Annotated in this window: 96 protein-coding genes and 1 tRNA gene (2 of these 97 only partly in view); 56 read left to right on the top strand and 41 right to left on the bottom strand. The window is 72.2% G+C overall.

Features of this window, described 5'->3' with window-relative positions; genetic code table 11:
• The 9 genes from gltB to ACFVHO_RS07445 form a co-directional block, all read left to right on the top strand.
• A protein-coding gene (gene gltB, locus ACFVHO_RS07485) for a glutamate synthase large subunit (RefSeq protein ID WP_385711218.1) crosses the window boundary here: on the top strand, positions 1-2,122 show its end. The gene continues 2,420 nt to the left of window position 1, outside the view; the window shows 2,122 of its 4,542 coding nt (coding positions 2,421-4,542); its start codon lies off the left edge, out of view; it ends in the stop codon at positions 2,120-2,122.
• Positions 2,115-3,575: a glutamate synthase subunit beta gene (locus tag ACFVHO_RS07480; RefSeq protein WP_385711168.1), complete on the top strand. Its 1,461-nt coding sequence runs from the start codon at positions 2,115-2,117 to the stop codon at positions 3,573-3,575. The genes gltB and ACFVHO_RS07480 overlap by 8 nt, the downstream gene beginning before the upstream one ends.
• 275 nt (positions 3,576-3,850) lie before the next feature.
• Positions 3,851-5,161: a sugar ABC transporter substrate-binding protein gene (locus ACFVHO_RS07475; RefSeq protein ID WP_385711167.1), complete on the top strand. Its 1,311-nt coding sequence runs from the start codon at positions 3,851-3,853 to the stop codon at positions 5,159-5,161.
• A gap of 31 nt (positions 5,162-5,192) precedes the next feature.
• Positions 5,193-6,185, top strand: coding sequence for a carbohydrate ABC transporter permease (locus tag ACFVHO_RS07470; protein ID WP_385711216.1), 993 nt, complete (start codon positions 5,193-5,195; stop codon positions 6,183-6,185).
• Complete coding sequence (locus ACFVHO_RS07465; RefSeq protein WP_385711165.1) at positions 6,182-7,018, top strand: carbohydrate ABC transporter permease; 837 nt, start codon at positions 6,182-6,184, stop codon at positions 7,016-7,018. The genes ACFVHO_RS07470 and ACFVHO_RS07465 overlap by 4 nt, the downstream gene beginning before the upstream one ends.
• Positions 7,019-7,206: 188 nt before the next feature.
• Positions 7,207-7,425: a hypothetical protein gene (locus ACFVHO_RS07460; protein WP_385711164.1), complete on the top strand. Its 219-nt coding sequence runs from the start codon at positions 7,207-7,209 to the stop codon at positions 7,423-7,425.
• An 18-nt stretch (positions 7,426-7,443) separates the two neighbouring features.
• On the top strand, positions 7,444-8,544 hold the full coding sequence (locus ACFVHO_RS07455; protein ID WP_385711162.1) for a hypothetical protein: 1,101 nt from the start codon (positions 7,444-7,446) through the stop codon (positions 8,542-8,544).
• A 420-nt stretch (positions 8,545-8,964) separates the two neighbouring features.
• Positions 8,965-9,840 (top strand): alpha/beta fold hydrolase, encoded by an 876-nt coding sequence (locus ACFVHO_RS07450; RefSeq protein WP_385711161.1) that lies wholly within the window; start codon positions 8,965-8,967, stop codon positions 9,838-9,840.
• Positions 9,841-9,912: 72 nt separating this feature from the next.
• Positions 9,913-10,653 carry a VWA domain-containing protein gene (locus ACFVHO_RS07445; protein ID WP_385711159.1) on the top strand — a complete coding sequence of 247 codons (741 nt, stop codon included), beginning with the start codon at positions 9,913-9,915 and terminating at the stop codon, positions 10,651-10,653.
• Positions 10,654-10,671: 18 nt separating this feature from the next.
• Here the strand turns inward: ACFVHO_RS07445 and ACFVHO_RS07440 are convergent, their stop codons facing one another.
• Positions 10,672-11,601 carry a tyrosine-protein phosphatase gene (locus ACFVHO_RS07440; RefSeq protein WP_385711157.1) on the bottom strand — a complete coding sequence of 310 codons (930 nt, stop codon included), beginning with the start codon at positions 11,599-11,601 and terminating at the stop codon, positions 10,672-10,674.
• Positions 11,602-11,737: 136 nt separating this feature from the next.
• Positions 11,738-12,256 carry a MarR family winged helix-turn-helix transcriptional regulator gene (locus ACFVHO_RS07435; RefSeq protein WP_385711155.1) on the bottom strand — a complete coding sequence of 173 codons (519 nt, stop codon included), beginning with the start codon at positions 12,254-12,256 and terminating at the stop codon, positions 11,738-11,740.
• A gap of 119 nt (positions 12,257-12,375) precedes the next feature.
• Here ACFVHO_RS07435 and ACFVHO_RS07430 point away from each other — a divergent pair, with 119 nt between their 5' ends.
• The 3 genes from ACFVHO_RS07430 to ACFVHO_RS07420 all read left to right on the top strand — a co-directional run bounded on the left by ACFVHO_RS07430 (position 12,376) and on the right by ACFVHO_RS07420 (position 16,045).
• Positions 12,376-13,869, top strand: a complete 1,494-nt coding sequence (locus ACFVHO_RS07430; protein ID WP_385711153.1) for an MFS transporter — start codon at positions 12,376-12,378, stop codon at positions 13,867-13,869.
• A gap of 259 nt (positions 13,870-14,128) precedes the next feature.
• Positions 14,129-14,332: a cold-shock protein gene (locus ACFVHO_RS07425; protein WP_030362889.1), complete on the top strand. Its 204-nt coding sequence runs from the start codon at positions 14,129-14,131 to the stop codon at positions 14,330-14,332.
• Positions 14,333-14,440: 108 nt separating this feature from the next.
• Positions 14,441-16,045, top strand: coding sequence for a DEAD/DEAH box helicase (locus ACFVHO_RS07420; protein WP_385711151.1), 1,605 nt, complete (start codon positions 14,441-14,443; stop codon positions 16,043-16,045).
• A gap of 222 nt (positions 16,046-16,267) precedes the next feature.
• Here the strand turns inward: ACFVHO_RS07420 and ACFVHO_RS07415 are convergent, their stop codons facing one another.
• Positions 16,268-17,167 (bottom strand): hypothetical protein, encoded by a 900-nt coding sequence (locus ACFVHO_RS07415; protein WP_385711149.1) that lies wholly within the window; start codon positions 17,165-17,167, stop codon positions 16,268-16,270.
• A gap of 234 nt (positions 17,168-17,401) precedes the next feature.
• Here ACFVHO_RS07415 and ACFVHO_RS07410 point away from each other — a divergent pair, with 234 nt between their 5' ends.
• The 4 genes from ACFVHO_RS07410 (at position 17,402) to ACFVHO_RS07395 (ending at position 23,655) form a co-directional block, all read left to right on the top strand.
• A complete protein-coding gene (locus ACFVHO_RS07410; RefSeq protein WP_380851638.1) occupies positions 17,402-18,199 on the top strand; it encodes a S1 family peptidase in 798 nt (265 codons plus the stop codon).
• 147 nt (positions 18,200-18,346) lie between these two features.
• A complete protein-coding gene (locus ACFVHO_RS07405) occupies positions 18,347-19,027 on the top strand; it encodes a response regulator (RefSeq protein ID WP_385711147.1) in 681 nt (226 codons plus the stop codon).
• Entirely contained in the window at positions 19,024-20,268 is a 1,245-nt protein-coding gene (locus tag ACFVHO_RS07400) for a sensor histidine kinase (protein WP_385711145.1), read from the top strand. Before ACFVHO_RS07405 ends, ACFVHO_RS07400 begins: the two co-directional genes overlap by 4 nt.
• Positions 20,269-20,541: 273 nt before the next feature.
• A complete protein-coding gene (locus ACFVHO_RS07395) occupies positions 20,542-23,655 on the top strand; it encodes an endo-alpha-N-acetylgalactosaminidase family protein (RefSeq protein ID WP_385711143.1) in 3,114 nt (1,037 codons plus the stop codon).
• Positions 23,656-23,779: 124 nt separating this feature from the next.
• On the opposite strand, the gene ACFVHO_RS07390 is transcribed toward ACFVHO_RS07395, so the two are convergent.
• The 4 genes from ACFVHO_RS07390 to ACFVHO_RS07375 all read right to left on the bottom strand — a co-directional run bounded on the left by ACFVHO_RS07390 (position 23,780) and on the right by ACFVHO_RS07375 (position 28,690).
• Entirely contained in the window at positions 23,780-24,634 is an 855-nt protein-coding gene (locus ACFVHO_RS07390; protein WP_385711141.1) for an NAD(P)H-binding protein, read from the bottom strand.
• A gap of 182 nt (positions 24,635-24,816) precedes the next feature.
• Positions 24,817-27,321 (bottom strand): aminopeptidase N, encoded by a 2,505-nt coding sequence (gene pepN, locus ACFVHO_RS07385; RefSeq protein WP_385711139.1) that lies wholly within the window; start codon positions 27,319-27,321, stop codon positions 24,817-24,819.
• A gap of 80 nt (positions 27,322-27,401) precedes the next feature.
• Positions 27,402-27,758, bottom strand: coding sequence for a chorismate mutase (locus ACFVHO_RS07380; RefSeq protein ID WP_385711137.1), 357 nt, complete (start codon positions 27,756-27,758; stop codon positions 27,402-27,404).
• Between the two features lie 11 nt (positions 27,759-27,769).
• Entirely contained in the window at positions 27,770-28,690 is a 921-nt protein-coding gene (locus ACFVHO_RS07375; protein WP_385711135.1) for a helix-turn-helix domain-containing protein, read from the bottom strand.
• 150 nt (positions 28,691-28,840) lie between these two features.
• Here ACFVHO_RS07375 and ACFVHO_RS07370 point away from each other — a divergent pair, with 150 nt between their 5' ends.
• The 3 genes from ACFVHO_RS07370 (at position 28,841) to ACFVHO_RS07360 (ending at position 33,969) form a co-directional block, all read left to right on the top strand.
• Positions 28,841-30,637 (top strand): beta-galactosidase family protein, encoded by a 1,797-nt coding sequence (locus ACFVHO_RS07370; RefSeq protein WP_385711133.1) that lies wholly within the window; start codon positions 28,841-28,843, stop codon positions 30,635-30,637.
• A 492-nt stretch (positions 30,638-31,129) separates the two neighbouring features.
• A complete protein-coding gene (locus ACFVHO_RS07365; protein ID WP_385711131.1) occupies positions 31,130-32,521 on the top strand; it encodes a pyridoxal phosphate-dependent decarboxylase family protein in 1,392 nt (463 codons plus the stop codon).
• Positions 32,518-33,969, top strand: a complete 1,452-nt coding sequence (locus ACFVHO_RS07360; RefSeq protein WP_385711130.1) for a lysine N(6)-hydroxylase/L-ornithine N(5)-oxygenase family protein — start codon at positions 32,518-32,520, stop codon at positions 33,967-33,969. The genes ACFVHO_RS07365 and ACFVHO_RS07360 overlap by 4 nt, the downstream gene beginning before the upstream one ends.
• Here ACFVHO_RS07360 and ACFVHO_RS07355 read toward each other — a convergent pair.
• Together ACFVHO_RS07355 and ACFVHO_RS07350 are read right to left on the bottom strand one after the other, a co-directional pair.
• Positions 33,959-34,378: a hypothetical protein gene (locus ACFVHO_RS07355; protein ID WP_385711128.1), complete on the bottom strand. Its 420-nt coding sequence runs from the start codon at positions 34,376-34,378 to the stop codon at positions 33,959-33,961. The two genes, ACFVHO_RS07360 and ACFVHO_RS07355, sit on opposite strands and share 11 nt — an antisense overlap.
• Before the next feature lie 17 nt (positions 34,379-34,395).
• Complete coding sequence (locus ACFVHO_RS07350) at positions 34,396-36,210, bottom strand: bifunctional metallophosphatase/5'-nucleotidase (RefSeq protein ID WP_385711126.1); 1,815 nt, start codon at positions 36,208-36,210, stop codon at positions 34,396-34,398.
• A 145-nt stretch (positions 36,211-36,355) separates the two neighbouring features.
• On the opposite strand from ACFVHO_RS07350, the gene ACFVHO_RS07345 reads away from it, so the two are divergent.
• The gene (locus ACFVHO_RS07345; RefSeq protein WP_385711124.1) at positions 36,356-37,069 is read left to right on the top strand and encodes an SIMPL domain-containing protein; all 714 of its coding nucleotides are present in this window, start codon (positions 36,356-36,358) and stop codon (positions 37,067-37,069) included.
• 198 nt (positions 37,070-37,267) lie between these two features.
• Positions 37,268-38,704, top strand: coding sequence for a pyruvate kinase (gene pyk, locus ACFVHO_RS07340; protein ID WP_385711122.1), 1,437 nt, complete (start codon positions 37,268-37,270; stop codon positions 38,702-38,704).
• Between the two features lie 86 nt (positions 38,705-38,790).
• Here the strand turns inward: pyk and ACFVHO_RS07335 are convergent.
• Positions 38,791-38,873: transfer RNA gene (locus ACFVHO_RS07335), tRNA-Leu, on the bottom strand.
• A gap of 92 nt (positions 38,874-38,965) precedes the next feature.
• Here ACFVHO_RS07335 and ACFVHO_RS07330 point away from each other — a divergent pair.
• The gene (locus ACFVHO_RS07330) at positions 38,966-39,619 is read left to right on the top strand and encodes an ANTAR domain-containing response regulator (RefSeq protein ID WP_385711120.1); all 654 of its coding nucleotides are present in this window, start codon (positions 38,966-38,968) and stop codon (positions 39,617-39,619) included.
• A 147-nt stretch (positions 39,620-39,766) separates the two neighbouring features.
• Here ACFVHO_RS07330 and ACFVHO_RS07325 read toward each other — a convergent pair whose 3' ends face one another.
• The 8 genes from ACFVHO_RS07325 to ACFVHO_RS07290 all read right to left on the bottom strand — a co-directional run bounded on the left by ACFVHO_RS07325 (position 39,767) and on the right by ACFVHO_RS07290 (position 49,385).
• Positions 39,767-40,483: an ABC transporter ATP-binding protein gene (locus tag ACFVHO_RS07325; RefSeq protein ID WP_380851588.1), complete on the bottom strand. Its 717-nt coding sequence runs from the start codon at positions 40,481-40,483 to the stop codon at positions 39,767-39,769.
• Entirely contained in the window at positions 40,480-41,427 is a 948-nt protein-coding gene (locus tag ACFVHO_RS07320) for an ABC transporter ATP-binding protein (RefSeq protein ID WP_385711118.1), read from the bottom strand. The genes ACFVHO_RS07325 and ACFVHO_RS07320 overlap by 4 nt, the downstream gene beginning before the upstream one ends.
• 5 nt (positions 41,428-41,432) lie before the next feature.
• The gene (locus tag ACFVHO_RS07315; RefSeq protein ID WP_385711117.1) at positions 41,433-43,277 is read right to left on the bottom strand and encodes a branched-chain amino acid ABC transporter permease; all 1,845 of its coding nucleotides are present in this window, start codon (positions 43,275-43,277) and stop codon (positions 41,433-41,435) included.
• 5 nt (positions 43,278-43,282) lie between these two features.
• Positions 43,283-44,212, bottom strand: coding sequence for a branched-chain amino acid ABC transporter permease (locus tag ACFVHO_RS07310; protein ID WP_385711115.1), 930 nt, complete (start codon positions 44,210-44,212; stop codon positions 43,283-43,285).
• Positions 44,213-44,303: 91 nt separating this feature from the next.
• Positions 44,304-45,536, bottom strand: a complete 1,233-nt coding sequence (locus tag ACFVHO_RS07305; protein ID WP_385711113.1) for a branched-chain amino acid ABC transporter substrate-binding protein — start codon at positions 45,534-45,536, stop codon at positions 44,304-44,306.
• Positions 45,537-46,238: 702 nt separating this feature from the next.
• Entirely contained in the window at positions 46,239-46,403 is a 165-nt protein-coding gene (locus ACFVHO_RS07300) for a hypothetical protein (protein WP_385711111.1), read from the bottom strand.
• Between the two features lie 122 nt (positions 46,404-46,525).
• Positions 46,526-47,023: a PaaI family thioesterase gene (locus ACFVHO_RS07295; RefSeq protein ID WP_385711109.1), complete on the bottom strand. Its 498-nt coding sequence runs from the start codon at positions 47,021-47,023 to the stop codon at positions 46,526-46,528.
• 82 nt (positions 47,024-47,105) lie between these two features.
• Positions 47,106-49,385, bottom strand: a complete 2,280-nt coding sequence (locus ACFVHO_RS07290) for an FdhF/YdeP family oxidoreductase (protein WP_385711107.1) — start codon at positions 49,383-49,385, stop codon at positions 47,106-47,108.
• Between the two features lie 123 nt (positions 49,386-49,508).
• Here ACFVHO_RS07290 and polA point away from each other — a divergent pair, with 123 nt between their 5' ends.
• The 4 genes from polA (at position 49,509) to ACFVHO_RS07270 (ending at position 55,856) form a co-directional block, all read left to right on the top strand.
• Positions 49,509-52,319 carry a DNA polymerase I gene (gene polA / locus ACFVHO_RS07285; RefSeq protein ID WP_385711105.1) on the top strand — a complete coding sequence of 937 codons (2,811 nt, stop codon included), beginning with the start codon at positions 49,509-49,511 and terminating at the stop codon, positions 52,317-52,319.
• 442 nt (positions 52,320-52,761) lie between these two features.
• Positions 52,762-54,525 (top strand): lytic transglycosylase domain-containing protein, encoded by a 1,764-nt coding sequence (locus ACFVHO_RS07280; RefSeq protein ID WP_385711104.1) that lies wholly within the window; start codon positions 52,762-52,764, stop codon positions 54,523-54,525.
• A gap of 186 nt (positions 54,526-54,711) precedes the next feature.
• The gene (locus ACFVHO_RS07275) at positions 54,712-54,846 is read left to right on the top strand and encodes an SPW_0924 family protein (RefSeq protein WP_385711102.1); all 135 of its coding nucleotides are present in this window, start codon (positions 54,712-54,714) and stop codon (positions 54,844-54,846) included.
• An 11-nt stretch (positions 54,847-54,857) separates the two neighbouring features.
• Complete coding sequence (locus ACFVHO_RS07270) at positions 54,858-55,856, top strand: DUF3068 domain-containing protein (RefSeq protein ID WP_385711100.1); 999 nt, start codon at positions 54,858-54,860, stop codon at positions 55,854-55,856.
• An 18-nt stretch (positions 55,857-55,874) separates the two neighbouring features.
• On the opposite strand, the gene ACFVHO_RS07265 is transcribed toward ACFVHO_RS07270, so the two are convergent.
• Positions 55,875-58,727, bottom strand: coding sequence for an ATP-dependent helicase C-terminal domain-containing protein (locus ACFVHO_RS07265; RefSeq protein WP_385711098.1), 2,853 nt, complete (start codon positions 58,725-58,727; stop codon positions 55,875-55,877).
• Between the two features lie 115 nt (positions 58,728-58,842).
• The gene (locus ACFVHO_RS07260) at positions 58,843-59,685 is read right to left on the bottom strand and encodes a class I SAM-dependent methyltransferase (protein WP_385711096.1); all 843 of its coding nucleotides are present in this window, start codon (positions 59,683-59,685) and stop codon (positions 58,843-58,845) included.
• Positions 59,686-60,075: 390 nt separating this feature from the next.
• Here ACFVHO_RS07260 and rpsA point away from each other — a divergent pair, with 390 nt between their 5' ends.
• Positions 60,076-61,581, top strand: a complete 1,506-nt coding sequence (rpsA, locus tag ACFVHO_RS07255; protein WP_030362924.1) for a 30S ribosomal protein S1 — start codon at positions 60,076-60,078, stop codon at positions 61,579-61,581.
• Between the two features lie 185 nt (positions 61,582-61,766).
• Here rpsA and ACFVHO_RS07250 read toward each other — a convergent pair whose 3' ends face one another.
• A complete protein-coding gene (locus tag ACFVHO_RS07250; RefSeq protein WP_385711094.1) occupies positions 61,767-62,741 on the bottom strand; it encodes a sheath polysaccharide-degrading enzyme in 975 nt (324 codons plus the stop codon).
• A 327-nt stretch (positions 62,742-63,068) separates the two neighbouring features.
• On the opposite strand from ACFVHO_RS07250, the gene ACFVHO_RS07245 reads away from it, so the two are divergent.
• From ACFVHO_RS07245 to ACFVHO_RS07230, 4 genes are all read left to right on the top strand, one after another.
• Positions 63,069-64,007 carry a PAC2 family protein gene (locus tag ACFVHO_RS07245; RefSeq protein ID WP_385711092.1) on the top strand — a complete coding sequence of 313 codons (939 nt, stop codon included), beginning with the start codon at positions 63,069-63,071 and terminating at the stop codon, positions 64,005-64,007.
• A gap of 138 nt (positions 64,008-64,145) precedes the next feature.
• Positions 64,146-64,757 (top strand): dephospho-CoA kinase, encoded by a 612-nt coding sequence (gene coaE, locus ACFVHO_RS07240; protein ID WP_385711090.1) that lies wholly within the window; start codon positions 64,146-64,148, stop codon positions 64,755-64,757.
• A 40-nt stretch (positions 64,758-64,797) separates the two neighbouring features.
• Positions 64,798-65,178 (top strand): DUF3592 domain-containing protein, encoded by a 381-nt coding sequence (locus ACFVHO_RS07235; protein WP_385711088.1) that lies wholly within the window; start codon positions 64,798-64,800, stop codon positions 65,176-65,178.
• A gap of 111 nt (positions 65,179-65,289) precedes the next feature.
• Positions 65,290-65,682: a tetratricopeptide repeat protein gene (locus ACFVHO_RS07230; protein WP_385711086.1), complete on the top strand. Its 393-nt coding sequence runs from the start codon at positions 65,290-65,292 to the stop codon at positions 65,680-65,682.
• Here ACFVHO_RS07230 and ACFVHO_RS07225 read toward each other — a convergent pair.
• Positions 65,679-65,936: a DUF6343 family protein gene (locus ACFVHO_RS07225; RefSeq protein WP_385711084.1), complete on the bottom strand. Its 258-nt coding sequence runs from the start codon at positions 65,934-65,936 to the stop codon at positions 65,679-65,681. The two genes, ACFVHO_RS07230 and ACFVHO_RS07225, sit on opposite strands and share 4 nt — an antisense overlap.
• A gap of 77 nt (positions 65,937-66,013) precedes the next feature.
• Here ACFVHO_RS07225 and ACFVHO_RS07220 point away from each other — a divergent pair, with 77 nt between their 5' ends.
• The gene (locus tag ACFVHO_RS07220; protein ID WP_385711082.1) at positions 66,014-67,039 is read left to right on the top strand and encodes an acyltransferase domain-containing protein; all 1,026 of its coding nucleotides are present in this window, start codon (positions 66,014-66,016) and stop codon (positions 67,037-67,039) included.
• A gap of 57 nt (positions 67,040-67,096) precedes the next feature.
• Here ACFVHO_RS07220 and ACFVHO_RS07215 read toward each other — a convergent pair whose 3' ends face one another.
• Positions 67,097-67,570: an RNA-binding S4 domain-containing protein gene (locus ACFVHO_RS07215; RefSeq protein WP_385711080.1), complete on the bottom strand. Its 474-nt coding sequence runs from the start codon at positions 67,568-67,570 to the stop codon at positions 67,097-67,099.
• A gap of 145 nt (positions 67,571-67,715) precedes the next feature.
• Between ACFVHO_RS07215 and ACFVHO_RS07210 the strand changes: the two genes are divergently transcribed.
• From ACFVHO_RS07210 to ACFVHO_RS07195, 4 genes are all read left to right on the top strand, one after another.
• Positions 67,716-69,098 (top strand): M20/M25/M40 family metallo-hydrolase, encoded by a 1,383-nt coding sequence (locus ACFVHO_RS07210; protein ID WP_385711078.1) that lies wholly within the window; start codon positions 67,716-67,718, stop codon positions 69,096-69,098.
• Complete coding sequence (locus tag ACFVHO_RS07205; RefSeq protein WP_385711076.1) at positions 69,095-70,624, top strand: YfcC family protein; 1,530 nt, start codon at positions 69,095-69,097, stop codon at positions 70,622-70,624. Before ACFVHO_RS07210 ends, ACFVHO_RS07205 begins: the two co-directional genes overlap by 4 nt.
• 71 nt (positions 70,625-70,695) lie before the next feature.
• A complete protein-coding gene (gene pip / locus ACFVHO_RS07200) occupies positions 70,696-71,643 on the top strand; it encodes a prolyl aminopeptidase (RefSeq protein ID WP_385711074.1) in 948 nt (315 codons plus the stop codon).
• Positions 71,644-72,246: 603 nt separating this feature from the next.
• Complete coding sequence (locus tag ACFVHO_RS07195; RefSeq protein WP_385711072.1) at positions 72,247-73,233, top strand: glycoside hydrolase family 6 protein; 987 nt, start codon at positions 72,247-72,249, stop codon at positions 73,231-73,233.
• Here the strand turns inward: ACFVHO_RS07195 and ACFVHO_RS07190 are convergent.
• The 5 genes from ACFVHO_RS07190 to ACFVHO_RS07170 all read right to left on the bottom strand — a co-directional run bounded on the left by ACFVHO_RS07190 (position 73,215) and on the right by ACFVHO_RS07170 (position 77,656).
• Positions 73,215-73,721, bottom strand: coding sequence for a GNAT family N-acetyltransferase (locus ACFVHO_RS07190; protein ID WP_385711070.1), 507 nt, complete (start codon positions 73,719-73,721; stop codon positions 73,215-73,217). The genes ACFVHO_RS07195 and ACFVHO_RS07190 overlap by 19 nt on opposite strands.
• The gene (locus ACFVHO_RS07185) at positions 73,718-74,188 is read right to left on the bottom strand and encodes a RidA family protein (RefSeq protein WP_385711068.1); all 471 of its coding nucleotides are present in this window, start codon (positions 74,186-74,188) and stop codon (positions 73,718-73,720) included. Before ACFVHO_RS07185 ends, ACFVHO_RS07190 begins: the two co-directional genes overlap by 4 nt.
• A gap of 82 nt (positions 74,189-74,270) precedes the next feature.
• Entirely contained in the window at positions 74,271-75,278 is a 1,008-nt protein-coding gene (locus ACFVHO_RS07180; RefSeq protein ID WP_385711067.1) for a TolB family protein, read from the bottom strand.
• On the bottom strand, positions 75,275-76,654 hold the full coding sequence (locus ACFVHO_RS07175; protein WP_385711066.1) for an MFS transporter: 1,380 nt from the start codon (positions 76,652-76,654) through the stop codon (positions 75,275-75,277). The genes ACFVHO_RS07180 and ACFVHO_RS07175 overlap by 4 nt, the downstream gene beginning before the upstream one ends.
• 21 nt (positions 76,655-76,675) lie before the next feature.
• Positions 76,676-77,656, bottom strand: a complete 981-nt coding sequence (locus ACFVHO_RS07170; RefSeq protein ID WP_385711064.1) for a metallophosphoesterase family protein — start codon at positions 77,654-77,656, stop codon at positions 76,676-76,678.
• Positions 77,657-78,026: 370 nt separating this feature from the next.
• On the opposite strand from ACFVHO_RS07170, the gene ACFVHO_RS07165 reads away from it, so the two are divergent.
• The 3 genes from ACFVHO_RS07165 to ACFVHO_RS07155 all read left to right on the top strand — a co-directional run bounded on the left by ACFVHO_RS07165 (position 78,027) and on the right by ACFVHO_RS07155 (position 84,121).
• Complete coding sequence (locus tag ACFVHO_RS07165) at positions 78,027-81,260, top strand: DEAD/DEAH box helicase (protein WP_385711062.1); 3,234 nt, start codon at positions 78,027-78,029, stop codon at positions 81,258-81,260.
• The gene (locus ACFVHO_RS07160) at positions 81,257-83,617 is read left to right on the top strand and encodes an SWIM zinc finger family protein (protein ID WP_385711060.1); all 2,361 of its coding nucleotides are present in this window, start codon (positions 81,257-81,259) and stop codon (positions 83,615-83,617) included. The genes ACFVHO_RS07165 and ACFVHO_RS07160 overlap by 4 nt, the downstream gene beginning before the upstream one ends.
• A gap of 69 nt (positions 83,618-83,686) precedes the next feature.
• Positions 83,687-84,121 (top strand): hypothetical protein, encoded by a 435-nt coding sequence (locus ACFVHO_RS07155; RefSeq protein WP_385711059.1) that lies wholly within the window; start codon positions 83,687-83,689, stop codon positions 84,119-84,121.
• 201 nt (positions 84,122-84,322) lie between these two features.
• On the opposite strand, the gene ACFVHO_RS07150 is transcribed toward ACFVHO_RS07155, so the two are convergent.
• Positions 84,323-84,796 carry a DUF3574 domain-containing protein gene (locus ACFVHO_RS07150; RefSeq protein WP_385711057.1) on the bottom strand — a complete coding sequence of 158 codons (474 nt, stop codon included), beginning with the start codon at positions 84,794-84,796 and terminating at the stop codon, positions 84,323-84,325.
• 369 nt (positions 84,797-85,165) lie between these two features.
• Between ACFVHO_RS07150 and ACFVHO_RS07145 the strand changes: the two genes are divergently transcribed.
• The gene (locus tag ACFVHO_RS07145) at positions 85,166-86,167 is read left to right on the top strand and encodes a phosphatidylinositol-specific phospholipase C domain-containing protein (RefSeq protein WP_385711214.1); all 1,002 of its coding nucleotides are present in this window, start codon (positions 85,166-85,168) and stop codon (positions 86,165-86,167) included.
• Between the two features lie 16 nt (positions 86,168-86,183).
• On the opposite strand, the gene ACFVHO_RS07140 is transcribed toward ACFVHO_RS07145, so the two are convergent.
• Complete coding sequence (locus ACFVHO_RS07140) at positions 86,184-87,149, bottom strand: endonuclease/exonuclease/phosphatase family protein (protein WP_385711056.1); 966 nt, start codon at positions 87,147-87,149, stop codon at positions 86,184-86,186.
• Between the two features lie 188 nt (positions 87,150-87,337).
• Between ACFVHO_RS07140 and ACFVHO_RS07135 the strand changes: the two genes are divergently transcribed.
• The 3 genes from ACFVHO_RS07135 (at position 87,338) to ACFVHO_RS07125 (ending at position 89,968) form a co-directional block, all read left to right on the top strand.
• Positions 87,338-88,699, top strand: coding sequence for an amidohydrolase (locus ACFVHO_RS07135; protein ID WP_385711054.1), 1,362 nt, complete (start codon positions 87,338-87,340; stop codon positions 88,697-88,699).
• 178 nt (positions 88,700-88,877) lie between these two features.
• Entirely contained in the window at positions 88,878-89,588 is a 711-nt protein-coding gene (locus ACFVHO_RS07130; RefSeq protein ID WP_385711052.1) for a DUF899 domain-containing protein, read from the top strand.
• 191 nt (positions 89,589-89,779) lie between these two features.
• Positions 89,780-89,968 (top strand): hypothetical protein, encoded by a 189-nt coding sequence (locus tag ACFVHO_RS07125; protein WP_385711050.1) that lies wholly within the window; start codon positions 89,780-89,782, stop codon positions 89,966-89,968.
• Positions 89,969-90,034: 66 nt separating this feature from the next.
• Here ACFVHO_RS07125 and ACFVHO_RS07120 read toward each other — a convergent pair whose 3' ends face one another.
• Both ACFVHO_RS07120 and ACFVHO_RS07115 read right to left on the bottom strand, forming a co-directional pair.
• A complete protein-coding gene (locus ACFVHO_RS07120) occupies positions 90,035-90,490 on the bottom strand; it encodes a hypothetical protein (RefSeq protein ID WP_385711048.1) in 456 nt (151 codons plus the stop codon).
• Between the two features lie 48 nt (positions 90,491-90,538).
• Positions 90,539-91,006, bottom strand: coding sequence for an ATP-binding protein (locus tag ACFVHO_RS07115; protein WP_385711046.1), 468 nt, complete (start codon positions 91,004-91,006; stop codon positions 90,539-90,541).
• 327 nt (positions 91,007-91,333) lie between these two features.
• On the opposite strand from ACFVHO_RS07115, the gene ACFVHO_RS07110 reads away from it, so the two are divergent.
• The 3 genes from ACFVHO_RS07110 to ACFVHO_RS07100 all read left to right on the top strand — a co-directional run bounded on the left by ACFVHO_RS07110 (position 91,334) and on the right by ACFVHO_RS07100 (position 93,476).
• Positions 91,334-92,194 carry a helix-turn-helix domain-containing protein gene (locus ACFVHO_RS07110; protein ID WP_385711044.1) on the top strand — a complete coding sequence of 287 codons (861 nt, stop codon included), beginning with the start codon at positions 91,334-91,336 and terminating at the stop codon, positions 92,192-92,194.
• Between the two features lie 96 nt (positions 92,195-92,290).
• A complete protein-coding gene (locus ACFVHO_RS07105) occupies positions 92,291-92,506 on the top strand; it encodes a DUF397 domain-containing protein (protein ID WP_385711213.1) in 216 nt (71 codons plus the stop codon).
• 142 nt (positions 92,507-92,648) lie between these two features.
• Positions 92,649-93,476 carry an SAM-dependent methyltransferase gene (locus ACFVHO_RS07100; protein ID WP_385711042.1) on the top strand — a complete coding sequence of 276 codons (828 nt, stop codon included), beginning with the start codon at positions 92,649-92,651 and terminating at the stop codon, positions 93,474-93,476.
• A gap of 186 nt (positions 93,477-93,662) precedes the next feature.
• Here the strand turns inward: ACFVHO_RS07100 and ACFVHO_RS07095 are convergent, their stop codons facing one another.
• From ACFVHO_RS07095 to ACFVHO_RS07085, 3 genes are all read right to left on the bottom strand, one after another.
• On the bottom strand, positions 93,663-95,153 hold the full coding sequence (locus ACFVHO_RS07095; protein ID WP_385711040.1) for a glutamate synthase subunit beta: 1,491 nt from the start codon (positions 95,151-95,153) through the stop codon (positions 93,663-93,665).
• Between the two features lie 145 nt (positions 95,154-95,298).
• Positions 95,299-95,778 carry a DUF1772 domain-containing protein gene (locus tag ACFVHO_RS07090; RefSeq protein WP_385711038.1) on the bottom strand — a complete coding sequence of 160 codons (480 nt, stop codon included), beginning with the start codon at positions 95,776-95,778 and terminating at the stop codon, positions 95,299-95,301.
• Between the two features lie 388 nt (positions 95,779-96,166).
• Positions 96,167-96,883, bottom strand: a complete 717-nt coding sequence (locus ACFVHO_RS07085; protein ID WP_385711036.1) for a DUF2293 domain-containing protein — start codon at positions 96,881-96,883, stop codon at positions 96,167-96,169.
• Positions 96,884-96,926: 43 nt separating this feature from the next.
• Here ACFVHO_RS07085 and ACFVHO_RS07080 point away from each other — a divergent pair, with 43 nt between their 5' ends.
• A complete protein-coding gene (locus tag ACFVHO_RS07080; protein WP_385711034.1) occupies positions 96,927-97,559 on the top strand; it encodes a uridine kinase in 633 nt (210 codons plus the stop codon).
• A 182-nt stretch (positions 97,560-97,741) separates the two neighbouring features.
• Positions 97,742-98,161 (top strand): CBS domain-containing protein, encoded by a 420-nt coding sequence (locus tag ACFVHO_RS07075; RefSeq protein ID WP_385711032.1) that lies wholly within the window; start codon positions 97,742-97,744, stop codon positions 98,159-98,161.
• 85 nt (positions 98,162-98,246) lie between these two features.
• Here the strand turns inward: ACFVHO_RS07075 and ACFVHO_RS07070 are convergent, their stop codons facing one another.
• Positions 98,247-99,401: a magnesium and cobalt transport protein CorA gene (locus ACFVHO_RS07070; protein WP_385711030.1), complete on the bottom strand. Its 1,155-nt coding sequence runs from the start codon at positions 99,399-99,401 to the stop codon at positions 98,247-98,249.
• 110 nt (positions 99,402-99,511) lie between these two features.
• Between ACFVHO_RS07070 and ACFVHO_RS07065 the strand changes: the two genes are divergently transcribed.
• On the top strand, positions 99,512-100,306 hold the full coding sequence (locus ACFVHO_RS07065) for a methyltransferase domain-containing protein (RefSeq protein ID WP_385711028.1): 795 nt from the start codon (positions 99,512-99,514) through the stop codon (positions 100,304-100,306).
• A gap of 28 nt (positions 100,307-100,334) precedes the next feature.
• Here the strand turns inward: ACFVHO_RS07065 and ACFVHO_RS07060 are convergent, their stop codons facing one another.
• Both ACFVHO_RS07060 and ACFVHO_RS07055 read right to left on the bottom strand, forming a co-directional pair.
• Positions 100,335-101,273 carry a carbohydrate kinase family protein gene (locus ACFVHO_RS07060; protein WP_385711211.1) on the bottom strand — a complete coding sequence of 313 codons (939 nt, stop codon included), beginning with the start codon at positions 101,271-101,273 and terminating at the stop codon, positions 100,335-100,337.
• 158 nt (positions 101,274-101,431) lie between these two features.
• Positions 101,432-102,337 carry a pseudouridine-5'-phosphate glycosidase gene (locus ACFVHO_RS07055; protein ID WP_385711026.1) on the bottom strand — a complete coding sequence of 302 codons (906 nt, stop codon included), beginning with the start codon at positions 102,335-102,337 and terminating at the stop codon, positions 101,432-101,434.
• A gap of 79 nt (positions 102,338-102,416) precedes the next feature.
• On the opposite strand from ACFVHO_RS07055, the gene ACFVHO_RS07050 reads away from it, so the two are divergent.
• Positions 102,417-102,785: a cupin domain-containing protein gene (locus ACFVHO_RS07050; RefSeq protein ID WP_385711024.1), complete on the top strand. Its 369-nt coding sequence runs from the start codon at positions 102,417-102,419 to the stop codon at positions 102,783-102,785.
• Between the two features lie 109 nt (positions 102,786-102,894).
• On the opposite strand, the gene ACFVHO_RS07045 is transcribed toward ACFVHO_RS07050, so the two are convergent.
• From ACFVHO_RS07045 to ACFVHO_RS07035, 3 genes are all read right to left on the bottom strand, one after another.
• Positions 102,895-104,205, bottom strand: coding sequence for an MFS transporter (locus ACFVHO_RS07045; RefSeq protein WP_385711022.1), 1,311 nt, complete (start codon positions 104,203-104,205; stop codon positions 102,895-102,897).
• A 124-nt stretch (positions 104,206-104,329) separates the two neighbouring features.
• Positions 104,330-104,911 (bottom strand): methylated-DNA--[protein]-cysteine S-methyltransferase, encoded by a 582-nt coding sequence (locus ACFVHO_RS07040; RefSeq protein ID WP_385711209.1) that lies wholly within the window; start codon positions 104,909-104,911, stop codon positions 104,330-104,332.
• Between the two features lie 113 nt (positions 104,912-105,024).
• On the bottom strand, positions 105,025-105,927 hold the full coding sequence (locus ACFVHO_RS07035) for a glycerophosphodiester phosphodiesterase (protein WP_385711020.1): 903 nt from the start codon (positions 105,925-105,927) through the stop codon (positions 105,025-105,027).
• A gap of 273 nt (positions 105,928-106,200) precedes the next feature.
• Here ACFVHO_RS07035 and ACFVHO_RS07030 point away from each other — a divergent pair, with 273 nt between their 5' ends.
• The 6 genes from ACFVHO_RS07030 to ACFVHO_RS07005 form a co-directional block, all read left to right on the top strand.
• On the top strand, positions 106,201-107,091 hold the full coding sequence (locus tag ACFVHO_RS07030) for an MHYT domain-containing protein (protein ID WP_385711018.1): 891 nt from the start codon (positions 106,201-106,203) through the stop codon (positions 107,089-107,091).
• Positions 107,092-107,132: 41 nt separating this feature from the next.
• Entirely contained in the window at positions 107,133-109,298 is a 2,166-nt protein-coding gene (gene uvrB / locus ACFVHO_RS07025) for an excinuclease ABC subunit UvrB (RefSeq protein WP_385711016.1), read from the top strand.
• 126 nt (positions 109,299-109,424) lie between these two features.
• Complete coding sequence (locus ACFVHO_RS07020; protein WP_030358780.1) at positions 109,425-110,003, top strand: TerD family protein; 579 nt, start codon at positions 109,425-109,427, stop codon at positions 110,001-110,003.
• A 98-nt stretch (positions 110,004-110,101) separates the two neighbouring features.
• Positions 110,102-112,102, top strand: a complete 2,001-nt coding sequence (locus ACFVHO_RS07015; RefSeq protein ID WP_385711014.1) for a TerD family protein — start codon at positions 110,102-110,104, stop codon at positions 112,100-112,102.
• A 328-nt stretch (positions 112,103-112,430) separates the two neighbouring features.
• Positions 112,431-113,456 carry a TerC family protein gene (locus ACFVHO_RS07010; RefSeq protein ID WP_385711012.1) on the top strand — a complete coding sequence of 342 codons (1,026 nt, stop codon included), beginning with the start codon at positions 112,431-112,433 and terminating at the stop codon, positions 113,454-113,456.
• A 111-nt stretch (positions 113,457-113,567) separates the two neighbouring features.
• Positions 113,568-114,557, top strand: partial view of a calcium:proton antiporter gene (locus ACFVHO_RS07005; RefSeq protein WP_385711010.1) — the 5' portion only. The gene runs 111 nt beyond the window's last position; the window shows 990 of its 1,101 coding nt (coding positions 1-990); the start codon lies at positions 113,568-113,570; its stop codon lies off the right edge, out of view.

Genomic DNA, 114,557 nt, shown 5'->3' with positions numbered 1-114,557 from the left:
GTTCGACCCCGACACGGTCTTCCGCCTCCAGCACTCCACGCGCAGCCGCCGCTACGACATCTTCAAGCAGTACACGGACCGCGTGAACGAGCAGTCCGAGCGCCTGATGACGCTCCGGGGCCTGTTCGGCTTCAAGAGCGACCGGCCCTCGATCCCCGTGGACGAGGTCGAGCCGGTCTCCGAGATCGTCAAGCGCTTCTCCACCGGCGCCATGTCGTACGGATCGATCTCCCGCGAGGCGCACGAGACCCTCGCCATCGCCATGAACCAGCTCGGCGGCAAGTCCAACACCGGCGAGGGCGGCGAGGACGCCGACCGGCTCTACGACCCGGCGCGCCGCTCGTCCATCAAGCAGGTCGCCTCCGGCCGCTTCGGCGTGACCAGCGAGTACCTGGTCAACGCCGACGACATCCAGATCAAGATGGCCCAGGGCGCGAAGCCCGGCGAGGGCGGCCAGCTCCCAGGACACAAGGTCTACCCGTGGGTGGCCAAGACCCGGCACTCGACGCCGGGCGTGGGGCTCATCTCCCCGCCGCCGCACCACGACATCTACTCCATCGAGGACCTCGCCCAGCTCATCCACGACCTGAAGAACGCGAACCCGCAGGCGCGGATCCACGTGAAGCTGGTCTCCGAGGTCGGCGTCGGCACGGTCGCCGCGGGTGTCTCCAAGGCCCACGCGGACGTGGTGCTCATCTCCGGCCACGACGGCGGCACCGGCGCGTCCCCGCTCACCTCGCTCAAGCACGCGGGCGGCCCCTGGGAGCTCGGCCTCGCCGAGACCCAGCAGACCCTGCTCCTCAACGGCCTGCGCGACCGCATCGTCGTGCAGACCGACGGCCAGCTGAAGACCGGCCGTGACGTGCTCATCGCCGCGCTGCTCGGCGCCGAGGAGTTCGGCTTCGCGACCGCGCCGCTCGTCGTGTCCGGCTGCGTCATGATGCGCGTCTGCCACCTGGACACCTGCCCGGTCGGCATCGCCACGCAGAACCCGACGCTGCGCGAGCGCTTCAGCGGCAAGGCCGAGTACGTCGTCAACTTCTTCGAGTTCATCGCGCAGGAGGTCCGCGAACTCCTCGCCGAGCTCGGCTTCCGCTCCATCGAGGAGGCCGTCGGCCACGCCGAACTCCTCGACACCGAGCGGGCCGTGAACCACTGGAAGGCCCAGGGCCTGGACCTGGAGCCGCTGTTCCACGTCCCGGACCTGCCCGGCGGCGCCGTCCGCCACCAGGTCGTCGCCCAGGACCACGGCCTGGAGAAGGCCCTCGACAACGAGCTGATCAAGCTCGCGGCCGACGCGCTCGCCGCCGACTCGCAGGCGGACGCCCAGCCGGTCCGCGCCCAGGTCGCGATCCGCAACATCAACCGCACGGTCGGCACCATGCTCGGCCACGAGGTGACGAAGAAGTTCGGTGGCGCGGGCCTGCCCGACGACACCATCGACATCACCTTCACGGGCTCGGCGGGCCAGTCCTTCGGCGCCTTCGTGCCGCGCGGCGTCACGCTGCGCCTGGAGGGCGACGCCAACGACTACGTCGGCAAGGGCCTGTCCGGCGGCCGCATCGTGGTCCGCCCCGACCGCGGCGCCGACCACCTCGCCGAGTACTCCACCATCGCGGGCAACACCATCGGCTACGGAGCCACCGGCGGCGAGCTGTTCCTGCGCGGCCGCACCGGTGAGCGGTTCTGCGTGCGCAACTCCGGCGCGCTCGTGGTGTCCGAGGGCGTGGGCGACCACGGCTGCGAGTACATGACCGGCGGCCACGCGGTCGTCCTCGGCGAGACCGGCCGCAACTTCGCGGCCGGCATGTCGGGCGGCATCGCGTACGTCATCGACCTGGACCGCGACAACGTCAACGCCGGGAACCTCGCGGCCGTCGAGCCCCTCGACGACACCGACAAGCAGTGGCTGCACGACGTCGTGCGCCGCCACCAGGAGGAGACGGGCTCCACCGTCGCCGAGAAGCTGCTCGCGGACTGGGACACGTCCGTGACCCGCTTCAGCAGGATCATCCCCAGCACGTACAAGGCAGTGCTCGCCGCCAAGGACGCCGCCGAGCGAGCCGGACTCTCCGAGTCCGAGATCACCGAGAAGATGATGGAGGCGGCGACCAATGGCTGATCCCAAGGGCTTTTTGAACCACGGCCGCGAGGTCGCCGAGACCCGCCCGGTCCCCGAGCGGCTGCGGGACTGGAACGAGGTCTACGTCCCCGGCTCGCTGCTCCCGATCATCTCCAAGCAGGCCTCGCGCTGCATGGACTGCGGCATCCCGTTCTGCCACAACGGCTGTCCGCTCGGGAACCTCATCCCCGAGTGGAACGACTACGCCTACCGCGAGGACTGGTCCGCCGCCTCCGAGCGGCTGCACGCCACCAACAACTTCCCGGAGTTCACCGGGCGGCTGTGCCCCGCGCCCTGCGAGGCGGCCTGCGTCCTCGGCATCAACCAGCCCGCCGTCACCATCAAGAACGTCGAGGTCTCCATCATCGACAAGGCCTGGGAGACCGGTGACGTGGCGCCGCAGGCGCCCGAGCGGCTCTCCGGCAAGACGGTCGCCGTGATCGGCTCGGGCCCGGCGGGCCTCGCCGCCGCCCAGCAGCTCACCCGCGCCGGACACACCGTCGCCGTGTACGAGCGCGCCGACCGCATCGGCGGCCTGCTGCGCTACGGCATCCCCGAGTTCAAGATGGAGAAGCGGCACATCAACCGCCGCATCGAGCAGATGCGCGCGGAGGGCACCAAGTTCCGCACCGGCGTGGAGATCGGCCGCGACATCGACGCCGCGAAGCTGCGCAAGCGCTACGACGCCGTGGTCATCGCCGTCGGTGCCACCACCGCCCGTGACCTGCCCGTCCCCGGACGCGAGCTCAAGGGCGTCTACCAGGCGATGGAGTACCTGCCGCTCGCCAACAAGGTGCAGGAGGGCGACTACGTCACCACGCCCGTCTCCGCCGAGGGCAAGCACGTCGTCGTCATAGGCGGCGGCGACACCGGCGCGGACTGCGTGGGCACCGCCCACCGCCAGGGCGCCGCCTCCGTCACCCAGCTGGAGATCATGCCCCGGCCGGGCGACGAGCGCTCCGCCGGGCAGCCCTGGCCGACCTTCCCCATGCTCTACAAGGTCACCTCGGCCCACGAGGAGGGCGGCGAGCGCGTCTACTCCGTCTCGACCACCCACTTCGAGGGGGATGAGGACGGGAACGTGCAGTTCCTGCACCTGGTCGAGGTCGAGTTCGTGGACGGCAAGCTCACCCAGAAGCCGGGCACCGAGCGGCGCATCCCCGCCCAGCTCGTCACGCTGGCCATGGGCTTCACCGGTACGGACCGTGAGAACGGCATGGTGGAGCAGTTCGGGCTCGACCTCGACGCGCGCGGGAACGTCGCGCGGGACGGCGAGTTCCAGACCAATGTCCCCGGTGTGTTCGTCGCCGGTGACGCCGGGCGCGGCCAGTCGCTCATCGTGTGGGCGATCGCCGAGGGACGCTCGGCCGCACGCGGTGTGGACCGGTTCCTCACCGGTGCGAGTGATCTTCCCTCGCCCATTCGCCCGACCGACCGGGCGCTGACGGTGTAGTCCGTACGGCCCCTTCACACGTCCCGTACAACGGCGTACGGAACTGGCGCGACGCCTGCCCTGTCCCCGACCGGACACTGGGTGGGCGTCGCGTTTTTTGTGCGCTCCGCCCCGGGCGCGTACACCGTGATTGCGTCATGCGCAACGCCGATTGCAAGCCGTAGCGCACCGCGCAACGGTGATTACGGTTCGGCCGCTTCGCCGAAAGGGTCTAGACCGCCCACACTCTGTGTGACCAGAATCGCTCTCACCAAAGGAACCTGAAGGGGGCCGGCATGAAGCGACGTGTCATCGCGGCAGGTTGTATCGCCATGGCGCTCGGTCTGACCGCAACCGCGTGCGGTGGCGATGACGGCGGCGACAGCGGCGACAACGGCGGCAAGGTCGACGGCAAGGGCAAGACGCTCACCGTGTGGATCATGGAGGGCACCAACCCCGATCCCCGGCCCTTCTTCAAGGAGGTCGGCGCGGCCTTCGAAAAGAAGACCGGCGCCAAGATCAAGGTCGAGTACCAGCAGTGGGCGACCGCCCAGAAGAAGTTCACGACCGCGATCGAGGGCGGCGAGGACCAGGTCCCCGACGTCGCCGAGGTCGGCACCACCTGGGTGCCGCAGTTCGCCGAGACCGAGGCGCTCGTCGACGTCACGGACGACGTGAAGAAGTCCGGCCTGGCCAACGACCTGGTCGAGGGCCTGAAGGACGCGGGCACGCTGGACGGCAAGCAGTACGGCATGCCGTGGTACGCGGGCGTGCGCTCCATCGTCTACCGCAAGGACATCTTCGAGAAGCACAAGCTGAAGCCGCCGACGACCTGGAAGGAGCTCCAGGAGACGGCGAAGACGCTGAAGGACAAGGAGCCGGGCCTGATCCCGTTCCCGGTGGCGGGCGGCGCGGAGATGTTCGCGACCCCCTTCATCTGGGGCGCGGGCGGCGACCTCGCCACCCAGGACGGCGACAAGTGGAAGTCCACCATCAACTCGCCCGAGTCCATCAAGGGCATCGAGTTCTACACCGGCCTCGCCACCAAGGACAAGGTCTCCCCGGCCAAGGTGAACACCTGGACCGAGAAGGAGGTCGGCGACGCCTGGAACAAGAGCCAGATCGCCATGGCGATCGGCGGCAACTGGACGCCGAAGGCCATCACGGACGCGAACCCCAAGCTCAAGGGCAAGCTCGGCGCCGTCACGATCCCCGGCCCGACCGGCGGGATGAGCAAGTCCTTCCTCGGCGGCTCCTACCTGTCCGCGTTCAACACGGACAAGAAGGAACTCGCCTGGGAGCTGGTCAAGCTCATGACCACCGGTGAGTTCGCCGCGAAGTGGGCCAAGCAGACCAACTACTTCCCCGGCCAGAACTCCGAGCTGAAGAAGATCGAGGCCCAGAAGGACCCGCTGGTCGAGCCGTTCGCGAAGCAGATGATCGAGGCCGGCGCCACGGTGCCCAAGACCAAGGCGTACGGCGAGATCCAGGCCTCGCAGGTCGTCACCGGCATGGTCCAGTCGATCCTCACCGGCAAGTCCTCCGTGAAGGAGGCCGCGGACAAGGCGGCCAAGGACATGGACGAGATCTTCGCCAAGGACAAGTAGGCACACAGGGACGAGTGACCACGTGAAAGACATGCTCGTCAGCGACGGCTCGAAGGACGGCTCGTCCGGTTCTTCGAGCCTTCGCTCCCACCAGTCCGACGACGGCGAGACCGCGCGCCGCCGCAAGAGACTGACCACCCTCACCCGCCCCTGGCTGCTCCTCGCGCCCGCGCTCGTCGTGCTCATCGGCCTGCTGCTGTGGCCGCTGATCCAGGTCGGCAAGCTGTCGCTGCAGGACTACGTCGTCAAGTTCGGCGGCGGCAAGGGCACCTACACCGGCTTCGACAACTACAAGGACCTGCTGACCGGCGAGCTGCTGTGGAAGACGGTCCTGCCGAACACGGTGTTCTTCGCGTTCGCCTGCGTCGGTCTGACCGTCGCCCTCGGCACGGCCGTGGCGCTGCTGCTCAACCGCCTCGGCCCGACCTGGAAGCTGATCTGCTCGGTGTCGATCCTGGCCGCCTGGGCGATGCCCGCGGTGACCGGGACGTACGTCTGGATCTGGCTGTTCTCCCCGGAGGACGGCATGATCAGCCAAGTCGCCGACTCCATGGGCCTGATCGATGCCGAGACCACCAACTGGTTCACCGAACGGCTGCCGTTCTACGCCATCGCCACGATCAACGTCGTGCACCACGGCTTCCCGTTCGTGGCGATCACCGTCCTCGCCGGGCTCCTGACGATTCCCAAGGAGCTGTACGAGGCCGGGGAGATCGACGGAGCCAACGCCTGGCAGCGGTTCTGGAAGATCACCGTGCCGACCATCAAGCCCGTCTTCCTGGTGGTGACCATCCTCTCCACCATCTGGGACTTCAAGGTCTTCACCCAGGTCTTCCTGATGCCAGGAGGCAGCGGCTCCAATCCCGACGTCTACAACCTCGGTGTGTACTCCTACATCGAGGCGTTCGCCAAGAACGACTACGGCGCGGGCGCCGCGGCGGCCGTCCTCCTGACGCTGCTGCTGCTCGCGATCACCATCGTCTACATCCGGACACTGTTCCGGCAGGGAGAGGAGGACCTGTGAGCGCCCGACGGAGCACCTCGCTCGCCGCACGCATCGGCCTGCCGCTGTCCGTGGCTGCCCTGCTGGTCTTCACGCTCTTCCCTGTCTACTGGATGGTCTCCACCGCCCTCGACCCCAAGGCGCTCACCCGCGGCTCGGACCTGCTGCCGAGCGGCATCAGCTTCGAGCACTTCGACTTCGTCTTCGACCGGGGCAACTTCGGCCAGTACCTGCTGAACTCGGCGATCGTCGGCCTCGCCACGATCCTGGCCGCGGGGCTGCTCTCGCTGTTCGCGGCGATCGCGGTGGCCCGCTTCAAGTTCAAGTTCCGCACCTCCGTGCTGATCATGATCCTGATCGTGCAGATGGTGCCCCTGGAGGCCCTCGTCATCCCGCTGTTCATCCAGATGCGGGACTACGAGATGCTCAACTCGCTGCTCGGCCTGTCGATCGTCTACATCGCCCTGTCGCTGCCGTTCGCCATCTGGACCCTGCGCGGGTTCGTGGCCGCGGTGCCCAAGGAGGTCGAGGAGGCCGCGTACATCGACGGCGCCTCCTGGTTCCGGATGTTCTGGTCCGTGCTGCTTCCGCTGGTCGCGCCGGGGCTCGTCGCCACCTCGATCTTCGCCTTCATCACGGCGTGGAACGAGTTCGTGTTCGCGTACACGTTCATGAAGGGCAGCGACAAGTACACGGCGGCCGTGGGCATCTTCCAGTTCTTCGGCGAGAACACCACGTCCTGGGGTCCCGTCATGGCCAGCTCCACGCTGGTCACGGTGCCCGTCATGCTCTTCTTCGTCGTCGTCCACCGCAGGCTCGGCTCGGGTCTGGCGGCGGGGGCCGTCAAGGGCTGATCCGCGCGAGGCGAGGGGGACGGGGAGGCGGCCCGGCTCGGGCAGTGCCTCCCCGTCCCCCTTCCGCTTGTGCGGGCCGTGCCGGGCCGTCGCCCGGCTCCGGCTCCGCCCCGCCCACGCTATTGACTATTATTCAATTTCGCTCCACTCTCGGGACCTTGAAGCCCAGCGCACCTCCGGGAGGTCCCGTGAGCACCGAAGCACTGGAGAAACTGACGGCGGAGCTCGGGGGCCGGCCCCCGGAGTCCTTCGCCGGGCTGCCGCCCGAGCGGCTCGCGTCGCTCGCCGACGCGCTGCGCCGGGAGCGCGAGAGCCGGGCTGCCGGCCTGAACCAGGCGGCCGAGGAGGCCCTGAAGCTGGTGCCCGCGCTGGCCCGCGGGCCCGTACGCCGGATCCTCTTCCGGTAGGCCGGGGGCGAGGACACCATGGACAAGCTGCGCGCCAGGGCCGAGACCCTGAAGACCGCCCGCCTCCTCGACGTCGAGCCCGACGAGCTCGCCTTCCTCGGGGAACTGCCCGCCGAGGACGTACGCCGCTTCCGTGCCGACTGCGTCGCGACGCTGTACGACCGGGCGCCCGACATGCTCGACCGCATCGCGTCCGCGACCAAGCTCGTGCCCGCCGGGGTCGCCGCCGCCATCTCCCAGAAGGCGCTCGGGCCCCGGCTCGCCGCCGCCGTCGCCGGGCGCCTCGAACCCGCCCGCGCCGCCGACATCATCGAGAAGCTGCCCGTCTCCTTCACCGCCGAGTCCTGCGGGCACCTCGACCCGCGGCGCATCAGCGGCATCGTCGACCGCCTCGACGAGAACCTGCTCGTCCGCATCGCCGTCGCCCTCGCCGAGCGCGAGGACCACATCACGATGGGGCGGTTCGTCGGCCATCTGCGCGACAGCGCGCTCGGCCGGATCCTGCCGCAGGTCGACGACGCGGTGGTGCTGCGCACCGGCTTCCTCATCGACGTGCCCGAACGGCTCGGCCACATCGTCGAGTTGATGGGCGCGGAGCGGCTCGCCGCCGTCATCGGGACGGCCGCCGCCGAAGGGCTGTGGCCCGAGGCGCTCGCCGTGGCCGGGATGGTCACCGGCGAGCAGCGCGGGCGGATCGCCTCCCTCGCCGCCGCGCAGCCGCCCGAACGGCTCGACCCGCTCGTCGTGACCGTCGCCCGCGACGGGCTCTGGGAGTCGCTCCTGCCGCTCGTCGCGCTGCTCGGCGCGGACGAACTCCGTACGGTGGCCGGGCTTCCCTCGCTGCGTGACCCCGCCGTCCTCGGCGGTGTGGTCCCCGCCGTCGTCGCCACCGGGCTGTGGGGCGAGTTCCTGCCCCTCGTCGAGGTGCTCCCCGAGGACTCCCGCAAGGTGGTGGCCGACCGGGCCGCGGAGCTGTCCGACGCCGAACTCGACGCGCTCGTCCGGGAGGTGGGCAAGCGGGATCTCTGGGAGCTTGTGCTGCCGCTGGTGGAGCTCATGTCCGACGACGCGAAGGTCAGGATCTTCGCGCTGCCGGCCTTCGAGGACCGCCCCGCGTAGCCGGTCCGCCCTGGGCGTGAGGCGCCCCGGGGGTCGTCATCCGTACGTTGCCCGGGGCGGGCGCCGGTCGCGCTCCGCGCTCGTCCTCAAGCGCCGGACGGGCTGTTTCCCCCACCCGCCCGCCCTTTCCCTCCCGGGGGGTGGGGTGGGGTCTCGGGCGGGGTGGGGTGTTCAAGGGGCGGGCTGTGTCTGGGCGTTGCCCGGGGCGGGCGCCGGTCGCGCTGCGCGCTCGTCCTCAAGCGCCGGACGGGCTGATTTCGTCCGCCCGCTCGTTTCGCTGATTTCCCCCACCTGGCTGCCCATTTCCCAGAGCGCCGGACGGGCTTTCCGCCCGCCCGGCGCTTTGCCGTTGCGGCAGCGATGGGGGTGGGTGGTCGGGGGTGGTGGGGTGAGGGAGCATGGGGGTGTTGATGTTGAGGTGTGTGGAGGTGGGGTGTGGTGACGCTTACTTGTGAGGGGACCTCTCGGGGTGGGCGGGGGGCAGGAGTTGGGCTGCGGTACCACGAGGCCGGGCCTGCGGGGGCCGAGGCGCCGGTGCTGGTGATGTTGCACGGGGGCGGGCCGGGGGCCAGCGCCTGGGGGGCGTTCGGGGGTGTGCTGGGGGCCTTCGCCGGGCGGTTCCGGACGCTGCTGGTCGATCTGCCGGGGTTCGGGCGGTCGGACAAGCCCGAGCTGGACAAGGACGTGTTCTCGTTCGGGGCGGACGCCGTGGCCGGGCTCCTGGACGAGCTGGGAGTGGAGAAGGCGCACTTCGCGGGCGTGTCGCTCGGAGGCGGCGTGTGCGTCCGGATGGCGCTCGACCACCCGGACAAGGTCGACCGGCTGCTGCTCACGGCCCCCGCGGGCCTCGCGCTCAACCTCTTCACCGCCGAACCCACCGAAGGCGTCAAGCGCCTCATCGAGTTCGGCGTCGCCCCGGAGCCGACCCGCGAGCACGTGCGGGCCTTCCTCACCTCCCTCGTCCACGACCCGTCCCACGTGACGGACGCATTCGTGGAGGAGCGGTACGCGCAGGCCCTCGACCCCGGCGCCCGCCTCGGCGCCCAGCGGCTCGGCGCGGCCTTTGCCAAGTGGCCCGAGGGCTCCCTGCTGTGGCGCGAGGCGCACCGGATCACCCGGCCGACGCTCCTCACCTGGGGCAGGGAGGACCGCGTCAACCCCGTCGACGGAGCCTTCGTCGCGCTCAAGGCCATGCCGGACGCCCGCCTGCACGTGTTCCCGCGCTGCGGACATCTGGCGTACGTGGAGCGGGAGGCGGAGTTCCTGCGCCTGGCCGTCGACTTCCTCGAAGGCTGACCGGTTCTCCGAAGGCCGACCGGTTCTCCGAAGGCCGACCGGGGCGCGCCGACCGGCCCGTACGCTGGTGCCATGGGTGCGGCGATCAGTCTCGACAAGGTGCGGGCCGTGGCGCCCGGCCTCGTCAGTCTCTACAAGACGGCGGGGGAGCGGCTGCGGGCCCACGGCCTGGAGGGCGAGCGCGCCGCCGTGTACCTGGTCGTCGACCACTCCGGCTCGATGCGGCCCTACTTCGACGACGGCAGCGTGCAGGCGCTCGCCGACCGCGTGCTCGGACTCTCCGCGCACCTGGACGACGACGGCGTCGTACCCGCCGTCTTCTTCTCCACGGACGTGGACGCGGTCGTCGACGTCGAACTGACCGGCCACCAGGGCCGCATCGGGGAGATCGTCGCCGGACTCGGACACATGGGGCGGACGAACTACCACGCCGCCATGGACGCCGTCATCGACCACTACCTGGAATGCGGCGCCACCGCGCCCGCCCTGGTCATCTTCCAGACCGACGGCGGCCCGCTGAACAGGACCGCCGCCGAGCGGTACCTGTGCAAGGCGGCGAAGCTGCCGCTGTTCTGGCAGTTCATCGGCTTCGGCAACCCCGCGAGCAAGCAGTTCGACTATCTGCGCAGGCTCGACGAACTGCCCGTGCCCGGACGCCGCGTCGTCGACAACGCCGGGTTCTTCCACCTAGGCACGGACCCGGTCGCCGTCTCGGACGACTTCCTGTACGACCGCCTCGTCGCCGAGTTCCCCCAGTGGCTGGCCGCGGCACGCGAGCACGGCATCGTCGCACCCCGCACCGCGGCCCCGTAGCACCACCGGGCCCGCGGCTCACCCCACCATCGCCCGGCGCAGCTCGACCAGCGTGCCCGCGTCCAGGCCCAGGCCCTTGGTCAGATAGCCGCCGAAGCCGCCGTACCGCCGTGTCACCTCGGCGAGCGCCGCGTCCAGATAGTCGGTGCGAACCTCCTGGAGCGGGACGAGCAGGTCCGGGTTCTGCATCATGCCGGTCTGCCGAAGCGTCTCGCGCAGCTTCGCGTCGTACGCGGCGCGGAAGGTGTTGGACGCCAAGTAGTCGTCCACGACGGTGCGTTCGGGCACCCCCACGGCACGCAGCAGGACGTACGTCGTCCAGCCCGTGCGGTCCTTGCCCGACGTGCAGTGGTAGAGCAGGGGCGCGGCCGTGCCGCCGCCCGCGATGTCGCGCAGCGTCGCGCCGAACTGCGCGCGGTCGGTGGCGTCCGTGACGAACGTGCGGTACACGTCCCGCATGAACGCCTCGGCCTTCCCGCCGCCGAGCATCTCCTCCTGCTTGACCGGGTCCCGGGAGCCGATCACGGTCATGAGCTGCCGGAACAGGCCGTTGTCGGTGACGGGCCGCGCGGTCGCGACCAGACCGGCGGGCAGCCGGTCCGGCCCGTCGTACCGGACCTCCTCCGCGACCCGGAAGTCCACCACCTTCCGCAGCCGGAGCCCGGCCAGCGTCGAGACGTCCCCGTCCGTGAGCTTGCTGAGCGCGTCGGCGCGGAAGACCCGGCCGTGCCGCACCCGCTCGCCGTCGTAGGTGCGGTAGCCGCCCACGTCACGGACGTTGACGGCCCCCTGGAGCGGGATCTGCCGGGGTGCTTCGGAGGCGAGGGGGTGCGTGTACGAGGGCCGGGGCGCGCTCGGCGCGGCGTGCGCTGTCACCCCCGGCGCGGCGCCGAGGACGAGCGTGAGGACCGCGACCGTGGCCGCCGTACGGGTGCGAGTGGTGCGCATCGGGCCGCCTTTCCGTACCTGTCGCCGTACGGCCAAACAGTTGTTTGGCCGGGATCGGGTGGGACGGTAATGGCGGCCCCTCGAAGGGGGAAGGCGCGTACGAAGGTTATTTGACGGGGCGTCAGTACGCCGCGTGCTACTGCGCGAGCCGCGCCGCCGCCCGGCGCTGCCGGTCCGCGGCGCCGTCGAGGAAGCGGATCACCGTCTCCAGCTCCGCGGTCGTGAACTCCTCGCAGAACTCCTCCACTTCGCGCCCCCAGTCCGCGAAGACCTCCGTCAGGCCCGCCATCTTCTCGGCGCGGAACTCCACCAGGACCCGGCGCTTGTCCGTGGGGTGCTTCACCCGGCGCGCGAAGCCCTTGGCCTCCAGGCGGTCGACGAGGCCGGTCACGGACGCGGGCGCGAGGCCCGTCTCGGCCGCGAGGTCCTTGGCGGTGAGGGGGCCCTTGCGGATGAGCAGGTCGAGGGTCTTGCTCTCGGTGGCGTTCAGGCCCTGCCGGGCGGCGACGGCCGAGTGGAACATCACGGTCACCGCGCTGTTGGCCCGGCCCGCCGCGGAGAGCCGGGCCACGACGTCGGCGCGCCCCGGCTCCGCCGCCTCCTGCTCCGGCGCTCGTCCCGGCTCCCGGTCCTGCTGCGTGCGGCTCTTCGGCATGGGGTGAGCCTAGCAAGAAGTTCGTTCGGTCGAACGAAAGACTTGCGGAGGTGGATCGGGTCGTGCAAGTCTTTCGTTCGTCCGAACGAAATAAATCCGAGGAGGCTCAGGAGCCCGCCATGACCGCCACCCTGACCACGCCGCAGGACGACGCGGCGCCCCCGCACCCCCGGCGCTGGGCGGCCGCCGTCGTGATGATGGTCGCCGCCCTCATGGACCTGCTCGACGTGACGATCGTGAACGTCGCGATCCCGTCGATCGGGCGGGACCTCGGCGCGTCCGAGAGCGCGCTGCAGTGGATCGTCTCCGCCTATCTGCTCGGCTTCGCCGCCACCCTGATCGTCGCCGGGCACCTCGGCGACCGGTACGGCCGCAAGGTCCTGTTCCTGACCGGCACCGCGGGCTTCGGCCTCGCGAGCCTCGCCTGCGGGGCCGCGCAGTCGCCGGGACAGCTGGTGGCGGCCCGCGCCGTGCAGGGCGTCATGGCCGCGCTCCTCATGCCGCAGGTGCTCGGCTCCTTCCGCACGCTGTTCCGGGGCAAGGAGCGCGGCGCTGCCTTCGGGATGTACGGAGCCGTCGCCGGGTTCGCGTCCGCGATCGGGCTGCTGCTCGGCGGGGTGCTCACCGACGCCGATCTGTTCGGCTGGGGCTGGCGCTCGGTGTTCCTGGTGAACGTCCCCGTGGCCGTCGCCACCCTCGTCGCCGGGACCGTCCTCGTACCGGCCACCCGCGAGCGCTCGGCCGGACGGCCCGACCTGCTCGGCAGCCTCGTCCTCGCCGCGGCCCTCGTCGCCGTCGTCCTGCCCCTGGTCCAGGGCCGCGCCAACGGCTGGCCGGTGTGGGGCTGGGTGTGCATGGGCGCCGGGGTGGCCGCGCTCGCCGGGCTCGGCGTGGCCGAGGGTCGCCGCCGCTCGGGCCCCTCCTCGCACGTGACGCCGCTGCTGCCCGCGCGCGCCTTCAAGCTGCCCGCGTTCTCCGTGGGAGTCCTGGTGCAGCTCCTGTTCTCCGTCGGCATGCAGGGCTTCTTCCTGGTCTTCGCGATCTGGCTGCAGGGCGGCGAGGGCTACACGCCGATGCAGGCCGGACTCGTCACCGTCGCCTTCTCCGCCGGCGGCTTCCTCACCGCGCCCGCCGCGGACGCCCTCGCCCTGCGCTTCGGGCGGCTCGTGCTCGCCGCCGGGGCGCTGCTGATGGCGGGCGGGTTCGCCTGGGTGTGGTCGGCAGTGGCGGACGGGGGCACCGAGCACACCGGGGCGTGGCCGCTGGTCCCGGGCCTCGCCGTGGCGGGCGCCGGGCTCGGCCTGCTCGTCGTACCGCTGGTGAACGTCGTCCTCTCGGCCGTGCCCGGTGACCTCGCGGGCGGGGCGTCGGGGATCTTCACCACGGCCCAGCAGTTCGGCGGGGCGCTCGGCGCGGCCGTCATCGGGACGGTGTTCTTCGACCGTGTCACGTCCGGCCCGTCCGGCCCGGCGGGCGGGCACGGCTCCTCCGGTACGGCGACGGGGCTCACCGACGCGCTCGGTGCCGCGATGCCGTGGGTGGTGGCCGCCTTCGCGCTCTGCGCGCTGCTGTGTCCGGCGCTGCCGCGGCGGGCGGTGGAGCGGCCCGAGTGAGGTCCGCGTTCCGCGGCGGGTCCGGTCCCCGGAAGGCTTTCGCCTGCGGGGGCCGGACGCATGTTAGGGTTAAGCGTTGCAGTTTTGGTACCCATGAACTTTATGTGCGCCTGACGGAATGCTCCGAGGGCGCATTATTTTGTTTTTCCGGCTCTTTTTGCGGGCCGGACCCCGGTCTCTCCGGATGGGGGTCCTTGCAGCGCTGGGAGAACCACAATTCCGTGGCTCTCCTTAATCTGCCCCTGTTGAGGAGATTGACATGGCAACTGGAACCGTGAAGTGGTTCAACTCGGAAAAGGGCTTCGGCTTCATCGAGCAGGACGGCGGCGGCCCCGACGTCTTCGCCCACTACTCCAACATCGCCAGCTCCGGCTTCCGTGAGCTCCTGGAGGGCCAGAAGGTCTCCTTCGAGGTGACCCAGGGCCAGAAGGGCCTGCAGGCCGAGAACATCGTTCCCGCCTGATCCTCGCTTCTCGCGAACCTCGCAGCCGGGGCCCGCACCACCACGGTGCGGGTCCCGGCTTGTGTGCTGTCACCGGCTGTGCTGTCACCGGCCAGGAAGGCTTGCCCCATGAATCGCCCCGACCGTCCCGCGCGCCCCGCCCGTCGGCGCTCATCGAACGACCGCACGGCAGGCTCGGCCACCCGCGGCCAGTCCTCGGGCGACTCCGGCCGCAAGAGCGCCGGCGCCACCGGCGGCACCCGGAACGCGAGCGGCGGCAAGCGCCCGGTGAACGGCGGCGGCCGAGGCGGCCGCAAGCCCTCCCGCCCCGCCCCGGCGCGCACCGCGCCCGCCGACTTCGCGCTGCCCGAGACCGTCACCCCCGCGCTGCCCGCCGTCGAGGCGTTCGAAGACCTCGACATGCCGGAGGCGCTGCTCAAGACCCTCGCCGCGCAGGGCGTCACCTCGCCCTTCCCGATCCAGGCCGCGACCCTGCCGAACTCCCTGGCCGGACGCGACGTCCTCGGCCGCGGCCGCACCGGCTCCGGCAAGACCCTCGCCTTCGGCCTCGCGCTCCTCGGCCGCACCGCGGGCCGCCGCGCCGAGCCCGGCAAGCCGCTCGCCCTGGTCCTCGTCCCCACCCGTGAGCTGGCGCAGCAGGTCACCGACGCCCTCGCGCCGTACGCCACGTCCGTGAACCTGCGCGTCGCCGCCGTCGTCGGCGGCCTTTCGATCAACAAGCAGGCCGCGACGCTGCGCCGCGGCGTCGAGGTGCTCGTCGCCACGCCGGGCCGCCTGAAGGACCTCATCGAGCGCGGCGACTGCGCCCTCGGCCAGGTCCGCGTCACCGTCCTCGACGAGGCCGACCAGATGGCCGACATGGGCTTCCTGCCCCAGGTCACCGCGCTGCTCGGGCAGGTGGAGCAGGGCGGCCAGACGATGCTGTTCTCCGCGACCCTGGACCGCAACGTCGACCGTCTCGTCCGCGGCTACCTGAGCGACCCCGTCGTGCACTCCGTCGACCCCTCCGCGGGCGCGGTGACCACGATGGAGCACCACGTCCTGTACGTCGCCGACGAGACGGACAAGAAGGCGGTCGCCCTGCGCATCGCCGCCCGCGACGGCAACGTCATCCTGTTCCTGCACACCAAGCGCGCCGTGGACCGCTTCACCAAGCGGCTCCTCGCCAGCGGAGTGCGGGCCTCCGGGCTGCACGGCGGACGGTCGCAGCCGCAGCGCAACCGCACCCTGGAGCAGTTCAAGAGCGGCGAGGTCACCGCGCTCGTCGCCACCAACGTGGCCGCGCGCGGCATCCACGTCGACGACCTCGACCTGGTCGTGAACGTCGACCCGCCCGTCGACCACAAGGACTACCTGCACCGCGGCGGCCGCACCGCGCGGGCGGGCGAGTCCGGCCGCGTCGTCACGCTCGTCCTGCCCGAGGAGAAGCGCGAGGTGGCCCGCCTGATGTCCGACGCGGGCATCAAGCCGGAGGCCGTCGCCGTCCGCTCGTCCTCCGAGGAGCTGGTCACGATCACCGGGGCGCGGGAGCCCTCCGGCGTGCCGGTCGTCATCGCGCCGCCCGTGCAGGTCGTGGCGCAGCGCAAGGCCCCCGCGCAGCGCAGGTCCGCGGGCGCGGGCGCCGGAGCCGGGGGAGCCGGTGGCGCGGGCGGCGGCGCCCGTCGCCGCGGCGGTCGTGGCCGCCGGGGCGGTCGCAGCCGCAACGCCGCGTAGTCCGCGAGCGGCTCGGGGGCGCCTGAGACAGAGGTGACGGGGTGGGCCGAGGCCCACCCCGTTCCCGTATCGCCGTCGGGTCGCGCGGGTCACCGGCGAGAGGCACGTGCCGCCGTCGGGCCGTGCGTGTCACCCGCGAGCCGCGCGTGCCGCCGTCGACTCGCCCGCGTCACCCGCGAGTCGCGCGTATCTCCGTCAATTCGCCCGCGTCACGCGCGAGTTTCACGTGTCGCAGTCGAGCACCGTCCGGCACAGCCCGCACCGCGCCCGCATCCGGCCCCGCGCGGGCACCCGGATGCGCTGATGGCAGGTCGGGCAGGGGAACGACACCCGCAGCGGGCCGGTGCCGTCCGAGCGCGAGAAGGCGTACGGGCCGCCGGACCGCCCGGTCGCCGTGCCGTGGTCCTGGGCGTAGCGCCGGTCCTTGGCGTACCGTCGCCGGCCCGCCCAGCCCGCCGCCGTCAGCGGGGGCTGCTGCTCGTCCTGCCGGGCCCGGGCGAGCCCCTTCGTGTACGCCGTGTACGCCTGCGGGCTGGTGAACCAGGTCTCGGGCGCCTCGCCGAACGCGAGGGAGCGCTTGGCGAGGACGTAGCCGAACTCCTCCGGCGTCAGATAGCCGAGCTTCTGCGACGAGGCGCTGTCCTCGCGGTAGGCGTCCAGGAGCAGCCAGCCCGCGCCCAGGTACGTGGTCGCCGTGTCGGTCAGGATCTCGTTGTCGCGCGTGCCCGGAAACGACAGGTCGAGGCGGTGCAGATACACGTGCATCACCTCGTGCGCGAGAGCCGCGCCGATGTCCCTGCGGTGCGTGCGGAAACGGTCGTTCAGCTCGATGAAGTACTCGGGCCCCGCGGCGAGTTCGACGGACGCCGCGTGCTGCATCTCCCGGAACGACACGATCATGCGGGCGTCCGGAAGCCGCAGATGCCGCACCAGCTCCCGGGCCACCCGCTGCGCGCCCAGATACAGGTCGTCCTGGTCGCAGAAGGCCACGTCGGCCGGGGCGACGCTGGTGTCGAAGGTGTGCACGGTGTCGTAGGAGAGCCGGCGGTACAGCGCGGTGATGGCCGCGCGCACCGTCTCCAGATGCGGATAGCCGTGCTCCACCGGACCGCCGTTCGCCACGCCCCCACCCCCTGAGCACCGCCCGATTCGTCCCCACTGTACGGGGGTTGTTCGCACCGGTAACCAGCCCCAGCCCCAACGTCTGGCCGAAAACCGCCCCTTGTCGCCCGCGCGGAGCCCTCCTCATAATCCAACAACGCTTGGCGGGCTCATGCCACGCAGCGCCTCCGGGCGCGTGCTGCATGGGCCCGCCGCGTGCGCAACCCCCCACAACTCCCACGAAGGGGCAAGAAGTTGAAGACGAAGTTCCGTGGAGTCAAGAGAGCCGCCGTCCTCGGGTCGGTCGCCCTCGGTGTCGCCAGCCTGCAGCCCGTCGTCGCGCAGGCGGCCCCTCACCCCGGCCCGAACCCCGGCGAGCGTGTCGTCGGCGGTGTGCGTGCCGCGCAGGGTGAGTTCCCGTTCATGGTCAGGCTCTCGATGGGCTGTGGCGGCTCCCTGCTCAAGCAGGACGTCGTCCTGACCGCCGCGCACTGTGTCGACGGCTCGGGCAACAACACCTCCATCACCGCCACCGGCGGCGTCGTCGACCTGCAGAGCTCCAGCGCGATCAAGGTCAAGTCCACCAAGGTCCTCCAGGCCCCCGGCTACAACGGCAAGGGCAAGGACTGGGCGCTGATCAAGCTCGCCAAGCCGATCAACCAGCCCACGCTGAAGATCGCCACCACCACCAAGTACAACAACGGCAACTTCACCGTCGCGGGCTGGGGTGCCAACCGCGAGGGCGGCGCGCAGCAGCGCTACCTGCTGAAGGCCACCGTGCCCTTCGTGAGCGACGCCGACTGCCAGGCCGCCTACAGCGGCGACATCATCCCGGGCGAGGAGATCTGCGCGGGCAAGCTCAACGTGGGTGGCGTCGACACCTGCCAGGGCGACTCCGGCGGCCCCATGTTCCGCAAGGACGAGGCCGGTCAGTACATCCAGGTCGGCATCGTGAGCTGGGGCAACGGCTGCGCCCGCCCGAAGTTCCCCGGTGTCTACACCGAGGTCTCGACCTTCGCGGCCGAGATAACCAAGCAGGCCAACCAGCTCTGACGCCCCGGGCGCCCCGGGTGCCCGTGAGGTGAACAGCCTTCCGTCGCGGGGCCGGGTCACGGCTGACCCGGCCCCGCTTCGTATGCCCATATATGGGACACTCAGGGGCGTACGAGACAGGCGCGGCAAGGGCGGATGGCACAGCACATGGCGATCACGGTGGTCATCGCGGACGACCAGGACATGGTCCGCACCGGCTTCCGCATGATCCTGGAGAGCCAGCCCGACATCGAGGTGCTCGCCGACGTCACCGACGGCGAGGCCGCACTCGACGCCGTCACCCGCCACGACCCCGACGTGCTGCTCCTCGACATCCGCATGCCGCGCCTCGACGGCCTGGAGGTCACCCGCCGCCTGGCCGCCCGCCCCGGCGTGCGCCCCCGCATCGTCATCGTCACCACCTTCGACCTCGACGAGTACGTGCACGCGGCCCTCGGCGCCGGAGCCAGCGGCTTCCTGCTGAAGAACGCGAGCCCCGCCATGCTCGTGGAGGCCGTGCGCGCGGCGGCCGTCGGCGACGCGCTGGTCTCGCCCGCGATCACCGTACGACTCCTGCGGGAGCTGGCCGCAGCAGCCCCGGCCGCCACGGAGAGCCCCGGCGGCCCGGCCCTCCGCGCCCCCTCCGAACCCCTCACCCAGCGCGAGCAGGACGTCGTGCGCGCCCTCGCCCGCGGCCGCACCAACAACGAGATCGCCGCCGAACTCTTCGTCTCCCTGTCCACGGTCAAGTCCCACCTCGCGAACGTCCAGGCCAAGCTCGACGCCAGGAACCGCGTCGAGATCGCCGCCTGGGCCTGGGAGTCCGGCCTCGCCACCCGCACGCCGTGACCACCGCGATCCTCGACCGGTACGCGCGCCTGCTCGACCGGCACCCCGCCCGCCGCACCGCCGCCCGCCTGCTGCTCGCCGCCGTCCTCGTCCTGCTCGTCACCGTCGAGGGCCTGACCCTCGCCCGCCAGCCCACCGGGCCGCGCGCCGCCGTCTGGACGGCGGGCATCCTCTGCTGCCTGTGCGCCGTCCCCTGGGCCCGCCCCGCCCTTGCCCCCCGCGCCTGGCTCGCCGCCTGCGTGTCCTGGGCCGCGACCCTGTACGTGTTCGTCAGCGCCCGGCCGCAGATCGTCTGGGGCATGGGCGAGGCCATCGCGCTGCTCGTGCTGCTCACCGGCGTCCTGCTGCGGCTGCCCGCCCGCCGCGCCGCCGTGCTCGGGCCGCTCCTCGCGCTCGCCTGCGTGGCCGCGCCGGTGCGCGACGCCTCACCGGGCCGGTTCACGCTCCTGTTCTCCGCGCTGGCCGCCGTGGTGAGCGCCTTCTCACTGCTCCTACGCGCCCAGCAGGCGCAGCGCGTCCGCGACATCGAGGCCGTGCGCGCCGCCGAACGCCTCGAACTCGCCCGTGAACTCCACGATCTGGTCGCCCACCACGTCACCGGAATCGTCGTGCAGGCCCGCGCGGCGTCCTTCACCGAGGTCGGCGCCTCCGCCGCGACCAGCGCTTTCGTACGCATCGCGGACGCGGGCGACGAGGCGCTCGGCGCGATGCGGCGCCTGGTGCGGGTCCTGCGCGAGGGCGAGGCCCGCACGGTGCCCGTGGCCGGGCTCGCCGAACTGCGCGAGCTGTCCGAGACGTTCACCCGGACCGGCCCACCGGTCACCGTGCACGTGGAACCGGCGCTTCAGGAGCGGCTTCCGGCCGATCTCGCCGCCACCGCCCACCACATCGTCCGCGAGGCGCTGACGAACGTACGCAAACACGCCACCGGCGTCTCGGCGGTGCGCGTCGGCGTCCGCGTCGTCGAGGGCGGCGTGGAGGTGCGGGTGGCGGACGACGGGGGGCGGCGCGGGGCGGGGGGTTCGGGGGCGGGGGCCGGGGTGGCCGCGGGCGCGGTGCCCGGGGCGGGCCCGGGTGTGGGTTCCGGTGCGGGGGAACGGCACGGGGAGCGGGGCGGGTTCGGGCTCGTCGGCCTGGAGGAACGCGTGCGGGCCCTCGGCGGCACGCTGACGGCGGGGCCCGGCACGGAGGGCGGCTGGGAGGTGCGGGCGGTGCTGCCGTACGGGCAGGGGGCGGGCTAGCGGGGGGCGCGGGGCGGCGGGGGGCGGGTCAGGGGGAGCGGGCCGGTGGGGGAGCGGGCCGGGGGGAGCGGGTCGGCCGGGGAGCGGGGACGCGGGGGAGCGGAGGTCCGGGGACGTTAGTCCAACACCTCCGCCTCCTTTGTCCATGGGCGCCCTCGTCCCGTGCGGCGCATCGTGACCGTCACGAATTCACGTCACGCATTCACGTCACGGAACACGTCCCGCCACGCGTTCCGTCCCGTCACGAGTGCCGTCCCACGGAGGAGTGCGTTCATGCCGCCGACACAGACGTCCGGGTCCGGGTCCGGACCGAGCCGCAGGGCCGTGGTCGCCTCGGGAGCGATCGCAGGGATAGGGGCCGCCGTCGGAGTCGGCACCGGCTCCGCGCACGCGGCCCCGTCCGCCTCGTCCGCCGCCCGCGCGGCGGACGAGGCGATCCTGCGCTCGGCCGCCCTGGAGGTGCGCGTCGCCACCGGCTTCCCGCGCGTCGTGTCGTACACCGACCGCGAGAGCCGCGCCGTCCTGCACGGACAGCCGGACCCCGTCAGCACGCTCCTCATCGACGACAAGGAGCACACGCCGAAGGTCACCGCCGACGTGCGGGGCGACCGCGCCACGTACGTCCTCACCCTCGACGGCGGCACCCGCGTCGACGTGGAGATCGCGGTCAAGGGCCGCCAGGTGCACTGGCGCGTCACGAAGATCGCCGACACCGCCGCCCTGCGCGTCGGCACCCTGCGCGTCCCCGGCCTCGCCCTCCTCTCCGTCCGCAGCGACCAGCCCGGCGCCGCGCTGCTCGCCGCGAAGGTGCAGCTCGACAAGGCCAAGAGCGGCGACACCCTGGTCGAGCTCACGCCGGACACCCCGGCCGAAGCGGCCGCCGGCTGCGCGTACGCGGTGCTCGCCCACGACAAGCTGGGCGGCGCCGTCGAGACCAACACGGTCTACGACAAGCCCACCGCGGAGACCAACTGGGAGAACGGCCGCCTGTGGCGCCAGACCGTACGCAAGGACTCCCACGTCGAGGCCCGCCTCACCCCCGGCCAGTGGACGCACCGCGCCGCCACCTCCCCGGTCGGCGCCACCGAACCCCTGCCGTACGCGACCGTCGTCATCACCGGCGACCGCAACGGCGACGGCAAGGTCGACTGGCAGGACGCCGCCATCGCCTTCCGCGACATCATGGTGAACCCGCTCGGCGCCGACGAGCAGCACCTCCGCGTCGTCCCGCACATCCCCTTCAACTTCGCCTCGCAGGCCACCAACCCGTTCCTCACGACGCTCGACGACGTCAAGCGGATCCACCTGGCCACCGACGGGCTGCGCCAGTACACGCTCCTCAAGGGCTACCAGTCCGAGGGCCACGACTCCGCGCACCCCGACTACGCGGGCAACTACAACCAGCGCGCGGGCGGCCTCGCCGACCTCAACACCCTGGTCCGCGAGGGCTCGAAGTGGAACAGCGACTTCGGCGTCCACGTCAACGCGACCGAGTCCTACCCCGTCGCGAACGCCTTCTCCGACACGCTCGTCGACAAGAACAACGAGCAGTGGGACTGGCTCGACCAGAGCTACCGCATCGACCAGCGCCGCGACCTGGTCTCCGGCGACATCGTGCGCCGCTTCGCCGATCTGCGCCGCGACGCCCACCCGGCCCTGAACACCCTCTACATCGACGTGTTCCGCGAGTCCGGCTGGACCTCCGACCGCCTCCAGCGCACCTTCCGCGAGCAGGGCTGGCAGGTCACCAGCGAATGGGGCCACGGCTTCGAACGCTCGGCGCTGTGGTCGCACTGGGCCACCGAGACCGACTACGGCCCCGACACGTCGCGCGGCATCAACTCCCGCCTCATCCGCTTCATCCGGCACCACCAGAAGGACGTCTTCGCCGACAAGTGGCCCTCGCTGCTCGGCATCGCCCGCATGGGCAACTTCACCGGCTGGACCGGCAAGACCGACTGGACGAAGTTCTACGAGCTGATCTGGACGCACGCGCTGCCCGCCAAGTACCTCCAGGCGCAGCCCATCAAGACCTGGGGCGAGCACGAGATCACGTTCTTCGGCACCGGAGCCACCTCCGTGTCCGACGCCGACGGCGGCAGGCGGCGCATCACCACCGAAGGCCACCTCGTCTACGACGGCGGCAGCTATCTGCTGCCCTGGGAGCCGCGCCGGGCCACCGACCCCGCGAAGCTCTACCACTTCAACCCCGACGGCGGAAAGACCAGTTGGACGCTGCCCCGGGGCTGGGCGGGCGCCCGCAAGGTCGCCCTGTACCGCCTCACCGACCAGGGCCGCGTCTTCGTCGCCGACGTCCCCGTACGCGCCGGGAAGATCACCCTCGACGCCACCGCCAAGCAGCCCTACGTCGTCCACCGCACCCGCGCCCGCCGCGCCCCCGACCCCGACTGGGGCCAGGGCACCGCGCTGCGCGACCCCGGCTTCCACGCCGGTGACCTGGACGCCTGGCAGGTCAGCGGCCCCGCGTCGGTGGAGCGCAGCAAGCTCGGCGACCACGAACTCGTTCTCGCCGCGGGTGCCGCCGCCTCCGTCAGCCAGCGCCTGCGCCGCCTCAAGCCCGGCACCTATGTGGCGTCCGTGCAGGTCGAGGTGGGGGAGAAGGCCGGACAGCGGCGCCGTGCCGCCCTGGAGGTCCGCACCTCCGACGGCGTCACCGCCGCCAACTGGACGCACACCTCCACCGCGGGCAACTACGTCGCCGCCGACCGCAAGCACGGCACCCGCTTCCAGCGCCTGTTCACCCGCTTCACCGTCCCCGAGGGCGGCGGCCCGGTACGGCTCGCGCTGCGCGCCGTCGCCGGGGACGCCCGGGTGCGCTTCGACAACGTGCGCGTCGTCGCCGTCGGCGCGCCGCCCGCGCTCGGCCGTGGCGTCCTCGTCCGGGAGGACTTCGAGGACGTACCGCAGGGCTGGGGGCCCTTCGTGAAGGGCGACGCCGGGGGAGCCACCGACCCGCGCACCCACATCGCGCAGCGCCACGCCCCGTACACCCAGCGCGGCTGGAACGGCAAGGCCGTCGACGACGTCGTGGACGGCACCCAGTCCCTGAAGTCCCGCGGCGAGAACGACGGCCTCGTCTACCGGACGGTGCCGCACACGGTCCGCTTCGAGGGCGGCAAGCGCTACCGGGTGTCGTTCCGGTACGAGAACGAGAAGGCCGGGCAGTACGCGTGGGTGACCGCCGTGGACGAGCCCGACGCGCGGGAACTGTCCCGCGAGGCCCTGCCCGTGGCCACCGCCCCCACCACCCTGTCCTACGAGTTCGCCGCCCCGGCGGACGGCGAGGCCTGGGTCGGCCTGCGCAAGGTCGGCGACGACGGGAAGGCGGAGTTCGTCCTCGACACGTTCGAGGTGCGGGAGGCCTAGGCCCCGCAGGCCCGCCGGACAGGTCCTGACGCCTGTGCGGCGGGTCCTCGGGGTGGCTCCCGGGACGGCCGGGCCGCCCGGGGACGGTCCGGCGCGCAGGTCGCGCCGGGCCTTCCTCCCCGGCTCAGGCGGACGCGCGGAAGTCGTCCGCGTGGTCCTCGGCCCACCGCGCGAACGTCCGCGCCGGGCGGCCCGTGACGTCCGCCACCGTCGTCGTCACGTCCGGCTGCGTACCGACGCTGTCACCGAAGGACTTCAGCAGGGCCGGCAGCATCTCCGGCGCGACGTGCGGGAACATCTCCGCGGGCACCTCGTCCGGCGCTATCTCCTCGAAGCGGAGCTCCCGGCCGACCGCCCGGCCCAGCGCGTGGATCTGCTCCCGCGTGGTGATGCCCTCCGGGCCGGTCAGGGAGTACACGGCGTCGGTGTGCCCGGCGGGGTCCCGCAGCGCCACGGCGGCGACGGCCGCGATGTCGGCCTCGTGGACCGGCGCGGTCACGGCCTCGCCGAACGGCCCGCGGACCGTGTCGCCCGCGCGGACCTGCGGCGCCCACTGCAGCGAGTTGGTGCCGAACGCGCCGGGCCGCAGCGCCGTCCAGCCGAGCCCGCTCTCCCGCACGCGCCGCTCCAGCTCGGAGTGCACGACGTGGATGGGGTGCTCGGCGGCATCGTCGTGGTCGACGATGATCGACGACAGGACCACGACGTGCTTGACCCCGCCGTCCCGCGCGGCCGCGAGCAGCGCCGGGGTGCCCTCGCCGCCCGCCGCCAGATGCAGGAACAACGCCGTCGCACCCTCGAACTGCGCGGCCATGGCCGCGGGTTCACCCGGCCCCGCGAACCGCACCACCTCGGCCCCCTCCGGCAGCCGCGCGCGGGCCGGGTCCCGCGTCAGGGCGCGGACCGGCACCCGGTCGGCGGTGAGCTGGGAGACGAGAGCGCGGCCTACGTTGCCGGTGGCACCGGTCACGACGATCACGGGGTGCTCCTTGAGGTCGGGACGACGCCGGGCCGGGGACGCACGCCCCCGGCCCGGCTCTGATCACCACCGACCCTAGGCGGCGGCCCCGGTCCGCCGGATCCTCACCAGGAAGTAGATGACCCGCACACCCCTGGTCCGGCGGACCTAGGTCCTGAGACCGGGGCACGCCGCACCCGGACTCAGGCCCCCTCGGCGCTCCGGCGCACCCGCAACACCCGCTCCAGGTCGTCCAGTTGGTCCACGAGGCGGCGGCGCAGCGCGGGCAGCACATCGGTGCGCTCCAGGCACCGCGCGCCCAGGCGCAGCGTGTCCTCCTCGACGGCGAACCCCGGGAACGCGTACCGCCCCGCGGCCTCGGCGATGGCGGGCCCGCGACGCGCGGCGAGCGCCACCGCGTCCTCGAAGAAACGCGGCACATAGGTCCGTACGAGGGCCTCCTGCTCGGGCTGCCAGAAACCCTGGGCGGTGGCCGCGAACAGGTAGTTGGACAGCTCGTCGGACTCGAACATGGCCTCCCACGCCTGCTGCTTGGCCCCCGCGTCGGGCAGCGCGGCCCGGCAGCGCGCGGCACCCTCCTGGCCGGTCGCGCTCGGGTCCCGGCGCAGCTCCGCCGCGATCGCGGTCTCGTCGACCGCGCCGAGCGCGGCGAGCCGGTCCAGGATCTGCCAGCGCAGCTCCGGGTCCAGCTCGGGCCCGCCGGGCACCGCACCCTGCGACAGCCAGGTCGCAAGGGGCTCGGGCTGCGTCGCGGAGTCGATGACCCCCCGTACGGCGATGAGCCGCAGACCCGGCTGCGAACCGTCCTCCGTACGCCGGATCACGTCCTCGCACAGCGCGCCGATCGTGGCCAGGGCGGCGGTCCTGCCGTCGAGCGGCGTGTACCGGTCGGCGACGGCGAAACCGGCGAAGCCGAGGACGCCCGCGACGAGGGCGAGGTCGCTCTCCGCGGGCAGATGGGCGCGGGCCGCCTCCAGATAGGCGGCGGGCGCCAGCTCCCCGTCGCGCACCATGTCGCGCAGCGCGTTCCACAGCACCGCACGCGTCAGCGCGTCGGGAACACCGGAGAGCGACGCGAGGACCGTCTCCTGCGACACCCCGTCCAGGCGTACCTTGGCGTACGTCAGATCCTGGTCGTTGGGCACGACGAGCGCGGGCCGCCCGCCGTCGCGCGCCACGGGTCCCTCCTGCGACGGCACGTCCGTCTCGTACCGCTCGCGCAGGACCAGGGACCGCCCGTCGGACAGGTCCCTGTCGTACACGCCCACCACGACACGGTGCGGGCGGCTGCCCTCGCGGTCCAGGGCGAGGGTCCACTCACGGCCGCTGTGCGTGACGGTGGGCCGGAACGTGTCCACGCCCGTGGTCCGCAGCCACGCCTGCGCCCAGCCGTGCACGTCGCGGTCCGTCGCCGAGGCCAGGTTGTCGATGAAGTCGGCGAGCGTGGCGTTGGCGAACCTGTGCCGCGCGAAGTGCGCGTTGATGCCCGCCAGGAAGTCCTTCTCGCCGAGCCACGCCACGAGCTGCCGCAGCGCGCTCGCGCCCTTGGCGTAGGAGATGCCGTCGAAGTTCAGCATCGCCGACGCCGTGTCGGGGACCGCGTCCGGATCCGGCGCCACCGGATGCGTGGAGGGCCGCTGGTCCGCGTCGTAGCCCCCCGGCTTGCGGGCGACACCGAAGTCGACCCAGGTGTCGGCGAAGCGGGTGGCCTCGGTGAGGGTCTGGTAGCCCATGTACTCGGCGAAGGACTCGTTCAGCCAGATGTCGTCCCACCACGCGAGCGTCACCAGGTTCCCGAACCACATGTGCGCCATCTCGTGCGCGACGACCATGGCGCGGGTCTGGCGCTGGGTGTCGGTCACCGCCGACCGGAAGACGAACTCGTCCCTGAAGGTGACGAGGCCGGGGTTCTCCATGGCGCCCGCGTTGAACTCCGGGACGAACGCCTGGTCGTAGGAGTCGAAGGGATAGGGCTCGGTGAACTTCTCCTCGTACCGGTCGAAGCACGCCCGTGTGATGTCGAACAGCTCGTCGGCGTCGGCGTCCAGGTGCGGCGCCAGCGAACGACGGCAGTGGAGCCCGAAGGGCAGCCCCCGGTGCTCGGTGCGCACCGAGTGCCAGGGCCCGGCGGCGACCGCCACGAGATACGTCGAGAGCGGCGCCGTCGGCGCCGCCCGCCACTCGCCGCCGCCCACGTGCTCGGTGACGCCGTTGGCCAGGACCGTCCAGCCCTTGGGGGCCCGCACGCCGATCTCGAACACCGCCTTGAGATCGGGCTGGTCGAAGGCCGCGAACACCCGCTGCACGTCCTCCAAGAACAACTGCGTGTAGACGTACGTCTCACCGTCGCTCGGGTCCGTGAAGCGGTGCATGCCCTCGCCCGTACGGGAGTAGCGCATCGACGCGTCGACGCGCAGCTCGTGCTCGCCCGCGATGAGACCCCGCAGCGGCAGCCGGTTGTCGGCCAGGTCCGCGGGGTCGAGCGGGGCGCCGTCGAGCGTGACGGAACGCAAGCGGGCGGGCTTCAGCTCGACGAAGGTGTCCCCGTCCGCCGCGGCCGTGAACGTGATCACCGTGCGGGAGTCGAAGGTCTCCCCGCCGGTGGTGAGATCCAGGGCGATCTCGTACCCCCGGACGTCGAGGAGCTGGGCTCGGGTCTGCGCTTCGTCGCGCGTCAGTACGGGCATCTGGCCATGGTGCCCGATCGGGTGGGGCGACTGGCAGTGGGTGTCCCCGCGTACGGGGGACACCGGGCGCGGAGGGAACCTCAGCGGGCGCCGTCCGCGATGCTCTCGTGATGGCGGATGACCTCCGCGATGATGAAGTTCAGGAACTTCTCGGCGAACGCCGGATCCAGCTTGGCGTTCTCCGCCAGCTCCCGCAGCCGCGCGATCTGCCGGGCCTCCCGCGCCGGGTCGGCGGGCGGCAGCTGGTGGTTGGCCTTGAGATGGCCGACCTGCTGGGTGCACTTGAAGCGCTCGGCGAGCATGTGGACTACGGCCGCGTCGATGTTGTCGATGCTGTCGCGCAGCCGGGACAGCTCCGCGCGCACCGCGGGGTCCACCCCGTCCCCCGCACCCGTCCCGGCCGTGCCGCTGTCGTCACTGGTGTGGCGTGTGGTCATGGCAGCCGAGCCTACGTGCCCGCACCCGCGCCCCCCGAAGCGGCCGTGCCGTCGAAGGACGTGAGCGTCGGCGGCCGCTCCGGATCCGGCACCTGCTGCGACCAGCCACCCGGCACCGCCCGCCCCTGCTGCTCCCGGAAGCGCACCGGCGCCGTACCGACACGACGCGTGAACAGCCGCGAGAAGTACGCCGGATCGTCGTAGCCCACCCGCCGGGCCACCGCCGCCACCGGCAGCTCCGTCGCCGCGAGCAGCTCCTTGGCGCGGCCGAGCCGGATGCCGAGGAGATAGTCCTTGGGACTGCACCCCGCCCCCCGGCGCACCGCCGTCCGCAGCTCCGCGGGCGTCATGCCGTGCCGGGCCGCGTGCTCGGTCACCGAAAGGGCCTTGAACGCGTCCCTGGCCAGGGACTGAAGCACCGGGTCCCCGTCCGGCGCGATGTCGGCCCGGGCCCGGCGCAGCGCCACGAGCAGCTCGTGGACGGCGGCGCTCGTCTCGACCTCGAGCAGCGGATTGCCGCGGCGCGCGGCGCGGGCGATGCGCCCGACGACGCCGCGCGGTCCGTCCGGGTCGGCGAGCGGCACCACCGGCCGGTCCGGCTCGATGTAGCCCAGCTCGGTGTACGTCGTCGTGGCGGGCCCCGTGAAGTCCACGAAGCACTCGTCCCAGCCCGTCTCCGGATCGGCGCCGTAGTGGTGCGCGACGCCCGGCGACAGCCAGATCAACGCGGGCGCCGTGACCGGTCTGCGGCGCCCGTCCGGCGCCCGGAACCAGCCGCTGCCCGAACTGATCACCAGGGCCACGTGGTGGTCCAGGGTGCGGGGCCCCACGGCGGGCAGCGTGCCGTGCTGCAGGCCCACGCCCAGACACACCAGGCCGAGGCGGTGATGGACCGGGCTCGGCGTGAAATACCGCATCCAGGTGTGGTACATCCGCTGCTGCCCCTCTCGTCCCCGCGCCCGGCGCGCCCGGCGCACCCGCCGTCACCGGATCGCTGCGTCCAACCCGGCTCGATCTTTGTCCATGGACCGTGCCGCCCGCCAGAGGCAATCGTGGCCGCAGTAGTGATCGGGAGGGACACGATGGACGCCAGCCACCACGTGGCAGACGACGGCACCGGCACGCGCGGCGACAGCTTCCGGGTGGGCGCGGACGACTTCGAACTGGACGGAAGGCCGGTGCGGCTGCTCTCGGGCGCGCTGCACTACTTCCGCGTCCACGAGGACCAGTGGGGGCACCGGCTCGCGATGCTGCGGGCCATGGGCCTCAACTGCGTCGAGACGTACGTCCCCTGGAACCTGCACGAGCCACGCCCCGGCGAGCTCCACGACATCACGGCCCTCGGCCGCTTCCTCGACGCCGCCCACGCCGCGGGCCTGTGGGCGATCGTCCGCCCCGGCCCCTACATCTGCGCCGAATGGGACAACGGCGGCCTGCCGCACTGGCTGACCGCCGAGGTCGGCGGCCGCGTCCGCACCCGCGACGAGACCTACCTCGCGCACGTCGAGCGCTGGTTCGCCCGGCTGCTGCCCCAGGTCGTGTCCCGTCAACACGACCGCGGCGGGCCCGTCATCCTGGTGCAGGTCGAGAACGAGTACGGCAGCTACGGCTCCGACCAGGTCTATCTGCGCCGCCTCACCGACCTGCTTCGCACCCACGGCGTCACCGCGGAACTGTGCACCTCCGACGGCCCCGAGGACCACATGCTCACCGGCGGCAGCGTCCCCGGCGTCCTCGCCACCGTGAACTTCGGCTCCGCCGCCCGCGACGGCTTCGCCACCCTCCGCCGCCACCGCCCCAAGGGCCCCCTGATGTGCATGGAGTTCTGGTGCGGCTGGTTCGACCACTGGGGCGCCGAACCCGTCCTGCGCGACCCCGCCGACGCCGCGGCCGCCCTCCGCGACATCCTCGACCTCGGCGCCTCCGTCAACCTCTACATGGCCCACGGCGGCACCAACTTCGCCGGCCGGGCGGGCGCCAACCGGGCCGGCGGCACCCTCCACGACGGCCGCCTCCAGCCCGACGTCACGTCCTACGACTACGACGCCCCCATCGACGAACGCGGCCGCCCCACCGAGAAGTTCTGGCTCTTCCGCGAGATCCTCGCCGCCTACGCGGAGGACCCCCTGCCCGACCTGCCCCCGCCCCCCGCCACCCTCACCGCCCCCGCCACGGCCCGCCTCACCGACCCCGTGCCCCTCGACACCGTCGCCGACCACCTCGGCACCCCCGAGACCGAACACGCCGTGCCGCCCACCTTCGAGCAGCTCGGCGTCGACCGGGGCCTGGTCCGCTACACCCTCGACCTGCCCGGGCCCCGGCAGCCCTACCCCCTCGGCGTGCGCGGCCTGCGCGACCGCGCCGTCGTGCACATCGACGGAACCCGGGCCGGAGTCCTCACCGAGGAGACCCCCACCCTCCCCGAACCCGTCCCCGGCCCCGCCCGCGTGACCCTCTGGACCGAGTCCCTCGGCCGCGTCAACTACGGGCCCCGCCTCGGCGAGACCAAGGGCATCACCGGAGGTGTCCTGCACGAACGGCAGTACGTGCACGGGGTGCGGGCCGTGGGGCTGCCCCTCGGCGCCTTCGACGACGCCGACGCGGTACGCGCCCTGCCCGCCGACGTCGCGCCCGCGGGTCCGCCCGGGCTCTACCGCGGCGTCCTCGACGTGCGCGGCCCCGGCGACGCCGCCCTCGAACTCCCCGGCTGGGGGCGCGGCTTCGCCTGGATCAACGGCTTCTGCCTCGGCCGCTACTGGAACGTCGGGCCGCAGCTCGCCCTGTACGTGCCCGGGCCCGTGCTGCGGGAGGGAGCCAACGAGGTGTGGGTGCTCGAGGTCGAGGGGGAGGTGGGGGAGGGAGTGGTGCGGCTGGGCTGACCTGCGCGGGGCGCCCCGGTCCCACCCCTTCTCCGAACCCGGGGCTCCGCCCCGGACCCCGTATCGCCGCTCCGCGGCTCGTCCTCAAACGCCGGACGGGCTCTCTCCCACCCACCCGCCCGAACCTGCACCATCAGCCCAACAGCCCGGCACCATCAGCCCCGAAACGAGCCTACGCCGCAGCGCCTCTCCGGCCTGCCCCGGGGAAGTTTTCAGCCCGTCCGGCGTTTGAGGACGAGGCGCGAAGCGCCGATCGGGGGCGGACCGTCCCACCCGAAGGGAACACGCACCCCCGGGGTCCAGGGGCGCAGCCCCGGTTTCGGGAAGGGGCGGGACTGGGGCGCACCGCGAGGCCCTAACACCCACCCCACCCCACCGGCAAACTCCCCACCCCCCAATCCCCCTTTCGGGTTTCGATCGTCGGGCTTTCCGGGCATGCCGTCCACCGTCCGTACAGGCTGGTGACCCCACCCGCACACCCGGAGGACAGCCATGAGCAGCCCCCCGCCCCTCGCCGGAGGCCCCCAGGGCCCCGCCGCCCTGCGGCCACTGCTCGCGACGGTCCTCGACGCGCTGGCGGCGGGCGCGGAGGCCCGCGGCGGCCCCCTGCCGCCCGGCGGCCCGGACGCCGTGGCGGCCAGGGTCAGGGAGGCGGCGGGCGACCTGCTGCCGGAGCGGGGCACGGGCGGGGAAGAGGCGCTGCGCGCGATCGTGGGCGCGGTCGGCGAGGGCGCGGCGGACCCCGCGGACCCCCTGTGCGCGGCACACCTGCACTGCCCACCCCTGGCCCTCGCGGTGGCCGCGGACCTCGCCGCGTCCGCCCTGAACCCGTCCATGGACTCCTGGGACCAGGCCCCCGCCGCGTCCGCCCTCGAAGCACTCCTCACCGAGGCGATCGCCACCGAGGTCCACGGCGAGGGCGGCGACGCCCTCGTCACGACCGGCGGCACCGAGTCCAACCAACTCGCCCTGCTCCTGGCCCGCGAACGGGCCGCCGCCCACGGCCACCCCCTGCACCTCCTCGTCGGCGCCAACGCCCACCACTCGCTGCGCCGCGCCGCCTGGCTCCTCGGCCTGCCCGAGCCCGTCACCGTGCCCGCGCCCGCCGGCGTACTGGACCCGGCCGCCCTCGACGAGGCCCTCAGCGAACTCCCGGGCAGGCGCGGCCACTTCCTCGTCGCCGCCACCGCGGGCACCACTGACGCCGGCCTCATCGACCCGCTCACGGACATCGCCGACCTGTGCGCGGGCCACGGCGCCCGGCTGCACGTCGACGCCGCCTACGGCGCGGGCCTGCTCTTCAGCGACACCCGCAGGACCAGGCTCCACGGCCTCGACCGCGCCGACAGCGTCGCCCTCGACCTGCACAAACTCGGCTGGCAACCGGCGGCAGCCGGACTCCTCACCGTCCGCGACCCCGCCGACACCGCCGTCCTCGGCCACCGCGCCGACTACCTCAACGCCGACGACGACACCGAAGCCGGACTGCCCGACCTCCTCGGCCGCTCCCTGCGCACCACCCGCCGCCCCGACGCCCTGAAGATCGCCGTCACCCTCAAGGCCCTGGGCCGCACGGGACTCGGTGACCTGGTCGACCAGGTCTGCGACCATGCAAGGGAGTTCGCCGACCTCGTCGCCGACCACCCCGGCTTCGAGCTGTACGACAAACCGGCCATCAGCACCGTCCTGTTCCGGCCCACCGACGCCGACGACGACCACATCGCCCACGTACGGAGGAAACTCCTGGGCGACGGCACCGCCGTCCTCGGCCGCGCCCAGCTCGACGGCCGCCGCTGGCTCAAAGTGACGCTGCTCAACCCGCACACCCGCACCGAAGACCTCGCGGCCCTGCTCACGCTCGTGGAAGGAACCACTCCCCGATGACGGCGACGCCCGAACAGCCCGCCCGGCCGCCCCAGGCGCCCGTCGGCCCCACCGCACCCCGCGACCTGGTCGGCATCGGCATCGGCCCGTTCAACCTGTCCCTCGCCGCCCTCGCCCAGCCCCTGGACGGCCTCGACACCGCCTTCTACGAACAGCGGCCCTCCTTCCACTGGCACCCCGGCCTCCTCATCGACGGCGCCACCCTCCAAGTTCCCTTCCTCGCCGACCTGGTGACCCTCGCCGACCCCGCGAACCCCTGGTCGTTCCTCAGCTACCTGCGCGCCCGCGAACGCCTCTTCCCCTTCTACTTCGCCGAGCGCTTCCACATCCAGCGCGCCGAGTACGACGCCTACTGCCGCTGGGTCAGCGAGAACCTGCCCGCGCTCCACTTCGGCCACCAGATCGACGCCGTCCGCTGGAACCCCGAACGCGGCCTCTTCGAGGTCGACTTCACCCAGCTCGACGCCGAAGGCGAAGCCGAGGCCCTCGGCCGCACCCACGCCCGCAACATCGCCATCGGCGTCGGCACCGCCCCCTACGTACCCGAACCCCTGCGGCCCCTCGCCGACGCCCCCACCGTCCCGGTCGTCCACGCCGCCGACTACCTGCTGCACCGCGACCGCTTCCTCGCCGCCGAACACATCACCGTCATCGGCTCGGGACAGTCCGGCGCCGAAGTCTTCCTCGACCTGCTCCGGCACCGCCCGCCCGGCGCCGAACGACTCCACTGGCTGGCCCGCACCCCCGCCTTCGCCCCCATGGAGTACTCCAAGCTCGGCCTGGAACACTTCACCCCCGACTACACCCGCTACTTCCACGCCCTGCCCGAACCCGTCCGCGACCGACTCGTCCCCGGCCAGTGGCAGCTCCACAAGGGCATCGACGCCGACACCATCGCCGCCATCCACGACGAGCTGTACCAACGCTCCCTGCACGGCGGCTGGCCCGACGCCGTCCTCACGCCCGGCGTCGCCGTCCGCACCGCCGGACGCGTCGGAGCCACCCGCGTCGAACTCCACCTGGAACACCTCGAACAGGGCAGCCGCTCCCGCATCACCACCGACGCCGTCATCCTCGCCACCGGCTACAAGGAACGCCCCCTCGACCAGCTCCTCGCCGGACTCGACCCCTACATGCGCCGCGACTCCTCCGAGCGCCCCCGCATCGACGAGCAGTACCGCCTGGTCCTCGACCCCTCCGTCACCGGCACCGGCAGCAACATCTACGTCCAGAACGCCGAACGCCACACCCACGGCGTCGGCGCCCCCGACCTCGGCCTCGCCGCCTGGCGCAGCGCCACCATCCTCAACACCCTCACCGGCAAGAACCCCTACCCGCTGCCGGACCGCACCGCCTTCACCAGCTTCGGCCTCGCCGACCCCCGCCCCCGCACCCCGGACCGGGGCGCCGCCACCGCCCACCCCAACCTCGTACGCCTCAAGAACTGACGCCGCGCCGCCGCACCTTCGGCACGCCCAGCTCCCTGAGCGCGCCCACCGGCGCCACCACCCGCCGCGACCGGGGGCACGACCACACGGCCGCACCCCCGGTCACCGACGCGTCCAGCGGATGCGACGCCGGATGGTCCGGGCACTCCGGCCACGTCGCGGGCAGCAACTGCGCGGCCAGCGCCTCCACCGCCCAGTCCTTCACCTGCTCCGCGAGACTCGCCACCTGCTCGGCGGGGTCCGCGCCCTCCGGCACCGAGACCCCCACCCCCGAGCCGTCGGCCTCGTAGAGCACGACCAGCGGTTCGTCGTCGAAGTCCAACTCCTCACGGACGATCGGCCGCACCGCGCACGTCGCCTTCAGATCGCGCTCCACGACGGCCAGCGCCACGGCCAGTTCCTCGTTCATACGACCGAGGCTAGACCTCAGAACACCGGCGTGCCCTCGCGGGTCAGCCGCCAGCCCACCGCCGCGAACTCCGCCGGATCCACGGTCCCCTTCGCCTTCACCCAGGAAATGATCGTGTTGCGGATCTCGTCGGAATTCGCCCACACCTGCTTCGCCGCCGCCACGTGCGGGAAATTACCGCCGCCGCTCGCCCGATAGTTGTTCACCGCGAGGACGAATTCCGCCTTCGGGTCGAGGTCCTTCCCTTCGAATTGCAGCTTCGTGATCCGGGACCCCGCCGACTGCGCGATGTCGATGTCGTACGTCACTCCGTACAGCGCGTCGTAGTTGTAGTCCGGAATGCTGTCCGCGTTCGTCAGCTTCGCCGGATCCACCGGCGCGCCCGCCGCCGTCCGCACGTAATAGCGCGCCGAGAACTCCAGATAGTCCTTCAACTGCGCACCCGTGATCACCCGCGCTTCGAGGGTGTTCTCGAACGGATACAGACCCGCCGCGTCCCGGATCGTCACCTCGCCCGCCGGGATCTTCGCCGTGCGCGAGAAGCAGGAGGCCTGGGAGAGGACCGGCAGCTTCGCATACGCGCCGCCCGCGAGCGCCGCCTTCACCGTCTCCGCCTGCACATGGCTGATCAGGTCGATGATCGCGACGTCCTTGTACGGGCCCTCGGCCGTGCTCATCGCCTCCTTCGAGGTGCCGATGACCTGGTTCACGTACGCCACGACCTTCTTGTGCTCGTCCCCGAGCAGCCGCGTGATCCGCCGGTCCTCCGCCGCCGTGTTGGAGTTCAGGACCTTCGCGCCCGCCTTCACCACCCGCCAGCGGCCCTTCGACCACTCCACGTCGAAGTCGAACAGCGTGAGGCGCTGCCCCCACTTCAACGGCTCGGACAGCACCACCTTCTTGCCCGTCTTCTTGTTCTCCACCAGATACTCGGGAATCTCCGTGTGCGCGTGCCCCACCAGAATCGCGTCGATCCCCGGCACCTGCTCCGCCACCAACGCCGCCGCGTTCTCGATGTACGGCAACTGGTCCCCGTACGACGACGTGCCGCTCGACCCCGAATGCGCCGACACGATCACCACGTCCGCGCCCATCGAACGCAGCCGCGGCACCCACTTCGCCGCCTGCTCCTCAAGACCGGGGAACGTCATCTTCCCCTGGACGTTCGCCTTGTCCCAGATCGCGATTCCCGGATTCGTCAGACCGAGCACCGCGACCCGCACATCACGGCCGTGCGGTGTGCGAAGGCGGTGCATGCTGTACGGAGCGAACGCGGGCCGCTGCGTCTTCGCGTCCAGCGCGTTCGCGCCGAGCAGCGGGAAGTCGCACTGCTCCTCGAACTTCCGCAGCACCGGAATGCCGTAGTTGAACTCGTGATTGCCGAGCGCCGCCGCGTCATAGCCGATCGCGTTCATCGCCTGCGCCATCGGATGCACCGGACCCCGCGCGGCCGTGATCGGGTCGACCTTCGCGTAGTAGTACGACAGCTGGGTGCCCTGGATCGTGTCACCCGCGTCGATGAGGAGGGTGTTGCGGCGGCCCTTCTCCTTGCGGACCTGGTTCACCAGCGTGGAGATCTTCGCCAGGCCCACGTCGTTGTGGTCCTTGTCGTCGAACTCCTTGTCCGTGAAGTAGTCCCAGTTGAAGACATTCCCGTGCAGGTCGGTCGTGCCCATCACCGTGAACGAGTAACGCCGAGGCCGCTTGCCCGGACGGGCCGCGTCCGGCGCCACGGCCGCGTCGGCCGCCGGGGCCGTCACCGCACCCGCGAGCGCCACCCCCGCACCCGTCGCGGCGGACCGACCCAAAAACTTCCGGCGGTTCAGTGGCATCTCGGCTTCCTCCAACATGTCGTACGACATCGGCGAACAGGGGTAACGCGCGTAGATTCTGACCCGCCCGACCAGCTCGCGACAGACCCGCCAGGTTTCGATCCGATGACTGTCCGGTACCCGCCACCGGTGCGAGAGTGGGCCCATGACCACCGACGAGCCCCAGCAGAGCGTCCCCTACGGCACCCCCGAGGCCCCCCGCCTCGCCGTCCGCGGCGAAGCCCACCTCGAAGTCGACCCCGAGATCGCCCGCATCGGCATCACCGTCAGCGCCCGCGGCACCGACCGCCGCGACGCCCTCGCCGACCTCACCCGCCGCAACGCCACCGTCATCGACCTCGTCAAGACCTACGGCGAGGCCGTCGAACGCGTCGAGACCGGCTCCTTCTCCGTCACCCCCGAACTCACCAAACGCGGCAAGGGCGAACGCGTCCGCACCTACCACGGCCGCGTCCACATCACCGCCGAGCTCAGCGACTTCACCGCCCTCGGGGAACTCACCACCCGCATCGCCGACTTGGACCTCACCCACGTCAACGGCCCCTGGTGGTCCCTGCGCCCCGACTCGCCCGCCCACCGCCGCGCCCGCCAGGAAGCGGTCAAGGAGGCCGTCCAGCGCGCCCGCGAATACGCCGACGCCCTCGGCACCGGCCTCGCCGCCCTCGTCGAGATCGCCGACATCGGCGCCGACAACGCCCCCTACCCGCCGTTCGGCGGCGGCCCCGCCGCCCCCGGCATGGCCCGCGCCGCCTACGGCGCCGCCCCCGAAGCCGCCGCCCCCCTCGACCTCGAACCCCAGCGCCAGTCCGTCTACGCCCAGGTCAACGCGCGCTTCACCATGAACCCGCCGCGCCTCTGAACAGCACGGCATTCGGCCACGCTGAGCAACCGCAACCATCGCAACTGTGACCCCACGACGCCCCGTTGACCTCTGAACGCGCTCATCAGAGCGAGCGCCCGCACACTTCAACACTTGTCAAGACCCTTTCACGCAAAGGACGTTGAGTAGTCATGTGCGACCAAACCTCTACCCGTCAGTAAGGCCTAGGCTCGACGCATGCGCCGAGCGAAAATCGTTTGCACCCTGGGACCCGCCACCGACTCCTACGACCAGATCAAGGCCCTGGTCGAGGCCGGAATGGACGTGGCACGCTTCAACCTCAGCCACGGCACCTACGCCGACCACGAGGAGCGTTACCAGCGCGTGCGCAAGGCCGCCGACGAGCTCGGCCGCAGCGTCGGCGTCCTCGCCGACCTTCAAGGCCCGAAGATTCGCCTCGGCCGCTTCCACGAGGGGCCCGTACTGCTCGAACGCGGCGACGAGTTCACCATCACCGTCGAACCCGACACCCAGGGTGACCGCCAGCTCTGCGGCACCACCTACGCCGGTCTCGCCGACGACGTCACCCCCGGCGAGCGCATCCTCGTCGACGACGGCAAGGTGACCCTCGAGGTCACCGCCGTCGAAGGCCCCCGCGTCACCACCACCGTCATCGAAGGCGGCATGGTCTCCGACCACAAGGGCCTCAACCTCCCCGGCGTCGCCGTCTCCGTCCCCGCGCTCTCCGACAAGGACGAGGCCGACCTCCGCTGGGCCCTCAACACCGGCTTCGACGTCATCGCCCTGTCCTTCGTCCGCAGCGGACGCGACATCGAGGACGTCCACCGCATCATGGACGAGGAGAGCCGACGCCTCCCCGTCATCGCCAAGGTCGAGAAGCCCCAGGCCGTCGACAACATCGACGACATCGTCGCCGCCTTCGACGGCATCATGGTCGCCCGCGGCGACCTCGGCGTCGAAATGCCCCTGGAGCAGGTCCCGATCGTCCAGAAGCGCGCCATCAAGCTGGCCAAGCGCAACGCCAAGCCGGTGATCGTCGCGACGCAGATGCTCGACTCGATGATCGACAACTCCCGGCCCACCCGCGCCGAGGCCTCCGACGTCGCCAACGCCGTCATCGACGGCACCGACGCCGTGATGCTCTCCGGCGAGACCAGCGTCGGGAAGTACCCCATCGAGACGGTCCGCACCATGGGCCGCATCGTCGAGGCCGCCGAGGAGGACATCCTCGCCAAGGGCCTGCCGCCCCTCACCGAGCGCAGCAAGCCCCGCACCCAGGGCGGCGCCGTCGCCCGCGCCGCCGCCGAGATGGGCGACTTCCTCGGCGCCAAGTTCCTCGTCGCCTTCACCCAGTCCGGCGACACCGTCCGCCGCCTCTCCCGCTACCGCTCACCCATCCCCCTGCTCGCCTTCACCCCCGTCACCGCCACCCGCTCCCAGCTCAACCTCACCTGGGGCGTGGAGACCTTCCTCGGCCCGCACGTCGAGTCCACCGACGCGATGGTCCAGCAGGTCGACGAGCAGCTCCTGAAGATCGGCCGCTGCCAGAAGGGCGACATCGTCGTCATCACCGCCGGCTCGCCCCCCGGCGTCGCGGGCTCCACCAACCTGGTCCGCATCCACCGCATCGGCGAGGACGACAGCCCGCAGTGAGTTCGACCACTCTGTGCCACTGATCGTGGCACCGTGTAGCAAAAAGCGGATGTTCACGAGATCGTGAACATCCGCTTCTGTTTCGGTGCCGGGTGCGGGATTCGAACCCGCAAGCCCTCTCAGGCAGAGGTGTTTGAGACCTCCGTGTATACCGTTCCACCAACCCGGCCAGACACCTCGCGAAGCATACCGGGTCTCCGTGCGGCGTCGCAGCTAGGTACCCTGACGAGGCAGTGCACCTGCCATGAACGAGGAGCCCCCGTGACCACCCCCGAGTCGCCCGAGCCCGCCGACGTGTCCGACGACCAGTCGCACGTTCCGCCGCTGACGACCCGTGTCGTCATCGCCGAGGACGAGGCCCTCATCCGGCTCGACCTCAAAGAGATGCTGGAGGAGGAGGGCTACACCGTCGTCGGTGAGGCCGGTGACGGTGAGAAGGCCATCGAGCTGGCCCGTGAGCACAAGCCGGACCTCGTCATCCTGGACGTGAAGATGCCCGTCCTCGACGGGATCTCCGCGGCGGAGAAGATCGCCGAGGAGTCCATCGCCCCGGTGCTGATGCTCACCGCGTTCTCGCAGCGCGACCTGGTCGAGCGGGCCCGCGACGCCGGCGCCATGGCGTACCTGGTGAAGCCGTTCAGCAAGAGCGACGTGGTGCCCGCCATCGAGATGGCGGTGTCCCGCTTCACGGAGCTGAAGGCCCTGGAGCAGGAGGTCGCGGACCTCACCCAGCGTCTGGAGACCCGCAAGCTGGTCGACCGCGCGAAGTCGATCCTCCAGACGGAGTACGGCCTGACGGAGCCCGCCGCGTTCCGCTGGATCCAGAAGACGTCGATGGACCGCCGCCTGTCGATGCAGCAGGTCGCGGAGGCGGTCATCGAGGACGCGGAGGAGAAGAAGGCGGCAAAGGGCTGAGGCTTCTGGCCCCTGGGCCTTGAGCGGTGAAGAGGGCGGTCACCCCGGTGTCGGGGTGACCGCCCTCTTCGTCGCTCCTTTGGCTGTCGGCCTGTGGGGGCTGGGCGCGCAGTTCCCCGCGCCCCTTACGGGGCCCCCGGGGTGGGACTAGTCCTCACCCAGGTACGCCTTGCGGACCGACTCGTCGTGCAGGAGGTCCTGGCCCGTTCCGGACAGGACGATGTTGCCGACCTCCATCACGTGACCGTGGTCCGCGAGGGACAGCGCGGCCTGGGCGTTCTGCTCGACGAGCAGGATGGTGGTGCCCTGGGCCTTGAGTTCGCTGATGGTCTGCATGATCTTCTGCATCATGATCGGCGAGAGCCCCATGGAGGGTTCGTCGAGCATGAGGAGCTTGGGCCGGGACATCAGGGCGCGCCCCATGGCGAGCATCTGCTGTTCGCCGCCGGAGAGGGTGCCCGCGGCTTGCTTGCGGCGTTCTCCGAGGATGGGGAAGAGGTCGTAGGCGCGTTGGATGTCCTTCTCGATGCCTGCCTTGTCGTCGCGGAGGTAGGCGCCGAGTTGGAGGTTCTCGGTGATGGTGAGCCGGGGGAAGATGTGCCGGCCTTCGGGTGAGTGGGCGAGGCCGAGCGCGACGATCTTGTGGGCGGGGATGCCGTTGAGCGGCTGCCCGTCGAACATGATCTTTCCGGCGAGTGGTTTGAGGAGGCCGGAGAGGGTGCGCAGGGTGGTGGTCTTGCCGGCGCCGTTGGTGCCGATGAGGGTGACGACCTGCCCGGCTTCGACGCTGAAGGAGATGCCCTTGACGGCTTCGATCTTGCCGTAGGCGACCCTGAGGTCCTCGACCTCGAGCAGTGTGGTCACAGGCTCTTTCCTTCCGAACCGGTGGTGCGGGTACCGGAGTTGTCGGTACCGGTGGTGCCCGGCGCGGCGCCCGGTTCATCGCTGGGCGAGTCGCTGGGCGCGGCCGCCGCTTCGGCTTCCGCCTCGGCCGCCTCGACTTCGGCGACTTCGGCGGCGCCGGGGGCGCCTTCGAAGGGGGTGCCGAGGTAGGCGGCGACGACGCGTTCGTCGGCCTGGACGACTTCGGAGGTGCCTTCGACGAGTTTCTCGCCCTGGACGAGGACGGCGACGCGGTCGCAGAGGTTGAAGATGAACCGCATGTCGTGCTCGATGACGAGGACGGCGATGCCCTGGTCGCGGATGGCGAAGACGAGTTCCTCGGCGGCCCGGGTCTCCTGCGGGTTCATGCCCGCGGTGGGTTCGTCGAGGAGGAGCAGTCCGGGTTCGCTGGCGAGTGCGCGGGCGATCTCCAGCTTGCGCTGTTCGCCGTAGGGGAGGTTGCGGGAGAGGTGGTCGGCCTTGTGGGCGAGGCCGATGAATTCAAGGAGTTCCATCGCCCTCGCGTGCGAGGCGGCTTCGGCCTTCTTGAATCCGGGGCCGCGGAGCAGCGCCGACCAGAGGCCTTCCTTGGTCCTGGTGTGGCGTCCGACGAGGACGTTCTCCAGGACGGTCATGTTGGCGAAGAGCCGGATGTTCTGGAAGGTGCGGGCGATGCCGGCGTCGGTGACGAGGTGGGGTTTGGCGGGCAGCACGGTGCCCTTGTACGAGACCTTGCCCTCGGTGGGGACGTACAGACCGGTGAGGCAGTTGAAGAAGGTGGTCTTGCCGGCGCCGTTGGGTCCGATGAGGCCGACGATCTCGCCGCTGTTGACGGTGAGGTCGACGGAGCGCACGGCGGTGAGGCCGCCGAAGCGCATGGTGACGCCGCTGGCTTCGAGGACGGTCGTGGTGGTTGTGGTGGTCATGGTGGTCACGCCCCCGCCTTGCTGGCGCCGACGGTTCCTTCGGGCAGTTTCTGCTGGTCGGGTACGTCGAGTTGGTCGGTCTCGTGGAACTCGAGCTGTGCGCGCTTGTTGGCGACGAGGCCTTCGGGCCTGAAGCGCATGAGCAGGATGAGCGCGAGGCCGAACAGCAGCAGCTGGTAGTCCTCGAGGAACTGGAGTTTGGCCGGGATGAGGTAGAGCAGGGCCGCGCCGATGAGGGGTCCGCTGATGGTGCCCATGCCGCCGAGGATGACGGCGGCGAGCAGGAAGGCGGAGTTCGGCGGCACGGTGTTGGCGAAGAGGTACTGCTCGGGGGTGATGCTGTACGAGACGTGTGCCTGCACGGTGCCGGCGAAGCCGGCGAGGGTGGCGCCGAGGGCGAAGGCGATGAGCTTCACGCGGAAGCCGTTGATGCCCATGGCGGTGGCGGCGGTCTCGTCCTCGCGGATGGCGACCCAGGCGCGGCCGATGCGGGATTCCCCGGAGCGGCGGAAGACCAGGACGACGACGGCGGTGAAGAACAGCATCAGCAGGTAGTAGTTGGCGGGCCTGCTGAGCGTGAAGCCGAGGACTTCGTGTTCGACGCCGAGGTTCCAGCCCAGGATCTCCAGGTCGGGGATGTTGGGGATGCCCTGGGCGCCGTTGGTGAGGTCGGGTCCCGCGCTGCCGTTCAGGTTGTTCATGGTGATGCGGAAGATCTCGCCGAAGCCCAGGGTGACGATGGCGAGGTAGTCGCCGCGCAGCCGCAGGGTGGGGGCGCCGATGATGACGCCGAAGATCAGCGAGGCGGCGGCGCCGGCGAGGACGGCGGCCCAGAAGGGGAAGTGGACGTCGAAGGTGGACGCGGGCGATCCGGAGACGAGGGCGGCGGTGTAGGCGCCGACGCCGAGGAAGGCGACGTATCCGAGGTCGAGGAGTCCGGCGAGGCCGACGACGACGTTCAGGCCGAGGGCGACGGTGGCGAAGATGAGGATGTTGACGCCGATGAGGGCGTAGCTCGCGTCGCTCTGGGTGAAGGGGAACATGGCCGCCGCGACGATGGCGGCGGTGAAGGTGACGTTGCGGTGTTTGGTGGTGAGCGTGTTGAGCCGGGGGATGAGTCCGGCCCGGTTGAGCGCGGTGGCGCCGAAGATGGTGGTGATGAGGAAGCCGATGAAGAGTTCGGAGTAGGCCTCGATGCCGTAGGCGAAGACGTAGAGGCCGATGCCGAACGCGACGGCGATGATGAGGATCTCGACCCAGTCGGGCAGGGTCTTGGCGCGCTTGGGCGCGGGTGCCTTGAGGCTGGCGCGGAACCGTTCCCAGGGGCTCTGGTGGGGTTCGTCGGCGGGCAGGTCGGAGGGGAGTCCGAGGGCGCCGACGGTGGCGACGAGCGCGCCGATGCCGGAGACCCAGGCGCCGGGTTCGAGGTTGACGATGCCGCCGAGGTGTTCGGCGATGGCGCCCATGGTGTAGCCGGTGGCGCCGAGGACGCCGAGGCTGAGCAGGACGACGGGGCTGTTGGTGCCGCCGGGGGTGAGCCAGCCGAGGCCGCGGATGCCCTGGCCGGAGAGGGTGAAGAGCAGGGTGAGGGCGGCGCCGACGAGGGTGACGACCTGGAGGCCGCCGGGGTAGCCGGTGACGGTGAGGTCGCCGGGGAAGGCGGTGGTCCACGTCCAGGCGAGGAAGGTGCCGACGAGGGCCGCGGCGGAGCCGGCGTAGACGGCGATGCGGGCGATGTGCGGGGGGATGGGGAGGGTGGAGGTGGGGAGGGCGGCGGGGGTCTTGGCCGTGCCGCCGGTGTTCCCCGTGCCTCCCGGGTTCCCGGAGTTCTTGGTGGTGTTGGTGGTCATGGGTATCACGCCCGATCCGCGACGCGTTCGCCGAGTAGGCCTTGGGGCCTCAGGAGCAGGACGAGGATGAGGAGGGCGAAGGCCCACACGTCCTTCCAGGCGCCGCCGCCGAACTGTTCCATGCCGGGCACGTCGGCCATGTAGCCGGTGGCGAGGGCTTCGGCGACGCCGAGGACGATGCCGCCGAGCATGGCGCCGTAGATGTTGCCGATGCCGCCGAGCACGGCTGCGGTGAAGGCCTTGAGGCCCATGATGAAGCCCATTTTGAAGCCGACCTGGCCGTTGTGCAGGCCGTAGCCGACGGCTGCGATGGCGGCGAACGCGGCACCGATGGCGAAGGCCATGACGATGATGCGGTCGGTGTTGATGCCCATGAGCTTGGCGGTGTCGGGGTCCTGCGCGGTGGCCTGCATGCCGCGGCCGGTGCGGGTCTTGTTGACGTAGTACGCGAGGGCGAGCATGCACAGCGGGGCGGCGAGGATGAGGAAGAAGTCGCCGCGCTGGATGTCGGCGCCGAAGATGTGCACGGGGTCGCCGCTGAACTGCGGGAACGTGCGGTCCTTCTTGGCGTCGGGGTACCACTTCCAGACGGCCTGCTGGAGCAGGATGGACAGGCCGATGGCGGTGATGAGGGGTGCCAGGCGTGGGGCGCCGCGCAGGGGGCGGTAGGCGAAGCGTTCCGCCGCGGTGCCGACGGCGACGGAGACGATGATGCCGCCGATGATCATGAGTGGGATCGCGGCGAGCAGCGAGAATCCGTCGGGGAGCCACAGGAAGACGGTGAGGGCGCCGAAGCCCCCGACCATGAAGATCTCGCCGTGGGCGAAGTTGATGAGCTGGACGATTCCGTAGACCATCGTGTAGCCGATCGCGATGAGACCGTACATCGCGCCGAGGATGAGTCCATTGGCCAGCTGTTGCGGCAGTTCGTTCACCGCAGGGCCTCCGTTGGTTCGGATATGGCACCGCGCGGGAGCGCTGGTAGCGCTTCCCGCGCGGTCTTGAGTCAATGGGTGTGCGTGGGATTTACCGGGGCTTGTAGGCCTCGCTGAACTTCGATCCCCACTTGTTGTTCTTGATCTCGTACGCGGTCATCATCGTGTTCGTGGTGTCGCCGTACTGGTCGAAGGAGACGCTGCCGGTGACGCCGTCGAACTTGACCTTGCTCATGCTGGCGAGGACCTTCTCGCGGGCGTCGGAGGGGAGCTTTCCGTCGTTTTCGTCGACGGCGAGCTTCACGGCTTCGATGATCGCCCAGGTGGCGTCGTAGGTGCCGCCACCGTAGGTCTCCATGTTTTCCTTGTAGTTCTTGTTGTATTCCGCGATGAACTTCTTCGCGGAGGGGAGTTCCTCGACGGGGGCGCCGACGGAGGTGCCGAGGTCGCCTTCGGCCTTCTTGTTGAGCTTCGGGAACTCGTCGCTCTTCATGCCGTCGCCGCCCATGAGCGGGATCTTGGCGCCGGATTCCTTGAGCTGCTGGCTGAGGGGGGCCGCGGCGGGGTATTCGCCGCCGTAGTAGACGGCTTGGGCGCCGGTGCCCTTGACCTTGGAGGTGACGGACTTGAAGTCGCGGTCCTCGGGGTTGACGTGGTCGGAGCCGACGATCTTGCCGCCGAGGTCGGTGAAGGTGTCCTTGAAGGACGCGGCGAGGCCGGCGCCGTAGGTCTTCTGGTCGTCGATCAGATAGACCTTCTTGATCTTCGCCTTCTGGAACAGGTACTGGGCGGCGAACTGGCCCTGGACCTGGTCGGTGGTGGCGGTGCGGAAGAAGGTCTTGAACTGACGCTTCTTGTCGCCCTTCTTCCAGCCGTCGCCCTGGGTCAGCTCGGTGCCGGTGTTGGCGGGCGAGATCTGGGTGAGGTTGGCGTCGTTGAAGGGCTTCTGCATCGACTGGGAGACGCTGGAGTTCAGGGGGCCGACGACGCCGATGACGTCCTTGTTGCTGATGAACTTCTGCGCGTTCTGGCCGCCGACGGAGGGCTGGGCCTGGTCGTCGAGGGGCTCCAGCTCGAACTTGACGCCGTCGACCGTGTTCTCCTTGTTGGCGGTCTTGACGGCGAGCTCGGCGGAGTTGCGCATGCCGATGCCCAGCGCGGAGAGGTCGCCGGTCAGCGGGGCGTCGAAGCCGATGGTGACGGTGGTCTTGTCGCCGCCGTTGTCGCTGGAGTCCTTGTCCTTGTCGCGCGACCCGCAGGCGGTGAGGGTGAGTGCCCCCGTGGTCAACACCGTGGTGAGGATGAGCGCGGAACGGTTTCGCACGATGGGTCCTTTCCCTGGCGCGGTCCCCTCTGCGGAGGAGCCGTGAAGATCGCCGGGCCGTACTGGTGGTGGTACCGGGCCGTGCAATTCAGTTCGCGCCCGGCGGCGCGGTGACTGGCCGTGACTCTAAGGGGGCAATTGATCCAGGTGGAGTGGTCGAGCCAAGGCTGTGACGCTCTTGTTATGACACGGAGTATTCCGCGCTGGAACGCAGGGGTCGGTTGTGGCGGAATATGCACGCTTCGGCAGATGTCGCCCCCGGAAACCAGCAGGACCGTTAAGTGGTTTCACTCATGACAGCCGTGTTCGGGGGGTATGCGGAGCCGAACGCCCGGAAATGATCTTTTGCGTCGCGTGGCGTGCTTCCGGCGGGTCGCGAGGGGATTGCGCGTGCATTACGCAGCGTTACTTGGGAGAAAAGGGAGCCCGGCATTCCGTGCCACTTTTCCGCTTTCGCGAATGTGCGCGGTCAGGAGTGTTTTTGCGTAGCACTCCTGTTTTTGAGGTGAAGACCACGGTGTGCGCACGGCAGTGCCGGGTGGCGCCGGTGCGGCGCGCTCTGGATACGGTTGGTGACGACGCGTGTCCGCTATCCGGGCGGTGTCGGGGCCGGGGGGCCGGTCCCGTAGGACCGTGCGGACGCCGGGAGTTGGGCGGGGCGGGCGCCAGGAGGCGGGCGGAGCGGGCGCGTCCGCCCGAGCGCTACCAGGGATTTCCGCCGGGGCCGCCGTCGCGGTAGCGAACAGTGCACTTCTCCCGTGCCTGGCGCTGCATCAGTTTCCGGCCCGCGGCGGCCCCGTGGCGCTCGCGCTCGGCCCGCGCGGCCTTCAGGAGGGGGTGCGAGGGGCGGAGCCTGCTTGGCCTCATGCGGTGACGCCAGGTCGGGGCGCCCGCTCCGGCAATGGCCGGGCGCCCCCTTCCGGACCGGAGAACCCGGGGCCCGGGCCTCGGATCCCGAGCCGTGGATCTGAGGCCGTGGATCTCAGGCCTCAGGCCGGGGAGCCGCCGTCGGGCCCCTCGATGCCGGGCATCGCGTCGACCGGCCGCAGCAGGCACGTCAGGCGCGCGGTGCACACCCGCTTGCCGTCCTCGTCGCTGATGACGATCTCGTACGTCGCCGTGGAGCGCCCCCGGTGCACGGGCGTGGCCACGCCCGTGACCAGGCCCGAGCGCGCGCCGCGGTGGTGCGTGCAGTTCAGGTCGACGCCCACGGCGATCTTCTTGCTGCCGCCGTGCAGCATCGAGCCGACCGACCCGAGCGTCTCGGCGAGGACCGCGGACGCGCCGCCGTGCAGCAGGCCGTACGGCTGGGTGTTGCCCTCGACGGGCATGGTGCCGACCACGCGGTCGGCGGCGGCCTCCAGGATCTGCACGCCCATGCGCCTGCCGAGGTTCCCGGCGGAGAACAGGGCGGGCAGGTCCACGCCGAGCGCGGCGTACTCGTCGATGACCTCTTGCGGGAACTTCGTCGTGTGCTGCTCGCCCATCGGGCCGTGCTCCGTTCGTCGACGCCACCTGACAACAACCGCGGCGGCCACCGCGGCGGCGCGCCCGTCGCTGAGCGAACGCTCAGTCGGTCGCCGATTGTTCCAGGCGTACGACCACGGACTTGCTGGCGGGGGTGTTGCTGGTGTCGGCCGTGGCGTCCAGCGGCACCAGCACATTGGTCTCCGGGTAGTACGCCGCCGCACAGCCACGCGCCGTCGGGTAGTGCACGACGCGGAAGCCCGGCGCGCGCCGCTCGACGCCGTCCTGCCACTCGCTGACCAGGTCGGTGTACGAGCCGTCGGCGAGGCCGAGCTCGCGGGCGTCGTCGGGGTTGACCAGGACGACGCGGCGGCCGTTCTTGATGCCTCGGTAGCGGTCGTCCAGGCCGTAGATCGTGGTGTTGTACTGATCGTGGGAGCGCAGCGTCTGGAGCAGCAGGCGCCCCTCGGGCAGGGCCGGGTACTCGACGGGCGCGGCCGTGAAGTTGGCCTTGCCGGTGGCCGTGGGGAAGCGGCGCTCGTCGCGCGGGGCGTGGGGGAGGGCGAAGCCGCCCGGGTCGGCCACGCGGGCGTTGAAGTCCTCGAAGCCGGGGACCACGCGCGCGATGCGGTCGCGCACCGTGGCGTAGTCCTTCTCGAACTCCTCCCACGGCGTCGCCGACTCCGGGCCGAGGACGCGCCGCGCGAGACGGCACACGATCGCGGGCTCGGACAGCAGCTGCGGGCTCGCCGGATCGAGGCGCCCGCGCGAGGCGTGCACCATGCCCATGGAGTCCTCGACGGTCACGAACTGCTCGCCGCTGCCCTGGAGGTCGCGTTCGGTGCGGCCGAGGGTGGGCAGGATCAGGGCGCGCGCGCCGGTGATCGCGTGCGAGCGGTTGAGCTTCGTCGACACGTGCACCGTCAGCCGGGCGCGCCGCATCGCCGCCTCCGTGACCTCCGTGTCGGGCGACGCCGACACGAAGTTGCCGCCCATCGCGAAGAACACCTTCGCCTCGCCGTCGCGCAGCGCCCGGATGGCACGGACGACGTCCAGGCCGTGGTGGCGCGGCGGCGCGAACCCGAACTCCTTCTCCAGGGCGTCAAGGAACGCGGGCGCGGGCCGCTCGAAGATGCCCATCGTGCGGTCGCCCTGCACGTTGGAGTGGCCGCGCACCGGGCACACGCCCGCGCCGGGCCGCCCGATGTTGCCCCGCAGGAGCAGGAAGTTGACGACCTCGCGGATCGTGGGCACCGCGTGCTTGTGCTGGGTGAGGCCCATCGCCCAGCACACCACCGTGCGCTTCGAGGCGAGCACCATGCGCAGCGCCTCCTCGATGCGGGCGCGGTCCAGGCCGGTCGCCGTGAGCGTCTCGTCCCAGTCGGCGGCGCGCGCGGCGGCGGCGAACTCCTCGTACCCATGGGTGTGCTCGCGTACGAACTCCTCGTCCACCGCTCCCTGCGTCTCCAGGACGAGCTTGTTGAGGAGGCGGAAGAGGGCCTGGTCGCCGCCGAGGCGGATCTGCAGGAACAGGTCGGTGAGGGCGGTGCCCTTGAGCATGCCCTGCGGGGTCTGCGGGTTCTTGAACCGCTCCAGGCCCGCCTCGGGCAGCGGGTTCACCGTGATGATCCTCGCGCCGTTGTGCTTCGCCTTCTCCAGGGCGGAGAGCATGCGCGGGTGGTTCGTGCCCGGGTTCTGCCCGGCGACGATGATCAGGTCCGCCTTGTAGAGGTCTTCGAGGAGGACGCTGCCCTTGCCGACGCCGAGGGTCTCGGTGAGGGCCGAGCCCGACGACTCGTGGCACATGTTCGAGCAGTCGGGGAGGTTGTTCGTGCCCAGCTCGCGCGCGAACAGCTGGTACAGGAACGCCGCTTCGTTGCTGGTGCGGCCCGAGGTGTAGAAGAGCGCCTCGTCGGGCGAGCCGAGGGCGGCCAGCTCCTCGGCGACGATGTCGAAGGCCCGCTCCCACGGCACCGCCTCGTAGCGGTCGGAGCCCTCCGCCAGATACATGGGGTGGGTGAGGCGGCCCTGCTGGCCCAGCCAGTACCCACTGCGGGTGGCGAGGTCGGAGACCGGGTGCGCGGCGAAGAAGTCCGGCGTGACCCGGCGCAGCGTCGCCTCCTCCGCGACCGCCTTCGCGCCGTTCTCGCAGAACTCCGCCTTGTGTCGGTGCTCCGGCTCGGGCCAGGCGCAGCCGGGGCAGTCGAAGCCGTCCTTCTGATTGACGCGAAGGAGCGTCAGCGCCGTGCGCCGCACGCCCATCTGCCGCTGTGCGACGCGCAGGGTGTGACCGATGGCGGGCAGCCCGGCCGCTGCGTGCGGGGCGTCCGTGACCTGCGGCGCGTCCTGGACCGGATCACCCTTGGGCGGCTTGCTTGCCATGGCCTGCTCCTCTTCGAGCGCATACGTGACCTACGTCTCCGATCCTCCCACGCAGGGCTGACACAGCGGCCGGGCGGGCTCGGGATGACCGGAGTGTCAGTGGGGCGTGGCAGGATCGGGTGCGTGGCAGAAACAGCAGCGAAGAAGAAGTCCGCGGCCGTCGACAAGACGGCGAAGAAGGCGACCCCGGCCGAGGGCGGGCGCCCGCGCCTGCTCCTGATGGACGGGCACTCCTTGGCGTACCGGGCGTTCTTCGCGCTGCCCGCCGAGAACTTCACGACGGCGACGGGCCAGCCGACGAACGCGATCTACGGCTTCGCGTCGATGCTGGCGAACACGCTGCGCGACGAGGCGCCCACGCACTTCGCGGTGGCCTTCGACGTCTCGCGCAAGACCTGGCGCTCCGAGGAGTTCACGGAGTACAAGGCGAACCGCTCCAAGACCCCCGACGAGTTCAAGGGCCAGGTCGAGCTGATCGGCGAGCTGCTCGACACGATGAACGCCGTGCGGTTCGCCGTCGACGGCTTCGAGGCCGACGACGTCATCGCGACGCTCGCCACGCAGGCCGAGGCGGCGGGCTTCGAGGTCCTGATCGTCACCGGCGACCGCGACTCCTTCCAGCTGATCACCGAGCACGTGACGGTCCTGTACCCCACCAAGGGCGTCTCGGAGCTGACGCGCTTCACGCCGGAGAAGGTCGAGGAGAAGTACGGCCTGACGCCCGCGCAGTATCCGGACTTCGCGGCGCTGCGCGGCGACCCGTCGGACAACCTCCCGGGCATCCCCGGCGTCGGCGAGAAGACGGCCGCGAAGTGGATCAACCAGTTCGGTTCGTTCGCGGAGCTGGTCGAGCGCGCCGAGGAGGTCAAGGGCAAGGCCGGGCAGAACTTCCGCGACCACCTGGACGCCGTGAAGCTCAACCGCCGCCTGACCGAGATGGTCCGCGACGTGGAGCTGCCCAAGGGCGTCGACGACCTGGCCCGCGCTCCGTACGACCGCAAGGGCCTCGCGATGGTCCTGGACACCCTGGAGATCCGCAACCCCTCGCTGCGGGAGCGGCTGCTCGCCGTCGACCCGGGCGCCGAGGAGGTCGAGGAGGCACCGGCCGCCGAAGGCATCGACCTGGACGGCTCGGTGCTCGGCTCCGGCGAGCTCGCGCCCTGGCTCGCCGAGCACGGCAAGGCCGTCCTCGGCGTGGCCACGGTCGACTCCTGGCAGCTCGGCACCGGCTCCGTCACCGAGGTCGCGCTCGCCGCGAATCAGGAGGTGCAGCCCGCAGGGCTTCCCCAGAAGGGCGGTGGCGGGCGACGGGCGGGCGGGGCGGCCGCCTGGTTCGACCCGGCGCGGCTCGACGAGGCCGACGAGAACGCCTTCGCGGCCTGGCTCGCCGACGCGGACAGGCCCAAGGTCATGAACAACGCCAAGGGCGTCATGCGGGTCTTCGCCGAGCACGGCTGGAGCGTCGCCGGCGTCACCATGGACACCGCCCTCGCCGCGTATCTGGTCAAGCCCGGGCGCCGCTCCTTCGACCTGGACGCGCTGTCCCTGGAGTATCTGGGCCGCGAGCTGGTGCCCGCGGCGGCCGACGGACAACTGGCCTTCGGCACTGAGGACGAGGAAGGCGCCGAGGCCGACGCGCTGATGGTGCGGGCCCGCACCATCCTCGACCTGGGCACGGCCTTCGGCGAGCGCCTCAAGGAGGTCAACGCCGCCGGTCTCCTCACGGACGTCGAGCTGCCCACGTCCACGCTCCTGGCCCGCCTGGAGCGGCACGGCATCGCGGCCGACCGGGCGCATCTGGAGTCCATGGAGCAGCAGTTCGCGGGCGCCGTGCAGCAGGCCGTGAAGGAGGCGCACGCGGCCGCGGGCCACGAGTTCAACCTGGGCTCGCCCAAGCAGCTCCAGGAAGTCCTCTTCGGCGAGCTGGGCCTGCCCAAGACGAAGAAGACGAAGACGGGGTACACCACGGACGCCGACGCCCTCGCGTGGCTCGCCGCCCAGACGGACAACGAACTCCCCGTGATCATGCTCCGCCACCGCGAGCAGGCCAAGCTCCGCGTCACCGTCGAGGGCCTGGTCAAGTCCATCGCCGCGGACGGCCGCATCCACACGACGTACAACCAGACGGTGGCCGCCACCGGCCGCCTGTCGTCGACGGACCCGAACCTGCAGAACATCCCCGTGCGCACCGACGAGGGCCGGGCGATCCGCCGCGGCTTCGTCGTCGGCGAGGGCTTCGAGTCCCTCATGACCGCCGACTACAGCCAGATCGAACTGCGCGTCATGGCCCACCTGTCGGAGGACGCGGGCCTCATCGAGGCGTTCACCTCCGGCGAGGACCTGCACACCACCGTCGCCTCGCAGGTGTTCGGCGTGGAGCGCTCCGGCGTCGACGCGGAGATGCGCCGCAAGATCAAGGCCATGTCGTACGGCCTGGCGTACGGCCTCTCGGCCTTCGGCCTGTCCGGGCAGCTCGGCATCGAGGCGGGCGAGGCACGTGCCCTGATGGACACCTACTTCGAGCGCTTCGGCGGGGTGCGCGACTATCTGCGCCGCGTCGTCGACGACGCCCGCGCCACGGGGTACACGGAGACGATGCTCGGCCGCCGCCGCTATCTCCCCGACCTCAACAGCGACAACCGGCAGCGGCGCGAGATGGCCGAGCGGATGGCGCTGAACGCGCCGATCCAGGGCACGGCGGCCGACATCGTCAAGATCGCCATGCTGAACGTGGACCGTGCGCTGAGCGAGGCGGCGCTGGCCTCGCGGATGCTGCTCCAGGTCCACGACGAAATCGTGCTCGAGATCGCTCCGGGGGAGCGGGCCGCTGTGGAGGAGCTGGTGCGGCGGGAGATGTCCGGAGCGGTTTCGCTGCGAGCGCCGTTGGATGTGTCGGTGGGCGTCGGTCCCGACTGGGAGTCGGCCGCGCACTAGCCTCCGGCTGGGGTTCGGGGTGCCTCTGGGCGTGGGGCTTCTGGTTCCGTTGCCCGGGGGCGCCCCCGATCGCGCTGCGCGCTCGTCCTCAATCGCCGGACGGGCTCGATTCGGGGTTGCTGTCGGTCGTGCTGTGCGCTCGTCCTCGGTTGCCGAACAGGCTCGATATGTGTCCGGGTGGGGCGACTCCGCGAGCCGCACAGGATGCGTGGGCAAGATGAACACAGCCCGTCCGGCGTTTGAGGACGAGCCGAAAGGCGATCGACGGTATGCCACGCCGTGGGGTATTAGTGACACAGCCCGAGGCCCCCGGCCAGAAAGGCGCACGAACGGGTGTCTGGGCTCCGGAAGTTGTCGTAGTGTCGCCTGAGTCGTTCCGTCAAGGGCGCGCGGGTGCGCCGGGACGTACGGGCCGGGTCGTCAAGGGGAGGGGTTCACGGACATGGCGGCGGTATTCGGCAGTCGGGTGCGCAGGACCGCGGTGACCACCGCGGTCGCCGCCGCCGCGGTGGCGGCGCTGGCCGCCTCGCAGGCCCCGGGCGTGACCAACGACCAGGCGCGGGACGACCGGGCGGGTGCCGCGGACACCACGCCGTCGCCGGACGGCGACTCCGCCACCGGTGACTCGCCGTACTACACGGACCTCCCGCCGCTGCACAGCCCCGTCCCGCCGAGCTCCAAGCCCGGTGGCGGCGTGGCCATAGGCGACAAGGAGGCGGGCCTGCCGGCCACGGTCCTCGACGCGTACAAGAAGGCCGAAGCGGCCGTGCGCACGTCCCGGCCCGGCTGCAACCTGCCCTGGCAACTGCTCGCCGCCATCGGCAAGGTCGAGTCCGGCCAGGCCCGCGGCGGCCGCGTCGACGCCGACGGCACGACCCTCACGCCCATCCTCGGCCCGGTCCTCGACGGCAACGGCTTCGCGAAGATCACCGACACCGACCGCGGCGCCTTCGACGGCGACACCACGCACGACCGCGCCGTCGGCCCGATGCAGTTCATCCCCTCGACGTGGGCGAGCTGGCAGCAGGACGGCAACGCCGACGGCAAGAAGGACCCGAACAACATCTACGACGCCGCGCTCGGCGCCGCCCACTATCTGTGCGCGGGCGGCCGCGACCTCGCCGACAAGGACGACCTGCACGCGGCGATCCTCAGCTACAACCGCTCCACGGAGTACCTGAACACGGTCCTGTCGTGGCTGGAGTACTACCGCAAGGGCACCCACGAGGTCCCCGACGGCACCGGCGTCCTGCCCGACGACCGCAGCGACGAGAACCGGCCCTCGCCCGGCGCGTCGAACCCGCCCCTGACGCCCACGCCGCCGCCGAGCACCACCCCGCCGAAGCCGCTGCCCAAGCCCCACGAGCCCGGCAAGACGCCCGGTGGGGACAAGCCCGGTACCCACCCCGGGACCCCGAAGCCGCCGGACAAGCCCAACGAGCCCAAGCCCCCGAAGCCGCCCAAGCCCTCGCCGTCCGAGCAGGTCAGCCGCCTCGAGAACGCGGGTGCCGCGGAGCTGACGGCGACCGCGGGCGACGCCTTCGCCGGGCGGGTCGCGGCCAAGGCGGAGAACCGCACCGGCCTCGGCGTGCCCAAGGTCAAGGTCCGGTTCACCATCTCCGGTGACACGGACACCCGGTTCGAGGGCGGCGCGCGCAGCGTCACCGTCACCACGACCGGCACCGGCACGGCCACGGCACCCGTCATCGAGGCGGGCGAGCGGACCGGCGAGTTCACCGTCCGCGCCCGGGTCGTGGACCGCTCCCTGACCGCCGTCGAGGTCCCCGCGACCGTCACCGCACGTCAGGCCGACAAGCTGGCGCGCACCAGCGACAAGGCGCTCGTCTGCGAGACCGGCAAGGAGTTCGCCGACCAGGTGGAGGTCAAGGCGACGTACAAGGGCGAGAGCGCCGCGGGCGTCGCCGCCACCGCCACGATGATCAAGTCGGCGCAGGACGGCACCGCCGCCGACAAGGGCCCCTACTTCAAGGGCGCGGACGGCAAGCCCGTACGCACCCTCAAGGGCCTCAAGACCGACGAGGACGGCAAGCTGCTGCTTCCGAAGATGTACGCCGACGACACCGCCGGGACGTACCTCCTGCGGATCGTCACCAACGGCGGCGCCACGCTCACCGTCGAACTGAAGGTGGCCGCGCCCGCCTCGCCGTCCGCCTCGCCGACCGAGTCCGCCTCGCCGACCGCGTAAGCAGCCACCCGCCCGCGCCCCGGCGCGAGCGCCGCCCGCACGCAGCACCCGACCGCCTCCGGCCCGCAACGGGCCGGAGGCGGTCGCCGTGTGTGCAACGTGTTCTCATCTGGCCTGTCCGTTGCTACGGTGCCCCCGCCCTGACGCAGAGTCAGTTCCCGGTTCCGACCGCCTCGGGAGGCCCGCATGCGTGCCCTCATCGCCGCCGCCACCGGCCTCGCCGTCGCCCTCGCCCTGGTCCTCACGATCACGGCCATCGGCGCCCCGGCCGGCGAGACCTCGCCCAAGCCGCTGCTCACCACCGTCCCCAAGCACCCGTAGGGAGGGCCGAGATGCGCCGCAAGGCCAGCCTGGTCCTGCTCGCCTTCGCCGTGTTCTTCGCGGCCATGTCCCCGCTCATGCGCTGGTACGCCTTCCCGCGCCTCGCCAAGATCCCGCCGAGCCAGTACCAGGAGGCGGTCCTCGAGGCCAAGAACCCGACGCTCATCGACTACGGCACGATGAAGGCCAAGAAGGTCCCCAAGGTCACCATCGTGCAGACGCTCAAGGGCAACGTGGAGGCGTCCGAGAAGATCGAGAAGAGCGCCGACCGCGACGTCGTGGTCTGGGACGCCCTCTCCTACGTACAGGACGCCGAGGGCAAGATGGTCTCCAAGATCCCCGAGCGCTACATCTTCGACGCGCACAGCCAGGAACCGGTGCACGCCACCGGCGAGATGGTCGACGGCGACCCCGTCAAGCGCCAGGGCATCGAGTTCAAGTGGCCCTTCCTGACCGAGAAGCGCGACTACGAGTACTTCGACGCGCAGGCCCGCATCACCAGGCCCATCCACTACAAGGGCACCCAGGACTTCCGCGGCGTCGAGGTCTACTACTTCGAGCAGACCATCCCCTGGACCAAGGTCCCCTTCCCCAAGACGATGCCGGTCAAGGGCATCACTCCGGAGTCCCTCGCCAAGACCGGCACCACCCGCTGGTACACCACGGTCCGCAAGTTCTGGGTCGACCCGACCACCGGGGCACCCGTCTACGGCGAGGAGATCCAGCGCAACGAACTGCGCGGCGGCACCCTGCTCGGCGGCCGCGACAAGGTCACGGTCTTCGCCGGGCACGTGAAGATGCGCGAGGACTACATCAAGAGCACGGTCGACCTGGTCAAGTCCCAGCGCGTCCTGGTGCTCCTGCTGACCTCGTACCTCCCCTGGGGCTTCCTGGGGCTCGGCGTGCTGCTGCTCGCGCTGTCCCTCTGGCTGGAGGCCCGCAGCCGCAGGCCGGGCGACCCGGCACCGGCGGCGGAAGCGGAGCCCGAGCCGCAGCCGGCCAACGCGTGAGCCCGGGCCCGCCCCGGCTCACCCCTGCTGGGCGCGCTCCTGCCGGGCCTTGGTGTACCGGGTCGGTGCCGCACCGGCCGGATCCTCCGGCCACGGGTGCTTGGGGTAGCGCCCGCGCAGCTCGGCGCGGACCGCGCGGTAGCCGTCGCGCCAGAAGGAGGCGAGGTCGGCGGTGACGGCGGCCGGGCGCCCCGCGGGCGAGAGCAGATGCACGAGGAGCGGTACGCCCGCCACGCGCGGGGTGTCGTCGAGCCCGAACATCTCCTGCAACTTCACGGCGAGAACGGGCTGCTCGGGATCGGTGTAGTCGACCCGCACCCGTGACCCGCTCGGCACCTCCACCCGCTCCGGCGCGAGCGCGTCCAGGCGGACCGCCTCGCCCGTGGCCCACGGCAGCAGCCGCGTGAGGGCCTGCCCGGCGTCGATCCGGCCCAGGTCGGCGCGGCGCCGGGCCCGGCCGAGCTCGGGTTCCAGCCAGTCGTCGGCGCGCTCAAGGAGCGCCGCGTCCGACACGTCCGGCCAGGGCTCCCCGAGGTGCCGCCGGAGGAACCGCAGCCGGTCGCGCAGGGCGACGGCGTCCCGGCTCCACCGCACCAGCCCGAGCCCCTCGCGCCGCAGCCCCTCAAGCAGCCCTTCCCGTACGAGACCGGGGTCCGGCTCCTTGATCGGCCGCACCACGAGCTCCACCGCACCGAGCCGCTCCACGCGCCGCGCCACCAGATCCCCGTCGGCCCACGCGACCTCGTCGCGCTCGGCGTGCGCCGACGCGGCGGCCGCCCGCGCGACGCCCTCGTCGACGACGGCCCCGAGCCGCACCCGCGCGTGCCCCGCCCCCGCGGCCCGGTCGGCCACGGCCACAGCGACCCAACCGGCCCCCGCGAGCCCCGACCCACCCCCGACCTCGGCCCGGGTCCCCCCGACCATCAGGTACGTCCCGTCGTCGGTGCGGCGGGCGATGCGCTCGGGGAAGGCGAGGGCGGCGACGAGGCCGACGACGAGGTCGTCGGGGGCCTTCTCCTGGGGGGCGGCGGCGTTCGCGTCCGGGGGCCCCGAGCGACGGGGGTCGGGTCCGGCTTGGGGAGCGTCGGCGCTCGGTACCCCCGGTTCCGAGTCATGGGCGGGTGGGTGGGAGATGTCCCGCGCCGAAGGCGCGGGCGCCGACGCGGCGGTTGGGTCGACGGTGCCGCCGGTGCGGGGCGTGGCGTGGGTCGGCGGAGTCCCGACGGGGCCGGGTTCGCCCGGTTCCGAGTGCCGTGCGGGCGCCGACGCGGTGGTGGCGTCCACGGCGCCCCCGGCAAGGGGCGCGGCATCGGTCGGCCCGGAGCCGCCGGAGGACGCGGAGACGGCCGACGTGAGGCGCCCCACCTCGCCCCGCCAGCGCGCGGCATAGGCGTCGGCGCCCCGCCGGGCGGCTCGCAGCCCCGCCGCCAGGTCGTCCCCGTACTCCCGGGGAGGCTCCTCGCTGAGCAGGGCGACGGCCTCCGCGGCCCGCCGGGCGCCGACCCGGGGCGCGGCGTCCAGGAGGGCCCGGGCGAGCCGCGGATGCACCCCGGCCCGGGACAGCCGTACGCCCCGCTCGGTGACCCGCCCCGTCACCCCGTCCACCGCGCCGATCGCCACGAGCACGTCCCGCGCGGCGGCCATCGCCCCGGCGGGCGGCGCGTCGAGCAGGGCGAGCCCGGCCGCGCCGGGGTCTCCCCAGACCGCGGCCTGGAGCGCGAACGCCGTCAGGTCGGCCACCTTGATCTCCGGCGAGGGGAACCGCGGCAGGCGCCCGTCCTCCGCCTCCGCCCAGCACCGGTACACCGCCCCCGGCGCCTCCCGCCCGGCCCGCCCCGCCCGCTGCCGCCCGGCGGCCTGCGAGGCCCGCACGGTGGTGAGGGAGCTGAGCCCGCGCGCATGGTCGACCCGCGGCTCACGCGCGAGCCCGGAGTCGACCACGATCCGCACCCCCGGCACCGTCAGGGACGACTCGGCCACGGACGTCGCGAGGACGACGCGGCGCCGCTCACCGCCCGCGAGGACCGCGTCCTGCACGGCGGCCGGAGCGCGCCCGTGCACCTGAAGCACCTCGACGCCGCCCGGATCCCCCAGCTGCCCGGCCACCCGCCCGATCTCGCCGACCCCGGGCAGGAAGCACAGCACGTCCCCGTCCCGCTCCCGCAGCGCCCGCCGCACCACCGACGCCGTGTGCGTGAGCAGCGCCGGATCCACGCGCATGCCGTGCGGCGGCCGTACGGGCCGCGCGGGCGGCGCCCACACCACGTCCACGGGGTGCGCGGTCCCCGCCGCCTCCACCACGGGGGCACCGCCGAGGATCCGCGCCCACCCCTCGGCGTCCGTCGTCGCGGACGCGGCCACGAGCCGCAGCTCGGGCCGCAGCGTCTCGCGCACGTCGACCAGGAAGGCCGCGACCGTGTCCGCGTCCAGATGCCGCTCATGGCACTCGTCGATCACCACGGCGTCGACCCCGCCGCCACCCGCGAGCTCCTGGTCCCGCTGGAGGCGCTGGAGCAGCACCCCGGTCGTGACGACCTCCACGCGCGTGTGCGGGCCCACCACGCGCTCCCCGCGCACCGTGTAGCCGACGCTCCGGCCGACCTTCTCGCCGAGCAGCCACGCCATCCGCCGTGCGGCGGCCCGGGCGGCGATGCGCCGCGGCTCGGCGACCACGACGCGGCGTACCGCACCGTCCCCGGCACCTCCGGCACCGAGGCCGGGCACGAGACCCGCGAGCGTCAGCGGCACGAGCGTCGTCTTGCCCGTGCCGGGCGGCGCGCACAGCACGGCGCACCCCGGCCCCTCCAGGGCATCGCGCAGGGCGGGCAGCGCGTCGCGCACGGGCAGTCTCAGGGCGTCGTCACGGATCACGCCCCCAGTCTCGTACGCCGGCGCCCACCGCCGGAACCGAGGCCGAACCGAGGCCGCGGGACCGCCTCAGCCCCGCCCGCACAAGCCCGCGCGAGCCCGCACAAGGAGGACGGCCTCAGTCCCGCTCGCACACGAAGATCGCCGTCCCGGGGATGAGGTTCCCGCGCAGCGGGGACCAGCCGCCCCACTCCTGGGTGTTCCATGCCGGCCACTCCGGCTCCACCAGGTCCACCAGGCGGAACCCGCCCGCGACCACGTCCCGCACCCGGTCCCCGACCGTGCGGTGGTGCTCCACGTACACCGCGCGCCCCTGCTCGTCCTGCTCGACGTACGGCGTGCGGTCGAAGTAGGACGCCGCCACCGAAAGGCCCTCGGGGCCCGGCTCGTCCGGGAACGCCCAGCGGATCGGGTGCGTGACGGAGAAGACGAACCGGCCGCCGGGACGCAGCACCCGATGCACGTCCCGGAGCACCCGCACCGGGTCGGCGACGAACGGCAGCGCCCCGTACGCGGAGCAGGCGAGGTCGAAGGAGCCGTCCGCGAACGGCAGCGCGCCCGCGTCGGCCTCCACCAGCGGCACCCGGGCCCCGAAGCCCTCCTGGATGCGCAGCGCGTGCTGGAGCTGGCGGTGGGAGAGGTCGAGGGCCACCGGCCGTGCGCCCTGCGCGGCGAGCCAGCGCGAGCACTGGGCCGCGCCCGCCCCGATCTCCAGGACGTCCTTGCCCTTCAGCTGCTCGGGCGGGCCGAGCAGCTCCGCCTCCACCTCGTCCAGCCCCTCCGGGCCCCACACGAAACGGTCGTCCCCGAGGAACGTGCCGTGCTCGATCTGGTAGTCGTCCGCGTTCCGGTCCCACCAGCCGCGATTGGCACGGCTGCTCTCCGTGACGTCGGCGTCGCGCCGGGTGGCCTCAGGTTCCGGTGCCTCGGGTGCGTCGGGCTCTTGGATGATCCGCTCCATCGTCGTTACTGTGCCGTCTGACGTCGTCGTTACGGTGGCGTCCGGCGTCGGCGAGTGCGTCGCGGCGGGGTGCGATGCGGCCGGTGTGGCCTCATGCAACACGTTTTGTGCCGGGTATGCGGCGATCCGCCCCGGGTGTGCGCCTTCGCGCATTGACCCTGTACGACAGCCCCCGTATGCTACAAGTTGCGCTGCGGGCCTGCGTTCCTCAGACATAGCAGGTTGCGCTCGCGTCTGTTGTATGTCCCCTCGGTTGTCGAGGCGCTTTCTGTTTCCTTCGGGAATCCAGGGATCCGCGTCTCCTAGGCTGTCCGGCTTCTGCAGAGCGAAACGGGCTCCGGCGTAAGCAGTACCTACGACTTCAATGTCCGTACCGGAGCCCTTTCCCACATGACGAGCAGCACCGAGACCACCGCCACCACTCCGCAGGTAGCGGTCAACGACATCGGTAACGAGGAAGCCTTCCTCGCCGCGATCGACGAGACGATCAAGTACTTCAACGACGGCGACATCGTCGACGGCGTCATCGTGAAGGTCGACCGGGACGAGGTCCTGCTCGACATCGGTTACAAGACCGAAGGCGTCATCCCGAGCCGCGAGCTCTCCATCAAGCACGACGTCGACCCCAACGAGGTCGTCGCCGTCGGTGACGAGATCGAGGCCCTTGTTCTCCAGAAGGAGGACAAGGAAGGCCGCCTGATCCTCTCGAAGAAGCGCGCCCAGTACGAGCGTGCCTGGGGCACCATCGAGAAGATCAAGGAAGAGGACGGGATCGTCACCGGTACCGTCATCGAGGTCGTCAAGGGTGGTCTCATCCTCGACATCGGCCTCCGCGGCTTCCTCCCGGCCTCCCTGGTCGAGATGCGCCGTGTCCGCGACCTTCAGCCCTACGTGGGCAAGGAGCTCGAGGCCAAGATCATCGAGCTGGACAAGAACCGCAACAACGTGGTCCTGTCCCGCCGTGCCTGGCTCGAGCAGACCCAGTCCGAGGTCCGCCAGACGTTCCTCACGACCCTGCAGAAGGGCCAGGTCCGCTCCGGCGTCGTTTCCTCGATCGTCAACTTCGGTGCGTTCGTGGACCTCGGCGGCGTCGACGGTCTCGTCCACGTCTCCGAGCTCTCCTGGAAGCACATCGACCACCCCTCCGAGGTTGTCGAGGTCGGCCAGGAAGTCACCGTCGAGGTCCTCGACGTGGACATGGACCGCGAGCGCGTCTCCCTGTCGCTCAAGGCGACGCAGGAAGACCCGTGGCAGCAGTTCGCCCGCACGCACCAGATCGGGCAGGTCGTTCCCGGTAAGGTCACCAAGCTCGTTCCGTTCGGTGCGTTCGTGCGCGTCGACGAGGGCATCGAGGGCCTGGTCCACATCTCCGAGCTGGCCGAGCGCCACGTGGAGATCCCGGAGCAGGTCGTCCAGGTCAACGACGAGATCTTCGTCAAGGTCATCGACATCGACCTCGAGCGTCGCCGGATCTCGCTGTCGCTGAAGCAGGCCAACGAGTCCTTCGGCGCCGACCCGTCGGCCGTCGAGTTCGACCCGACCCTGTACGGCATGGCCGCGTCCTACGACGACCAGGGCAACTACATCTACCCCGAGGGCTTCGACCCCGAGACCAACGACTGGCTCGAGGGCTACGAGACCCAGCGCGAGGCCTGGGAGACCCAGTACGCCGAGGCGCAGCAGCGCTTCGAGCAGCACCAGGCTCAGGTCATCAAGTCCCGCGAGGCCGACGCCCAGGCGGCGGCCGAGGGTGGCAACGAGGCTCCGGCCGGTGCGGCTCCCGCCGCCTCCGGCGGTGGCTCGTACTCCTCCGAGGGCCCGGACAACTCCGGTGCGCTTGCTTCGGACGAGGCGCTTGCCGCTCTGCGCGAGAAGCTGGCCGGCGGCCAGTCCTGACCGCGCGCCGCTCTCTTAGGCGGTAGCTGAGCACTGTGGGCCCGCACCTTTTGGTGCGGGCCCACAGTGTTTTTTGCGCCCCGCGGGGGTGTGTTGTCTCTGCGGGTTCGTGGGGGCTTGGCGCGCAGTTCCCCGCGCCCCTTACGGGGCTCGGTGCCGTGTGCCCCGGGGTGGCCCTTACGGGGCTACGGGGTTACCGGGACGTTGGTGAGGCCCTTGCCGCCCTTGACCGTGTTGCTTGCGTGGACCGTTGTTTTGCAGCTTGAGCTGTTGTTCGTCACGTTGATCGCCAGTTGCGTGTCGCCGGACGCGCCCGTCAGGTCGGACTTGTTGCCGCGGAAGACCGTGCCGCAGCCCCAGCCCGACTGCTGGGTGTGGGTCTCGAAGCCGTTGTTCGTTGTGTTCTTGCCGGTGTTGCCCTCGATGACGTAGTCGTTGCCCTTCACGTCGATCCACGAGTCGTCGTAGTTGTTGCCGGTCAGGCCCTTGCCGTCGAAGGTGTTGCCGGAGACCTCGCCGTTCCTCGTGCCCTCCTTGAGGTCGATCGCCTCACCGCCCACGTCCGGGCCGATGACGTTGTTCAGGATCTGTACGTTGTCGCTCTTGTCGGAGAGGCCGCCCGCGCTGCCGACGTACACGCCCTCGCCCATGCCGCGGTTGTCGTTGCCCGTGTCGTAGATCCTCGAGTTCTTGATCACGCCGTCGGGGCTCGACTTGCGGAAGTGGACGCCCTCCATGTCCAGGCGGTGGACCGTCACGCCGTCCACCACGACCCCCCGCGCGGAGTCGATCATGATGCCCTTCTGGCCGCCGGTGACGGTGATGCCCTTGACGGTCCAGTACGAGGCGCCGTTCAGGTGCAGCCCGTAGCCGCCGCCCGCGGTGAGGACGGCCTTCGATGAGCCGGTGAGCGTGATGCGGGAGCCGGAGCTCGCGGCGGTCGAGGTCTTGAAGTTCCCCGAGTACGTGCCGTCGGCGAGGTGGATCGTGTCGCCCGGGCCCGCCGAGCCGAGCGCCGACTTCAGCTGGGCGGCCGTGGAGACCTCGATGGTGGCGGCCGGGCGGGGGGCCGAGGGCGCCGGGGTCGCGTACGCGGCCGCGGTGAGGCCGCCCGCGGCGGTGGTGGCGGCGAGCGCGGCGATGAGGAAGCGGGTGCGCATCGTGGGGTTGCCTTCCCGTTGGGGCTGCTCTGATGAGTGAGTGGGTTCTTGTACGTGAACTCTGGACTTCAGTCTGAACACTGCACTGCTTCGTGACGGTAAAGGCGGGGCATGTTCGCGTCAAGGTCTGTACCTGGAGGGGTGAAATCAAGGCGCCGGGAGCGGGGTGTGCTGTGAACTCCCTGTGGTGTCCGAGGAGTTCAAGGATGGGAACCGTGGCGGCGGACCGGTAGGAAACGGATCAGCCGTGGCTGTGAATGTGCGGCGAGGGGAATGCCCGCCCCTCGGGGCGCGTTCTGCTCAATGAACACGAGGGGAGCGGTCACAGTGCTAGATCCGCAGGGTTTGTACGCATGGGAGCCGAAGGGCCTGGCTGTTGTCGACATGGCACTCGCCCAGGAGTCGGCCGGCCTGGTCATGCTCTACCACTTCGACGGATACATCGACGCGGGCGAGACCGGCGACCAGGTCGTCGAGCGGCTCGTGGACAGCCTTCCCGGGCAGGTCGTCGCGCGCTTCGACCACGACCGGCTCGTGGACTACCGCGCCCGGCGCCCGCTGCTCACGTTCCGGCGCGACCGCTGGAGCGACTACGAGGTGCCGACGCTGGACGTCCGCCTCCTCCAGGACGCCACCGGCGCGCCCTTCCTGCTGCTCTCCGGCCCCGAGCCGGACATAGAGTGGGAGCGCTTCGCCGCGGCCGTCAGGGAGATCGTCGAACGGCTCGGCGTGCGGCTCTCGGTGAACTTCCACGGCATCCCCATGGGCGTACCGCACACGCGCCCCGTCGGCCTCACCCCGCACGGCAACCGCACGGACCTGGTGCCGGGCCACGCCAGCCCCTTCGACGAGGCGCAGGTGCCCGGCAGCGCGGAGGCGCTGGTCGAGTACCGCCTCGCGGAAGCGGGCCACGACGTACTCGGCGTCGCCGCGCACGTCCCGCACTACATCGCCCGCTCGACCTACCCGGACGCCGCCCTGACCGTCCTGGAGGCCATCACCGCCGCCACCGGCCTGGTGCTCCCCGGCGTCGCGCACGCGCTGCGCACGGAGGCGCACCGCACCCAGACCGAGATCGACCGGCAGGTCCAGGAGGGCGACGAGGAACTGGTCGCCCTCGTCCAGGGACTTGAGCACCAGTACGACGCGGCTGCGGGCGCCGACGCGCGCGGCAACATGCTCGCCGAGCCCGTGGACATCCCGTCCGCGGACGAGATCGGGCGCGAGTTCGAGCGCTTCCTCGCCGAGCGCGAGGGCGACGGCTGAGGGTCGGCGGCGCTGTGTCGGCGGTCGCTGGTCGGGGGTCGCTGATCGAGGGGGCGAAGGGGCTTGTGGGGGCCGGGGGACGGGTGAGGGCCGGGGTTCCGGCAGACACGGGGAAGGCGGGCGCATAAGCTGCCGGTCATGCTGAAAGTGGGGCTGACCGGCGGGATCGGTGCCGGCAAGAGTGAAGTGTCACGGCTGCTCGTCGAACGGGGCGCCGTGCTCGTCGACGCCGACCGCATCGCCCGCGAGGTGGTGGCGCCCGGCACCGAGGGCCTGGCCGCGGTCGTGGAGACCTTCGGCCCCGGGATCCTCGCCGCCGACGGCTCCCTCGACCGCCCGAAGCTCGGCGCGATCGTCTTCGCCGACCCGGAGAAGCTGGCCGCGCTCAACGCGATCGTGCACCCCCTGGTGGGCGCCCGCTCCGCGGAACTGGAGCGCGCCGCGGCCGCGGCCGCCGACGACACGGTGGTCGTGCACGACGTGCCGCTGCTCGCCGAGAACGGCCTCGCGCCGCTGTACGACGTCGTGGTCGTCGTCGACGCCCGCCCCGAGACCCAGCTCGACCGCCTGGTGCGGCTGCGCGGCATGACCGAGGACGACGCCCGCGCGCGGATGACCGCCCAGGCGACCCGCGAGAAACGCCTGGAGATCGCCGACCTCGTCATCGACAACGACGGGCCCCTGGAGCGCCTCGTGCCGCGCGTCGACGAGGTGTGGCGGGACCTGCGGCAGCGGGCCCGGGCGGCGTAGCGCGCGACGGGCGGGGAGAGCGGCGAGAAGGGCGGGTCTTGTGGTCGTACTGGCGGCGTTCACCACCCTGGGCGGGCTCGTCGCGCTGCTCGCGGGCGCGTACGGGCTGCAGCGCACCCGGCACCTCACCGAGGCCGGCGAGATCGCGGACGCCCTGGTCAAAGCGGTGCTGCAAGGCGCCGACCGGCCGACCCTGCAGTTCGAGACCGCCGACGGGCGGGTCCTCGAAGTCGTCTCGCCGGTGCCCCCGAACCGGCGGCGGCCCCTGCGCGCCGGGGAGCGCGTGCGCATCGCCTACGACGCCGACGACCCGCGCGAGGTCGTGCTCATCGGCCGGGAACGGCGCGGCCTCGACCGGGCGTTCGTCGCCGCGGGCGCGAGCCTGGTGATCGTGGGGCTCGCACTGGGGATGACGGGCTGACCCCCGGGACCCGCCCGGGCACGTGTGCCCCGTCCGTGTGCCCCGTCCGGCCTCGGAATACGCCGGATCGGGTGGTGTGTTGACGCTGAGGAGTGAGGGAAGGAGTCCGGCGTGCCCGAAAGCAGCCCGGAAAGCCATGTCATCGACTTCCGCGCGGCCGAGCAACTGCTCGCCGCACGGGATCCGCGGGGTGCGGTGAAGCTGCTCGACTCCGTCATCGCCTCCCATCCGGAGAACACCGCGGCGCGGCTCCTGCGTGCCCGCGCGTTCTTCGCCTCCGCCCAACTGCGCGCCGCCGAGCTGGAGTTCAGCATCGTCCTGGAGCGCGAGCCGGACAACGCGTTCGCGCACTTCGCCCTCGCCCGCACCTACGAGCGCGCCGCCAAGCCCGACCAGGCCCGCCGCCACTTCCGGCTCGCCGCCGCGCTCGACCCGCAGCCGGAGTATCTGGCGGCCGCGCGGTTCGACGAGGACGCGGGCGGCGCCGGGGGCGCGGGCGGCTAGGTCCTCGGGGGGTCGTACGGCGGCACGTCCCGGCCCGGCTGGTAGTGCGGGCCCTGGCGGATGTGCCGTACGACCAGCGCCATGTCGACGACCACCACGAGCCACAGCACCCCGCACGCCACCGCCCACGCGGGGCGCCCGGCGAGCGCGAACGCCACCGTCCCCGCGGCCGCCCACACCAGCCCCCATACGCTGAACCAGAAGCGCATACGCAGCGGACTGCGCGCGGTCACCGGTTCACTGCCTGTGCGCATGGGAACGTCATCTCCTCCTTCCAGGGTCCACCCGGTACGGGGCGAACGGAAGGGCCGACGAAGGGGCAGGTGGAGCCGTGCTGGACGCACTGCGGGCCGGGGCCGAGCACGACGAGGCGCTCGCCGCCTGGCTGAAGGGCCTTGACGACCCGGGCGCGCCGGTCGCCGACGTCGTCCTGCCCGACGTCGACGAACTGCCCGACGTCCTCCTCGACCTCGCCGTGCCGCACGAGGACATCAACGCGCTGCTCGGCCTGCGGGCGCGGATCCTCGACGACCCGGACGCACGTTGGCTCCTCGCCCGGGCCGTCGGCGCGCTGCTGTCGGACCTGGGCGGGCCCGGGGTCGAGGTGCGGCTCCCCGTCCTGCCCGCGAGCCTCGGTGAGCTGGGCCGCTGCTTCCACGTCTTCGTCTTCGTCGCCGCGCTGCCCGCCGTGCGGGACCTTCACCGGCGCCACGGCATCCCCGACGACGTGTCCCGGCGCACCCTCGCCGACCTGGGGCGGCACATGGCCGTCCACCGCAGGCGCCACGGCACCCGGGGCGTGCCCGTGCCCGGCTGGCACGCGCTGCACTTCCGCGGTGAGCTCTACCAGTTGGGGCGGCTGCAGTTCCAGCGGGCGGTGCTCGGGGAGCGGATGGCGGCCGCCGTCGCCGCCGCGGGGCTCCGGGGCGACGCCGGGGATCTCTGTCTGAGCGTGCACATCCCCGACTTCCTCGGGCCGATGTCCGAGGCCGCGTGCGACCGGTCCGTCGAGTGGGCCCGGGAGTTCTTTCCCCGGCACTTTCCCGGGGAGCGGTACGACGTGGTCGTCTGCCACTCGTGGCTGCTCGATCCGCAGTTGAAGCGGTATCTGCCGGGGGCGGCCAACATCGTGCGGTTCCAGGAGCGGTTCCGGCTCGCGGAGACGTATGCCGGGCAGGAGCCCGACGACAGGTTGCCCGTGGGGTTCGTCTTCGGGGACCGGGAGCTGGACGTGGCGGGGCTGCCTCGGCGGACGCGGGTGGAGCGGGCCGTGGGGGATCACTTGCGGGGTGGGGGGCATTGGTACGAGGGGCATGGGTGGTTTCCGCTGGGGCGTCCCTCGGGCCGGAGGCCTTAGCGGACGTCCTGTGCGGGTGGGGCAGCCCCCGCCGAATCGGCGCTTCGCGCCTCGTCCTCAATCGCCGGACGGGCTGAGATCCTCGCCCGCGTCCACCGGCCTCGGCGTGGCCGAAAGTGTCGGGCCCGTGCGGGAGTTGAGGGCGCGTAGACGGTCCATGTCGCGGCGGTCGCGTTTGGTGGGGCGGCCCGTGCCCCGGTCGCGGATGCCCGCGGGGGCCACGGCCTCGCGCGGGGGCGGGGGCGGGCTGTTGTCCACGTAGCACTCGACGGCCACGGGGGCGCCGACCCGCTTGCGGATGACGCGCTTGACGATCACGACGCGCTCGCGGCCGCCGGCCTGGCGCAGTCGGACCTCGTCACCCTCCTTCACGCCGTACGCGGGCTTCACGCGTTCGCCGTTGACCCGTACGTGGCCGCCCTTGCAGGCCGCCGCGCCCGTCGAGCGGGTCTTGACCAGTCGTACGGACCAGATCCAGCTGTCGACGCGCACGGTGCCGCCGCCCGTACCCGGTGAAGTCTCCGAAGCCATGCGTCGACCTTAGTGCGGCATCGGTGCGGGGAGCCCGGCCGCCCGGCGAGCCGTCCGGAATCCGCGAGCCACCGCACTCGATAATTCGGGCTATTCGTAGCAAATCGCTTACTTCGTTCGCCCTCAGATCGCAGAGGTGCCGCCCATGACGCCCGAAGAGCTCGCCACCACGGTCGACGGACTGATGGACGGCCTGCGCGCCGACCTCGTCCGGCTCGCCGAGATCCCCTCCATCGCCTTCCCCGGGTTCCCGGACGGACCGGTCCAGGAAGCGCACGACCTGGTCGCGGAGCTGCTGCGCGACGCCGGTGTGCCGCACGTCGAGCGCCTCGACCTGCCGGACACCGCACCCGTGGTCTACGGCGAGATCCCGCCACCGGATCCCGGCGCCCCGACCGTGCTGCTCTACGGGCACTACGACGTCCAGCCGCCCGGCGACGAGAAGCTGTGGCGGTCGCCGCCGTTCGAGCCGACACCCATCGACGGGGGCGGGGACGGCGACGGGCTGCGGGCGCGCGGCATCGCCGACGACAAGTCCAACGTCATCGCCCATGTCGGGATGCTGCGGGCCTACGGAGGGCGGCCGCCCGTCGGCGTCAAGATCGTCATCGAGGGGCAGGAGGAGTACGGCAGCGCCTTCGACGGCTATCCGCCCACCGACCCCGACCGCTTCGCCTGTGACGCCATGGTCATCGCCGACCTCGGCAACCTTCGCCCCGGCACCCCCACCCTCACCACCGGCCTGCGTGGCGCGGCCGAGGTCCTCGTCGAGGTGCGCACGCTGGCCGAGCCGCGGCACAGCGGTGAGTTCGGCGGCGCCGCACCCGACGCGCTGCTCGTGCTGCTCAAGGCGCTCGCCACGCTGCACGACGTGCACGGGGACGTCGCCGTCGAGGGGCTGCGGCGGGAGGAGTGGGCCGGGACCTCGTACACGGAAGAGGAGTTCCGGGCGCTCGCCGGGGTGTGCGAGGGGATGCCGCTCATCGGCAGCGGCGGGCTCGGGGAACGGCTGTGGAGCGGGCCCGCGATCACCGTGATCGGTCTGGACGCGCCGAGCGTCGAGCACGCGGCGTCGGCGGTCGTGCCGTACGCCCGCGCCAAGCTGAACCTGCGGTTCCATCCCCGGCAGGACCCGGTGGAGGCGCGGGCACGGCTCGTCGACCACCTGCGCTCGCTGCGGCCCTTCGGCGTCCCGCTGACCGTCACCCCCGGCGACACCGGCCCCGGCTACGAGGCCGAGACCGGCGGGCCCGCCTACCGCGCCGCGCTCACCGCCCTCAAGGAGGCCTGGGGCAGGGAGGCCGCGTACGTGGCGACCGGCGGGTCCATCCCGCTCGTCAACGGGCTCGCGCAGGCGGCACCCGGCGCCGAGGTCCTGCTGTTCGGCGCCCAGGACAGCATGTGCAACCTGCACGCGCCCAACGAGCGCGTGCTGCTCTCGGAGCTGCGCGACACGGTGGTCGCGATGGGCGCGTTCGTACGGGAGTACGCGTCCGCCGCGCGCGGCAGTGACGGGAGCCGCGCGTGAGCACCACCACGACCGAGCCGGGCACCGAAGAGCCCGCGCCCAAGAGCAGGTTCACCTTCCCCAGCGCCCTCACCGTGCTTGCGATCGTCACCGTCGCCGTGTGGCTGCTCGCCTTCCTGGTGCCGCCGGGCGCCTACGACCGCAACGACAAGGGCGCGCCCGTCCAGGGCAGTTACCACCGCGTCCCGGACGACCAGTCCTTCGTCGACCGCCTCAACGACCTCTTCCTCGCCCCCGTCAACGGCCTGTACGGCGTGCAGGACACCGAGTCGGGCCAGGTCGGCCCGGACCTGACCGGTGAGCTGTACGGCAGCGCGGGCGTCTTCCTCTTCGTCCTCGCCATCGGCGCGTTCATCACCGTCGTGTTCGCCACCGGCGCCCTCGACCGGGGCATCGGACGGCTCGCCCACCGGCTGCGCGAACGCGGCGCGATGCTCATCGCGGGCGTCATGGTGGTCTTCTCCGTCCTCGGCACCGTGGAGGGCTTCGCCGAGGAGACGCTGGGCTTCTACGGCCTGATCGTGCCGCTGATGCTCGCCCTCGGCTACGACCGGATGACCGCCGTCGGCGCGATCATCCTCGGCGCGGGCGTCGGCGTCCTCTGCTCGACCGTCAACCCCTTCGCCACCGGCGTCGCCTCGTCGGCGGCGGACATCTCGCTCGGCGACGGCATCGTCCTGCGGTTCGCGATGTGGCTGGTGCTCACGGGCGTCACGGTCGCCTACGTCATCCGGTACGCCCGGCGCGTACAGAAGGACCCCGAGCGGTCCCTGAGCGGGTTCCTGCCCGGCGACCGGGACGGCGCCGCCGCCGAGCAGTCCGGGGAAGTGCCCGAGCTGACCGGGCTGCACAAGGCCATCCTGGTCGTGGTCGCCCTGGTCTTCGCGTTCATGATCTTCTCGGTGGTGCCGTGGTCCAGCGCGCTGACGGGGGACGCGGACGCCGAGCCGTACGGCTTCGAACTCGGCTGGTCCTTCCCGCAGTTGGCCGCCCTGTTCCTGTGCGCGGCGGTCCTCGTGGGCCTGGTGGCACGGATGGGCGAGCAGAAGCTCAGCTCCACGGTCATCCAGGGGGCGGCGGACTTCATCTCGCCCGCCCTCGTCATCGTGCTCGCGCGCGGCGTCACGGTGATCATGAACAACTCGCGGATCACGGACACCGTGCTGCACTCGATCGAGGGGGTCGTGAAGGGCACCTCGTCGGGCGTGTTCGCGGTCATCGTGTTCCTGGTCAACCTTCCGCTCGCCTTCCTCATCCCCTCCACATCCGGGCACGCCACCCTCGCGATGCCCATCCTCGCGCCGCTCGCCGACTTCGCGGGCGTCTCGCGGTCCGTGGTCGTCACCGCCTGGGCCGCCGCCAGCGGCTGGATGAACCTGTGGGTGCCGACGACCGCCGTCACCATCGGCGGGGTCGCCCTCGCCAAGGTCGGCTACGACAAGTACCTGCGGTTCGTATGGCCGCTGCTCGCCATCCTGTTCGTGCTGATCTGTGGCTTCGTGGCCGTGGGCGCGGCGGTGACCTGAGGGCGGGCGCGGGGCCCCGGCGACCGGTCCGGCGGGGCGGAGCCCTCCCCTCGGACGGCTACCGTGCCGGGATGAGTCTTTACCCGGAGATCGAGCCGTACGACCACGGCATGCTCGACGTCGGCGACGGCAACCGCGTGTACTGGGAGGTCTGCGGCAACCCGCTCGGCAAGCCCGCCGTGCTCCTGCACGGCGGGCCCGGGTCCGGCTGCACCCCCGGATTCCGGCGCTACTTCGACCCCGACGCCTACCGGATCGTGCTGCTCGACCAGCGCGGCAGCGGGCGCTCCACGCCGCACGCCGGTGACCCCGACACCGACATGTCCGTCAACACCACCAAGCACCTGCTCGCCGACCTCGAACTGCTGCGGCGGCACCTGCGCGTCGAGCGGTGGCTCGTCTGGGGTGTCTCCTGGGGGTCGGTGCTCGGCCTCCGGTACGCCCAGACCTACCCCGACCGGGTCTCCGAGCTCGTCCTCACCGGCCTCGCCACCGGGAGCCAGGCCGAGGTCGATCTGCTCACCCGGGGGCTCGGGCGGGTCTTCCCCGAGGCGTGGGCGGACTTCAGGGACGGGGTGCCCGAGGCGGAGCGGGACGGGGATCTCGCCGGGGCCTACCTGCGGTTGCTGTCCTCCGGGGACGCGGAGGTGCGGGCGCGGGCCGCGCGGGCCTGGACCGACTGGGAGACCGCCGCCGCCATGGCCGCGCCGCGGTCCGTCGCCCGGTACGAGGACCCGGTGTTCCGGGCCGGGTTCGCCCGGACCGTCACCCACTACTTCGCCAACGGGCACTGGTTGGGGGAGGACGGGGTGGTGCTGCGGGACGCGGGGGCGTTGCGGGGGATTCCGGGGGTGGTGGTGCAAGGGAGTCTTGACTTCGGGAACTTGCTGGGAGTGCCTTGGCGCTTGCAGCGGGGCTGGGGGGACGGGGAGTTGGTCGTGGTGGGGGATGTGGGGCATGACGCGGGGGCTGTGGGGATCGCCTCTGCGGTTGTTCGGGCTACGGATGGGTTTCGGTAGGGCCTCGCGGGGGCGCCCCAGTCCCGCCCCTTTCCCTAAACCGGGGCTTCGCCCCTGGACCCCACGGGGTGGGTGTCCCCTTCGGGTGGGACGGGCCTCCGCCGAATCGGCGCTTCGCGCCTCGTCCTCAAGCGCCGGACGGGCTGAAATTCAGCCGGGGCGGGCCGGAAAGGTGCCACGGGGTGGGTTGGAGAGGCGCTGCGGGGCGGTCCGGAGAGGTGCTGCGGGGAGGGCCCGAGAGGCGCTGCGGGGAGGGCCCGAGAGGCGCTGGGCGTGAGCCGTTTCGGGGTTGAAGGTGCCGGGCTGTTGCTCAGGCGGTGCGAGTTTGGGCGGGTGGGTGGGAGAGAGCCTGTCCGGCGATTGAGGACGAGGCGCGGAGCGCCGGTTCGGGGGTGACCGCCGTCGGGGTGATTTTCCGGGGTGGGGGGCAGGTCGGGGGGAATGGTGGGCACGTTCTGCGCAATGTGCCGGGAGAGCGCCGGTGCCTGGTGAGTGGAGCGGCCTGTGGTGTGCGGGAGGCTGTCGCGGGGGCTTGTCGGTGTTGCCGCTCTGCTGGGGCTCGCTGTCTGCGGCGGGGTGGCCGTCGGCGCGGACGCCCGGGGGGTGCCGGGGGACGTCGAGTTCTGGGTGAACCCGGACACCGCGGCCGCACGGCAGGTGGTCGCGTGGCAACAGCGGGGGCGGATCGTCGACGCCTGGTTCATGGAGCGCATCGCCGGACGGGCCCAGGCAGAGTGGCTGTACGAGGACGCGGTGGCGGCGGCGGACGGCACGGGTGGGACCCGGGACGTGGTGCGGGGGTACGTCGAGAAGGCGGCCGCCGCCGGCCGCACCGCCGTGCTCGTCGCCTACTTCGTGCCGCACCGCGACTGCGGGGACTACTCGGCGGGGGGCGCCCGCGACGCCGCGCACTACCGCGCCTGGATCGACGCCTTCGCCGGCGGAATCGGCGCGCACGCCGCGTACGTCATCGTCGAACCGGACGCCGTCGCCCAGGAAGTCGCCGGATGCGAGGGCGCCGACGCCACCGAGCGGTACGCGCTGCTCGCCCACGCCGTCGCCCGGCTCAAGCAGCAGCCCGGCGCCAAGGTCTATCTCGACGCGGGCAACGCGAGCTGGATCCCCCAGGAGAGCCGCCTCGTCGAACCGCTGCGCCAGGCCGGCGTCGCACAGGCCGACGGCTTCGCGCTCAACGTCTCCAACTACCGCACCACCGAGGAGAGCGCCGCGTACGGCCACCGCCTCGCCCGCGCCCTCGGTGGTGACAAGCACTTCGTCATCGACACCAGCCGCAACGGCAACGGGCCCTACGGAGGCGATGACAAGGCCTGGTGCAATCCGCCGGGACGTGCCCTCGGCACCCCGCCCACCACCCGCACCGGCGACCCCGCCGTCGACGCCTTCCTGTGGATCAAGCGGCCGGGCGAGTCGGACGGCACGTGCCGGGGCGGGCCCGCCGCCGGGACGTGGTGGCCGGAGTACGCCCTGGGGCTCGCCGTCCGGGCGCGCGAGGCGCACCTGGTGAGTCCGGTGCCGTCAGGTGTTCCCGGGGCGTGGGACGTTCCCGGTGTTCAGGGGCGCCAGACGTAGCGGACGTCCGGCTCGCGTTCCTCGTTGTCCGCGCCGTCCGTCCAGCTGTCCGCCGTGAAGCCGTGGCGTTCGTAGAAGCGGTGCGCGGGCTCGTTGACCTGGAAGGTGTGCAGGGTGAGGCCGGTGGGGGCCTGCTCCTTGGCCAGGGCGACGAAGCGGTCGCCGATGCCGCGCCCGCGCCACTCGGGCGCCAGGTACAGCTGGCTCAGCTCGGCCGGTGGGCTCGGTTCCGCCGATGCGGAGGCCTGGTGCGGTCCGGGGGCCTCGATGACCATCATGCCCACGATCTCGCCCGCCGCCTGCGCCACCCAGGTGCCGCCCCGCCCCACCACCACGTACCGGAAGAAGTCCCGGACCTCGTCGTCGGAGTGGGCGCGGCGCACGGTCGGCAGCGCGGCGTCGTACGAGCGCAGGTACACGTCGGCCACGGCGAGCGCGTCCGCCTCGGTGGCGGGGCGCAGGGTGACGGTGGCGGCCGAGGTGCTCATGCGTCCGCCCCTTCGGGCACGACGGCCGTGACGGTGATCTCCACGAGCTGGCCGGGGTAGCCGAGGACGGTCACGCCGAGCAGCGTCGAGGTGTGCGGGCGTTCGCTGAGGAGCTCGGACGCGCGGACCACGTCCCACACCCGCGCCAGCACGCCGGGCTCGTCCCCGACGACGTACACCGTGCTCGCCACCACCTGCGAAAGATCGCTGCCGACGGCGCGCAGGGCCTCGTCGAGATTGGCGATGACCTGCTGGGCCTGGAGGACCGGGTCGTCCTCGCCGACGAGGTTCCCTTCGGCGTCCAGGGGCACGGAACCGGCCATGAACGCGAGGCGCGTACCGGCTTCCACGACGGCCGCGTGGGCGTATCCGGGGGGCGGGAAGAGGCTGGGGACGACGGTTCGGTGGACGGGGGCGGTGGGCTTCGGGGGAGTTGGGGGAGTCGAGGGGGTGGCGTCGGTGGTCATGGGGGCATCGTGCGGTGTCGGGCGGGGCGGGCGCATCCGGATTTCCGGGGCGCCCGCCCCGTGGCCGTCGCCCGTGGCGGGCTCAGCGCACCTGCGCCGGTGAACTGCCTCCCGGCACCCGCAGTTCGGGGCTGCCCTTGCCGTCCGCCCGTGCCGTCCAGATGTCCTGCTTGCGGCCCTCGCGGCCCGGCAGCGCGTACGCCAGCGTGTCGTTGTCGAGCCAGGCCGCCTGGTCGTCGACGCTGTGGCGTTCGGCGAGGGGGTGCTCGCGCATGGTGCGCAGGTCCAGGACGTACAGGCGCCAGGGGTTCTTCGTGCCGCCGCGCACGCGCTTCTTGAAGGCGAGGCGGGTGTTGTCGGGGGAGAGGGACGGGCACTCCACGTTCTCGCGCAGGGCGCGGGCCGACCACTTCCGCATGTCGCCCTGGACCAGGTGCGTCCTGCCCTTCGTCGAGACGGTGGCGTAGAAGCGGTTGTCGTCGCGGGCGAAGGTGACGCCCCAGTAGTTGACGTCGGGGGAGTGGTAGCGGCGGCCGTCGAGGGTGAGGGGGATCTCCTCCATGTTCTTGACCAGGTAGCCCGTGCGGGTGTCGAGGATCGAGGTGCGGGTGGAGAAGGACGAGTCGCCGCCCGCGTAACTGTCGCCGGTGGTGAACATCGTCCACGACAGCATCCGGCCGGACGCCGAGACCCGTGCCCGGTTCGGGATGCCGGTGAGCGCCACGCGCCGCTTCTCGCGCAGCCGCTCGTCCAGGACCACGGCGTACGACTTCGGCGGGATGCCGGGGCGGCGCAGCAGGCACAGTGCGGTGCCCCCGGCGGCGTAGAAGCGTTCGCAGGAAGGGCCGTTGGGGGTGCGGGGGCCGGTGCCGGTCGCGGGGAGGCGGGCGACGCGGCCCGCTCCCGTCTGCGTCGAGCGGAAGTAGAGATGGCCGGGGTCGAGGGCGAACTCCGAGCTGGAGGCGATCGGTTCGGCCCGGTGGACGGCGCGCACGGTGTACGTGACGGCCGCGGCGGCGAGGAGGGTGGCGGCCGCCACGACGGAGACGACCCGCAGCCGGGTGGACGCCTCGGGCAGGGTGAGGGTCATGGGGTGCCTTCCGGGAGTGCGTGGGGTTTCTCCGGCGGGGCGTGCGGCTCCTCGGGGGCCGGTCCTTGTGCGGGTGCGGTGGTCTGCGACGGGCCCTCCGTCGACCGCAGCAGCGCCGCCCCGCCCGCGATCGCCACCGTCAGCGCGAGCGCCGCGCACGTCAGGGCCGCGCCGATGCCCCACAGGGTCCAGGCCGCGCCGAACCCCGCCGCGGCGAGCAGCCTGCTGAGGGCCTGGCCCGTCTGGAGCACCGCCATGCCGCTCGCCCGCCGCCCCTCGGGCAGGCACGGCGTGGCCAGGGCCATCAGGACGCCGTCGGTCGCCGCGTAGAACACGCCGAGCGCGAGCAGCACCCCGACGAGCAGCGTCCGGCCGCCGGTGGGCAGGAGCAGCAGGACGTACGCGACGAGCAGCGCGCCGTGCCCCGCGAGGAACGGGCCGCGACGGCCGACGCGGTCGGCGAGCCGCCCCACCGGCACGGCGAGCAGCAGGTACACCGCCGCCGTACCGAGCGGGAGCAGCGGGAACCAGCTCTCCGCGAAGTCCAGGCGCCGCTGCAGCAGCAGATAGAGGAAGGCGTCGCCGACGGTCGCCGCGCCGAGCAGCGCGGCGGCGGCGCAGACGCGGCGGAAGGCGGGGACGCGCAGGAGCGTGAGGGCCTTGCGGGGGCGGGACGCCGGTGTCCTCGCGGGCGCCGCGGGCAGCGCCGCCCGGCCCGGCACGAACGCCACCAGGAGCAGTACCCCGAAGAGCCCGAAGCAGAAGCTGACGACGAACACCGCGTCGTACGCGTCCGCCGTCACCCACAGCAGCGCGAACGCCGCGAGCGGGCCGAGCAGCGCACCCGTCGTGTCCATCGCCCGGTGCACGCCGAACGCCCGGCCGAGCCCGTCCGGCGGACTGCTCAGCGAGATCAGCGCGTCCCGGGGCGCCGTCCGCACGCCCTTGCCGAGGCGGTCCGCGGCGATCGCCGCCCCGATCCCGGCCGTGGCGCCGCCCGCGAGCAGCAGCCCAAGGCGGGACAGCGCGGACAGCAGGTACCCGGAGCCCGCGACGAGCTTGTGCCGCCCGCCGCGGTCGGCCGCGTACCCGCCGAGGAGCCGTACGAACGCCGTGGCGCCGTTGTAGAGACCGTCGAGGAAACCGAACGCCAGCGGGGACAGGCCGAGGCCGAGGACGAAGTACAGCGGGAGCACCGCCGCGACCATCTCCGACGAGATGTCGGTGACGAGGCTGACGGCGCCGAGCGCGAGGACGGGACCGGTGACGCGACCGCGCCCCTTGCCCTCGCGTCCGCCGTCCTTCCGGGCGGGACCGCCCGCGCCCTTCTTCTTGTCCTTGGCCGTGGTGACCGCGTCCGTGGTGGCCAGATACATCTGTGCGACACCTGGTCCGGATCAGCGGCAGCTGTAGGACGGGCTGGTGTCCTTCGTGGACCCGTCCGTGCCGATCAGCTTCCAGGAGAAGCCCGTGTCGGTGAAGTCGAGCTTCACGACGCCGTAGGTGTTGGTGATCCGCTTCTGGCTGTTGGGCTGGACCTCCTCGATCTTGTACGGGTTCGCTCCGCCCGTGCCCGCGAGGATCTCGACGATGCCGCCCGAGTCGGCGGAACCGTTCGCCTTCTGCGGCGCGAACCGCTCGTAGTGGTGGTCGTGGCCGCCGAGGACCAGCTCCGCCTTCGCGTCGTCGAGCAGCTTCCAGACCGGCTTGCCGACCGGGTTGTTGCCGTGCTCGCCGGAGGAGAACAGCGGGTGGTGCCAGTACGCGGCCACGCACTTCTTGGAGTTCGCCGCCAGGTCCTTCTTCAGCCACTCGATCTGCGAGCTGCTGTCGAAGCTGTTGGAGTCGAGCGCGATGAAGTGCCAGTTGTCCTGGTCGAAGCTGTAGTAGCTCTTGCCGTTCGGGTAGGCGACCGAGCCGAAGTAGGACTTGTAGCCCTTGAGCGGGCCCGCCGGGTCGTACGTCTCGTGGTTGCCCGGCACCGGCTTGGTCTTGTTCTTGAAGGCGCCCCAGGTGGTCGCGTAGTACTTCTGGAAGTCCTTCAGGCGGGCGTCGTCGTACTGGTTGTCGCCCATCGTCAGCACGAACTTCGGGTCGAGCCGCTGGACGAGCGCGGCCGTCTTCGGGTGCGCGCAGTCGCTGTCGCTCTTGGTGCACTGCTCGGCGATGTCGCCCACGGCCACGGCGGAGAAGGCCGCCCGCGGCGACGCCGCGGCGTCGGCCTCGTCGGCCGGCGACCACAGGAGCACTCCGCCGACCACGGCGAGCGCGGTGGCCGCGGCGGCCGGGACGGCCCAACGGGCTTTGGGCTTACGGGAGTTGTGGCTTGAAGCGGGAGTCGTGGTGGGGGTGTCGGTGGGGCGGGGGGTGAGCGACATGTCCGTCTCCTGATCGCGTGGGGGGTGGCGCGTGGGGGTGCGGGAGATGCGTCCGGTGCTTCTGTCTCAGGAATGGTGGCGAGGGGGCATGTGCGCGTCAAGATTGTGGACCAATAATTGTTAGGAAAGTTTCCTACCGTGGGATGGGGCGGCCGCGCGGAGTGCGGCGGCGCGGCGGCCGCGCGGCACCGGCGGCGGTGCGACCGCGCAGGTCCGGCGGCTGCGCGGGGCGCGCGGGCGGACTCGGCGACGGGGTGGGGTGCGGGGTCGCCTTAGGGTGGCGGTGGGAGCTGACGGGTGCGGGTGCGTATGTGTGTGCGTGCGCGAGTGAACGGGTGAGGTGGTGGCGGTGGTGGTTGGGGGTGCCGGGGTGGCCTCTGCCGGTGTTCGTCGTGCCGTCGTCGGTGGTTCCGGCGTCGATGGGCCTGCCGCCGACCGTGCCGCCGTCGATCGTGCCGCCCGCGCCGCTCTCGTACGCACCTGTGCCGCCGTCTTTCTGCCCGCCGAGGTGCCCCGCGACGGCGTGCTCGCGTGGTGGCGGCCGGACGGCGGGGAACTGCCCGACGTGCCCGGCGCGGGGGGCGCGGGGACGTGGGGGCGGGGGGAGCTGACCGTCGTACGCCGCCATGGCACGGGGGTGCGCAGGCGGATCGTGCCCGCGCTGTTCGCGCCGGTGGGGGAGGGGGTTGAGGTCCTTCTGGGGGGTGCTGGTGGTGGGGCGGGACGTGGGCGCGCCCACGGCCGAGCCTCTGCTCGCACCCACGACTCCCCTCGTACCCACGACTCCCCTCGCACCCACGGACCCGCCGTCGTCGCCGCGCATCCCGCCGCCGCGTGCTGGGACGCCGCCGCCCGGCACGCCCTGCACCTCGCCGCCCGGGGCAGACTGCTGCCCGGCCTGACCGATGCCGACGTGGACGCATGGCGGGCCGGGCCGCTCGCCGCCGAGGACGTCGCGCACCTGCGGGCCATCGCCGCCGCCATGCCCCCGGAAGCGCACGCCGTGCCCCTGCCCGGCGCCCGGCCGCCACTGCTGTTGCCCGATCCGTACGCGCTGGTCAGGGCCTTCGTCGACGCCGTCGTCGACGTCCTGCCGCGCACCCCGGCCGCCGCGTACGCCGTCGGCGCGCCCTTCGCCGCCCGCGCCCCGCAGTCGCTGCCCGCGGCGCGCGAGTGGGCGGCGGAGGTGGCGGCCGGGCAGGACGCGGGGGTGCGGGTGTCGCTGCGGGTGGATCTGCGGGCGCACGACTTGTTCGACGGGGAGGGGGAGGGTGCCGGGGCGGGAGAAGGGGGTGGGTCGGCTGGGGCTGGGGCTGGTTTCGGGACCGGGGTCGGGTCCGGGTCTGGGGCCGGGGCCGGTGGGGGTGCCGGGGGCGGCCGGGGTGCCGGGGTCGGCAGAATCGCCGGGGTCGGCCGGAGTGCCGCCGCCGGGGCCGCTGCCGCCGTGCTCCAGGTGCACAGCCTCGCCGACCCCACCCTCGTCGTCGACGCCGCGCGGCTCTGGGAGGGCGCCGAGCACTTCGGGCCGCGCGCCAAGGCCCAGACGCTGCTCGCGGTGCGCCGGGCCGCCCGCGTCTGGCCGCCGCTGGGGCGCCTCGTCGACCGGCCGCGCCCCGACGTGCTCCCGCTCACCGAGGCCGAGCTGTACGACCTCCTGGGCGCCACCGCGACGCGGCTCGGCGCGGCCGGGGTCGACGTGCACTGGCCGCGGGAGCTGTCGCGCGAGCTGACCGCGACCGCAGTGGTGCGGCCCGCACCGGGTACGGCCGCCGACAACTTCGACTTCTTCAAGACCGAGCAACTGCTGGAATTCCGCTGGCAGTTGGCGCTCGGCCCGTACGGGGGCGGAGGCGGGGACGGGGGCTCCGGCGCCGAGGAGGGCGGCTCCCCGCTCACCGAGGCCGAGATGGACGCCCTCGCCGAGGCGCACCGCCCCATCGTGCGGCTGCGCGACCAGTGGGTCCTCGTCGACCCCGACCTTGTCCGCAAGGCCCGCAAGCGCGACCTGGGCCTGCTCGACCCCGTGGATGCCCTCACGGTCGCGCTCACCGGCGCCGCCGACGTGGACGGCGAACGCGTCCCCGCCGTCCCCACCGGCGCCCTCGCCCACCTGCGCGAACGCCTCACCGGCGACCCGCACCCCGTCCCGCAGCCGCCCGCGCTCAAGGCCACCCTGCGCGACTACCAGCTCCGCGGCCTGGCCTGGCTCGACCGCATGACGGCGCTCGGCCTCGGCGGCTGCCTCGCCGACGACATGGGGCTCGGCAAGACCGTCACCCTCATCGCCCTGCACCTGCACCGGGCGCGCCCCGAGCCGACCCTCGTCGTCTGTCCCACCTCCCTGCTCGGCAACTGGCAGCGCGAGATCGAACGCTTCGCCCCGCACGTCCCCGTACGCCGCTTCCACGGCACCGGCCGCAGCCTCGACGACGTCCCCGACGGCGCCATCGTCCTCACCACGTACGGCACGATGCGCACCAGCGCCGCCGAACTCGCCGCCCGCGACTGGGACCTGGTCGTCGCCGACGAGGCGCAGCACGTGAAGAACCCGCACGCGGCGACGGCGCGGGCGCTGCGCACGATCCCCGCCGCGGCGCGGGTCGCCCTCACCGGCACGCCCGTCGAGAACAACCTCTCCGAGCTGTGGGCCCTCCTCGACTGGACCACCCCCGGGCTGCTCGGCCCGCTCAAGGCGTTCCGCGCCCGGCACGCCCGCCTCGCCGAGACCGGCGGCTCCGCCGAGAGCGACGAGGCCGTGGCCCGCCTCGCCCGTCTCGTACGCCCCTTCCTCCTCCGCCGCAAGAAGTCCGACCCGGGCATCGCCCCCGAACTGCCCCCGAAGACGGAGACCGACCACCCGGCGCCCCTCACCCGCGAACAGACCGCGCTCTACCAGGCGGTGGTGCGCGAGACGCTCGCCCGCATCGAGGCCGCCGACGGCATCGCCCGCCGCGGCCTGGTCATGAAGCTGCTCATGGCCCTCAAACAGATCTGCAATCACCCCGCGCAGTACCTGAAGGACGGCGCCGCGCGCACGGGCGAGGGCCACTCCCGCACGGGCGCGGGCCGCTCCCGCTCCGGCAAGCTCGACCTGCTCGACGAACTCCTCGACACGATCCTCTCCGAGGACGCCTCCGTGCTCGTCTTCACCCAGTACGTGGAGATGGCGCGCCTCATCGAGTCCCATCTGACCGCGCGCGGCGTACCCACCCAACTCCTGCACGGCGGTACGCCGGTGGCCGCGCGCGAGACGATGGTCGACCGCTTCCAGGCGGGCGAGGTCCCGGTCTTCCTGCTCTCCCTCAAGGCGGCAGGAACCGGCCTGAACCTGACCCGCGCGAGCCACGTCGTGCACTACGACCGCTGGTGGAACCCCGCCGTCGAGGACCAGGCCACCGACCGCGCGTACCGCATCGGCCAGACCCAGCCCGTCCAGGTCCACCGCCTCATCACCGAGGGCACCGTCGAGGACCGCATCGCCGAACTCCTCGCCGCCAAACAGGCCCTGGCGGACGCGGTACTCGGCGACGGCGGCGAGGCGGCCCTCACGGAGCTGTCGGACGCGGAGCTGTCGGAGCTTGTGGCGCTGCGGAGGGTGCGATGAGCTCCGCTCCGGGTGACGGCGCCCACTCCCCGATGTTCCCCGGCGTCGGCGGTGGTGCCCGCTCCCGTGTCTTCCCCGCCCTCCCGCCCCGCACCGACCCCGACGCCCCCTTCGCCTCGACGTGGTGGGGCGACGCGTGGATCGCCGCCCTGGAGGACTCGGCGCTCGACCCGGCCCGCCTTGCCCGCGGCCGTACGTACGCCCGCGAGGGCCACGTCGACACCATCACCGTCGAGCCGGGCCGCATCGTCGCGTACGTCCACGGCAGCCGCCCCCGCCCCTACCGCGCCGAACTCCGCATGCGCACCCTCACCCCCACCGACTGGGACCGCCTCCTCGACGCGGCCGTAGCCGACCCCGCCCACCTCACGGCCCTCCTCACCCGCGACATGCCCCACGCTCTCGCGACCACCGCCGACGACACCGGCGTCCCCCTCCTCCCCGGCCACGGCGACCTCATCCCCTCCTGCACCTGCCCCGACCGCGGCCACCCCTGCAAACACGCCGCGGCCCTCACCTACCAAACAGCCCGCATCCTGGACGCCGACCCCTTCGTCCTCCTCCTCGTACGGGGCGCCGAGGAGACGCGCGTACTGGACGAACTCGCGCGCCGCAACGCACACTTCGCGGCCCGGGAGGCGGCGCCCGCTCCGGCGACGCCGCGCCCTCCGGCGGCGGCGCACGCTTCGGCGCTCCCGCACGGGGAGACGGCGACGACGGGGGTCCCGTCGGACGACACCGCCCGCGTGGGGGCCGCCGACGGCGGTGGCGTCAGCCGCGAGGCGGAGGCGGAGGTTACTGAGGCCGACGAGGTGGTGCGCCCGGTGCCGGGGACGCACGACGGTTCCGGTACGGCGGCCGGGGCGGACGACGCCTTCCGCGCGCCGGCATCCGCACAGGGTGACGCCGCCCGTCCGGCGGCCGAGTCACCCGAGGCACGGAAGACCGCGCGCCCGTCGGACGCGGCCCGAAGGGCCATCCGCTCGGCTGCCCGGGCGGGGGAGGCGGCTCGCCCGGGGCTGGAGGCGGGTGACACCACGGGGGATGGTGCCCGTCCTGCTGGTCCGGCGGGGGGCGTTGTCCGTCCGTCGGACGCGGCGCGGAAGGCTGTGCGGACGAGCGCGAGGGCTGGGCGTGCCCTTCGCGCCCTGCCCGGCGAGGGCGACGCCGCCCCTTCGTCGTCCGTGACAGGGGACGCTGCCCGTCCGTCGGACGAGGCGCGGAGGGATGCCCGGGGCGCCAGGGCGGGGGATGCTCTTCGCCTCGTGCCTGGCGAGAGTGACGCCGCCCTTTCGACGTCCGCGGAGGGGGATGCCCTTCACCCCACAGCCGACGAGGGTGACGCCACCCCTTCGACGGCTGCGGCGGCTGGCGCCGCCCGTCCATCGGACGCGGCAAGAAAGGCCATCCGAGGCGTCAGGGCGAGGGGCCCCCTTCGCCCGGTGGCGGAGGACGGCGACGCCACCCGCTCGACGACGAGGGTGCGGAACGCCATCCCCTCGACTGCCAACGAGGGCGACACCAGCCCCTCGACGCCCACGGCACGTGCTACCACCCGCCTGGCGGCCAACGCGGCCAACGCGGCCAACGCGGCCAACGCGGCCAACGCGGCCAACGCGGCCGACGCGGCCGACGCGGCCGACCCGTCCTCCCCGCCCCAGGGCACACCCGCCCCCCACCCCGAACGGCCCGCGACAGCCCCCCTCGTGCCCCCGCCCCTCCCGGGCATCCCCGCCCGGGACGTCCTGGCCGGTGGCTACCGGCCCCCGCTACCGCCCCCGTTCCCCGTTCCGCAGCGCCCCGGCGACGCGCCCGTCCTGCCCGCCGTGCCGGGTGCGCCCGACGCGGCGGCGCTGGAGTTCCTGGCGACGGACGCGGCGGCGCGGGCCCACGCGTACCTGAGGTGGGGCGAGTCCCCGTTCGCGGCCGACGGGTGGCTCGACGCGGTGCGGCTCGCCGCGTCCCACCCCGGTCTGACGGGGCGCCGGACGTTCAGCCGTCAGTTCGCCGCGCTGGCCGCGTCGGTGGGCCGCACCCCCGCCGACCTGTCCCGCGCGGCGGCGGCCTGGCGGCAGGGCGGCGAAGAGGGCCTTGCGGTCCTGGAGTCCCCCTGGGACCCCCCGGCAGGCCCCTTCGACCGGGCCAGGGGCGCCCTCGCCGGCGCGGACCTGCCCCGCATGACGATCCACCGCAACCACCTCACGGACCCCACCGGCACCCACCAGATCCGCTACGGCCACGACGGCCGCTGGTACCCCTACCGCGCCGAGCCCCACTCCGGCCGGGCCGACTGGTGGCCGGACGGCCCCGCCGACGAGAACCCGGTGGGAGCCCTCACGAGTCTGCTCGGCGTCTGACGTCCGGGGCCGGTCCGTGGCCGCTACCGTGGACTCTCCAGCGGCAGCAGCGGCGACGAAGGAGACCCCGTGGACGCAGAGTTGACCGCCCTCGCGGCGGCCGGAGCTACGGCGCTCGTGCAGTCGATGGTGGGAGACGGGTGGGCGGCCGCGCGGGAGCGGGCCGTCGGGTTCTTCACGCGGCGGCGCGCGCAGGACGGTGACGGTGCCGCCGACGCCGTCGGCAGTGAACTCGACGAAGCACGCGAGGAGTTGGTCGCCGCACGGGACGCGGAGGACGCGGACACCGCCGCCGACGTGCAGGCCGAATGGCGCAACCGGATGCGGCGGGCGCTGCGGGACGATCCCGAGGCCGCCGCCGAACTGCGGGTGCTGTTGGACGAGTTGGCCCCCGACGGGGGAGAGGAAGGGCGGGGCGGCGCCGTGCGCAACACCATCAGCGGTGGTGTGCAGCACGGGAACGTCATCCAGGCCCACACCGTGGGCGACGTCACGCTGAGTTAGGTCCGCGCGTGCGCAGAAGGAGGGCGCGGAGGCAGGGCGCGGCGGTGTGTGCGGCGGTGAGGCGTGGAGGTGCCGTGCGGAGGCGCCGTACGGAGGTGAGGCGTGGAGGGCGCCGTGGGCCGTGAGGTGCGGTGGTGGTGCCGGGGTCGATGGCCTGCCGTCAGCTCCCGGCACCCCGTGAACGGTCCGACTCGCCGCCCGTCAGAAGTCCACACGCGCCCGGTCGTCGAGCCGCCCCACCGAGTCCTGCTTGAACTTCTTCTCGTAGTCGGAGCGGATCTCCTCGATGAGGACGTCCCGCTTCTTCGCCTCGGCGGTGGGGTACAGCAGGATCAGCTCGTACGAGCGCTCCCGCTCGATCTTGCCGTTGCTGTCCTTCCACTGGCCCCGGCCCTGCTGGATGGTCAGGCCGTCGGAGAAGCCGGGCGTGACCTCGGTGTCGATGAACTTCATGAACTGCTTGTCCGTCACGGCCGGGCCGCCGTCGGGGCGTTCGGTGCCGAAGAACAGACGGGTCTCGACGAAGGGCTCGCCGCGGGAGGCCGTGCCCTGCGTGCGGGGTGCCGTGTCCTCGGAGTCCAGGGCCGCGTACGCCGTCGGCGCGCCGATCGCGAGGACCGCCGCCGCGGCGGCCAGGGCGAGGCGCGGGCCGGTGAGCGTGAGGGTGAGGGCCATGGGGCCGCCTTTCGTGCGGGCGCGCGGCCGCGCGGGCCGGGCGACGGGTACGGGGCGCCGACGGCCGGGTGCGGAGCGGCGTCGACGGGCGTAAACAGTAGAGGACCCGGGCCTCGTGGATGTGTCGGCGCACGGGCCTGTCCGTAAGTCGCCGTCTTCCGTCCCGTCACTCTCATCCCTTACCTTTCCCAGGACTTGACGGGTGTCGCGGAGGGGACGACGGTGCGCACAGTGACGGAATGGTCGGCGGGTACGGGTAGTACGGAAGGCACGGCCGGTGCGGAAGGTACGGGGCACGCCGAGGCAGGGGCACCGCGCGGGCGCGGCAAGGTCCTCGGGCTCGCCCTCGCCTGCGCCGTCGCCGGTGCCCTGACCGCCGCCCCGCCCGCCCTCGCCGACAGCGGCCCCGCCTCCGTGCCCGCCGCCGGCTCCCCGTACGCCGCCACCACCGGCGTCGGTGTCCACAACGCGTACGAGAAGTCCAAGTACCCCTACTTCGCGGACGCCCTGGACTCCGGCGCGGGCATGCTCGAACTCGACGTGTGGACCAACGTCTTCGGTGGCGGCTGGCGCGTCTCGCACAGCAACCCCGTCGGCAACGACAACAACTGCGAGAACGCGCAGAAGCCCGAGGAGCTGCGCACCAAGGCCCGCAACCAGCGGCTCGACGGCTGCCTCGCCGACATGAAGGCCTGGCACGACGCCCACCCGGGCCACCGGCCCGTCCTCGTGAAGGTCGAGCTGAAGGACGGCTTCCAGGCGAAGAACGGCCGCGGCCCCGCCGAACTCGACGCCCTGCTGCGCGGCAAGCTCGGCGACGCCCTCTACCGGCCCGGCCAGCTCGCCGAGGGCAGCGCGAACCTCGACGAGGCCGTGCAGAAGAAGGGCTGGCCCGACCGGTCCGACCTCGCGGGCAAGTTCATCGTCGAGCTGATCCCCGGCACCGTCGAGCAGGGCAACCCCGCCGACAACCTGTGGACCGACCGCGAGTACGCCACGCATCTGCGGGACCTCGCCGCCGCCGGTCGCCTCGGGGACGCCGGAGCCTTCCCCGCCGTCCTCGGCGCCGCCTCCGGCGACCCGCGCACGCGCTACACCGACACCTCGATCCGGCCGTGGTTCGTGCTGTTCGACGGGGACGCGTCGGTGTACGCGGGCGGGTCCGTCGACACCAAGTGGTACGCGGACCGGCGCTATCTCGTCGTCATGTCCGACGCCCACAACGTGCCGCCCGCCATCAGCGCCACCAACCCGACCGAGGCCCAGGCCCGCGACCGCGTCGCCCTCCTCGCGGGGCGGCACGCCAGCATCGTGTCGTCCGACTGGTATCCGCTGCCGGGGGTGCTCTCCACGGTGGTTCCGCGCGGGTAGCCGCCCCTCGGCGGGGTCAGGGCCGGAACCGTATCCACACCGGCGCGTGGTCCGACCCCGGCGCGTCCCGCCGGTCCTGCGGATCCGTCCCCACCGACGGCAGGTCGAGCCCCGCCGCGTCGTCCGGCAGGCCCGTGCTCGCCTCGCCGTCGGCCACCACCCGGGCGGTGAGGCGGTGGCTCAGGAGCACGTGGTCGATCAGTTCGCGGCGGCCGAAGTTGACGCGGGAGAAGCGGCGTTCGGCCGGTATCAGGGGTGCCACGTTCCACAGCCGGGTCGCGTCGCCCCTGTCCGGGTGGGCGTGGCCGGGGGTGCCCAGCTCGGATCCCGGCGGGCCGAGCAGGATCTGGGTGGTGGCCGCCGCCACCTCGTCGTTGAGGTCGCCGAGGACGGCCACATCGCGTGACTGGCCCTTCCGGTCGATCAGTTGGTCGGCGAGCGCGCGCAGCGTCGCGGCCTCGGCGGTGCGGCGGTAGAGCGCGTACGCCCCGACGCGGGCCCGTTCGCCCTCGTCAAGCGGCTGGAACCGGCCGCCCGGATACGTCAGGAGCTTCGACTTCAGATGGCAGACGGCCGCGTCCAGGGTGATCGCGCGGCTGACGACGCGTACGGCGAACAGGCCGCGGCCCGTCGTGCCGACCTGCCTGCCCGCGTCGTCGCCCTGCACCGGCCGCAGCTTCGGCGGAAACGCCTCGACGTCGGCGATGACCTCCAGGTCGAGCCGGCTGAGGAAGCCGACGCGGATGCCCCGGTCGTCCGCGTGCCGCGACACCGCCGTGTGCCAGTCGCCGTCGAGCATCGCGGCGAGGTCCGCGAGGGCGGCCGGATCACCGACCTCCTGCACACCGAGCAGGCTCGGGTCGAGGGCGCGCACCGTCTCCGCGAGCGCGGCCAGCTTCGCCTCGTACGCCGTCTTGTCGGTCGGGCCCGACGGGCCGCCGGGGCGGAAGAGGTTCTCCAGATTCCAGGTGCCTAGGAGCATGCCGGGTTCCTTCGCCGTCGTGAGGTGGCGTGGGGTGTGCGGGTGGCGGGAGGCTTTCGTGAGATGCCGGGAGGTGTCCCACTGGAGCCCGCGGGCCCGAAGGCGGCGACGGGCGGCTGACGCCAGAGTGCCCCCGAAACGCCTGCCGCGACAGGCCCACGGCGACCCGCTCCCCGTACCGTGAACGGATGACCGAGCCTGCCGCATCCGGCCCCGCCGACCTCATCATCATGGGCTGCACGGCCCTCGTCCACGACTCGGCCGAGCGCGTCGGCTTCGCGGCGGACACCGCGATCGTCGTACGTGACGGAGTCATCGCCGACGTCACCACGACCGCCGCCGCGGCCCCGCTCGCCGCCGTCGAACGCATCGACGCCCGCGGCCAGGCGGCCCTGCCCGGCCTCGTCAACTGCCACACCCACTCCCCGATGGTGGCCCTGCGCGGCATCGCCGAGGACCTGCCCGTGGAGGAGTGGTTCAACGACTACGTCTGGCCCATCGAGTCCAACCTCGAGGAGCGCGACGTGGAGCTCGGCGCGCGCCTGGCCTGCGCCGAGATGATCCGCGGCGGCGTCACCACCTTCGCCGACCACTACTTCGCCATGGACACCGTCGCGGACGTCGTCGCCGAGACCGGGCTGCGCGCCAGCCTCGGCCAGGCGTACTTCTCCTCCCAGGGCCCCGAGGGCCGGGAGGCGTCCCTGGACTTCGCGCTGCGCCGCGCCGGATCCGCCGACGGCCGCGTCACCACCTGCCTGGCCCCGCACGCCCCGTACACCGTCGACGACGCCGACCTCGCCGCCACCGCCGAACTCGCCCGCGAGCACGGCCTGCTGGTCCATCTGCACGCCGCCGAGAGCCGCGCCCAGACCGAGCACAGCCTCGCCCGGCACGGCGCCACACCCATCGAGATCCTGCACCGCGCGGGCCTCCTCGACGTCGACGTCCTCATCGCCCACGGCACCGGCATCGTCGAGCGCGACCTGCCCGTCCTCGCCGGAGCCACGGGCCGCGTCGCCGTCGCGAGCGCGCCCCGCGGCTATCTGAAGTTCGCCTGGGACACCACGCCGGTGCGGGAGTTGGCCGACCTCGGCATCCCCGTCGGCCTCGCCACGGACGGCGCCGCCTCCAACAACTCCCTCGACGTCTGGGAGGCCATGGCGCTCACCGCCCTCGTCCAGAAGTCCACGACCGGCGACCCGCGCTGGCTGACCTCCCGCCAGGCCCTGCACCACGCCACGCTCCAGAGCGCCCGGGCGGTCGGCCTCGGCGACTCGATCGGCTCGATCGCCGCGGGCCGCCGCGCCGACCTGATCCTCGTCGACCTCTCCGGACCGCACACCCAGCCCGTCCACGACCTGGCCGCCACCCTCGTGCACAGCGCGCGCAGCGGGGACGTCCGCACGACCGTCGTCGACGGCCGCGTCCTGATGCGCGACCGGCAGCTCCAGACGGTCGACGTGGCGGCCGTCGTGGGGGAGCTGGGCGAGCGGATGCCCGCGCTGGTGGAGCGGGGGCACGGGAAGCGGATCCAGGAGTACGACGGGTGAGGCGGGTGGTGCCGGACGCGAACACGCTGACCCTCGGGGAGGGGCGGGCGACCCCTCCGGCGGCCCGGCTGAGAAAGAATTCGGGAAATCCCGTACAGGACCGATGAGTTCTCGTGAGACGTCCAGTCAGCCCTCCCGAGGACCCGCGAACCGCGGATCGGATCCGGAGGATTGCGCCATGGGACTGCCGCACATCGTCACGCGCGCGGAGTGGCTGGCCGCGCGCGAGGAGCTGCTCGCCAAGGAGAAGGCCGCGACCCGTGCCCGTGACGAGCTGAACGCCGACCGGCGCGGGCTCCCCATGGTCGAGGTGGACAAGGACTACCTGTTCGACGGCGCGGACGGGAAGGCGAGCCTGCTCGACCTGTTCGAGGGCCGCGCCCAGCTGATCGTGTACCACTTCATGTTCGCGCCCGAGTGGGACGCGGGCTGCCGCAGCTGCTCGGCGTTCCTCGACCAGATCGGGCACCTCGCGCATCTGCGGGCCCGCGGTACGACCTTCGTCGCCGTCTCGCGTGCCCCCTTCACCCGCATCCTGCCCTTCAAGGCCCGCATGGGCTGGGTCGTGCCCTGGTTCTCCGCGTGCGGCGGCGAGTTCAACCGCGACTTCGCCGCGTCGTTCGCGGGGCCCGACGGCCTTGTGCGGGACCGCCCCGGCATCAGCTGCTTCCTGCGCGACGGGGACCGCGTCTTCCACACGTACTCGACGTTCGACCGGGGCCTGGACGGCCTCGGCTCCACCACCAGCCTGCTCGACCTCACCGCGCTCGGCCGCCAGGAGGAGTGGGAGCGGCCCGAGGGCCGGGCGTCGGCGCTCGGGGCACCGGCGGGGAGTGACCGGGTGCGGTACCACGACGAGTACGAGGAGTACGACGGCTACGGGTACTGACGGCGCGCACGGGCCGCGCGATGCTGCCCTACGGCCTCAACTCTGTGTCTGTTAGGTCACTTTGTGAGCCGAACGGGGTGCGGCGCGCGTTCTCCTCGGTGCAGGGTCTTTGTTTTCGGGGAATTCGAGGGCCGCAGGGCCTTCGAGGACCTCGTACCGAACAACCGAGTCGTACACGGGGGAACGTGAACATGATGAACGGACGAGTCGTCCTCGAGAGCTTTCCGGCGGGCGGACCGCGCGGGTCGTGGCCCGCGGAGGAGTTCGCACGGGACCGGCGCAGTGAGGGACAGCGCGCGGAGGTCGTGATGGACCTGTCGAGCGACGCGTTCCTGGTGATCGTGCGCGGTCAGGAGGCAAGCGGGCGCTCTGTGGCCTGACGGCCTGACGCCCTGCCGCGGCGGGCCGGGGGCGAGACGCTCTCGGCCCGCTCCGGTGTCCGGGCCTCAGGCCCGGACGGCCCCCGCCCACCCGGGAACGGCCCCGGCGAGGCGGCACAGGCCCAGATACAGGGGGATCGGCGGGGTATAGGGGACAGAGCCCTCGGGCCGGTGCACGAGCACCGGCTCCCGGGTCGCGTCCGGCACCACGGCGCCCGGCGAGTAGAACGTCGACGGCGGCCACTGCAGGGCCACGTCCGAGTCCGCCGGCACGATCCACCACCAGCGCGGCCCGTCCTCGTACACACAACCCACCCGGGGCAGTCGCTCCAGGAGGCGCGGACCGAACTCCGCCGGCATGGCGACCGCGTCGCAGCCGAGGGGTTGCCGCATTCCGGCGGGGACGGCGAGTCGTGCCACTGGCTGCACACTCACGACTCGCCGTCCGACCGCCCGCTCCCGCTCTCGCGAGAGCCGTACCAAGGTGTCAAGGTCGAGCAGTCGCGCTGTCCTCGTGCTCACATGTCCCCCGACCGCATCACTGTCGCACTCGCATCCCCGTCAGTCGGCTCACAGGCCGTCGGTCAAGGCCTCGACGCCCTCGACGTCCTCGACATCGAGGACGTCCGTATCGAAACCGTGGACACCGGTATCCGCCGTGCCGAAGCACATCGCCGGATCGGGTGATCTGGGCAGCTCCGCCCACACCGAAAGGCCGGATCCGGAGTCCTGGACACCCCATGCGCTGCTCACGGCGCTCACGAGAAGCAGTCCCCTCCCATGCTCCTCGTCAGGTCCCCGCAGCCCTGTCGGCCGTGGCACCCCGCAGCTCTGCCCCTCGTCGCGTATGGCTATCCGCACGGTGTCGGCTCCCGTGCAGATCTCGCAGACGACGGTACGGCTACCGGTGTGCACGATCGCATTGGTGACCAGCTCCGATACGACGAGCGCCGCCAGGTCGCAGGCGTCGTCGCCGACCGCGAGGGAACACAGCCGATCACGCGTCAGCCGCCTTGCCCGCGCCACGGAACTCGGCATCGCGGCCAGGGTGAAGGTGACGCAAGGCTCGCCGGCCTCCGCCCGACCCTCGGCGGAAACGCCAAGTCGGGCTCGGGTGGCTTCGGTTCCTAACGATGCGGGCGGAGTCACGCTCTCCACTATCGCCCCGCCGCGAACACCTTGGCAAGGGCCACTCTGAAAAGTGCACAGTGACATGTCCCTTTGAGACGTCCCATGGCACACTTCTCGCAACGCCTCACCGAGCGGCGTGACGTGCGCGACACGTGGTGAAGTGCGGTGACGCACGGTAACGCGAGTGGCACAACGGCGATGCAGAGAGCGACGCGAAGTGGGTGGAGGTAGGACGTGAGCGAACCGCGGTCGGCGCCGACCGTCGGACAGGTCGTTCTCGGTCGTCGCCTGCAGGACCTGCGCGAACGAGCCGGTCTGAAACGCGACGAAGCCGCGCGGGTGCTCCGCGTGGCCCCCGCCACGGTCCGCCGCATGGAGACGGCCGAGGTCGCGCTGAAGATCCCGTACCTCCAGCTGCTCCTGAAGGCGTACGGCGTCACGGACGAAGAGGCCGAGGCCTTCGTGCTGCTCGCCGAGGAGGCGAACAAGCCCGGCTGGTGGCAGCGCTTCCACGACATCCTGCCCGGCTGGTTCAGCATGTACGTCAGCCTGGAGGGCGCCGCGAGCCTCATCAGGTCCTACGAACCGCACTTCGTGCCCGGGCTGCTCCAGACGGAGAGCTACGCGCGTGGCGTGCTGCGTTCCGGGGCCATCGGCCAGACCCGGCCCGAGGACATCGAGCGGTACGTGGCGCTGCGCATGGAGCGCCAGGCGCTGCTCACCCGCGAGGACGCGCCGCGCCTGTGGGCCGTGATGGACGAGACCGCGCTGCGCAGGCCCGTCGGCGGCCCCGACGTGATGCGGGCACAGATCGACCGGCTCCTCGAAGCCGTGGAGATGCCGCACGTGACGCTCCAGGTCGCGCCGTTCGCCTCCGGGCCGCACCCGGGCACCTTCGGGCCGTTCGTGCTCTTCCGTTTCGCGATGGCGGAGCTGCCGGACATGGTCTACAGCGAGTACCTGACCGGTGCCGTCTATCTGGACGCGCGCACCGAGGTGGCGACGCATCTTGAGGTCATGGACCGCATGGCGGCCCAGGCCGCCACCGCACAACGCACGAAGGAGATCCTCCGGGATGTCCGCAAGGAGCTGTGAATGGACCGAGATCGACACCGTGCGGGCACGGGCCCTGCGTCCCGGCCCGACACCCGCGCCGACTCCCGGCCCCCCGGGTCCCGGATCTACAACGGCATGCCCGCGCGCGAACTCGGCGCCGAGGGCTGGCACAAGCCGTGGAGCGGCGGCAACGGCGGCAACTGTCTCGAAGCCATGAAGCTGGAGGACGGCCGCGTCGCCGTCCGCCAGTCCTCCGACCCGGACGGACCCGCGCTCATCTACACGGACGGTGAGATCCGGGCGTTCATACAGGGCGCGAAGGCGGGGGAGGCGGACTTTCTGCTGTCGTGACCGGGTACGTCACCGGCGGGTCGGCGGATACGCCACCGGCCGGTGCGGCGGGTGCCGCATCCGCCGGTGAACTCGTACGTCGTGCGCGCGCACCCCGACCACGGTGCGCGGGGACCTCGGTGAAGGGGCAAGGGAGCCACAGATGACGGGGACGGGGCAGGCCCAGGGGGACGAGGGCGGCTCGTCGTACATCGACACGAGCAAGCCGCATCCCGCGCGGATGTACGACTGGTGGCTCGGCGGCAAGGACAACTACCCCGTCGACGAGGAGATGGGCCGCCAGCTCGTCGCCATGGACCCGCGCATCCCCGCCGTCGCGCGCGCCAACCGCGCCTTCATGCAGCGCGCCACGCGCTGGCTCGCCACGGCCGGGATCCGGCAGTTCCTCGACATCGGCACCGGCATCCCGACCGAGCCCAACCTGCACCAGATCGCCCAGGGCATCGCGCCCGACACCCGCGTCGTCTACTGCGACAACGACCCCATCGTCCTCGCCCACGCCGAGGCCCTGCTGCGGTCCGCTCCCCAGGGCGCCACCGAGTACATCCAGGGCGACGCCCGCGAACCCGCCGCCATCCTCGCCGAGGCCCGCAAGACCCTCGACTTCACGCGTCCCGTCGCCCTGTCCCTGGTCGCGCTGCTGCACTTCGTCCCGGACGAGGACGGCGCATACGAAGTGGTGGAAGAACTGGTGTCCGCGCTGCCGTCCGGGAGCCATCTGATGCTGTCCCACGGCACCGGCGAGTTCACCCCCGAGCAGGCCAGGACGGCCGGTGACCTCTACAAGTCCCGCGCCCTCACCCTCGCCCTGCGCGACCGTGCCGAGGTCGTCCGCTTCTTCGACGGCCTCGACCTGGTGGAACCCGGCGTGACGGTGGCCGACGCTTGGCATCCGGAGCTGGGCGAGCGGGTGGAGCCCGTCGGGGACGGGCCGCTCCCCATTTACGGCGGGGTGGCTCGCAAGGGGTGAGAGGGAGGCGTGCGGGCGGAGGGTGAGGGGCTGGCCGTGGGCGGTGCTTCGGGGTGAGGGGCTGGTCGTGGGCGGTGCTTCGGGGTGAGGGGCTGGCCGTGGGCGGTGCTTCGGGGCGAGGGGCCGGTCGCGGGCGGCGCTTCCGTACGTTCTCCCTGGTGGCCGGGTGGTCGTGTGCGGGTCCCGTCAGGGCCTGAGCGGGCCGTCGTGTGCGGTCACCGGGGACGGCAGTGACGTCGTGCCCATGAGGTGGCGGTCCACGGCCGCCGCGACCGCGCGGCCCTCCGCGATCGCCCACACCACCAGGGACTGGCCGCGCCCGGCGTCCCCGGCGACGTACACCCCGGGAACGTTCGTCGCGTAGCCGCCGTCCCTGGCGACCGTTCCGTCCGGCGCCACCGTCACGCCCAGCTCCGCGACCGCGCCCCCGACGGTCACCTCCGGCCCCCGGAACCCCAGCGCAAGGAGCACAAGGTCGGCCCCGAGGACCCGCTCGGCACCCGGCACCGGGCGCCGCCGCGCGTCCACGGCGCCCAGGTGGACGGCACGCACCCGCCCCGCCCCGTCCCCGGAGAACCGCAGCGTCGACGCCGCGAAGAGCCGCGCGTCGGCGTCCGGATTCTGGCCGAAACCCAACGCCTCGGCCTCCTCGTGGGCGGGGGAGACCCGGTACACCGTGGGGTACGTCGGCCAGGGGTCGGCCGTCTCGTCCCGCTCCGCCGAGGGGAGCGCGCGGATGTCCACCTGGGTCACGGACGCGGCGCCCTCCCGGACCGCCGTGCCCAGGCAGTCCGCCCCGGTGTCGCCGCCGCCCACGATCACCACGTGCTTGCCCGCGGCGGACAGCGGGGAGACGTCGAGGTCGCCCTCGCCCACGCGGTTGGCCTGCGGCAGGTACTCCATGGCCTGGGTGACCCCCGCCAACTCCCGCCCCGGAACCGGAAGTTCCCGCCAGGCCGTGGCCCCGACGGCGAGCACGACCGCGTCATGGCGGCTCCGCAGCGCCGCCGCGCCGATGTCCCGGCCGACCTCCGTCGACGTACGGAACCTCGTGCCCTCGGCCCGCAGTTGCGCGAGCCGCCGCTCCAGGTGGTGCTTCGCCATCTTGAACGCGGGGATCCCGTAGCGCAGCAGCCCGCCCGCCCGGTCGTCCCGCTCGTACACCACGACCGTGTGCCCCGCCCGCGTCAACTGCTGCGCCGCCGCGAGGCCCGCGGGTCCCGACCCGACGATCCCCACCGACTTCCCGGTCAGCCGCTCGGGCGGCATCGGCGGGGCGAGGCCGTCCGCCCAGACGCGGTCGGCGATGGCCGCCTCGACGTTCTTGATGGTCACCGCGGGCTGGTTGATGGCAAGGACGCAGCCCGCCTCGCACGGCGCCGGGCACAACCGCCCCGTGAACTCGGGGAAGTTGTTCGTCGCGTGCAGCCGGTCGGCCGCGGCGCGCCAGTCGGCCCGCGAGACCAGGTCGTTCCACTCGGGGATCAGGTTCCCCAGCGGACAGGCCTCGTGGCAGAACGGAACCCCGCAGTCCATGCACCGGTCGGCCTGCTCCTCGATCAGCGGCAGCAGCGCCCCGGGGACGTACGCCTCGTCCCAGTCCTTCACCCGCTCGCCCACCGGCCGCCGCGGCCACTCCCGGCGCGGGTGCCGCAGGAACCCCTTGGGGTCGGCCATGGCCGTCTCCCTACGCGTAGGGCGCGTCTTTCAGCCACCACGGTATGCCGGGGAGACGGGGTCGGCACGCGGTCGGGGGGCGGTGCGGTGCGGGGAGGGGCGGCGGGCGCGCCGGGCGGCGGACAGGCCGGGCGGCCGGGAATCCTCAGGTCAGGCCGAGGATGAAGGAGACCGTCGCGGCGGTGGCGGCACCGGTGCGGATGTGGTTCCACATCGTCCATTCGGCCACGTACGTACGCCAGTACTCCGCGCCGGATTCGGCCGCCGCGTCGACCTTCGCCAGCTCGTTGTTGCGCGGCACGTTCGCCACGACCGTCACCCCGAAGCAGCCGAAGAGGTACAGCGCGCAGCCGAGCAGCAGCTCCACCGTGCCCTCGTCCGGCCAGACCACGAAGGTGACCACGGCGAGCACCACGCTGACGCCGGTCGCCCCCATGAACACGGCCATGAACGGCGGCCTGACCGCCGTCACGTTGATCGCGTTCATCGCGGCGATGCCCTGCGACGACGGCAGCGCGGCGAGGCCCCGCATCACGAAGGCGGAGAAGCCGATGAACACCCCGGCGACGAGGGCGCAGGTCACCGCACCGAGAACGGTGAGCACGAAGTACGGTCCGTCGATCATGGCAACTCCCTGACTGGGTCCGACCGCCGACGGCCGGTGTGGCCCGCCCGATCCTGCATGGCGCGGTGTGTCTGTGACCAGTCAATGACCCCACAGTCCCGAACGCCATACGCGACCCCCGCACCTCCATGTGCGGACGTCTCGCCGGCCGGGGGCCCGACCCGCTCCAGCGGGGGCGGCCCGTCCCACCCGACGGGAACGACGAGGCAATTTCAGCCCGTCCGGCGCTTGAGGACGAGGCGCGGAGCGCCGATCCGGCGGTGCCCCCGTCCCACCCGAAGGGAGCCCCCACCCCCGGGGGCCAGGGGCGGAGCCCCGGTTTCGGGAAGGGGCGGGACTGGGGAATGCCCGCAGGGCAACCATCCCGCACCGTCCGACACCGGGCCCTTCATACCCCGGCACCCCACTCCGGCCCGTCCTCCCCGGCCCCCGGCCCGTCCACCCGCCACCCCCGCAACCGCTCCTCCACCGCCCCCGCGATGGCCCGCCGCGCCTCGCCCCTTGGCACCCCGCGCATCAGCAGCTCGTCGTACTCCGTGTCCGTGTGCCGTACCGCGGCGATCACGGCCGCCGTCACCGCCCTGGGAGTCAGGGCGCGGCCCGCCGCGCTGCGGCCCACGCGGCCGCTGCCCCGGGCGCCCGCGTGGGCGGCGATCGCCTGGGCCCGGTCCGGCGGGCAGCCCGGGAACAGCCGACGGATCTCCGCCGCGAACGCCTCGACGAACCGCACGTCCTCCCCGGCCCGCCGGGCGGCGTCCCGTGCCCGCCGCCGCGCCCGCGCGTCCGCGTCGGCCAGGCACCGTTCCTCGGCCCGGACGAGTGCCGCCTCCTCGACCAGGACGCCCTGCCGCTCGTACCGGCTCCTGCGCCGGTTGAACCGTACGACCACCGCGGCAAGACCGCTGCCCTCCCGCGCCCGCCGCGTCAACGCCGTGTCCCCGCGCGGCAGATACACCAGATGCCCGAGGTCGGCGCAGTCCAGACAGCGCGGCTCCCCGCCCTCGTCGACGAGCAGGGACAGCGGTCCGCCCCGGCACTCCGCACAACGCCTGCCCTTCAGCGGCTGGATGACGACGGGCCCGGTGCGCACGCGAGGAACTGCCATGCCCGGTTCATGCCCGCCCACCGGCACCCCGCATCATGGGCTCGTGCGACTCGAAGCGATCACCTGGGAACGCCTCACGGACACCCTCGCCGACCGGCTGCTCGACCTGGAGCCGGGGGACGGCGGGGCCTGGCCGCGCGTCGCCTTCGACGGCGCCCCCGCCGCCCGCCCCGGCGAACTCGCCGCCGCGGTGGGCGAGGCGCTGCGCGTGCGCGGGCGGCCCTCGCTCGTCGTCGGCACCGAGGGGTTCCTGCGGCCCGCCTCGCTGCGCCTCGAGTACGGGCACGAGGACGTCGAGGCGTACTACAGCGGCTGGTTCGACACCGGTGCCCTCTGGCGCGAGGTCCTCGGGCCGCTGGATCCCGATGGCACCGGCCGGGTCCTGCCCGACCTGTGGGACCCGCGCGCCGACCGCGCCACCCGCACCCCCTACGTCCAACTCCCTCCCGGCGCCCTGCTGTTGCTGCACGGCCCCCTGCTGCTCGGCCACTGGTTCCCCTTCGACCTGACGGTGCACGTACACCTCTCCTCCGGCGCCCTGCGGCGGCGCACCCCGCCGGACGAACAGTGGACCCTGCCCGCCTTCGACCGGTACGAGGCGGAGACCGCCCCCACCGCCGCGGCCGACGTCGTCGTCCGCACCGACGACCCGCGCCACCCGGCCTGGACGGGCTGACCCGACCGCACGCCCGGTACGGCCGCCCCGCTCGCCCCGACTGGCCTCGCCCGCCCCCGACCAGCACCCACCGGCCTCGCGGCGGCTGCGGGTGCGACCTGTGGGTGCCGCGACGAGAATGAGGACGCCGGGACTAGCGGCGCCCCCGCGCCGCGCCGGCCGTCCGGCACCGGGAGGTACCCATGACCACCGCCGGAGACATCATGCACCGGGGTGCGCAGTGGATCCCCGCGCACGAAACCCTGGACCGCGCGGCCCAGCTCATGCGCCAACTCGACGTGGGCGCCCTGCCCATCAGCGACCAGAACGACCGGCTGTGCGGCATCCTCACCGACCGCGACATCGTCGTCGGCTGCGTCGCCATGGGGCACGACCCGGCCAAGGTCACCGCGGGCGACATGGCCAGGGGCACCCCGCGCTGGATCGCTTCGGACGCCGACGTCGAGGCGGTGCTGCACGAGATGCAGGGCCACCAGATCCGCAGGCTGCCCGTGATCGAGAACAAGCGTCTCGTCGGGATGATCAGCGAGGCCGACCTCGCCATGCACCTGACCGACGAGCAGCTCTCCGGCTGGGTCGAGAGCGTCTACGCCAAGTCCTGACCCGTCCCGGGCATGCCCCCGTCCCGTACCTCACCTCGTGCGTCCCCCGCGCACGCCCCGACACGTCACCCGGCGTGAGCCTGCGTCACAGCCAACCGCTGCGCCGGAAGCCGCGGTACAGCAGGACACACGCCGTCGCTATCACCCCCACCACCAGTCCGTATCCGTACTTCCAGTGCAGCTCGGGCATGTGGTCGAAGTTCATGCCGTAGACCCCGCAGACCATCGTGGGCACGGCGACGATGGCGGCCCAGGCCGTGATCTTCCGCATGTCCTCGTTCTGCGCGACCGTCACCTGGGCGAGATGCGCCTGGAGGATCGAGTTCAGGAGTTCGTCGAAGGCCGCTATCTGTTCGGTGACCCGCTTGAGGTGGTCGTCCACGTCGCGGAAGTACGCCTGTATGTCCGGCGGGATCAGGCGCGTCGGTTTGGCGGCGAGGATCTGGAGCGGGCGGCCGAGCGGCACCACCGCCCGCTTCAGCTCCAGGAGCTCGCGCTTGAGCTGATAGATCCGGCCCGGGTCGGCGCCGCGTGCGCCCTCGGGCGCGAACACCTCCGCCTCGACCTGGTCGATGTCGGCCTGCACCGAGTCCGCCACCGCCAGATAGTCGTCCACGACCTGGTCCGCGATGGCGTGCAGGACCGCCGCCGGGCCCTGCGCCAGCTGGTCGGGCGTCCCCTCGAGCTCCTCGCGCAGCGGGCCGAGCGAACCGTGCCTGCCATGCCGCACGGTGATCACGAACTCCTTGCCGACGAAGACCATGATCTCGCCGGTGTCCACCACCTCGCTGGTCGCGGTCAGCTCGGCGTGCTCCACGTAACAGACCGTCTTGAACACGGCGAACAGCGTCTGGCCATAGCGCTCGACCTTCGGCCGCTGGTGGGCGTGCACCGCGTCCTCGACCGCCAGCGGGTGCAGGTCGAAGAGCTCGGCGATGCCCGCGAACTCCCGCTCCGTCGGCTCGTGCAGCCCGAGCCACACGAAGCCGTCGTCGTGCTTGCGGACCTGCCCCACGGCCTCGACGAGATCGCCGTCGCGGGTCGGCGTCTGGCGCACCCCCTTGCGATAGGTCACGCACTTGACCACCGACGAGCCCAGCGGGGAGCGGGCGGGGTGGCTCAGGTCGACGCGAGGGCCGCGCCGGGCCAGTCCCGCGACCCTGCGCAGTCCGCGGACGCTCCGCAGATTCCCGACCTTGCGGAGGCTTCCGACCTTCCGCAGGTTGCCCGACATCGACATGTGCAGCTCCTCGTGCTGGACTTGATGAGCAAGTCTGCCAGTCCGGTCCGACACCACGACGGGGCCTGTGGGAACGGAATACTCCGCTCCGGAACTGTAATGATCGCCACATGACGCGAACCGACGGACATCTCCTCGACGGCAGGCCCGGCGAGTCGGCGACCCGCTCCAGCGCCTTCGCCGCCCTCTTCGACCCCACCACGTTCCGGCACATCGAACGGCTCGGTGTCGGGCCCGGCTGGCGCTGCTGGGAGGTCGGCGCCGGCGGCACGTCCGTCGTGTCCTGGCTCGCCAAGCGGGTCGGCCCGACCGGCAGGGTGCTCGCCACCGCCACGGACACGGCGCCGCTGCTGGCGGCCGCGCGCCCGCCCGTACAGGTGCGCACCCACGACGTGTCCGCCGACGCGCCGCCCGCCGAGGCGTTCGACCTCGTGCACGCCCGCCTCGTCCTCACGCACGTACCGGACCGCGAGCGGGCCCTGCACTCCATGATCAAGGCGCTGCGCCCCGGCGGCCGGCTCCTGATCGAGGAGGCCGACCCCGCCCTGCAGCCCCTGGCCTGCCCCGACGAGCACAGCCCCGAGGAGGAGGCGGCGAACCGGCTGCGCGGCGGCGTACGCGCCCTGCTCGCCGACCGCGGAGCCGACCTCGCGTTCGGGCGGGTGCTGCCGCGGCTGCTGCGCGAGGCCGGACTGCGGCAGGTGGAGGCCGACGCGTACTTCCCGCTCGTGTCCCCGGCGTGCGCGGCCCTGGAGTCCGCCACCGTCGAGCAGGTCCGCGCGGATCTGGTCGCCGCGGGCCTCGCCTCGCACGACGAGATCGAGCGGCACCTCGCCCATGTCGCCGACCGCGTCGTCGTCCCGGCCACGGCCCCGCTGGTGTCGGCCTGGGCCCGCAAGGCCTGATCTGAGCGCGACCTCGGACCGGGGCGCCTCATGCCCCAGGGGGAGCCCCCGCACGTCCCCCGGGAAGCGGGGCCCGCAGCTCCGGCCGGGCCCCCACCCGTGACACCGCCCGCGCCCCCGCCCCACACCCCTCACCCACGGCCTCCCGCAGCCCCGCCCCCGCCATCCGCGACGCGACGTACGCCCCCGTGAACGCGTCGCCCGCGCCCGTGGAGTCCCGTGCGTCCGCCCGCACCGCGGGGGCGCGGACCCGCACCCGCCCGTCCCGCGCGGCCAGCGCGCCGTCCCCGCCCAGCTTGACCACCACCTCGGGGAACCGGCGGCTCAGCTCGGCGGCCGCGGCGTCGGGCTCACGCGCGTTCGCCGGTCCCGTCAGCAGCAACGCCTCATCACGGCTCGGCAGCAGTACGTCGACCCCGGACACGTCGGCCAGGAAGCGGTCCACCCCGTGCCGGAGGAGGAACCCCGTGGACGCCGGGTCCACGCTCACCGTCACCCCACGCGCGCGTGCCGACGCCAACGCCGCCCGCGCCGCCGCGCGGCTGGACTCGGCGAAGAACAGGTAGCCGGACAGGTGGAGCCAGGTCACGCCGTCGAGCAGGGACGGCGTCCAGTCGGCGGGGGACAGGCGCAGGGCCGCGCCGCTGTCCGTGAGGAACGTCCGCTCGGCCGTCGCACCGGCCGCGTCGACCAGGCAGATCACCGTGCCCGTCGGCGCTTCGGGATCGACGGCGATGTGGGGGCGTACCGAGGCGCGGAGCAGCGTCTCCTCGTGCCACGCCGCCGCGTCGGCACCGGCCCGCCCGAGGAAACGCACGTCGGGGCATCCCCAGTGGGCCGCCCAGCAGGCGACGTTGGCGCCCGCGCCGCCGGGCACGGTACGGATCGCCGCGGCCGTGTCGGTGCCGGGCGCGAGGGGGTCCCGGTGCCGGGCGACGATGTCCGTGACGACGTCGCCCACGACCAGGAGGGCGCCGGTTCCGTTCGGTGAGGGCGTCGAGGGGCGGCCGGGCCCGCCGGAAGCCGTGGCACGGGAGCCCTGCGATTCGCCGGGAGCCGTGGCGCGGGAGTCCGGCGATTCGCCGGGAGCCGTGGCGCGGGAGTCCGGCGATTCGCCGGAAGCCGTCACGTCCGCGTCCACGCCGCCGCGATCCGCGCCGCGAGCCGTACGTTCCCGCGCACCGCCGCGAGGTTGGTCTCCAGGGAGGCTCCTTCGGTGTGCCGCATCAGGTGGTCGAGGAGGAACGGGGTCACCGCCTGACCGTGCACACCTCGTGCGGCGCACTCCCGCAGCGCCTCGTCGAGCACGCGCGCGTGGAGGGCGGGTTCGAGCTGTTCGGCCTCCGGCACCGGGTTGGCCACCACGAGCGCGGACTCCGGTCCGGCCAGCTCGTCCTGGGCGCGCATGACCGCGGCGACCTCGTCCGGCGTCCGCAGTGTCCAGTCCACGTCGTGCCCGGAGTCGGAGAGGTAGAAGCCGGGGAAGCGGGACGCGTCGTAGCCCGCCACCGCGACGCCCAGGGTCTCCAGGCGCTGGAGTGTCGCGGCCACGTCCAGGATCGACTTCACGCCCGCGCACACGACCGTGATCCGGGTCCGCGCGAGCAGCCCCAGGTCGGCCGACTCGTCCTGGGTGAGGGTCCACTCCCGGTGCACCCCGCCGAGCCCGCCGGTGGCGAACACACGCAGTCCGGCGCGGGCGGCGAGCAGGGCCGTCGCGGACACCGTCGTCGCCCCGCTCGCGCCCGCGGCGACGGCGAGCGGCAGGTCCCGATGGCCCAGCTTGCGGATGCCGTCCTCCCCGGCGACCCGCTCCAGCTGGTCCTTGTCCAGGCCGACGTGGGGGCGCCCGTCGAGGACGGCGATCGTGGCGGGCACGGCGCCCTCGGAGCGTACGGCCTGCTCCAGTTCGAGGGCGACGCGCAGGTTGCGGGGGCGTGGCAGCCCGTGCGCGATGATCGTGGACTCCAGGGCCACGATCGGGCGCCGTCGTGCGAGAGCCGCCTGTACCTCGTCGGACACCACCAACACGGTCAGCCTCCTGCCAGTCGGGTCTTCCTTCATCCCTGGCGGGCGGTGCCCTGCGGCAAACCCATTAAGGTGACCGGCCATGACCACGAATGATCAGAACGCGCCCTCTTTTGCCGTGCACATTCCGGACGCCGAGCTGGAGGCGGAGCCGCTCGACCCGCAGCAGATCGTCTCCGGGGAGCCCGTCGTCACCGGCAAGGTCCTCTGGGAGTCCGCCGACGGCAAGCAGCTGCGCGGCATCTGGCAGATCACCCCGGGCGTGGTGACCGACACCGAGGCCAACGAACTCTTCGTGGTCGTCAGCGGCCGCGCCACCATCGAGGTGGAGGGCGGCGACGTCCTGGAGGTCGGCCCCGGCGACGCGGCCGTGCTGCGCGAGGGCGACCGTACGACGTGGACCGTGCACGAGACGCTGCGCAAGGCGTACCACATCACCCTCGGCGGCTGAACGCCCGCCGCGACGGCGGGCGTTCGTTCGTGTGGTGCGCGGTTCGCGCGATGCGGTTCGTGCGATGCCGCTCCTGCGGTGCGCGGTGGCGCGGTGCGGCGTCCCGGGGTCAGTCCTCCGGTACGGCGGCGGCTCCGGCGTCCGTACGGCTGGGGCCGCGCGTGAACAGGGCGAACGCCGCGAGCGGCAGCAGCAGGAGCGCCGCGATCAGGTTGAGCCAGCCGTAGCTCGCCCGCGCGACCACCAGGCCCGCCACCGCGCCGCCCACTCCCGCCGCCGTGTTCATGGTCAGGTCCGAGAGGCCCTGGGCGGCGGCGCGCGCGGCCTGCGGCACGGAGTCGGTGAGCAGCGCGGACCCCGCGACGAGCCCCGCCGACCAGCCGAGGCCGAGCACGAAGAGGCCCGCCGCTGTCTGCCCGTGGTTGCTCCCGGCCGTCCCCGCGAGCAGCGCCGCGCAGGCCAGCAGGCTCACCGAGAGGGCGATGACGGCGAGCCGCCCGATCCGGTCCGCGAGCCTCCCCATCACCGGCGAGAACGCGTACATGCCCGCGATGTGCCCGCTGATGACCAGGCCGATCAGATCGATGCTCGCCCCGTGATGACCGAGGTCGACCGGGGTCATCGACATGATCGACACCATGGCGGTGTGCGCGATGGCGACCGTCACCAGCGCGAGCCGTGCCTGCCTTGACGCGGCCACGGCGGCGAACCCGGCCCGCAGCGATCGGCCCGCCGCCGTCTGGTCTCCGGCGGGTTCCAGCGCGCGGGCGGTGAGCAGCGGATCGGGGCGCAGCAGCAGTGCCACCACGACCGCCGAGATCAGGAAGATCCCGGCCGCCCAGACGAAGGGCCCCGCCTCCTTCGGAATGCCGAGCCCGGAGACGCTGCGGCCCGCGGGCGCCGCGATGTTGGGCCCGAGGACAGCGCCGATCGTCGTGGCCCACACGACGTTGGAGATGGCGCGCGCCCTGGCCCCGGGCTCGGCCAGGTCGGCCGCCGCGAACCGCGCCTGCAGGTTGGCCGACGACGCCGCGCCGAACCCGGCCATGCCCACCAGGAGCAGCGGGAAGTTCCCCACGGCGGCGGCCACGACCACCACGCCCGCGCCCAACGCGCCGATGAGGTACGCCAGTACGAGGCCGGGGCGGCGGCCCCGCGCGGTCATCAGCGCCGCCAGCGGCACCGAGAGCAGCGCGGTCCCGGCGACGGTCGCGGTGGGCGCGAGCCCGGACAGCGACTCCGTGCCGCTGACCTCCTTCGCGAGCACGGCGGCCAGCGCGATCCCGGTGGCCACGCCGAGCCCGCCGAGGATCTGACTCGCGACCAGGACCGCCGTGATCCGCCGCCGCAGCGCGGGCAGCTCCTCGACGGCGACGGGGGACGGCGAGGGCGAGGCGGAGGGCGAGGGGGATATGACCACGCCGGAAGTGTGTCAGGAGAGGTGGTGTTCATGTACATGCAGTACGGGAGGAAACCGAGTCCGCGGACCGCCCCGGAACACCGAGTCCGCGGACCGCCCCGGAACACCGAGTCCGCTGACCACCTCAGAACAGCGGCTCCGGAAGCACCCCCTCCAGCGCGAGCAACCGCCGCTTCGTCTCCAGGCCGCCGCCGAATCCGCCGATGCCGCCGTCGCTCTCCACCACCCGGTGGCAGGGCACCACGACCGGCAGCGGATTGGAGCCCATCGCCATGCCCACGGCCTGGGCCGCGCCGGGCTGGCCGACGCGGCGGGCCAGGTCTCCGTAGCCCACGACCGTCCCGAACGGCACGCTTGCCGCGAGCTCGCGCAGCACCTGGCGGTTGAAGCCGGAGATCAGCGACCAGTCCAGCGGCAGCTCGAAGTCGCGCCGCTCCCCGGCGAAGTACGCCCGCAGCTGGCGTATGGGCTCGGCGAGCAGCGGTGAGCCGGGATCCTCGACCGGCTCGGCGCCCAGGCGGGAGCCGAGGCGCTCCAGGGCCTTGTCGCGCACGTCGTCCGTGGCGTGGAAGACGACCGTGACCAGGCCCGCTCCGGTCGCGGCAAGCAGCAGCGGGCCGATGTCGCTGGCGACGACGGCCCACACGGCGCCGGGCCGTGCGTCCGGCTCCCGACGCTCGTCCCTGTCCTGCTCGTTGTGCCCCATGGCGTTCATGGAAACCACGGTACGTCCGGGCACTGACAACGCCGCGGGACGAGTCGTCCCGCGGCGTCCGGCAGGCGCGGGGCCCGCCGTCGGTCGAGCCGTCGGCCGTCGCGTCAGCTGTTGATCGCCCTGCGCACCACGTCGGGCTTGTTGGTGATGATGCCGTTCACGCCGAAGCCCGCGACCCGCCGCGCCGCGGCGGTCTCGTCCACGGTCCATGTGAAGATCTCCAGGCGCTTGCCGTGCACGCCCTTGAGCCGGTGGATGGCGGAGACGTAGTCCGCGGTGATGGACGTGTGCGTCGAGTTGATCTGGTCCGCGAACTTCGCGTACGCCGGGAGGTCGGCGGTCGCGGGCGTGCCCAGGAAGCCGGTCTTGATGTCGGGCCGCTGGGCGTGCACCTTCTTGATGCTGTCCGCGCTGAAGCTCTGGACGACCAGCTTGTTCTTGACGTGGTGGCGGTCCAGCCAGCCGGTCTTGCGCAGCACCCGCAGGGTGTCCCGCTCGATGCCGGGGTACAGCTCGGGCTTCTTGATCTCCAGGACGAGGCTCTGGTGGTTGCGCGAGACGCGGTTCATGTACTGCGTGAGCGTCGGCACGCGCGCGCCCTTGTACTTCTCCGCGAACCAGCTGCCCGCGTCCAGTTTGGCGATCTCCGCCGCGGTGAAGTCTTTCACCTTCCACGGGGAGCGGCCGGGGAAGACCTCCTCGACGTTCGTCGTCCGCTTCAGGTTGTCGTCGTGGACGATCACCAGCACGCCGTCCTTGGTGCGCTGGACGTCGTTCTCGACCCAGCGGAAGCCCATGTGGGCGGCCTTGTCGATGGCGGCGAGCGTGTTCTCGGGGGCGTAGGCGGAGGCTCCGCGATGGGCCACGACTGTGGGGTTCCTGTGCGCGGTGGAGGCGGCGGCGACGGCGGTGCCGGCGGGGGCCTCGGCGCTGGCGGTGGAGGGGAGGACGAGTGCTCCTGTTCCCAGGAGAGCTGCGGTCGTGGCGGCTGCGGCGCGTGCGTGCACGGGTTCTCCTCGCGTCATGAGCTCACGGTTCGCTTGAGAATGACAGTGCACGGCCAACTACGGACAGGTACAGGATGACCACACGTTGAACACCGGTCTCCCAAGTGGGGACCCCAGGCGCGGAACCCGTGTTTCTTTGCCGGAAAATCGGTCGTGCGTTCATGGCTGAGCCCTACTCTCACCTCAGCCGACGGCCCGTCACCTGGGCGTCGGTCGAGGGCAGACGGGGCGATCCGGGACATCCAGGTACGACAGGCGGAAGGGCTACCGCTCATGGAGGGCACGGTCGACGGCTTCAGCTACGGATTCGTCACGCCTGTGGTCGCCTATCTGATGGCCTGTCTGGGCGGCGCGCTCGGTCTGCGCTGCACCACGCGGTCACTCCTGGTCGCGCACTCCTGGCGGCCCGGCTGGCTCGCGCTCGGCTCGGCCGCCATCGGGTCGGGCATCTGGACGATGCACTTCATCGCGATGATGGGATTCAGCGTCGAGGGGACCCCGATCCACTACGACCGGGCGACGACCTTCGCGAGCCTGGCCGTCGCCATCGTCATGGTCGGCGTCGGGATCTTCATCGTGGGCTACCGCGGCGCCAGCGGAGCGGCGCTCTTCACAGGAGGCACCATCACGGGGCTCGGCATCGCCTCGATGCACTACCTGGGCATGGCGGGGATGCGCCTCGGCGGCAGGCTCCAGTACAACACCCTGACCGTCGCCGCCTCCGTGGTGATCGCCGTCGTCGCCGCCATCGCGGCCCTGTGGGCCGCGGGCCAGATCAGGGGCTTCCTGTGGAGCCTCGGCGCCAGCCTCGTCATGGGCCTCGCCGTCAGCGGCATGCACTACACCGGAATGGCCGCCGTCACCGTCCATCTGCACGGCCGCTCCACCGCGCCGCCCGGCGACTCGTCCCCCGAGATCCTCGCCCCTCTCATGGTCGGCCCGCTCGCCTTCCTGCTGCTCGCGGGCGTCATCGTGATGTTCGACCCGCTGATGATGCTGGGCAAGGCCGACCTGAAGGCCGCCGCGGCCCGCCCGCGCACCGCCTCCTACCCCGTGCCCCGCTCCGGCGACCGCCAGACCGGGCACGTCAGCCGCCGGCCCGCCGTGCGCCCCGGCCGCAGGATCCGCCGCAGAACGGGGGCGCGGACGCCGCAGAAGTGGTGAGCGCGGGGGCGTTGTCAGTGGGGGGTCGTACGGTGGGTTCCATGCGGCCCGTATCGAAGATCGAACGCACGGTGGCACCTTTCGAGGTCGTCAGCCCGTACCAGCCCAGTGGCGACCAGCCCACGGCCATCGCCGACCTGGAGAAGCGCATCCGCGCGGGCGAGAAGGACGTCGTCCTGCTCGGCGCCACCGGCACCGGCAAGTCGGCCACCACCGCGTGGATGATCGAGAAGCTCCAGCGCCCCACGCTCGTGATGGCGCCGAACAAGACCCTGGCCGCCCAGCTGGCCAACGAGTTCCGCGAGCTGCTGCCGAACAACGCCGTCGAGTACTTCGTCTCGTACTACGACTACTACCAGCCCGAGGCGTACGTCCCCCAGTCGGACACGTACATCGAGAAGGACTCCTCGATCAACGAGGAGGTCGAGCGCCTGCGCCACTCCGCGACGAACTCGCTCCTGACCCGCCGCGACGTCATCGTGGTCGCCTCCGTCTCCTGCATCTACGGCCTCGGCACCCCGCAGGAGTACGTGGACCGGATGGTCCCGCTCAAGGTCGGCGACGAGATCGACCGCGACCAGCTCCTGCGCCGCTTCGTCGACATCCAGTACACCCGCAACGACCTCGCCTTCACCCGCGGCACCTTCCGGGTCCGCGGCGACACCATCGAGATCTTCCCGGTGTACGAGGAACTGGCCGTGCGCATCGAGATGTTCGGCGACGAGATCGAGGCGCTCTCCACCCTGCACCCGCTGACCGGCGAGGTCATCAGCGACGACGACCACCTGTACGTCTTCCCGGCGTCCCACTACGTAGCGGGCCCCGAGCGCATGGAGAAGGCGATCAACGGCATCGAGAAGGAGCTCGCCGAGCGCCTCGCGGAGCTGGAGAAGCAGGGCAAGATGCTGGAGGCCCAGCGGCTGCGCATGCGCACGACGTACGACCTGGAGATGCTCCGCCAGATCGGCTCCTGCTCCGGCGTCGAGAACTACTCCATGCACTTCGACGACCGCGGCCCCGGCACCCCGCCGCACACCCTCCTCGACTACTTCCCGGACGACTTCCTGCTCGTCCTCGACGAGTCGCACGTCACGGTCCCGCAGATCGGCGCGATGTACGAGGGCGACGCCTCCCGCAAGCGCACCCTCGTCGACCACGGCTTCCGGCTGCCGTCCGCGCTCGACAACCGCCCGCTGAAGTGGGAGGAGTTCCAGCAGCGCATCGGCCAGACCGTCTATCTGTCGGCGACCCCGGGGGCGTACGAACTCTCCCGCTCCGACGGCGCCGTGGAGCAGATCATCCGCCCCACCGGCCTCGTCGACCCCGAAGTCGTCGTCAAGCCCACCGAGGGCCAGATCGACGACCTGGTGCACGAGATCCGCAAGCGCACCGAGAAGGACGAGCGCGTCCTGGTCACCACGCTCACCAAGAAGATGGCCGAGGACCTCACGGACTACTTCCTCGAACTGGGCATCCAGGTCCGCTATCTGCACAGCGACGTCGACACCCTGCGCCGCGTCGAGCTCCTGCGCGAGCTGCGCGCCGGTGAGTACGACGTCCTGGTGGGCATTAACCTCCTGAGGGAGGGCCTGGACCTGCCCGAGGTCTCCCTGGTGGCGATCCTCGACGCCGACAAGGAGGGCTTCCTGCGCTCCGGCACGTCCCTGATCCAGACCATCGGCCGCGCGGCGCGCAACGTCTCGGGCCAGGTCCACATGTACGCCGACAAGATCACCCCGGCGATGGAGAAGGCCATCGAGGAGACCAACCGCCGCCGGGAGAAGCAGATCGCGTACAACAAGGAGAAGGGCATCGACCCGCAGCCCCTCCGCAAGAAGATCAACGACATCGTGTCGGCCATCGCGCGCGAAGAGGTCGACACGGAGCAACTCCTCGGCACCGACTACCGCAAGGCGAAGGACGGCAAGAACGCCAAGGCCCCGGTGCCGTCGCTCGGCACCGCGGGCGGCGCGGCGGCCAAGGGCGCGAAGGCGGGGACGTCGGGGAAGGCCGCCAAGGGCAAGGCCGGGCAGACGGTGCCCACGGACCGGCCGGCCGCCGAACTCGCCGAGCAGATCGAGGAGATGACCGCGCGGATGCGCGCCGCCGCCGCGGACCTGCAGTTCGAGATCGCCGCCCGGCTGCGTGACGAGGTGTCGGAGATGAAGAAGGAACTGCGGCAGATGAAGGAGGCAGGCCAGGTTTAGTGCAGTGTTGCAACACCGACACAAAGTGCCCGGCAGGGTGCGGCGCGGTGGACACGGCTGCATAGGGTGATGGGCAACCGCCCGCAACGGGCGGTTGCCCAGGGCAGTTCGAGAAGGGGACAGCGCGTGACGGTCAACATGACCAAGGGCCAGGCCATCAGCCTGCAGAAGGACGACGGGGGCGCTCTGACGTCGGTGCGCATGGGACTGGGCTGGCAGGCGGCCCCGCGGCGCGGCCTGTTCGGCACGCGCACGCGGGAGATCGACCTCGACGCGTCGGCCGTCCTGTTCGCCGACAAGCAGCCCGTCGACGTGGTGTTCTTCCGGCACCTCGTCAGCGACGACGGCTCCGTGCGGCACACCGGCGACAACCTGGTCGGCGGCGTGGGCCAGGGCGGCGACGACGAGGCCATCCTCGTCGACCTGCAGCGCGTCCCGGTCCACATCGACCAGATCGTCTTCACGGTGAACTCCTTCACCGGCCAGACCTTCCAGGAGGTGCAGAACGCCTTCTGCCGCCTGGTCGACGAGACCAACGGCCAGGAACTGGCCCGCTACACCCTCGACGGCGGCGGCCAGTACACCGCCCAGATCATGGCCAAGGTCAACCGCGCGGGCTCCGGCTGGCAGATGACGGCCCTCGGCAACCCCGCCAACGGCCGCACCTTCCAGGACCTGATGCCGTCGATCCTGCCGCACCTCTGAGCACGACCGCACCACTGCCCGGCCGGAGCACCACCGTCCGCACGGCAGTCCGCACGCAGGCCCGGTGAGGGGGCCGACACCAAGGGGGAACGAACGCGATGACCGCCGAGCTGGTCAGGGGGCAGAACCACCCGGTTCCCGGCACCCGCCTCGAGATCCGGGTGTCGGCCGGAAAGCCGATCGTCGCCGGCGCCACCGTCAGCGACGACCACCGCAAGGTGCGCGGCACCTCCTGGGTCGCCCACCCCGGCGCCCCCACCCTGCCCGGACTCGAAGTGTCCCGGCAGGCGGCCGCCGACCACCGTCTGGCCGTCGACCTGGGCGCGCTGCCGGACGGCGCGCACCAGGTCAACGTGCTGCTCGCGCTGCCCGTCGGCGTCGCGGGCCCGGTCACCTTCGGCGCCGTCGCCGCGCCCTTCGTGGCCGTCACCGGACTCGACGGCACCGAGATCGCCAGCTACACGATCACGGACCTGTCCGCCGAGTCCGCCGTCGTCGCCCTGGAGCTGTATCGCAAGCAGGACGTCTGGAAGGTCCGCGCCGTCGGCCAGGGCTACGCCGGCGGCCTCGCCGACATGCTCGCCGACCAGGGCCTGCCCGAGGCCCAGGAGCTGGCGACCGCCATCAACGACGCGGTGGCGCGCGGCCTCGCCCGCTCGGTGGCCGCGCCCCCGCCCCGCCCCGCGGACGAGACCCGCGTGCGCGCCGCCGCCCAGGGCCACACGAGCCCCGGCCGACAGCCGTCAGCACCCGAGCCGGGCCCCGACACCGCCGCCCAGCCCGTCACCCCCACGCCCGCGCCCGGCGAGGGCGGCCAGCCCCCGCAGCCCGTCACCCCCGCGTCCGGCGACGCCACCCCGCCCGCGCAGTCCGGCGACGGCGGCCCCGTGAACTACACCCACCCGCGCCGCCAGACCAGCGCGCCCCCGCCGCCCCCGCCCACCGCGCCGCCCGCCGCACCCGGGCAGCCCGCCCGCCCCGTCGCGGGCGACGCCACCGGCTGGTCCATGGAGGAGCGGCTCTACAACCAGGTGTGGGGCATGTTCGAGGACCTGGCCCGCTCCGCCGCGGCGTACCGCAGCGCGGTGGACTTCGCCGACTCCCGCATGGAGCAGGAGCTGGACAAGGTCCTCTCCGACCCGCGCAGCCGCATCGGCGGCACCGGCGACGCCGCGCGCGAGACGGCCCGCGCCCGCCACGGCGACCTCGTCGACCAGGCGCGCGCCGCCCTGGACCGGGACCTGGCCCAGCTGGCCGCCGAGGTGGAGGTCGTCGAGCCGGCCCTGCCCCCGGCGTTCGCCGACTGGTCGAGCCCGGTCTGGCACGGGTATCGCGTGCCCATGGAGATCCCCATGGCCCTGCGCCTCGGCGGCCTCCACCTGCCCGAGCGCCCCGACCTGCGCATCCCGATGCTCGTCCGGCTGCCCCTGGAGCGCGGCCTGTGGATCGACAGCGGCCGCTCCGGCACGGACTCCCTCGCGGACGCCGACCAGCTGCGCCGCCTCGCCCTGGACAGCGCCGTCGCGCACGCCGCGCGGCTGCTCGCCGCCTACCCGCCCGGCGCGTTCACCGTGCACGTCATCGACGCCGCGGGCAGCGGTACGAGCGCGTTCGCCCCGCTGGTGAGCGCCGGGGTCCTCGACGAGCCGCCCACGACCGGCGCCGCGGGCGCCACCGCCGTGCTGACCCGGCTCACCCAGCGCGTGGACCTCGTCCAGATGGCGGTCCGCGGCGGCATGGCCGACGCGCTGCCGCAGGACCTGGACACCGGCGAGCACCTGCTGATCGTCAACGACTTCCCGCACGGCTTCGACGACCGCGCCGTGACCCAGCTGCGCTATCTCGCTGACGAGGGCCCCGCCGTCGGCGTCCATCTGATGATGGTCGCCGACCGCGAGGACGCCCGGGAGTACGGCCCGCTGCTCGACCCGCTGTGGCGCGCGCTGATGCGCCTGACACCGGTGCCCGACGACCACCTCGCCGACCCCTGGGTCGGCCACGCGTGGACGTACGAGCCGCCCCTGCCCCCGTCCGGCAGCCAGGTGCTGCACCGGGTCCTGGGGACGGTGGGCACGTCCCGGCGCAAGGGCGGCCGCTAGGCGCGACGTCCTGCCCGCCGTCGGCCGCACGCCCCCTGCGCCGGGGTGTGCGCGACGGCCGGGACGTGCGCGACGTCAAGTCGACTAAGTCACCTCGCACTTCTCTGACCTGCGCACTTGAGGGCAGTTTGCCGTCCCCTTTACCAAACCTTGGTCTTTCGCGTACCCTTGTCGCAGCGGAGGGGAGTACTCCCGTACGCGACGTGCCCGTCAATACGGACCGCCATCGGTCCCGGGGCGTCGGCCCGTGGCGCGGTTGAGCGCCCGGGTGGAAGAGACCTCCGGCAGCGACGACGCTGATCAGTAGCCGTACGAAGCCGGAGGCGCAGTGGACGTTTCTATGACCCTGTGGGTGACGACCGTTCTCGGTCTGTGTGCCCTGATCGCGGTCGACTTCTTCATCGGGCGCAAGCCCCATGATGTGTCGATCAAGGAAGCCGGAATCTGGACGGTCGTCTGGATCATCCTCGCGGTGCTCTTCGGACTCGGCCTGCTGATCGCCGGTGAGAGCCAGGCGTCCGGCGAGTTCTTCGCGGGCTTCATCACCGAGAAGTCGCTCTCCGTCGACAACCTCTTCGTCTTCATCCTGATCATGGCGAAGTTCTCGGTGCCGTCCCATCTCCAGCAGCGCGTGCTGCTGTTCGGCGTGCTGATCGCCCTGGTCCTGCGAGCGATCTTCATCGCCGCCGGCGCCGCGGTCATCGCCAACTTCTCCTGGGTCTTCTACATCTTCGGCGCGTTCCTGATCTACACCGCCTGGAAGCTCATCCAGGAGGCGCGTGCCGACGAGGAGGAAGAGGACTGGGAGGAGAACCGTCTCCTGAAGTCCATCGAGAAGAAGTTCGGCGTCTCCGACCGGTACGAGGGCACGAAGCTCTTCATCCGGAAGAACGGCAAGAAGATCATGACGCCGCTCATGGTCGTCATGCTCGCCATCGGCACCACCGACGTGCTGTTCGCCATGGACTCCATCCCGGCGATCTTCGGCCTCACGCAGGACCCGTACATCGTCTTCACCGCCAATGCCTTCGCCCTGATGGGTCTGCGGCAGCTGTACTTCCTCATCGGCGGACTGCTCAAGAAGCTGGTCCACCTCAGCTACGGCCTGTCGGTGATCCTCGGCTTCATCGGTGTGAAGCTGGTGCTCCACGCACTGCACGAGAACGGCGTGCACGTCCCCGAGATCTCCATCCCGGTCTCGCTCGGCGTCATCTGCGGTGTCCTGGTCATCACGACGATCACCAGCCTCATGGCCTCCAAGAAGCAGGCGGAGCGCGAGGCGGCCGAGGCCGCCGAGTCCGGCGGCGACCAGTCCGGCAAGGACGACGCCCAGAAGGACAGCGTCGAGGCGTGACTGTGTAAGAACCACCCCGGAGCGGTGCACGGTCGTCGACCGTGCACCGCTTCCGCATGAAAGGAACCTATGAAGTCGCGGCCCTCCCGTGAGCGGGGCAGCATCGAAAACATGATCCCTAAGCTCCGGGCACTCGCCGCACGGTGGACCGCCGCCGTGCCCGTGTTCGGAATTGTTCTCCTCGCCCTCACCTGGGGGCGCGACCTGTCGGGCGTGGTCGTCGCCCTGGTGACGGCGGTACTGGCCGGGGCGGTGCTCGCCGCGGTCCACCACGCCGAGGTCATCGCGCACCGCGTCGGCGAACCCTTCGGCTCCCTCGTCCTGGCCGTCGCGGTCACCATCATCGAGGTCGCCCTCATCGTCACCCTCATGGCCGACGGCGGCGACAAGAGCTCCACCCTGGCCCGTGACACGGTCTTCGCCGCCGTGATGATCACCTGCAACGGCATACTCGGCCTCTGTCTGCTGACCGGCGCCCTGCGCCACCGCGTCGCCGTCTTCAACTCCGAGGGCACCGGCGCCGCGCTCGCGACCGTCGCCACCCTGGCCACGCTCAGCCTGGTCCTGCCGACCTTCACGACCTCCAAGCCCGGACCGGAGTTCTCCACGGCGCAGCTCACGTTCGCCGCCCTGTCGTCCATCGTCCTGTACGGCCTGTTCGTCGCGACGCAGACCGTCCGGCACCGCGACTACTTCCTGCCGGTCACCAAGGAGGGACAGGTCCTCGACGCCGACGACCACGCCGAAGGCCCCTCCGCCCGCACCGCCCTGATCAGCCTCGGCCTGCTCGCGCTCGCCCTCATCGGTGTGGTCGGGCTCGCCAAGGGCGTGTCGCCCACCATCGAGTCGGGCGTCGAGTCGGCCGGTCTGCCGCACGCCGTCGTCGGCGTGATCATCGCGCTGCTCGTGCTGCTCCCCGAGACCATCGCGGCCGTGCGCGCGGCCCGCCGCAACCGCGTCCAGACCAGCCTGAACCTGGCCCTGGGCTCGGCGATGGCCAGCATCGGCCTGACCATCCCCGCCGTCGCCATCGCCTCCGTGTGGCTGTCCGGACCGCTCGTGCTCGGCCTCAGCTCGACCCACATGGTGCTGCTCGTCCTC

The organism is Streptomyces sp. NPDC127108 (assembly GCF_042677545.1).
Taxonomy (GTDB): domain Bacteria; phylum Actinomycetota; class Actinomycetes; order Streptomycetales; family Streptomycetaceae; genus Streptomyces.
This window is presented reverse-complemented; position numbering and strand designations above follow the sequence as displayed.

What these genes read in the sequence shown, in the direction of transcription:
- ACFVHO_RS07480 (WP_385711168.1), top strand. Translation starts at nt 2,115, where the DNA reads ATGGCTGATCCCAAGGGCTTTTTGAACCACGGCCGCGAGGTCGCCGAG.
- ACFVHO_RS07475 (WP_385711167.1), top strand. Translation starts at nt 3,851, where the DNA reads ATGAAGCGACGTGTCATCGCGGCAGGTTGTATCGCCATGGCGCTCGGT.
- ACFVHO_RS07470 (WP_385711216.1), top strand. Translation starts at nt 5,193, where the DNA reads ATGCTCGTCAGCGACGGCTCGAAGGACGGCTCGTCCGGTTCTTCGAGC.
- ACFVHO_RS07455 (WP_385711162.1), top strand. Translation starts at nt 7,444, where the DNA reads ATGGACAAGCTGCGCGCCAGGGCCGAGACCCTGAAGACCGCCCGCCTC.
- ACFVHO_RS07445 (WP_385711159.1), top strand. Translation starts at nt 9,913, where the DNA reads ATGGGTGCGGCGATCAGTCTCGACAAGGTGCGGGCCGTGGCGCCCGGC.
- ACFVHO_RS07440 (WP_385711157.1), bottom strand. Translation starts at nt 11,601, where the DNA reads ATGCGCACCACTCGCACCCGTACGGCGGCCACGGTCGCGGTCCTCACG.
- ACFVHO_RS07435 (WP_385711155.1), bottom strand. Translation starts at nt 12,256, where the DNA reads ATGCCGAAGAGCCGCACGCAGCAGGACCGGGAGCCGGGACGAGCGCCG.
- ACFVHO_RS07430 (WP_385711153.1), top strand. Translation starts at nt 12,376, where the DNA reads ATGACCGCCACCCTGACCACGCCGCAGGACGACGCGGCGCCCCCGCAC.
- ACFVHO_RS07425 (WP_030362889.1), top strand. Translation starts at nt 14,129, where the DNA reads ATGGCAACTGGAACCGTGAAGTGGTTCAACTCGGAAAAGGGCTTCGGC.
- ACFVHO_RS07420 (WP_385711151.1), top strand. Translation starts at nt 14,441, where the DNA reads ATGAATCGCCCCGACCGTCCCGCGCGCCCCGCCCGTCGGCGCTCATCG.
- ACFVHO_RS07405 (WP_385711147.1), top strand. Translation starts at nt 18,347, where the DNA reads ATGGCGATCACGGTGGTCATCGCGGACGACCAGGACATGGTCCGCACC.
- ACFVHO_RS07395 (WP_385711143.1), top strand. Translation starts at nt 20,542, where the DNA reads ATGCCGCCGACACAGACGTCCGGGTCCGGGTCCGGACCGAGCCGCAGG.
- pepN (WP_385711139.1), bottom strand. Translation starts at nt 27,321, where the DNA reads ATGCCCGTACTGACGCGCGACGAAGCGCAGACCCGAGCCCAGCTCCTC.
- ACFVHO_RS07380 (WP_385711137.1), bottom strand. Translation starts at nt 27,758, where the DNA reads ATGACCACACGCCACACCAGTGACGACAGCGGCACGGCCGGGACGGGT.
- ACFVHO_RS07375 (WP_385711135.1), bottom strand. Translation starts at nt 28,690, where the DNA reads ATGTACCACACCTGGATGCGGTATTTCACGCCGAGCCCGGTCCATCAC.
- ACFVHO_RS07370 (WP_385711133.1), top strand. Translation starts at nt 28,841, where the DNA reads ATGGACGCCAGCCACCACGTGGCAGACGACGGCACCGGCACGCGCGGC.
- ACFVHO_RS07365 (WP_385711131.1), top strand. Translation starts at nt 31,130, where the DNA reads ATGAGCAGCCCCCCGCCCCTCGCCGGAGGCCCCCAGGGCCCCGCCGCC.
- ACFVHO_RS07360 (WP_385711130.1), top strand. Translation starts at nt 32,518, where the DNA reads ATGACGGCGACGCCCGAACAGCCCGCCCGGCCGCCCCAGGCGCCCGTC.
- ACFVHO_RS07355 (WP_385711128.1), bottom strand. Translation starts at nt 34,378, where the DNA reads ATGAACGAGGAACTGGCCGTGGCGCTGGCCGTCGTGGAGCGCGATCTG.
- ACFVHO_RS07350 (WP_385711126.1), bottom strand. Translation starts at nt 36,210, where the DNA reads ATGCCACTGAACCGCCGGAAGTTTTTGGGTCGGTCCGCCGCGACGGGT.
- ACFVHO_RS07345 (WP_385711124.1), top strand. Translation starts at nt 36,356, where the DNA reads ATGACCACCGACGAGCCCCAGCAGAGCGTCCCCTACGGCACCCCCGAG.
- pyk (WP_385711122.1), top strand. Translation starts at nt 37,268, where the DNA reads ATGCGCCGAGCGAAAATCGTTTGCACCCTGGGACCCGCCACCGACTCC.
- ACFVHO_RS07320 (WP_385711118.1), bottom strand. Translation starts at nt 41,427, where the DNA reads ATGACCACCACAACCACCACGACCGTCCTCGAAGCCAGCGGCGTCACC.
- ACFVHO_RS07315 (WP_385711117.1), bottom strand. Translation starts at nt 43,277, where the DNA reads ATGACCACCAACACCACCAAGAACTCCGGGAACCCGGGAGGCACGGGG.
- ACFVHO_RS07300 (WP_385711111.1), bottom strand. Translation starts at nt 46,403, where the DNA reads ATGAGGCCAAGCAGGCTCCGCCCCTCGCACCCCCTCCTGAAGGCCGCG.
- ACFVHO_RS07295 (WP_385711109.1), bottom strand. Translation starts at nt 47,023, where the DNA reads ATGGGCGAGCAGCACACGACGAAGTTCCCGCAAGAGGTCATCGACGAG.
- ACFVHO_RS07290 (WP_385711107.1), bottom strand. Translation starts at nt 49,385, where the DNA reads ATGGCAAGCAAGCCGCCCAAGGGTGATCCGGTCCAGGACGCGCCGCAG.
- ACFVHO_RS07280 (WP_385711104.1), top strand. Translation starts at nt 52,762, where the DNA reads ATGGCGGCGGTATTCGGCAGTCGGGTGCGCAGGACCGCGGTGACCACC.
- ACFVHO_RS07275 (WP_385711102.1), top strand. Translation starts at nt 54,712, where the DNA reads ATGCGTGCCCTCATCGCCGCCGCCACCGGCCTCGCCGTCGCCCTCGCC.
- ACFVHO_RS07270 (WP_385711100.1), top strand. Translation starts at nt 54,858, where the DNA reads ATGCGCCGCAAGGCCAGCCTGGTCCTGCTCGCCTTCGCCGTGTTCTTC.
- ACFVHO_RS07260 (WP_385711096.1), bottom strand. Translation starts at nt 59,685, where the DNA reads ATGGAGCGGATCATCCAAGAGCCCGACGCACCCGAGGCACCGGAACCT.
- rpsA (WP_030362924.1), top strand. Translation starts at nt 60,076, where the DNA reads ATGACGAGCAGCACCGAGACCACCGCCACCACTCCGCAGGTAGCGGTC.
- ACFVHO_RS07250 (WP_385711094.1), bottom strand. Translation starts at nt 62,741, where the DNA reads ATGCGCACCCGCTTCCTCATCGCCGCGCTCGCCGCCACCACCGCCGCG.
- coaE (WP_385711090.1), top strand. Translation starts at nt 64,146, where the DNA reads ATGCTGAAAGTGGGGCTGACCGGCGGGATCGGTGCCGGCAAGAGTGAA.
- ACFVHO_RS07225 (WP_385711084.1), bottom strand. Translation starts at nt 65,936, where the DNA reads ATGCGCACAGGCAGTGAACCGGTGACCGCGCGCAGTCCGCTGCGTATG.
- ACFVHO_RS07215 (WP_385711080.1), bottom strand. Translation starts at nt 67,570, where the DNA reads ATGGCTTCGGAGACTTCACCGGGTACGGGCGGCGGCACCGTGCGCGTC.
- ACFVHO_RS07210 (WP_385711078.1), top strand. Translation starts at nt 67,716, where the DNA reads ATGACGCCCGAAGAGCTCGCCACCACGGTCGACGGACTGATGGACGGC.
- pip (WP_385711074.1), top strand. Translation starts at nt 70,696, where the DNA reads ATGAGTCTTTACCCGGAGATCGAGCCGTACGACCACGGCATGCTCGAC.
- ACFVHO_RS07190 (WP_385711070.1), bottom strand. Translation starts at nt 73,721, where the DNA reads ATGAGCACCTCGGCCGCCACCGTCACCCTGCGCCCCGCCACCGAGGCG.
- ACFVHO_RS07185 (WP_385711068.1), bottom strand. Translation starts at nt 74,188, where the DNA reads ATGACCACCGACGCCACCCCCTCGACTCCCCCAACTCCCCCGAAGCCC.
- ACFVHO_RS07180 (WP_385711067.1), bottom strand. Translation starts at nt 75,278, where the DNA reads ATGACCCTCACCCTGCCCGAGGCGTCCACCCGGCTGCGGGTCGTCTCC.
- ACFVHO_RS07175 (WP_385711066.1), bottom strand. Translation starts at nt 76,654, where the DNA reads ATGTATCTGGCCACCACGGACGCGGTCACCACGGCCAAGGACAAGAAG.
- ACFVHO_RS07170 (WP_385711064.1), bottom strand. Translation starts at nt 77,656, where the DNA reads ATGTCGCTCACCCCCCGCCCCACCGACACCCCCACCACGACTCCCGCT.
- ACFVHO_RS07160 (WP_385711060.1), top strand. Translation starts at nt 81,257, where the DNA reads ATGAGCTCCGCTCCGGGTGACGGCGCCCACTCCCCGATGTTCCCCGGC.
- ACFVHO_RS07150 (WP_385711057.1), bottom strand. Translation starts at nt 84,796, where the DNA reads ATGGCCCTCACCCTCACGCTCACCGGCCCGCGCCTCGCCCTGGCCGCC.
- ACFVHO_RS07140 (WP_385711056.1), bottom strand. Translation starts at nt 87,149, where the DNA reads ATGCTCCTAGGCACCTGGAATCTGGAGAACCTCTTCCGCCCCGGCGGC.
- ACFVHO_RS07135 (WP_385711054.1), top strand. Translation starts at nt 87,338, where the DNA reads ATGACCGAGCCTGCCGCATCCGGCCCCGCCGACCTCATCATCATGGGC.
- ACFVHO_RS07130 (WP_385711052.1), top strand. Translation starts at nt 88,878, where the DNA reads ATGGGACTGCCGCACATCGTCACGCGCGCGGAGTGGCTGGCCGCGCGC.
- ACFVHO_RS07125 (WP_385711050.1), top strand. Translation starts at nt 89,780, where the DNA reads ATGATGAACGGACGAGTCGTCCTCGAGAGCTTTCCGGCGGGCGGACCG.
- ACFVHO_RS07115 (WP_385711046.1), bottom strand. Translation starts at nt 91,006, where the DNA reads ATGCCGAGTTCCGTGGCGCGGGCAAGGCGGCTGACGCGTGATCGGCTG.
- ACFVHO_RS07105 (WP_385711213.1), top strand. Translation starts at nt 92,291, where the DNA reads ATGCCCGCGCGCGAACTCGGCGCCGAGGGCTGGCACAAGCCGTGGAGC.
- ACFVHO_RS07100 (WP_385711042.1), top strand. Translation starts at nt 92,649, where the DNA reads ATGACGGGGACGGGGCAGGCCCAGGGGGACGAGGGCGGCTCGTCGTAC.
- ACFVHO_RS07095 (WP_385711040.1), bottom strand. Translation starts at nt 95,153, where the DNA reads ATGGCCGACCCCAAGGGGTTCCTGCGGCACCCGCGCCGGGAGTGGCCG.
- ACFVHO_RS07090 (WP_385711038.1), bottom strand. Translation starts at nt 95,778, where the DNA reads ATGATCGACGGACCGTACTTCGTGCTCACCGTTCTCGGTGCGGTGACC.
- ACFVHO_RS07085 (WP_385711036.1), bottom strand. Translation starts at nt 96,883, where the DNA reads ATGGCAGTTCCTCGCGTGCGCACCGGGCCCGTCGTCATCCAGCCGCTG.
- ACFVHO_RS07075 (WP_385711032.1), top strand. Translation starts at nt 97,742, where the DNA reads ATGACCACCGCCGGAGACATCATGCACCGGGGTGCGCAGTGGATCCCC.
- ACFVHO_RS07070 (WP_385711030.1), bottom strand. Translation starts at nt 99,401, where the DNA reads ATGTCGATGTCGGGCAACCTGCGGAAGGTCGGAAGCCTCCGCAAGGTC.
- ACFVHO_RS07065 (WP_385711028.1), top strand. Translation starts at nt 99,512, where the DNA reads ATGACGCGAACCGACGGACATCTCCTCGACGGCAGGCCCGGCGAGTCG.
- ACFVHO_RS07050 (WP_385711024.1), top strand. Translation starts at nt 102,417, where the DNA reads ATGACCACGAATGATCAGAACGCGCCCTCTTTTGCCGTGCACATTCCG.
- ACFVHO_RS07040 (WP_385711209.1), bottom strand. Translation starts at nt 104,911, where the DNA reads ATGGGGCACAACGAGCAGGACAGGGACGAGCGTCGGGAGCCGGACGCA.
- ACFVHO_RS07030 (WP_385711018.1), top strand. Translation starts at nt 106,201, where the DNA reads ATGGAGGGCACGGTCGACGGCTTCAGCTACGGATTCGTCACGCCTGTG.
- uvrB (WP_385711016.1), top strand. Translation starts at nt 107,133, where the DNA reads ATGCGGCCCGTATCGAAGATCGAACGCACGGTGGCACCTTTCGAGGTC.
- ACFVHO_RS07015 (WP_385711014.1), top strand. Translation starts at nt 110,102, where the DNA reads ATGACCGCCGAGCTGGTCAGGGGGCAGAACCACCCGGTTCCCGGCACC.